Annotated in this window: 107 protein-coding genes, 2 tRNA genes, 2 pseudogenes and 1 riboswitch (2 of these 112 only partly in view); of the genes and pseudogenes, 76 read left to right on the top strand and 35 right to left on the bottom strand. The window is 60.7% G+C overall.

Annotation, left to right across the window (positions count from 1 at the left end; all coding sequences use genetic code 11):
* Positions 1-796 carry the 5' portion of a DNA polymerase III subunit delta' gene (gene holB / locus GPICK_RS10320; protein ID WP_039742887.1) on the bottom strand. It extends 176 nt beyond the left edge of the window, so 796 of the gene's 972 nt are visible here — the first part of the coding sequence; it begins with the start codon at positions 794-796; the stop codon falls past the left edge of the window.
* Between the two features lie 2 nt (positions 797-798).
* Complete coding sequence (gene tmk, locus GPICK_RS10315; protein WP_039742885.1) at positions 799-1,440, bottom strand: dTMP kinase; 642 nt, start codon at positions 1,438-1,440, stop codon at positions 799-801.
* Between the two features lie 134 nt (positions 1,441-1,574).
* Here tmk and rnc point away from each other — a divergent pair, with 134 nt between their 5' ends.
* The 20 genes from rnc (at position 1,575) to holA (ending at position 23,839) form a co-directional block, all read left to right on the top strand.
* Positions 1,575-2,324: a ribonuclease III gene (gene rnc, locus GPICK_RS10310; protein ID WP_039742882.1), complete on the top strand. Its 750-nt coding sequence runs from the start codon at positions 1,575-1,577 to the stop codon at positions 2,322-2,324.
* Positions 2,321-3,361 (top strand): elongator complex protein 3, encoded by a 1,041-nt coding sequence (locus GPICK_RS10305; RefSeq protein WP_039742881.1) that lies wholly within the window; start codon positions 2,321-2,323, stop codon positions 3,359-3,361. The genes rnc and GPICK_RS10305 overlap by 4 nt, the downstream gene beginning before the upstream one ends.
* A 33-nt stretch (positions 3,362-3,394) precedes the next feature.
* Positions 3,395-4,291 (top strand): GTPase Era, encoded by an 897-nt coding sequence (gene era / locus GPICK_RS10300; protein ID WP_039742879.1) that lies wholly within the window; start codon positions 3,395-3,397, stop codon positions 4,289-4,291.
* 52 nt (positions 4,292-4,343) lie between these two features.
* Positions 4,344-5,666 (top strand): ribosome biogenesis GTPase Der, encoded by a 1,323-nt coding sequence (gene der, locus GPICK_RS10295; protein WP_039742878.1) that lies wholly within the window; start codon positions 4,344-4,346, stop codon positions 5,664-5,666.
* 91 nt (positions 5,667-5,757) lie between these two features.
* A complete protein-coding gene (locus GPICK_RS10290) occupies positions 5,758-6,951 on the top strand; it encodes a DUF4388 domain-containing protein (RefSeq protein WP_039742876.1) in 1,194 nt (397 codons plus the stop codon).
* Positions 6,948-7,313: a response regulator gene (locus GPICK_RS10285; protein ID WP_039742873.1), complete on the top strand. Its 366-nt coding sequence runs from the start codon at positions 6,948-6,950 to the stop codon at positions 7,311-7,313. Before GPICK_RS10290 ends, GPICK_RS10285 begins: the two co-directional genes overlap by 4 nt.
* Positions 7,314-7,353: 40 nt before the next feature.
* Positions 7,354-9,429: a chemotaxis protein CheA gene (locus GPICK_RS10280; RefSeq protein WP_039742871.1), complete on the top strand. Its 2,076-nt coding sequence runs from the start codon at positions 7,354-7,356 to the stop codon at positions 9,427-9,429.
* Complete coding sequence (locus tag GPICK_RS10275) at positions 9,430-10,233, top strand: ExeA family protein (protein ID WP_039742869.1); 804 nt, start codon at positions 9,430-9,432, stop codon at positions 10,231-10,233.
* A 136-nt stretch (positions 10,234-10,369) separates the two neighbouring features.
* On the top strand, positions 10,370-11,107 hold the full coding sequence (locus GPICK_RS10270; RefSeq protein WP_330217044.1) for a chemotaxis protein CheW: 738 nt from the start codon (positions 10,370-10,372) through the stop codon (positions 11,105-11,107).
* A 22-nt stretch (positions 11,108-11,129) separates the two neighbouring features.
* Complete coding sequence (locus GPICK_RS10265) at positions 11,130-11,501, top strand: response regulator transcription factor (protein WP_039742867.1); 372 nt, start codon at positions 11,130-11,132, stop codon at positions 11,499-11,501.
* A 33-nt stretch (positions 11,502-11,534) separates the two neighbouring features.
* Positions 11,535-12,026 (top strand): chemotaxis protein CheW, encoded by a 492-nt coding sequence (locus GPICK_RS10260; RefSeq protein ID WP_039742865.1) that lies wholly within the window; start codon positions 11,535-11,537, stop codon positions 12,024-12,026.
* 170 nt (positions 12,027-12,196) lie between these two features.
* Positions 12,197-14,200 (top strand): HEAT repeat domain-containing protein, encoded by a 2,004-nt coding sequence (locus tag GPICK_RS10255; RefSeq protein WP_039742863.1) that lies wholly within the window; start codon positions 12,197-12,199, stop codon positions 14,198-14,200.
* A complete protein-coding gene (locus tag GPICK_RS10250) occupies positions 14,200-15,075 on the top strand; it encodes a CheR family methyltransferase (protein WP_039742861.1) in 876 nt (291 codons plus the stop codon). Before GPICK_RS10255 ends, GPICK_RS10250 begins: the two co-directional genes overlap by 1 nt.
* Positions 15,072-16,154, top strand: coding sequence for a protein-glutamate methylesterase/protein-glutamine glutaminase (locus GPICK_RS10245; protein ID WP_039742860.1), 1,083 nt, complete (start codon positions 15,072-15,074; stop codon positions 16,152-16,154). Before GPICK_RS10250 ends, GPICK_RS10245 begins: the two co-directional genes overlap by 4 nt.
* A gap of 63 nt (positions 16,155-16,217) precedes the next feature.
* Positions 16,218-17,042 (top strand): GAF domain-containing protein, encoded by an 825-nt coding sequence (locus GPICK_RS10240; protein ID WP_039742858.1) that lies wholly within the window; start codon positions 16,218-16,220, stop codon positions 17,040-17,042.
* A 21-nt stretch (positions 17,043-17,063) separates the two neighbouring features.
* Positions 17,064-17,441 (top strand): response regulator, encoded by a 378-nt coding sequence (locus GPICK_RS10235; protein ID WP_039742856.1) that lies wholly within the window; start codon positions 17,064-17,066, stop codon positions 17,439-17,441.
* Positions 17,442-17,528: 87 nt separating this feature from the next.
* A complete protein-coding gene (locus tag GPICK_RS10230; RefSeq protein ID WP_039742854.1) occupies positions 17,529-19,676 on the top strand; it encodes a cytochrome c3 family protein in 2,148 nt (715 codons plus the stop codon).
* A 141-nt stretch (positions 19,677-19,817) separates the two neighbouring features.
* Entirely contained in the window at positions 19,818-22,292 is a 2,475-nt protein-coding gene (gene leuS, locus GPICK_RS10225) for a leucine--tRNA ligase (RefSeq protein ID WP_039745645.1), read from the top strand.
* A 9-nt stretch (positions 22,293-22,301) separates the two neighbouring features.
* On the top strand, positions 22,302-22,817 hold the full coding sequence (gene lptE / locus GPICK_RS10220) for an LPS assembly lipoprotein LptE (protein ID WP_039742852.1): 516 nt from the start codon (positions 22,302-22,304) through the stop codon (positions 22,815-22,817).
* 17 nt (positions 22,818-22,834) lie between these two features.
* Positions 22,835-23,839, top strand: a complete 1,005-nt coding sequence (gene holA, locus GPICK_RS10215) for a DNA polymerase III subunit delta (protein ID WP_039742850.1) — start codon at positions 22,835-22,837, stop codon at positions 23,837-23,839.
* An 87-nt stretch (positions 23,840-23,926) separates the two neighbouring features.
* Here holA and rpsT read toward each other — a convergent pair whose 3' ends face one another.
* The 4 genes from rpsT to GPICK_RS10195 form a co-directional block, all read right to left on the bottom strand.
* A complete protein-coding gene (gene rpsT / locus GPICK_RS10210; RefSeq protein WP_039742848.1) occupies positions 23,927-24,190 on the bottom strand; it encodes a 30S ribosomal protein S20 in 264 nt (87 codons plus the stop codon).
* Between the two features lie 176 nt (positions 24,191-24,366).
* Positions 24,367-25,731: a cytochrome c gene (locus GPICK_RS10205; RefSeq protein ID WP_052263396.1), complete on the bottom strand. Its 1,365-nt coding sequence runs from the start codon at positions 25,729-25,731 to the stop codon at positions 24,367-24,369.
* 135 nt (positions 25,732-25,866) lie between these two features.
* Positions 25,867-26,190 (bottom strand): hypothetical protein, encoded by a 324-nt coding sequence (locus GPICK_RS10200; protein WP_039742846.1) that lies wholly within the window; start codon positions 26,188-26,190, stop codon positions 25,867-25,869.
* A 133-nt stretch (positions 26,191-26,323) separates the two neighbouring features.
* The gene (locus GPICK_RS10195) at positions 26,324-28,033 is read right to left on the bottom strand and encodes a DUF3373 domain-containing protein (protein WP_039742844.1); all 1,710 of its coding nucleotides are present in this window, start codon (positions 28,031-28,033) and stop codon (positions 26,324-26,326) included.
* 367 nt (positions 28,034-28,400) lie between these two features.
* On the opposite strand from GPICK_RS10195, the gene miaB reads away from it, so the two are divergent.
* From miaB to GPICK_RS10150, 9 genes and pseudogenes are all read left to right on the top strand, one after another.
* The gene (miaB, locus tag GPICK_RS10190; protein WP_039742843.1) at positions 28,401-29,726 is read left to right on the top strand and encodes a tRNA (N6-isopentenyl adenosine(37)-C2)-methylthiotransferase MiaB; all 1,326 of its coding nucleotides are present in this window, start codon (positions 28,401-28,403) and stop codon (positions 29,724-29,726) included.
* Complete coding sequence (locus tag GPICK_RS10185; protein ID WP_084201414.1) at positions 29,719-30,264, top strand: bifunctional nuclease family protein; 546 nt, start codon at positions 29,719-29,721, stop codon at positions 30,262-30,264. Before miaB ends, GPICK_RS10185 begins: the two co-directional genes overlap by 8 nt.
* A 100-nt stretch (positions 30,265-30,364) precedes the next feature.
* Entirely contained in the window at positions 30,365-31,429 is a 1,065-nt protein-coding gene (locus tag GPICK_RS10180; protein ID WP_039742838.1) for a M42 family metallopeptidase, read from the top strand.
* A gap of 161 nt (positions 31,430-31,590) precedes the next feature.
* Complete coding sequence (gene guaB / locus GPICK_RS10175; protein WP_039742835.1) at positions 31,591-33,066, top strand: IMP dehydrogenase; 1,476 nt, start codon at positions 31,591-31,593, stop codon at positions 33,064-33,066.
* Positions 33,063-34,625, top strand: coding sequence for a glutamine-hydrolyzing GMP synthase (gene guaA, locus GPICK_RS10170; RefSeq protein ID WP_039742832.1), 1,563 nt, complete (start codon positions 33,063-33,065; stop codon positions 34,623-34,625). Before guaB ends, guaA begins: the two co-directional genes overlap by 4 nt.
* A gap of 157 nt (positions 34,626-34,782) precedes the next feature.
* Positions 34,783-35,268, top strand: a complete 486-nt coding sequence (locus GPICK_RS10165) for a ferritin-like domain-containing protein (protein ID WP_039742830.1) — start codon at positions 34,783-34,785, stop codon at positions 35,266-35,268.
* Positions 35,269-35,378: 110 nt separating this feature from the next.
* Positions 35,379-36,035 (top strand): HAD-IA family hydrolase, encoded by a 657-nt coding sequence (locus tag GPICK_RS10160; RefSeq protein ID WP_039742827.1) that lies wholly within the window; start codon positions 35,379-35,381, stop codon positions 36,033-36,035.
* Positions 36,036-36,047: 12 nt separating this feature from the next.
* Positions 36,048-37,787: an aldehyde ferredoxin oxidoreductase family protein gene (locus GPICK_RS10155; RefSeq protein ID WP_039742824.1), complete on the top strand. Its 1,740-nt coding sequence runs from the start codon at positions 36,048-36,050 to the stop codon at positions 37,785-37,787.
* Between the two features lie 30 nt (positions 37,788-37,817).
* Positions 37,818-38,986: pseudogene (locus tag GPICK_RS10150) on the top strand (class II aldolase/adducin family protein).
* A 6-nt stretch (positions 38,987-38,992) separates the two neighbouring features.
* Here the strand turns inward: GPICK_RS10150 and GPICK_RS10145 are convergent.
* Positions 38,993-40,159, bottom strand: coding sequence for a PAS domain-containing sensor histidine kinase (locus GPICK_RS10145; RefSeq protein ID WP_039742820.1), 1,167 nt, complete (start codon positions 40,157-40,159; stop codon positions 38,993-38,995).
* 290 nt (positions 40,160-40,449) lie between these two features.
* Between GPICK_RS10145 and flgM the strand changes: the two genes are divergently transcribed.
* The 3 genes from flgM (at position 40,450) to GPICK_RS10130 (ending at position 42,243) form a co-directional block, all read left to right on the top strand.
* The gene (gene flgM / locus GPICK_RS10140; protein WP_039745640.1) at positions 40,450-40,743 is read left to right on the top strand and encodes a flagellar biosynthesis anti-sigma factor FlgM; all 294 of its coding nucleotides are present in this window, start codon (positions 40,450-40,452) and stop codon (positions 40,741-40,743) included.
* 87 nt (positions 40,744-40,830) lie between these two features.
* Positions 40,831-42,150, top strand: coding sequence for a tRNA nucleotidyltransferase/poly(A) polymerase family protein (locus GPICK_RS10135; protein ID WP_039742816.1), 1,320 nt, complete (start codon positions 40,831-40,833; stop codon positions 42,148-42,150).
* An 18-nt stretch (positions 42,151-42,168) separates the two neighbouring features.
* A tRNA-Gly gene (locus GPICK_RS10130) sits at positions 42,169-42,243 on the top strand.
* Between the two features lie 83 nt (positions 42,244-42,326).
* Here the strand turns inward: GPICK_RS10130 and GPICK_RS10125 are convergent.
* Positions 42,327-43,571 (bottom strand): tyrosine-type recombinase/integrase, encoded by a 1,245-nt coding sequence (locus tag GPICK_RS10125; RefSeq protein ID WP_052263395.1) that lies wholly within the window; start codon positions 43,569-43,571, stop codon positions 42,327-42,329.
* A gap of 66 nt (positions 43,572-43,637) precedes the next feature.
* Positions 43,638-43,919, bottom strand: a complete 282-nt coding sequence (locus tag GPICK_RS10120) for a helix-turn-helix transcriptional regulator (protein WP_039742813.1) — start codon at positions 43,917-43,919, stop codon at positions 43,638-43,640.
* 1,362 nt (positions 43,920-45,281) lie between these two features.
* Between GPICK_RS10120 and GPICK_RS10115 the strand changes: the two genes are divergently transcribed.
* Complete coding sequence (locus GPICK_RS10115; RefSeq protein WP_039742810.1) at positions 45,282-46,376, top strand: integrase domain-containing protein; 1,095 nt, start codon at positions 45,282-45,284, stop codon at positions 46,374-46,376.
* Positions 46,377-46,597: 221 nt separating this feature from the next.
* On the opposite strand, the gene GPICK_RS10110 is transcribed toward GPICK_RS10115, so the two are convergent.
* Complete coding sequence (locus GPICK_RS10110) at positions 46,598-46,954, bottom strand: helix-turn-helix domain-containing protein (RefSeq protein WP_039742808.1); 357 nt, start codon at positions 46,952-46,954, stop codon at positions 46,598-46,600.
* 172 nt (positions 46,955-47,126) lie between these two features.
* On the opposite strand from GPICK_RS10110, the gene GPICK_RS10105 reads away from it, so the two are divergent.
* Both GPICK_RS10105 and GPICK_RS10095 read left to right on the top strand, forming a co-directional pair.
* On the top strand, positions 47,127-47,459 hold the full coding sequence (locus GPICK_RS10105) for a hypothetical protein (RefSeq protein WP_039742806.1): 333 nt from the start codon (positions 47,127-47,129) through the stop codon (positions 47,457-47,459).
* Positions 47,460-47,820: 361 nt separating this feature from the next.
* Positions 47,821-48,938 (top strand): IS3 family transposase gene (locus GPICK_RS10095; RefSeq protein ID WP_407920188.1). Its coding sequence is split into 2 segments (ribosomal slippage): positions 47,821-48,076 and positions 48,076-48,938, totalling 1,119 coding nucleotides; the frame shifts between segments, so codons are not numbered across the junction.
* A gap of 25 nt (positions 48,939-48,963) precedes the next feature.
* Here GPICK_RS10095 and lpdA read toward each other — a convergent pair.
* Positions 48,964-50,322, bottom strand: a complete 1,359-nt coding sequence (gene lpdA, locus GPICK_RS10090) for a dihydrolipoyl dehydrogenase (RefSeq protein WP_039742804.1) — start codon at positions 50,320-50,322, stop codon at positions 48,964-48,966.
* Between the two features lie 16 nt (positions 50,323-50,338).
* The gene (locus GPICK_RS10085; protein ID WP_236685534.1) at positions 50,339-50,782 is read right to left on the bottom strand and encodes a MarR family winged helix-turn-helix transcriptional regulator; all 444 of its coding nucleotides are present in this window, start codon (positions 50,780-50,782) and stop codon (positions 50,339-50,341) included.
* A gap of 371 nt (positions 50,783-51,153) precedes the next feature.
* On the opposite strand from GPICK_RS10085, the gene GPICK_RS10080 reads away from it, so the two are divergent.
* The 5 genes from GPICK_RS10080 to arsS all read left to right on the top strand — a co-directional run bounded on the left by GPICK_RS10080 (position 51,154) and on the right by arsS (position 55,870).
* On the top strand, positions 51,154-51,741 hold the full coding sequence (locus GPICK_RS10080) for a TetR/AcrR family transcriptional regulator (protein WP_039742802.1): 588 nt from the start codon (positions 51,154-51,156) through the stop codon (positions 51,739-51,741).
* 36 nt (positions 51,742-51,777) lie between these two features.
* Positions 51,778-52,308 (top strand): carboxymuconolactone decarboxylase family protein, encoded by a 531-nt coding sequence (locus GPICK_RS10075; protein WP_039742800.1) that lies wholly within the window; start codon positions 51,778-51,780, stop codon positions 52,306-52,308.
* Positions 52,309-52,449: 141 nt separating this feature from the next.
* A complete protein-coding gene (locus tag GPICK_RS10070; protein ID WP_039742797.1) occupies positions 52,450-53,976 on the top strand; it encodes a mercuric reductase in 1,527 nt (508 codons plus the stop codon).
* 146 nt (positions 53,977-54,122) lie between these two features.
* The gene (locus GPICK_RS10065) at positions 54,123-54,803 is read left to right on the top strand and encodes a TVP38/TMEM64 family protein (RefSeq protein ID WP_039742794.1); all 681 of its coding nucleotides are present in this window, start codon (positions 54,123-54,125) and stop codon (positions 54,801-54,803) included.
* 107 nt (positions 54,804-54,910) lie between these two features.
* The gene (arsS, locus tag GPICK_RS10060) at positions 54,911-55,870 is read left to right on the top strand and encodes an arsenosugar biosynthesis radical SAM (seleno)protein ArsS (RefSeq protein ID WP_039745633.1); all 960 of its coding nucleotides are present in this window, start codon (positions 54,911-54,913) and stop codon (positions 55,868-55,870) included.
* Positions 55,871-56,039: 169 nt separating this feature from the next.
* Here arsS and GPICK_RS10055 read toward each other — a convergent pair whose 3' ends face one another.
* From GPICK_RS10055 to GPICK_RS10040, 4 genes are all read right to left on the bottom strand, one after another.
* A complete protein-coding gene (locus tag GPICK_RS10055) occupies positions 56,040-57,284 on the bottom strand; it encodes a sigma-54-dependent transcriptional regulator (RefSeq protein WP_052263394.1) in 1,245 nt (414 codons plus the stop codon).
* A 112-nt stretch (positions 57,285-57,396) separates the two neighbouring features.
* Complete coding sequence (locus GPICK_RS17830; RefSeq protein WP_039742793.1) at positions 57,397-58,110, bottom strand: hypothetical protein; 714 nt, start codon at positions 58,108-58,110, stop codon at positions 57,397-57,399.
* 347 nt (positions 58,111-58,457) lie between these two features.
* The gene (locus GPICK_RS10045; RefSeq protein ID WP_039742790.1) at positions 58,458-58,676 is read right to left on the bottom strand and encodes a hypothetical protein; all 219 of its coding nucleotides are present in this window, start codon (positions 58,674-58,676) and stop codon (positions 58,458-58,460) included.
* 54 nt (positions 58,677-58,730) lie between these two features.
* Complete coding sequence (locus GPICK_RS10040) at positions 58,731-60,293, bottom strand: acetyl-CoA hydrolase/transferase C-terminal domain-containing protein (RefSeq protein WP_039742788.1); 1,563 nt, start codon at positions 60,291-60,293, stop codon at positions 58,731-58,733.
* A 249-nt stretch (positions 60,294-60,542) separates the two neighbouring features.
* Here GPICK_RS10040 and GPICK_RS10035 point away from each other — a divergent pair, with 249 nt between their 5' ends.
* Positions 60,543-61,154, top strand: a complete 612-nt coding sequence (locus GPICK_RS10035; protein ID WP_039742786.1) for a TetR/AcrR family transcriptional regulator — start codon at positions 60,543-60,545, stop codon at positions 61,152-61,154.
* 97 nt (positions 61,155-61,251) lie between these two features.
* On the top strand, positions 61,252-63,261 hold the full coding sequence (locus tag GPICK_RS10030; protein ID WP_039742783.1) for a transglycosylase domain-containing protein: 2,010 nt from the start codon (positions 61,252-61,254) through the stop codon (positions 63,259-63,261).
* 97 nt (positions 63,262-63,358) lie between these two features.
* On the opposite strand, the gene GPICK_RS10025 is transcribed toward GPICK_RS10030, so the two are convergent.
* Positions 63,359-64,636, bottom strand: coding sequence for an MFS transporter (locus GPICK_RS10025; protein ID WP_236685533.1), 1,278 nt, complete (start codon positions 64,634-64,636; stop codon positions 63,359-63,361).
* A gap of 88 nt (positions 64,637-64,724) precedes the next feature.
* On the opposite strand from GPICK_RS10025, the gene GPICK_RS10020 reads away from it, so the two are divergent.
* Positions 64,725-65,609 carry a LysR family transcriptional regulator gene (locus GPICK_RS10020; RefSeq protein ID WP_039742781.1) on the top strand — a complete coding sequence of 295 codons (885 nt, stop codon included), beginning with the start codon at positions 64,725-64,727 and terminating at the stop codon, positions 65,607-65,609.
* A gap of 5 nt (positions 65,610-65,614) precedes the next feature.
* On the opposite strand, the gene GPICK_RS10015 is transcribed toward GPICK_RS10020, so the two are convergent.
* Positions 65,615-66,448 (bottom strand): response regulator, encoded by an 834-nt coding sequence (locus GPICK_RS10015; protein ID WP_039742779.1) that lies wholly within the window; start codon positions 66,446-66,448, stop codon positions 65,615-65,617.
* Between the two features lie 293 nt (positions 66,449-66,741).
* Positions 66,742-67,962, bottom strand: coding sequence for an ammonium transporter (locus tag GPICK_RS10010; protein ID WP_039742777.1), 1,221 nt, complete (start codon positions 67,960-67,962; stop codon positions 66,742-66,744).
* Positions 67,963-68,233: 271 nt separating this feature from the next.
* Here GPICK_RS10010 and GPICK_RS10005 point away from each other — a divergent pair, with 271 nt between their 5' ends.
* From GPICK_RS10005 to GPICK_RS09960, 10 genes and pseudogenes are all read left to right on the top strand, one after another.
* Positions 68,234-69,391, top strand: coding sequence for an acetoin utilization protein AcuC (locus GPICK_RS10005; protein ID WP_039742773.1), 1,158 nt, complete (start codon positions 68,234-68,236; stop codon positions 69,389-69,391).
* The gene (locus GPICK_RS10000) at positions 69,372-70,205 is read left to right on the top strand and encodes a hypothetical protein (RefSeq protein WP_039742771.1); all 834 of its coding nucleotides are present in this window, start codon (positions 69,372-69,374) and stop codon (positions 70,203-70,205) included. The genes GPICK_RS10005 and GPICK_RS10000 overlap by 20 nt, the downstream gene beginning before the upstream one ends.
* A gap of 12 nt (positions 70,206-70,217) precedes the next feature.
* Positions 70,218-71,171 (top strand): tetratricopeptide repeat protein, encoded by a 954-nt coding sequence (locus tag GPICK_RS09995; protein ID WP_039742769.1) that lies wholly within the window; start codon positions 70,218-70,220, stop codon positions 71,169-71,171.
* A gap of 112 nt (positions 71,172-71,283) precedes the next feature.
* Positions 71,284-71,742, top strand: coding sequence for a hypothetical protein (locus tag GPICK_RS09990; protein WP_236685532.1), 459 nt, complete (start codon positions 71,284-71,286; stop codon positions 71,740-71,742).
* Between the two features lie 88 nt (positions 71,743-71,830).
* Positions 71,831-72,691, top strand: a pseudogene (locus GPICK_RS09985) (ABC transporter ATP-binding protein).
* Positions 72,692-72,723: 32 nt separating this feature from the next.
* Positions 72,724-73,728: a DmsE family decaheme c-type cytochrome gene (locus GPICK_RS09980; RefSeq protein ID WP_039742766.1), complete on the top strand. Its 1,005-nt coding sequence runs from the start codon at positions 72,724-72,726 to the stop codon at positions 73,726-73,728.
* 83 nt (positions 73,729-73,811) lie between these two features.
* Positions 73,812-75,794: a hypothetical protein gene (locus GPICK_RS09975; protein WP_236685530.1), complete on the top strand. Its 1,983-nt coding sequence runs from the start codon at positions 73,812-73,814 to the stop codon at positions 75,792-75,794.
* Positions 75,795-75,805: 11 nt separating this feature from the next.
* Positions 75,806-76,768: an ABC transporter substrate-binding protein gene (locus GPICK_RS09970; protein ID WP_039742761.1), complete on the top strand. Its 963-nt coding sequence runs from the start codon at positions 75,806-75,808 to the stop codon at positions 76,766-76,768.
* A 56-nt stretch (positions 76,769-76,824) separates the two neighbouring features.
* The gene (locus GPICK_RS09965; protein ID WP_039745622.1) at positions 76,825-77,217 is read left to right on the top strand and encodes a response regulator transcription factor; all 393 of its coding nucleotides are present in this window, start codon (positions 76,825-76,827) and stop codon (positions 77,215-77,217) included.
* A 16-nt stretch (positions 77,218-77,233) separates the two neighbouring features.
* Entirely contained in the window at positions 77,234-77,626 is a 393-nt protein-coding gene (locus GPICK_RS09960; protein ID WP_039742758.1) for a hypothetical protein, read from the top strand.
* Between the two features lie 24 nt (positions 77,627-77,650).
* On the opposite strand, the gene GPICK_RS09955 is transcribed toward GPICK_RS09960, so the two are convergent.
* Positions 77,651-78,133: a metallophosphoesterase family protein gene (locus GPICK_RS09955; RefSeq protein ID WP_039745621.1), complete on the bottom strand. Its 483-nt coding sequence runs from the start codon at positions 78,131-78,133 to the stop codon at positions 77,651-77,653.
* 110 nt (positions 78,134-78,243) lie between these two features.
* On the opposite strand from GPICK_RS09955, the gene sppA reads away from it, so the two are divergent.
* Complete coding sequence (sppA, locus tag GPICK_RS09950; RefSeq protein WP_039742756.1) at positions 78,244-79,140, top strand: signal peptide peptidase SppA; 897 nt, start codon at positions 78,244-78,246, stop codon at positions 79,138-79,140.
* A 93-nt stretch (positions 79,141-79,233) separates the two neighbouring features.
* Here sppA and GPICK_RS09945 read toward each other — a convergent pair whose 3' ends face one another.
* The 11 genes from GPICK_RS09945 to GPICK_RS09895 form a co-directional block, all read right to left on the bottom strand.
* Positions 79,234-79,980, bottom strand: coding sequence for a GltB/FmdC/FwdC-like GXGXG domain-containing protein (locus tag GPICK_RS09945; RefSeq protein ID WP_039742754.1), 747 nt, complete (start codon positions 79,978-79,980; stop codon positions 79,234-79,236).
* A gap of 78 nt (positions 79,981-80,058) precedes the next feature.
* The gene (locus GPICK_RS09940; protein WP_039742751.1) at positions 80,059-81,180 is read right to left on the bottom strand and encodes a class II glutamine amidotransferase; all 1,122 of its coding nucleotides are present in this window, start codon (positions 81,178-81,180) and stop codon (positions 80,059-80,061) included.
* Between the two features lie 46 nt (positions 81,181-81,226).
* A complete protein-coding gene (locus tag GPICK_RS09935; RefSeq protein ID WP_039742749.1) occupies positions 81,227-82,537 on the bottom strand; it encodes an NAD(P)/FAD-dependent oxidoreductase in 1,311 nt (436 codons plus the stop codon).
* A complete protein-coding gene (locus tag GPICK_RS09930) occupies positions 82,534-82,983 on the bottom strand; it encodes a 4Fe-4S dicluster domain-containing protein (RefSeq protein WP_039742746.1) in 450 nt (149 codons plus the stop codon). Before GPICK_RS09930 ends, GPICK_RS09935 begins: the two co-directional genes overlap by 4 nt.
* Positions 82,984-82,987: 4 nt before the next feature.
* Positions 82,988-84,517: a glutamate synthase-related protein gene (locus GPICK_RS09925; RefSeq protein WP_039742743.1), complete on the bottom strand. Its 1,530-nt coding sequence runs from the start codon at positions 84,515-84,517 to the stop codon at positions 82,988-82,990.
* Between the two features lie 289 nt (positions 84,518-84,806).
* On the bottom strand, positions 84,807-85,799 hold the full coding sequence (locus GPICK_RS09920; protein ID WP_039742739.1) for a PilZ-like domain-containing protein: 993 nt from the start codon (positions 85,797-85,799) through the stop codon (positions 84,807-84,809).
* 5 nt (positions 85,800-85,804) lie between these two features.
* The gene (locus tag GPICK_RS09915; protein WP_039742736.1) at positions 85,805-85,999 is read right to left on the bottom strand and encodes a DUF1858 domain-containing protein; all 195 of its coding nucleotides are present in this window, start codon (positions 85,997-85,999) and stop codon (positions 85,805-85,807) included.
* 182 nt (positions 86,000-86,181) lie between these two features.
* Entirely contained in the window at positions 86,182-87,381 is a 1,200-nt protein-coding gene (locus GPICK_RS09910; RefSeq protein WP_039742734.1) for a pyridoxal phosphate-dependent aminotransferase, read from the bottom strand.
* Between the two features lie 41 nt (positions 87,382-87,422).
* Positions 87,423-87,917: a pantetheine-phosphate adenylyltransferase gene (coaD, locus tag GPICK_RS09905; RefSeq protein WP_039742731.1), complete on the bottom strand. Its 495-nt coding sequence runs from the start codon at positions 87,915-87,917 to the stop codon at positions 87,423-87,425.
* Positions 87,910-88,488 (bottom strand): 16S rRNA (guanine(966)-N(2))-methyltransferase RsmD, encoded by a 579-nt coding sequence (rsmD, locus tag GPICK_RS09900; protein WP_039742728.1) that lies wholly within the window; start codon positions 88,486-88,488, stop codon positions 87,910-87,912. Before rsmD ends, coaD begins: the two co-directional genes overlap by 8 nt.
* On the bottom strand, positions 88,479-89,570 hold the full coding sequence (locus GPICK_RS09895) for a class II fructose-bisphosphate aldolase (RefSeq protein WP_039742725.1): 1,092 nt from the start codon (positions 89,568-89,570) through the stop codon (positions 88,479-88,481). Before GPICK_RS09895 ends, rsmD begins: the two co-directional genes overlap by 10 nt.
* Positions 89,571-89,724: 154 nt before the next feature.
* Between GPICK_RS09895 and GPICK_RS09890 the strand changes: the two genes are divergently transcribed.
* Both GPICK_RS09890 and GPICK_RS09885 read left to right on the top strand, forming a co-directional pair.
* Positions 89,725-90,882: a deoxyguanosinetriphosphate triphosphohydrolase gene (locus GPICK_RS09890; RefSeq protein ID WP_039742722.1), complete on the top strand. Its 1,158-nt coding sequence runs from the start codon at positions 89,725-89,727 to the stop codon at positions 90,880-90,882.
* Positions 90,883-90,949: 67 nt separating this feature from the next.
* Positions 90,950-91,026: riboswitch (cyclic di-GMP riboswitch) on the top strand.
* A gap of 94 nt (positions 91,027-91,120) precedes the next feature.
* Positions 91,121-91,681 carry a hypothetical protein gene (locus GPICK_RS09885; RefSeq protein ID WP_039742719.1) on the top strand — a complete coding sequence of 187 codons (561 nt, stop codon included), beginning with the start codon at positions 91,121-91,123 and terminating at the stop codon, positions 91,679-91,681.
* A 127-nt stretch (positions 91,682-91,808) separates the two neighbouring features.
* Here the strand turns inward: GPICK_RS09885 and yhbY are convergent, their stop codons facing one another.
* The 3 genes from yhbY to GPICK_RS09870 form a co-directional block, all read right to left on the bottom strand.
* Complete coding sequence (yhbY, locus tag GPICK_RS09880; protein ID WP_039742716.1) at positions 91,809-92,105, bottom strand: ribosome assembly RNA-binding protein YhbY; 297 nt, start codon at positions 92,103-92,105, stop codon at positions 91,809-91,811.
* Positions 92,106-92,197: 92 nt separating this feature from the next.
* Complete coding sequence (locus tag GPICK_RS09875) at positions 92,198-92,464, bottom strand: Hpt domain-containing protein (RefSeq protein WP_236685529.1); 267 nt, start codon at positions 92,462-92,464, stop codon at positions 92,198-92,200.
* 68 nt (positions 92,465-92,532) lie between these two features.
* On the bottom strand, positions 92,533-93,810 hold the full coding sequence (locus GPICK_RS09870) for an ATP-binding protein (RefSeq protein WP_052263393.1): 1,278 nt from the start codon (positions 93,808-93,810) through the stop codon (positions 92,533-92,535).
* A gap of 323 nt (positions 93,811-94,133) precedes the next feature.
* On the opposite strand from GPICK_RS09870, the gene lepA reads away from it, so the two are divergent.
* The 20 genes from lepA to GPICK_RS09770 all read left to right on the top strand — a co-directional run bounded on the left by lepA (position 94,134) and on the right by GPICK_RS09770 (position 114,944).
* A complete protein-coding gene (gene lepA / locus GPICK_RS09865) occupies positions 94,134-95,936 on the top strand; it encodes a translation elongation factor 4 (RefSeq protein WP_039742710.1) in 1,803 nt (600 codons plus the stop codon).
* Between the two features lie 35 nt (positions 95,937-95,971).
* Positions 95,972-96,652 carry a signal peptidase I gene (gene lepB, locus GPICK_RS09860; RefSeq protein ID WP_039742708.1) on the top strand — a complete coding sequence of 227 codons (681 nt, stop codon included), beginning with the start codon at positions 95,972-95,974 and terminating at the stop codon, positions 96,650-96,652.
* 219 nt (positions 96,653-96,871) lie between these two features.
* On the top strand, positions 96,872-97,408 hold the full coding sequence (gene pyrR, locus GPICK_RS09855) for a bifunctional pyr operon transcriptional regulator/uracil phosphoribosyltransferase PyrR (protein ID WP_039742705.1): 537 nt from the start codon (positions 96,872-96,874) through the stop codon (positions 97,406-97,408).
* A gap of 30 nt (positions 97,409-97,438) precedes the next feature.
* On the top strand, positions 97,439-98,374 hold the full coding sequence (locus GPICK_RS09850; protein WP_039742703.1) for an aspartate carbamoyltransferase catalytic subunit: 936 nt from the start codon (positions 97,439-97,441) through the stop codon (positions 98,372-98,374).
* A 157-nt stretch (positions 98,375-98,531) separates the two neighbouring features.
* Entirely contained in the window at positions 98,532-99,809 is a 1,278-nt protein-coding gene (locus GPICK_RS09845) for a dihydroorotase (RefSeq protein WP_039742700.1), read from the top strand.
* A 148-nt stretch (positions 99,810-99,957) separates the two neighbouring features.
* The gene (gene carA, locus GPICK_RS09840) at positions 99,958-101,082 is read left to right on the top strand and encodes a glutamine-hydrolyzing carbamoyl-phosphate synthase small subunit (RefSeq protein ID WP_039742697.1); all 1,125 of its coding nucleotides are present in this window, start codon (positions 99,958-99,960) and stop codon (positions 101,080-101,082) included.
* Between the two features lie 51 nt (positions 101,083-101,133).
* On the top strand, positions 101,134-102,036 hold the full coding sequence (locus GPICK_RS09835) for a radical SAM protein (RefSeq protein ID WP_039742695.1): 903 nt from the start codon (positions 101,134-101,136) through the stop codon (positions 102,034-102,036).
* A gap of 35 nt (positions 102,037-102,071) precedes the next feature.
* The gene (gene carB / locus GPICK_RS09830) at positions 102,072-105,317 is read left to right on the top strand and encodes a carbamoyl-phosphate synthase large subunit (protein ID WP_039742693.1); all 3,246 of its coding nucleotides are present in this window, start codon (positions 102,072-102,074) and stop codon (positions 105,315-105,317) included.
* A 77-nt stretch (positions 105,318-105,394) separates the two neighbouring features.
* On the top strand, positions 105,395-105,874 hold the full coding sequence (gene greA / locus GPICK_RS09825) for a transcription elongation factor GreA (protein WP_039742691.1): 480 nt from the start codon (positions 105,395-105,397) through the stop codon (positions 105,872-105,874).
* A 38-nt stretch (positions 105,875-105,912) separates the two neighbouring features.
* Complete coding sequence (locus GPICK_RS09820; RefSeq protein ID WP_039742690.1) at positions 105,913-106,110, top strand: DUF1858 domain-containing protein; 198 nt, start codon at positions 105,913-105,915, stop codon at positions 106,108-106,110.
* A 64-nt stretch (positions 106,111-106,174) separates the two neighbouring features.
* Positions 106,175-108,481, top strand: coding sequence for an ATP-dependent DNA helicase RecG (gene recG / locus GPICK_RS09815; protein ID WP_039742688.1), 2,307 nt, complete (start codon positions 106,175-106,177; stop codon positions 108,479-108,481).
* Between the two features lie 37 nt (positions 108,482-108,518).
* Positions 108,519-108,833 carry a pyrimidine/purine nucleoside phosphorylase gene (ppnP, locus tag GPICK_RS09810; protein ID WP_039742687.1) on the top strand — a complete coding sequence of 105 codons (315 nt, stop codon included), beginning with the start codon at positions 108,519-108,521 and terminating at the stop codon, positions 108,831-108,833.
* 163 nt (positions 108,834-108,996) lie between these two features.
* A complete protein-coding gene (gene gluQRS / locus GPICK_RS09805) occupies positions 108,997-109,950 on the top strand; it encodes a tRNA glutamyl-Q(34) synthetase GluQRS (protein ID WP_052263392.1) in 954 nt (317 codons plus the stop codon).
* 221 nt (positions 109,951-110,171) lie between these two features.
* Complete coding sequence (locus GPICK_RS09800) at positions 110,172-111,002, top strand: transporter family protein (RefSeq protein ID WP_039742684.1); 831 nt, start codon at positions 110,172-110,174, stop codon at positions 111,000-111,002.
* A gap of 365 nt (positions 111,003-111,367) precedes the next feature.
* Positions 111,368-111,685 (top strand): nucleotide exchange factor GrpE, encoded by a 318-nt coding sequence (locus tag GPICK_RS09795; protein WP_039742682.1) that lies wholly within the window; start codon positions 111,368-111,370, stop codon positions 111,683-111,685.
* 275 nt (positions 111,686-111,960) lie between these two features.
* Entirely contained in the window at positions 111,961-112,380 is a 420-nt protein-coding gene (locus tag GPICK_RS09790) for a heavy-metal-associated domain-containing protein (protein ID WP_236685528.1), read from the top strand.
* A 27-nt stretch (positions 112,381-112,407) separates the two neighbouring features.
* Positions 112,408-112,881, top strand: coding sequence for a DUF2318 domain-containing protein (locus GPICK_RS09785; protein WP_039742679.1), 474 nt, complete (start codon positions 112,408-112,410; stop codon positions 112,879-112,881).
* 33 nt (positions 112,882-112,914) lie between these two features.
* A complete protein-coding gene (locus tag GPICK_RS09780; RefSeq protein ID WP_039742677.1) occupies positions 112,915-114,075 on the top strand; it encodes an ABC transporter permease in 1,161 nt (386 codons plus the stop codon).
* Between the two features lie 11 nt (positions 114,076-114,086).
* Positions 114,087-114,791, top strand: a complete 705-nt coding sequence (locus tag GPICK_RS09775) for an ABC transporter ATP-binding protein (RefSeq protein WP_039742675.1) — start codon at positions 114,087-114,089, stop codon at positions 114,789-114,791.
* Positions 114,792-114,869: 78 nt separating this feature from the next.
* Positions 114,870-114,944, top strand: a tRNA-Gly gene (locus GPICK_RS09770).
* A 7-nt stretch (positions 114,945-114,951) separates the two neighbouring features.
* On the opposite strand, the gene GPICK_RS09765 is transcribed toward GPICK_RS09770, so the two are convergent.
* On the bottom strand, positions 114,952-115,004 hold the end of the coding sequence (locus tag GPICK_RS09765) for a tyrosine-type recombinase/integrase (protein WP_052263391.1). It continues 1,261 nt past the right edge of the window; the window shows 53 of its 1,314 coding nt (coding positions 1,262-1,314); its start codon lies off the right edge, out of view; it ends in the stop codon at positions 114,952-114,954.

Here is a 115,004-nt window from a genome sequence, read left to right as displayed (position 1 = left end):
CCATTTCCGAGCCCCCTCCCTGGATGAGAAAGACGTCCCGCAGGAGCGAGGCAAGCTCGTCGAGTCGCTCCACCGCCGTCTCCCGGTCGGCGGAAAGCTCCTCCGCGGCGGCAAAGAGGGGGGCGATGTCGCCCAGGGAAAGGGCGCCGAGCCGGCTCAGCAGCTGGCCACGGCCGGCGGAGTCCCCTTCGTCCCCCACTTCCAGGGCCCGCGAGAGACTTCCGTTGGCGAGCGAGGCGGCCATGCGGGCGATGTCCGGAGCCGTTCCCCGGCGCAGGAGTTCCTCCTCGACGACCCGCTCGGGGAGCGGTCCGAACCGCAGGAGCTGGCAGCGGGAACGGACCGTCGGCAATATGCTCGCCATGCGGGAGGTGAGGAGAATCATCAGGGCATTGCCGGGAGGCTCTTCAAGGGTCTTGAGGAGCGCGTTGGCTGCGGCCGGATTGAGTCGGTCCGCCTCGTCGATGATGCACGCCTTCATGGGGGCCTCGACGGGGCGCAGCACGAGCTCCCGCTGGAGATCCCGAATCTGGTCGATCTTGATGAAGGCGCCGTCCGGCTCCACGACATGGAGGTCGGGGTGCTGGAGCGATGCCATCTTTCTGCAGGAGGGGCATTGGCCGCAGGCTTCGTCGCGGCCGCAGAAGGCGGCTTCGACGAGGGCGAGGGCCGTGGTCTTCTTGCCGCACCCCTCGATCCCCTCGAAGAGGTACGCGTGGGCCATTTTCCCGGTGCGCAGTGCGCGCCGCAGGACGTTGACCGGCGTATCCTGGCCAAGGATGCGGGAGAAGGACATCGTCATCTCCCCGCAAGGCGCCGGGCGAGCAGCTCCTGGATCGCGACGCCGGTCTCTTCGACTCCCCGGCTTCCGTCCACCACGGCAAACCGGTTCGGCTCGGCAGCGGCAAGGGCCAGGAAACCGTCACGGATCCGCTCGTGGAACAGGCGCGACTCCCGCTCGAACCGTTCCTCCCGTGCGGCGCTGGTGCTGTTGATCCGGGCCATGGCCCGCGAGAGCCCCGTTTCGACGGGACAGTCGAGAATCACGGTGAGATCGGGTTTGACGGCGCCGGCGGCCAGGGCGTTAAGGTGGCCGATCAGTCCCCGGTCCAGATCCCGCCCGTATCCCTGGTAGGCGAGGGTCGAATCGGTGAAACGGTCGCAGAGAACCACCTTCCCTGCGGCCAGGGCGGGCGAAATCACTTCGGATACGTGCTGGGCGCGGGCTGCGGCGTAGAGGAGGAGTTCGGCGAGGGGAACCATGGCGCTGTTGCGCGCGTCGAGCAGGATGGCCCTGATGTCGTCGGCGATGGGGCATCCCCCCGGTTCGCGCGTCACGACCACGTCGCGACCGGTGGACGAGAGCCAGTGGGCGGCACGCCGGATCTGGGTCGTCTTGCCGCATCCCTCGATCCCTTCGAATGTGATGAAAAACCCCATGTGTACGGCGCCGCCCTTTGGTTTCATAAAGGGTGAATTATAGGGGAGAGGGGGGGACAAATCAAGGCAAAAATCCCCGCTGGACGGCATATCTATTGATAAAGACGACGGATTCGGGTTATACTGCTCCATCTATGCGTGAACCTTCAGACCAGCCCCGCAATGGGGCAGCAGATGGCGATCCGGCGGGCCTTGAGCGGCGTATCGGTTACTCGTTCGCCAATCGCTCCCTTCTCGCTGAGGCGCTGACCCACCGTTCCTACGTGAACGAGGCGCGTGATCCCGCGGTGAAGGACAATGAGCGGCTTGAATTCTTCGGCGACGCCGTTCTCGGTTTTCTCGTCGGCCGGCTGCTGCTGGAGCGGTTTCCCGAAAGCCGGGAGGGGGAGCTCGCCCGGATGAAAGCCTCCCTGGTCGGCGAGGATACACTGGCGGGACTGGGGCGGGACCTTGGCATCGGGGCGTACCTCCGGCTCGGGAGAGGGGAGGAGCGCAGCGGCGGCCGGGAGCGCAAATCGCTCCTCGCCGACGCGTTCGAGGCACTGCTGGCCGCCGTCTACCTGGACGGTGGTCCGGAACCTGCCGGCCGCATCGTGGAGGAGGCTTTCGTGCCGCTTCTCCCCGGCGTGGCGGAAGGGACGTCGGGCCGCGACCACAAGACCGAGTTTCAGGAAGCGGTTCAGGCGCTCTGCGGCGCTCCCCCCGTCTACCGGCTTCTCTCCACGAGCGGTCCCCCCCACGACCAGCGCTTCACCGTGGCGGCCTTTGTCGAGGGGGAACAGGTGGGGGAGGGGTGCGGTCGAAACAAAAAAGAGGCCGAGCAGGCGGCTGCCCGCGAGGGGCTTGCCCGGCTTGCCGCCTCCGGCCGCGCCACGGTGCGATGAAGCCGCTCATCGTCCCCTTTTTCATCTCGCACCAGGGGTGTCCCCATCGCTGCGTCTTCTGCGATCAGCGGACGATCAGCGGACGGGGGGGGGAGTTCCCGGCGGACGAGGAGCTGCGCGCCGCCGTTGCCGCCGCTGCCGTTTCCCGCGGGGGACGTCCGGTGGAGGTTGCCTTTTACGGCGGAACGTTCACCAGTATCCCCCGCACCGAGCAGCAACGGCTGCTCGGCGTACTGCAGCCGCTTCTCGCCGCGCAAGTGATTGCCTCCGTCCGCATCTCCACGCGTCCCGATGCGGTCGACGGCGAGTCCGCCCGCTTTCTTCGCGACCACGGCGTGACGACCGTCGAGCTGGGGGTGCAGTCGATGGACGACCGTGTCCTGGCCGCTTCCGGCCGGGGGCACAACGCTGCCGATACGGAACGGGCGTTCTCGGTCCTGCGGGAAGAGGGGATTGCGGTCGGTGCCCAGTTGATGCCGGGTCTCCCCGGCGATACGGCGGAGAGCTCCCTTGCATCGCTGCGGCGGGTCCTCTCCCTGGGGCCGTCGTGTCTCCGCATCTACCCCACGGTGGTGGTGGAGGGGACCGAGCTCGCGGAACTCTGGCGCTGCGGCCGGTATACCCCTCTGGAGCGCGACGCGGCGGTTTCCCTCTGCGCCCGCATGCTCCGCCTTGCCACCGAGGCCGGCGTGCCGGTGATCCGGATCGGGCTCCAGCCGACGGAGGAACTGGAGGCGCCGGGGACGATCCTGGCCGGCCCCTGGCACTCCGCCTTCCGCCAGCTTGTGGAGGGGGAGCTCTGGTGCGAACTTCTCCTGCGCCTGACCGACGGCATCCCGCCGGGAAGCGGGGTGCGCCTGATCTGTGCCCCAACGCGGGTCTCCGACGTGGTCGGCCAGCGGCGGCGGAACCTGGAACGGCTTGCCACGGAGCGCGGCGTGAGGGTCGTCCGGGTCGATACTGTCCCGGCATTCCCGCCGTTTGATCTCGAAATCTCACATTCTGGCGGCACCGTCACCGGAAGCCTGTTTCCCTGATTCGCCCATCGCGTTTCACTCAAGGAGTTTCCATTGCCCGATACACCGTTTCGTTCCGGATTTGTCTCGATCATCGGCCGTCCCAACGTGGGGAAGTCGACTCTGCTGAACCGCATCCTTGGCGAAAAGATCGTCATCACCTCGGACAAGCCCCAGACCACCCGCAACCGAATCCAGGGAATCCATAACCCCGCCGGCGCCCAGATTGTCTTCATCGATACGCCGGGAATCCACCGGGCCACGTCGCGGCTCAACAAGTACATGGTGGAGGTTGCCCTCTCGTCCGTCAAGGAGGTCGATCTGGTCCTCTTCCTGGCCGAGGCCCAGCGGGATCCCGGGGAGCAGGAGCGGGAGATAATCGACGTGCTGGCGGAGGCGACGGTACCGGTCTGGCTGGTCCTCAACAAGATCGATCTGGCCCCCCAGGAGGACGTCCTCACAAGGATCGATGCCTACCGGAAGCTCTTCCCGTTTCGCGAGGTCGTTCCGGTTTCGGCCGAGACCGGCTTCGGGGTGGAGGGGCTCGTGGAACTGGTCAAGAACCAGCTTCCGGAGGGGCCGGTCTACTTCCCCGACGACATCCTAACCGACCTGCCGGAGCGCTTCATCGTCGCGGAGATCATCCGCGAGAAGGTCTTTCGCCTGACCCGGGACGAGATCCCCTATGCCACCGCCGTGGAGGTCGACAGCTTCAAGGAGCGCCCCGACGGCAGCCTCGTCTCCATTGCCGCCACCATCACGGTGGAGCGCGACTCCCAGAAGGGGATCGTCATCGGCAAAAAGGGGGCGATGCTCCGGCGGATCGGCACCGAGGCACGGCTCGAAATCGAGCGGTTCCTCGCCGCAAAGGTCTTTCTCGAGCTCTTTGTCCGGGTCAGGAAGGATTGGAGCGAAAACCCGTCGATGCTCAGGGATCTCGGCTACGAGTGAGGGTGAAACCAGTTACGGCCGCCGGGCCGTCATAACTTCAGGGAGAACATAAATGATACCGATAGTTGCCATCGTCGGCCGCCCCAACGTGGGGAAGTCGACCCTTTTCAACCGTCTCGTGGGACGCCGCAAGGCCATCGTCGACGACATGCCGGGCGTCACCCGGGACCGGAACTACGAAACCGTCACCCGCTACGAGGTGCCGTTCATCCTGATCGACACCGGCGGTTTCGAGCCGGCGAGCGAGGACCGGCTCCTGCAGCAGATGCGCGAGCAGTCCCAGCTCGCCATCGATGAGGCGGACGTGATCCTCTTTCTCATGGATGGCCGGGCCGGTCTCACCCCATCCGACGTCGAGGTGGTGGAGATGCTGCGCCGCGTGGACAAGCCGGTCTTCTTCGTGGTCAACAAGGTGGACGGCGAGAAGCTCGAGAACGAGGCGGCCGAGTTCTACACCCTCGGCGTGGAGAACATCCAGACCATCTCGGCCGAGCATAACCGCGGCGTCGGCGACCTGATGGACGAGGTGGTGGCGGCCCTGCCGCAGAAGAAGGGCGCCGCGGTGGCTGAGGATGTGACGAAGATCGCCGTGGTGGGGCGGCCGAACGTCGGCAAGTCTTCCCTGGTGAACCGACTCCTCGGCTTCGAGCGGGTGGTGGCGAACCCGACCCCCGGCACGACCCGTGATTCGGTCGATACGCTCTTCACCTGCAACAAGAAGCGCTATCTCCTGATCGACACCGCGGGAATCAGGCGCAAGGGGAAGACGACCCAGAAGCTCGAAAAATACAGCGTGGTCGATTCGCTGCGGAGCATCGAGCGGGCCGACGTGGTGCTGGTCGTCATCAACGCCGAGGAAGGGGTGACCGAGCAGGACGAGCGGATCGCCGGCTACGCCTACGAGGCGGGCCGGGCCTGCATCTTCGTGGTCAACAAGTGGGACACCCTGGCGAAAGACAACTCGACCCTCGGCAAATTCGTCGATCAGATCAGGACCGAGTTCAAGTATCTGCCGTTTGCGCCGATAGTATTCGTATCGGCCAAGACCGGACAGCGGATCAACAAGGTGATGGATGAGGTGGAGACGGTGATGGCCCAGTATTCGAAGCGGGTTTCCACCGCCGATCTCAACCGGGCCTTCTCGGATGCCGTGGAGAAGCACCACGCGCCGCTGTTCCAGGGGAGGCGGGTGAAGTTCTACTATGCAACCCAGGTGGGGACGAAGCCCCCTTCCTTCGTCATCTTCACCAATCGTCCCGAGGGGATTCATTTCTCCTATGAGCGCTATCTTATGAACAAGCTCCGGGAGGCGTTCGATTTTACCGGTTCCCCCCTTCGTCTGGTCTTCCGCGGCAGGGAGCGCAAGAGGTCGTAAAGGCCGTAAAACACTTTACTTGCAAGGGTTGATGATTTATGATGGGCGCCGTTTCATCCATTGATTTTCCGGAATCGGGCGACGGTATCGGATGAGTCTGATCGGCAACCTCGAAGATCTCGGACTGGGGGAAATCCTCCAGATCGTCAGCCTCTCGCGGAAATCGGGAATCCTGCGGCTCCGGAGCAGGGGGCGCGAAGGAATCCTCTTTTTTCGCCTGGGGCAGGTGATCCAGGCGACATCAAGCAGCCAGAGCGAGAGCATCGGCGAGGCCCTGGTCCGCCGGGGCGCCATTGAACCGGCAAAACTCCGCAGCGCCCTCGATCTTCAGGCGCGGGAGGGGCACCGGGAGCGGCTCGGGGCGATCCTCGTCCGGTATTTCGATGTTCCCCCCGCCGTCATCGAAGAGACGGTTCGGGAGCAGATCGAGGATGTGGTCTACGCTCTCTTCGGCTGGATCGAGGGGACCTTCGATTTCGAGCTGAAGGAAATGGGGGAGGCGATCGATGCCGCCCTGATGGATCCGATGCAGTTCATGCTCGAGCAGGGGCTGAGTCCCCAGTACCTGCTCACGGAGCGGGCCCGGCCCGCCGACGAGAAACGGGCGGTCCCGGGGGAAAAGGCCGATGCCGCCGATCGCCACGGCCGCAAGACGGAACGTCCCTTTGACTTCGCCGACGGACTGATTAATCTTGGCGATCTGCTTCGTCGGGAACTGGGGGACGTGCCGGCCTCTGCCGCCGGACGGCCCGAGCCGACCAGCGGTATGACCCTCCTGCACGGCATGTTGAGGGAGTTGAACGACCCTTCCCTCGGAGGAGGGATCACCCTCCTCGTGCTTCGCTATGCCGCCGAGTTTGTGAACCGGGCAGTGATATTCATGGTTATCGGGGACGAGCTGGTTGGCCTCGGCCAATTCGGGATCTCCGACCGTCACGGCTCCGCGGACGCCCGGATCAGGAATCTGCGGATTCCCCGAACCGAGGCCTCGCTGTTCAGCGGGGTCATGGAGGCGAAGCATCCAGCGGTCCTCAAGCCCGATCCGCTCGAATGGAACAGCTTCCTCTTCGGGCAACTCGACGACGGGATTCCCGAAGAGGTCTTCGTGGGACCCATCGTCAGCGAAGGGAAGGTCGTGGCCCTTTTGTACGGCGACAACCTCCCGGGCAAAAAGTCGATCGGCGGCACCGAATCGCTGGAGATATTCCTTTCCCAGGCAGGGGTCGCCATGGAGAAGGCGCTTCTGGAACGAAAACTGATGGAAAACAGCCGGGGGAGACCGTGAAGAAGATTCTCATCGCCGAAGATTCTGCCACCATGCGATCACTCCTGGTCGCCACGATCGAGTCCCTCGGCGGATACCAGGTCGTGGAGGCGGCCAGCGGTTTCGAGGCGTTGCGTCTCCTGCCGCGGGAGCCGGTGGATCTCATCATCACCGACATCAATATGCCCGACATCAACGGGCTGGAGCTGGTGAGCTTTGTCCGCACCAGCGATAACTACCGTCATATCCCGCTCTTCATCATATCCACCGAGGGGAGCGAGCGGGATCGGGAAAAGGGGCTTTCCCTCGGGGCGAACGAGTATCTCGTCAAGCCGTTCGATCCGGCCCGGCTGCAGGAGCTGATCGTGAAGTACACCGCCTGAGAAGGCCCGGGTTCCACCATTCCAGCGTGCAGAGTGTCCCATGACCAATTCACACGATGAGTCCGGCAGGGCCTTGGAAGACTTTCTGGCCGAAGCCGAAGAGATTGTCGAGAAGCTCAACACCGACCTGGTCACGTTGAGTGACTGCGCCGACAGCGGGGAGTGCGACCCCGACCTCCTCAACGCGATCTTCCGCGGATCCCACTCCCTCAAGGGGCTTGCCGGGATGTTCGGTTTCAGCGACATCCAGCTGATCGCCCACAATCTGGAAAACCTCCTCGATTCACTCCGCCTCGGCAAGGTGGCGCTCTCCCCCGAGGTGATGAACGTCCTGTTCGACTCCATGGAGCTTCTCGGCGCCGTGGTGCGGGGGCTGGGGGGCGGAGATGACCACTCGGCCGCCATCGCCGACGCCGTTGCCCGGCTCAACGCCTGTGCCTCGGCCGAGCCGATCGCCGGGGAGTCTCCCTTGCAGAAGCTCGGAATCCCCGAGCGCATCCTCAATTCCCTCACCGAGTACGAAGAGCACCGCCTTCTCGAGAACGTGAAGAAGGGGCGGACGATCTACTCCATCCACGCATCGTTCAGCCTCATGTCCTTCGACCAGGATCTGGGTGAGATCTCCGAGGCCCTCAAGGGGGCGGGCGAGGTGGTGAGCACCCTGCCGAGCGCCAGTGCCACTCCTGAGTCGATGATCGATTTCGAGATTCTCTACGGCACGGAACTGGACCGCGACGGCGTGGCGACCCTGGTGGATCGCGAGAATGTCGACATTGCCGCCTTCGGAGCGGCAGCTGCACCGGCGGCGCCCGCTCCCGCCACCGCCACCGCCACCACGGCGGTCTCCGCTCCGGCTCCGGCACCGACCGTGGCCCCGGCAGCGTCGGCCGTCGTCCCGGTGGCAGGGGGCGAGGAGATGACCGCCAAAAGCATGAGCCGGACGGTGCGGGTTGACATCGGCAAGCTCGACGAGTTGATGAATATCGTCGGCGAGCTGGTCCTCTCCCACTCGACCATCTCGGCGCTGGCGACGCGCATGCGTCTCGAGGGCTTTTCGTCCCTCGCCATCGAGCTCGGCAAGGCGGCCAAGGGGTTGGAGCGCAAACTGACCGAGCTTCAGAAGGGGGTCATGGAGATCAGGATGATCCCGGTGGGGCAACTTTTCGAGAAACTCGCCCGGATCGTCCGCAAGGTTTCCCGCGAGCAGGGGAAAAAGGTCGACCTCAGGATGTTCGGGGCCGATACGGAGCTCGACAAGCTGATCATCGAGGATATTTCCGACCCGATGGTCCACATCGTCCGCAACGCCATCGATCACGGGCTGGAGCCCCCCGAGGAGCGGGTCGCCGCCGGCAAGCCCGAGCGGGGCACCATCCGGCTCTCCTCGTACCAGAAGGGGAACCATGTCGTCATCGAGGTGGCCGAGGACGGCCGCGGCATCAATATCGAGAAGGTAAAGAAGAAGGCCCTGGAAAAGGGACTCATCAAGTCCCTCGAAGGGATTACCGACCGGGACGCCCTCGATTTCATCTTCCTTCCCGGCTTCTCCACCACCGACAAGGTGAGCGAACTCTCGGGGCGCGGCGTCGGCATGGACGTGGTGAAGAACAACATCGCCGCCGTATCGGGGATGGTCGATATCGACAGCGAGTTCGGCCGGGGAACGCGGGTCATCATCACCCTGCCGATCACCCTGGCGATCATCAAGGCGCTTCTCGTCACCACGGCGGGGCGCAGTTACGCCATCCCGATTACCTCGGTGCTGGAGACGATCCTCGCCTCCGAGGCGGATATCGACACCGTCGAGCGCAAGGAGGTCTATCAGCTCCGGCAGACGACCCTGCCGCTCGTGCGGCTGGAGCGGTTCTTCGGCGTCGCGCGTCAGACGCCTCCCTCCGGGGAATTTTACGTGGTCGTGGTGGGGGTGGCCGAAAAACGCCTCGGGATCATCGTTGACGACCTGACGGGACAGCAGGATATCGTCATCAAGTCCCTCGGCGACATGTTCAAGGGGTACCGGGGTATTTCGGGGGCCGCCGACCTTGGCGACCAGCGGACGATCCTCGTTCTCGACGTGGGGGGGATCATCGGCGAGGCATTCCGGAGCGGAGGGTAGATGTACCGGGAATTCTACGGACTCAAGGAAAAGCCGTTCTCCAAGACCCCCGATCCGCGCTATCTCTTCCTCTCCCGGGGACACCGGGAGGCGCTGGCCCGCCTGCAGTACGCGGTGGAGGAACGGGAGCTGGCGCTGCTCACCGGAGACATCGGCTGCGGCAAGACCACCATCTCCCGGGCGCTCATGGACGCCATGGGGGAGGAGTGCCGCTTCTGCTTCATCGTCAATCCGCGCCTGACCCCCCTGGAGTTCCTCCGTGCCGTTGCCCGGAGCATCGGCGTGGAGAGCCCGGCCGTCGCCAAGGACGAACTGCTGAAGCAGCTCGGTGAGGCGGTGCTCGTCCTGCGCGCCGAAGGACGCTGTCCGGTCATCGTGATCGACGAGGCGCAGCTCATCCCGGATCGGGAGCTCTTCGACGAAATTCGTCTCCTGACCAACTTCCAGCTGGACGATCAGAACCTGATGAGCGTTGTGCTGATGGGGCAGCCGGAGTTGCGGCAGATCCTCGCCGATCCGGTCCATGAGCCGCTTCGGCAGCGGATCGCCATGCATTATCACCTCCAGCCCCTGACGTTGGAGGAAACCCTTGAATACATCGATTTCCGGCTTGAAGTGGCGGGTGGGGTGCCGGGGCTCTTTTCGCCGGACGCGGTACGCCGGATCTATGACCTCTCCGGCGGGGTCCCGCGGAAGATCAATATCCTCGCCACCAATGCACTCCTGGTCGGCTTCGGGAGAGACGCCTCCTGGATCGACGCCTCGCTGGTGGAGGAGTTGCGTGAGGAGGCAAGCCTGTACTGACGGCAACGGGGCGGAGACGCCGCCGGTTTCCCGTTGGGCCGGCTCCCGTGTTGAATCCCTGCATCGCCTTCGGCGCTGCAGCATGGTATGATTGCAGAACGACTTCGTGTAATGGGTTTCGGGGCGTGTGATCATGATGGATATTGCAGAAATACGGAAAAAGGCCCAGCGGGAGCGGAGAGAGGGAAAGAGTGCGCCCGCTCCGGCCGCAGCGCCGTTCCCCCGTGAGGAGACGGCTCCGGTGGAGGAGCCGAGCGGGGGGGAGACACCGATCTACGACGATCTTTTCCCGGCGGCGGCGCCCGAGACGTTTCCTCTGGCCGTGCCGGCGCTTCCGCCGGCCATTCAGGACCCGCTGGCCATCATCCTTGAGGGGCGAAAGGCGGCCCTCGTGGAGGAGCTCCTTCCCGCCGGTGTCGCCGCCGAGACGACCCCAGCGATTGTGGGGTCGCGGGAAATCCTCTGTTTCCGGGTCGCGGACGAGATCTACGGCATCGACATCATGGATCTCAAGGAGATCATCAAGCCGCGCGAAACCACGGAAATTCCCCACGCCCCGCCATTCATCGCCGGAGTCCTTTCCCTGCGCGGAATCATCATCCCGGTCTTCGTGCTCCGGGAACGGCTCGGTCTCGGCGAGGCCGCCGTGCGGAACAAGGAGCGGATCATCGTGGTCAAGCGCGGCGATGGTCTCTGTGGTCTCCTCGTCGACGAAGTGACCCAGGTGGTGCGGATCGACGCCGATTCGGTCGAGCCCCCCCCGGCCGTCCTCGATGGCATCGATCGCGACTTCGTCGGCGGAATCGGACGCAACACGGGGGAAATCATCATCCTGCTCAATCTCGACAAGGTTCTGGACGCGGCCCTCTGCTGAGCAGAGGCGAAAGGCGGTGGTCATGAACAAGAAAAAGATTCTGATCGTCGAGGACGAGGAGAGCCTGCTCAAGCTTGAGAGCATTCTTCTCTCTTCCCGCGGCTATGACGTTACGGGGGTGCTGGACGGCATCGCCGCCCTCGAGCAGATCGACGTCGTCAAGCCCGATCTGGTAATCCTTGACATCATGCTCCCCGAGATGGACGGGTTCGAGGTCTGCCGGCGGATCAAGGCGAATCCCGCGACCAGCCATATCCCGGTCGTGATGCTGACGGCCAAGAAGAGCGGACAGGACCAGAAGAAGGGGCTCGACGCCGGGGCGGCCGCCTACGTGACCAAACCGTTCAAATCCGCCCGCATCATGGAGATAATACAGGGGCTCATCGCCGGCTGACACCCGCGACCGCCAGACGCTAAAGGGATGACGATGGAAAGTGAGATCCAGGAAATTCAGCTTGCCTGCTTCCGCATCGGCGACGCCTCCTTTGCCGCCGATATCATGCGGATCAAGGAGATCATCCGCCCCCAGAAAATGACGCGCCTTCCCAAGGCTCCCCCCTTCGTTGAGGGGGTCATCAATCTGCGCGGCAACGTGATCCCGGTAGTCGACCTGCGCAAACGATTCGATCTTCCCGAACGGACTGCGCTGGAAGAGTCGCGGCTGCTGGTGGTGGCCGTGGCGCGCCAGCTCGTCGGTCTGGTGGTGGACGACGTGACCGAGGTCGTCACGGTCCAGGTCCACGACATCAAACCGCCGCCCCAGGTGGTGGAGGGGATTGGTGCCGAGTATCTCATCGGGGTCTGCCTCGTGCGCGAGGCGCTGATCATGCTGCTCAATCTCGATCGAATCCTCAGCAGTCGTGAGACGTCGGCGCTCGCCGGGATTTCCCGGATGTCCGAGGTCGTCCCGGCCCCATAACGGGGCGGCGCTTGCCGGGAATCCGGACCTCAGCAGGCGTTGCGGGCCCATGATCTGGCCGCATTTCCTTCAGCATGACCGTTCTGAATCGCATCTCTCCTCCGACCGCTTCCGCGCCGGCACCGCCGCCATGCAGCACTCTCCACGCAGGCACGACAAGGAGTTTTCCATTGGACCAACTGGATAGCCTCAACGAACGCCTCCATGCACAGGACGAAGAGGAGCGCCGCCGGGCGGTACTCGCCCTTGCCTCCCGTCCCTTCGCCGAGGTGCGGCATCTGCTCTTCGACGCCATGGGAGACACCAGTTGGCGGGTGCGCAAGGAGGCGGTAAACGTCGTTCTCGATACCGAGCCGGATGGGGCGGCGGTGGAAGGGCTCGTCGGACTCCTCGCCTCGCCCGACAATGCCGGCCTCCGCAATTCGGCGGTGGAGGCGCTGGAGCGTCTCGGCAGTGCGGCGCTCCCCGCGCTCCTGCGTCATATCGACGTCGAGGACCGTGACGTGCGCAAATTCGTCATCGATATCCTCGGCAACATCGCTGACCGTTCGTGCATTACCGCCCTCGTCGGCGCGCTTCGGGACCAGGATGCAAACGTCTCCGCCGCCGCGGCGGAGAATCTGGGGAAGATCGGTGATCCGCGGGCCGTCCCGCACCTCGTGGACTCCCTGGTGGTGAACGACGTCTGGTTCCGGTATTCGGTCCTCGGCGCCCTTGCCCGGATCGGCGAGGCGATCCCCTTCGCGGTGCTCGCACCGCTTGCTTCGGACAGCCTGCTCAAGCGCCCTGTTTTCGAGTGTCTGGGTGCGGTGGGCGACGTGGATGCGGTTCCGCTGCTGGTGGAAGGGCTTGCGGACAAGGTGCGTGCTGCCCGGGAAGCGGCAGCGGTGGCCCTCGTTCGTCTGAGGGGGCGGCTTCCGGCCCCCGTCGCGATGACTGACGTTGACGGCCGTCTTGCCGCGCTCAGGGGGACCGCCTGCGTCGACGCGCTGCTGACATCACTGGATACCATCGACTACGGGGTGCGGGAGGCGCTGGTGAGGATTCTCGGCACCATTGGCGACGAGCGCGCCGCCACGGCACTGCTGCAGGGATGCCGGGACGAGCGGCTCCGGCGTCTCTGCCTCCAGGGGTTCCGGGTCATGGACGAGCGCGGCATGGCCGCCCTGATGGAGTTCTACCCATCCGCCGACGACGAGGAACGTGTCTACATCATCCAGGTATGGGGAGAGACCGGCTATGCCGGCTGCGCGTCTCATCTCGCCGAAGGGATGCGGAGCAGCCGGCCGATGCTCCGTCGCATTTCGGCCCTGGCTGCCGGCAAGATCGGCCTGGTCGCCCTTCTTGGAGAGGTGGCGGCGCTGCTCGACGATCACGATCCCGACGTGCGCGAAGGCGCCGTTTCCGCCCTTGCCCAACTCGCTGCCTCCGGAGGCGAGAGCGTGCGGGAAATTGCCCAATCCCTCGCCTCGTCAGAGGCGCCGGAGGCACGGCGTTCCGCGACGCGGCTCTATGCTGCCCTGATGGATGCCGAGCGTCTTGCGCTGCTCGTGAAGGACGAAGACTCCCTCGTGCGGCGCAGTGCGGTAAGTGCCCTGGCGGGGCTGCGCAATCCGGCCTCTCTGGGAAGTCTGGTGATGGCCCTTGTTGACGAGGACCCCGACGTGAGGATCGCCGCCGTTGCGGGGATCGGCGAACTGGGAGGGGATGAGGCGCCGGAGCCGCTCCTCCTTGCCCTGGGCGATGACGACCCCTGGGTGCAGTGCGCCGCCCTCAAGGGGCTTGGCAGATATGGCGGGGGCCGGGTCCTCGACGCCATCGAGAGGCTTCTACCCACTGCCGGCGGGGTGGTGCTCATCACCGCCCTGGAGACCCTTGCCGGCATGGAAGGGGAGCGGGCGTCGGTGCTCGTGAAGCGTTGTCTCGACAATCCCGATGAAGAAGTGGTCAAGTCTGCCATCGAGATCCTTTCCCGTGGTGATGCGGAATGGGTCGACGACTGCCGCGAACGGCTCCTGGCCCACCCCCACTGGGAAGTCCGGGCGGGTTTCGTGCGTGCGATGGTGCAGCTCCTCGGGGCACGGGCCTTGCCGCACCTTGAGCGGGCCCTTGAGTCCGAAACCGACGAACTGGTGCGCGGTCAGCTCCGCGACATGATCGGCAGGTTGGCCTGATGTTCGGTCTCGACGCTGAAATCACCATGACCGATGAGGAGTTTCGCCTCATCCGGGACCTTGTCTACAGCCACTGTGGTCTCTTTTTCGATACCGATGCCACCTATCTGCTGGAGAAGCGCCTCGCGAAGCGCCTGCAGTTCCATCAACTCGCCGGGTTCCGGGACTACTATCACTTTCTCAAGTACAACCGGAAGAAAGATCAGGAACTCGCCGACATCATGGATGTCCTCACGACCAACGAGACCTATTTTTTCCGGGAGTCGTTCCAGCTGAAGGCATTCACCGATGAGATCATTCCCGAGATCCGCGAGGCCAAGCTGAAGAGCGGCGACCGTTCGCTCAGGATATGGAGCGCGGGCTGTTCCAGCGGCGAAGAGCCGTACACCATCGCCATGCTGCTGCTGGAGATGGGGGGCTTTGCCGGCTGGAACGTGGAGATCGTCGGCACCGATATCAGCCAGCGGGTGATCCAGCAGGCGCGCAAGGGGCTCTACGGCAAGTCTTCGTTTCGCGTGACCGACGACACGTACATCCGACGCTATTTCACCGAACAGGACGGCATGCACCGGGTCAACGAGAAGGTCCGGGAGCTCGTCACCATCAGTCACCTGAATCTTCTGGACAGTAACCGGATCGCGCTGCTCGGCCGCATGGACGCGATCTTCTGCCGCAATGTCATCATCTATTTCGACCAGGCGGCCCGGCGCACGGTAATCGATTCGTTCCACCGGACCCTGCGCGACGGCGGATACCTGCTGCTCGGACACTCCGAGTCGCTCATGAACATCTCCACGGCCTTTACCCTGCGACATCTGAGGAGCGATATGGTTTACCAGAAGCCCCAGCCGGCGGGAGCGGGGGGGCGGCCATGAAGAAAATAAAAGTAGTGGTCATCGACGATTCAGCGTTCAACCGCCGGGCCATCACCAAGATGCTGGAGGATATGCCCGAGGTTGAAGTCGTCGGCTATGCGGCTGATGGCGAAGAGGGGATCCGGAAGGTCATTGACCTGAAGCCCGATCTGGTTACCCTCGATCTCGAAATGCCGAAGATGGACGGCTTTACGCTGCTTCGGATCATTATGGGATACAAGCCGACGCCGGTCATCGTCATCAGCGCCAACAGCGACGACGAAAAGGTCTTCAAGGCTCTCGAGTTCGGCGCGGTCGATTTTGTCGCAAAGCCAACCAGCACCATCTCCGAAGAGCTGCTGAAGATCAGCGAGGATCTCCAGCAGAAGGTCCGCAGCGCCCTGCACCTGAACATGGCCGGGATCATCAGGCGGGAGCGGCCGGCACTCCCCGAGCCGGCGCCGAAGCCGGTGAAGAAGGCTGCCGTTCCCCCCATTACCGTGGGCCGCGGGCGGATTGACGTAGTGGCCATCGGTGCCTCCACGGGGGGACCGCCGGCGCTGCAGTCGATCCTCACGTCGTTCCGGGAAGCTCCTCCCTTTGCCGTCGTCGTCTCCCAGCACATGCCGGCCGGCTTCACCCGGACCTTTGCCGATCGCCTCAACCGCCTGTCGGTTCTGGAGATCAAGGAGGCGGCGGACGGTGATCTGGTCCGCCCCGGCCGGGCACTCATCGCCCCGGGAGGGCGGAACCTCACCTTTGAGCGAAAGGGTGACAACGTTGTGGCACGGATCGTGAAGCCGGCTGAGAGTGACCGCTACATTCCTTCGGTGGACGCCATGCTCTGCTCCTGCGCGGTGGTGTTCGGCCCCCGCGCCCTCGGCGTCATTCTGACCGGGATGGGCAACGACGGGAGCAAGGGAGTGAGGGCGATCAAGGAAGCCGGCGGCATGGTGCTGGCCGAATCCGAAAAGAGTGCCGTGGTCTATGGCATGCCGAAAGAGGCGGCGGCCACCGGCATGGTGGACAAGGTGCTTCCGCTGGAACGGATGCTCGCCGAGATCAAGCTCCGGTGCGGGGCAGTGGTTGACGCCGGTTGACGGCTGCCCAGGCGCTCCGTTTCGATCGGCGCCCCCACCTGTCTGTTGTTGGGGAGACGAGATATGGCTATGGATGACGAAAAGGGGATGTACAGCCGGGCCGAAGAGTTTCTCCAGATGTTCAAGAAAGGGGCGGAGTTCTCCCAGGAGCTGATGAAGGAGAACGAGCGGCTTCGGTACCGGGTGTTCCAGCTTGAGGAGGAGGCGCGCGGCATCGGCGCGCCCGCCCCTGTTCTCGAGGAGAACCGCCTTCTTGCGGCCCGGATCGATGAGCTGGAGCGGGAGAAGGAGGAAATTCTCCAGCGGATCCGGCAGATCGAGGCCGAAAATAACGACTTTGCCACCCGCTACGTTGAGATCGAGGAGGAGAACAACAGCCTCGCCAATCTCTACATCGCCAGTTACCAGCTCCATTCGACCCTCGATTTCAGGGAAGTGCTGCAGATCGTCTCGGAGATCATCATCAACCTGATCGGCGCCGAGGAGTTTGCGGTGCTGCTCCTCGACGAGCGGACGTCGCTGTTGTCCGCGGTGGCTGCCGAGGGGATTGCCCTGGGAGAACTTCCCCCGATCCGGCCGGGCGAGGGGATGATCGGCTCCATCGCCCGCACCGGCGAGAATTACTTCGCCGCCGACCCGGCCAATTACCTGCGGGATCTGGAGCAGCCCATGGTCTGTATCCCCCTCAAGATCAAGGAACATGTGATCGGGGTGATCGTCATCTACCGGTTGTTCATTCAGAAAACCTCCTTTGCCCAGGTCGACTTCGAACTGTTCACGCTGCTCGCCGGTCATGCGGCCACGGCGATCTTCAGTTCCCGACTCTACAGCGATTCGGAGCGCAAGCTCTCGACCATGCAGGGGTTCATCAATCTCCTCACCAGGTAGGGAGAACGGAGGTACGGGGCCATGCCCGACAAGAGAATCCTGATAGTCGACGATTCGCCGACCATGCGGCAGCTCATTGCGTTTGCGGTCAAGCGGCTCCCCGGTGTTGAGATCCTGGAGGCGAGCGACGGGGTGGATGCGCTGAAGAAGCTTGCCGGCGAGCGTTTCGACCTGATTTTTACCGACATCAACATGCCGGTCATGGACGGCCTGAAGCTGGTGAGCCTCGTGCGAAGCGATCCCGCCATGAAGGCAACCCCCATCGCCATCATCAGCACCGAGGGGGCCGCCGAAGACCGGGAGCGGGCTCTCGCCCTCGGCGCCAACGATTACATCACCAAGCCGATCCAGGCCGCCCGTGTCCTCACGGTGGCAAGAGAATTGCTTGGCATCTCCTGATGTCCTGAAACCCTGCGGTATACCGCCATTCGGCGGAATCGGGCCGGTTTGCGGGACGATTTTGCCGCCGTTCCGAGGAGAAGATTCGTGAAACGCCTGTTCGTCCCCTCCCTCCTGCTTCTGTTCCTCCCCGTGCTGTTATTTGCCAATGACTACAAAGTCGTGACCTTCTCCACCTCCAATGCCGGCAGGGTGGAGTTCAGCCATCCGGTACATCTGAAGGCGGTGGGAAGCAACTGCACCCTTTGCCACAACGCGGTCTTTGCCATCGGAGCGAAGAAGGCGGCGCCGGTCACCATGGCCGAGATGGAGAAGGGGAAATCGTGCGGTACCTGCCATAACGGCAAGCGTGCCTTTGCGCTGTCCGCCTGCATCCGCTGCCATCTGACGAAGGAGGTGGCGATGGAGATCCCCGACTTCGGCACCCTCACCTTCAGCCATAAGTTCCACCTCGGGCTCGGCTCCTTTGGCTGCGGCGACTGCCACAACGCAATTTTCAAGGCGTCGATGGACAATCCCCATGTCAGCATGGCCGAGATGGAGCGGGGGAAGTCGTGCGGCGTCTGCCATGACGGCAGCACCGCCTTCACCGTAAAGCAAAACTGCACCCGCTGCCACACGGTGCGGAACATAACCTTTGCCGCCGATGCCCTGTTCAGCCATGCCAACCACCTGGGGCTCGGGGCGTTCGGCTGCCGCGACTGCCACAGCAGGTTCTTCGTCGCCGGCCCCAACGGCAAGCGGTACACCATGGCCGAGATGGAGCAGGGGAAGTCGTGTGGTGGTTGTCACAATGGGAATACCGCCTTTTCGGTCAAGGGGGAGTGCGGGACCTGCCACAGCAACGTCAAGGATGTCAGTTTCGAGAAGGGGGGCAACGCGTTTTTCAGCCATAAGGTCCACACGAAGATTCTCGACTGCGGCAGCTGTCACAGCGGCATTTTCATCGGCGGTGTGAACAGCAGGCGCTACACCATGGCCGAGATGGAGAAGGGGGAGTCGTGCGGCGTCTGTCACGAGGACAAGACCGTCTTCGGGGTCCGGGGCAACTGCGACAAGTGCCATGTGAAGACGACGGATATCCCCTTCAACACCGGCGTGGCCGGAACCGTGACCTTCAGCCATTCCCTTCACCGGGGGATGTATGGCTGCAGCGATTGCCACAACAGCATCTTCGTCGCGGGGAAGGCTGCCAAGCGGTACACCATGGCCGAGATGGGGAAGGGACAGTCGTGCGGTGCCTGTCACGACGGCAAGACCGCCTTTTCGGCCACGGCCGCCGATGCCTGCGCCAAGTGCCATCCGTTGCGCGACGTGACGCTGGCCCTGGATGCCCGGTTCCCGCATGTGAAGCATCTGGGGGGATACAGCTGCGGCGATTGCCATAATGCCCTTTTCAAGGCAGGACCCGGCAACCGGCGCTGGACGATGCCCCAGATGGAGGCCGGGAACTCCTGCGGCGCCTGCCACGACGGCAAGAGCGCCTTCGACGTGAAGGGTGACTGCGGCACGTGCCACAAGACCGCGCCCGATGTGACGTTCTCCTCCCGACAGGCCGGAGCGACCCGTTTCAGCCATGAGTATCACCTGGGGCTCGGCGCCTACAAATGCGGCGACTGTCATAACGCCATCTTCACCACGGGGGTGGCGCGCAAAAGCCATGTTATGGCCGACATGGAGAAAGGGAGCTCCTGCGGCGCCTGTCACGACGGCAAGACCGCCTTTACCGTGAAGGAGAACTGCACTAAGTGCCATCCCGTGAAGGAGATCACCTTTGCGGCGTCGGGGGCCCGCTTCAGCCATGCCTTCCATGTGAACGCCTTCCGCTGCAGTGATTGCCATGACGCGCTCTATACACCGGGAGCGGGGAACCGCCGTGTCTCCATGCCCGAGATGGGGAAGGGACAGTCGTGCGGTGCCTGTCACGACGGCAAGACCGCCTTCGCCGTGACGGGGAGCTGCGAGAAGTGTCATCCGGTCACCAAGGCGATCAAGTTCGAGCTTCCCGCCGGTACGGCGAGCGTGGTGTTCAGCCACAAGACCCATATCGGCCGGGGCCTTGGGTGCCTGGACTGTCATGGCAAGATGGTGACGGCCGGCGTCGGCCGCAAGCCGCACACCATGAAGGAGATGGAGAAGGGGCAGTCGTGCGGTGCCTGTCATGGCTTCAGCATGGCGTTCAGCGTCAGCGACCCGATCAACTGCGAGAAGTGTCACAAAGAGGAACATTACTAGTCTGCTAAAAGCCCGCACGGCGCGCCTTTAGCACCCGGCGGACAGGATGCCGGCCATGGCGAACATGTTTGCATGGCCGGTTTTTTTGTGCTAAAAACTGAACTTCTTATCAAGTCTGAGAACGTGGTGCGGAGGTTTATCGTGGAAGAAAAGTACATCCCCAGGAACGTGGAGGGGAAGTGGCAGAACGTCTGGGAAGCGGGGAAGACCTACAAAGTCGGTGAGGACCCGGCAAAGCCGAAGTATTACCTGCTTGAAATGTTCCCCTATCCCTCGGGCCGCATCCACATGGGGCATGTCCGCAATTATTCCATCGGCGATGTGGTCGCCCGATACAAGAGGATGCGCGGTTTCAACGTCCTCCACCCCATGGGGTGGGATGCCTTCGGCATGCCGGCCGAAAACGCCGCGATCAAGAACAAGAGCCATCCCGCCAAGTGGACCTACGAAAATATCGCGTACATGCGGAGCCAGCTCAAGAAGATGGGGTTCTCCTACGACTGGGACCGCGAGTTGGCCACCTGCGACCTCGACTACTACCAGTGGGAACAGAAGATGTTTCTCGAGATGTACGAAAAGGGGCTGGTTTACAAAAAGAGCTCCTTCGTGAACTGGTGCCCCGCCTGCGAGACGGTGCTCGCCAACGAGCAGGTTGAAGACGGCGCTTGCTGGCGCTGCGACAGCGAAGTGGTCCAGAAGGAGCTGGAGCAGTGGTTCTTCCGTATCACCCAGTATGCCGAAGAGTTGCTGGAGCAGACCCACCACCTCCCCGGCTGGCCCGAGCGGGTACTGGTCATGCAGCGGAACTGGATCGGCAAGAGCATTGGCTGCGAGATCGATTTTCCCGTGGAAGGGACCCTGGCGAAGGTGAGGGTCTTCACCACCCGTCAGGATACCCTGTACGGTGCCACCTTCATGTCGCTGGCCCCCGAACATCCGATGGCGCTGCAGCTGACCACGCCCGACCGCCGCGCCGAGGTGGAAGCCTTCATCGAGAAGGTGAAGAAGACCGACAAGGTCAAGCGGACCGCCGAGGACTTCGAGAAGGAGGGAGTCTTCACCGGCAGCTACTGCATCAACCCCGTCACCAACCGCAGGATGCCGGTCTATCTGGCGAATTTCGTCCTGCTCGACTACGGGACCGGTGCGGTCATGGCGGTGCCGACCCACGACCAGCGCGACTTCGAATTTGCCCGCAAGTACGATCTGCCGCTCCAGGTGGTGATCGTGCCTGAAGGGGAGACCCTCGACCCCGCCGCCATGACGGCCGCCTACACCGAAGCCGGCACCATGGCCAATTCCGGCCCCTTTGGCGGGCTCCGCAGCGACGAAGCCAAGGAGCGGATCGCCGACTATCTCCAGAAAGAGGGGATTGGCACCAAGACGGTGAACTACCGCCTCCGTGACTGGGGAATCTCCCGCCAGCGCTACTGGGGGAACCCCATTCCGGTCATCAACTGCGATATCTGCGGCGTGGTGCCGGTACCGGAGAAGGATCTGCCGGTGGTCCTGCCGATGGATGCCGAATTCACCGGCGAGGGGGGAAATCCCCTGGCAAAGGTACCCTCCTTCGTCAACGTCTCATGCCCCCAGTGCGGAGCGGAGGCACGGCGCGAGACCGACACCATGGACACCTTCGTCCAGTCGTCGTGGTATTTTCTCCGCTACTGCTGCCCCGATTTCGCCGCCGGTCCGCTTGACAAGGCCCGGGCCGAGTACTGGATGCCGGTGGACCAGTACATTGGCGGCATCGAGCACGCGGTGCTCCACCTCCTCTACGCGCGCTTCTTTACCAAGGCCCTGCGGGATCTGGGCTATGTGGACGTCGACGAGCCGTTCAAGAACCTCCTCACCCAGGGGATGGTGATCAAGGACGGCGCCAAGATGAGCAAATCGAAGGGGAATGTCGTCGACCCCGATGCCCTCATCAACCGCTACGGTGCCGATACGGCCCGGCTCTTCTCCCTCTTCGCCGCGCCGCCGGAAAAGGACCTCGACTGGAGCGATCAGGGGGTCGAAGGGAGCTATCGCTTCCTCTCCCGCGTCTGGCGTCTGGTCTTCGAGACGCTTCCTTTCATTGGCACCGCCGGCCCTGTCGATCCGGCAGCGGTAACCGAGGCAGGGAAGGTGCTGCGCCGGACGGTTCACAAGACCATCCGCAAGGTGACCGACGACGTGGACGAGCGGTTCCATTTCAACACCGCCATCGCCGCCGTCATGGAACTCGTGAACGCCATCTACTCCTTCGAGCCGAAGAATGCGCCGGGAAATGCCGCCGTTCTGAAGGAGGCGGTGGAGAGCGTCGTCCTCATGCTTTCCCCCTTTGTCCCCCATGTGACTGAGGAGCTCTGGGAGGCCCTGGGGCACCGGGGCGGAGTCGAGTCGGCCGGCTGGCCCACCTGGGAGGAGGCGGCCTGTGTGGATGAGGAGCTGCTGGTCGTCGTCCAGGTGAACGGCAAGCTGCGGGGCAAGGTGACCGTTCCGGCCGGCGCCGCGGAGGATGAGGTGAAGGCCGCGGCCTTCTCCGACGAGAAGGTGAAGCCCTGGCTCGACGGGAAGCAGGTCCGGAAGGCGATCTACGTCCCGGGCAAACTCCTCAATATCGTGGTAGGGTAGGGGGTCGGCGTGCTAAGAGTGCGGGGAGTGCGCTCGTGGCTGCTGATGGCCCTCGCCGCGGTGGTCGTCTCCGGCTGCGGATACCACGTTGCGAGGATGGACCGCGAGTTGGCCGGCAGGACGGTTGAGATTGCCATCTTTGCCAACAAGAGCTTCCGCCCCAACATCGAGGCGGGGGTTGCCGATCTCCTGGTGGATGAATTCGTCAGGCGCGAGGGGAAGTCCGTGGTCGAATCGGGAGGGGACGCGGTCATCACCGGTACGATTCTCTCCTACGGGACAGCGGCGATTTCCTACACGGCCGCCGATACGGTGAAGGAGTACCGCGCCACCATCGCGACGGAAGTCGTCGTCAAGAAGAGAGAAACCGGCCAGATCCTCTGGAAGGGAGCCCTTTCGGCAACCCAGGACTTTCCCGCCAATGACGACCTCGTGTTGCAGCAAAACAGTGAGGATACCGCCATCCGGGAGATCTGCCGCAAGCTTGCCCGTGATGTGTACATGCACTTTGTCCAGGATTTCTGAGTGGTGTCTGGAACCCCATGAAAGTAGACGAATTCGATAAGGCTGCGGCACGGGGGGAGATAGCCCCCCTTTATTATTTTTACGGTGATGAACCCTATCTCCTCGAACGGGCCGTAAAACGCCTGCAGGCGCTGGTGGTTGCGCCGGATTTCCGGGATTTCAATCTCGACATTTTCTACGGCAATGAGTGCAAGGGAGAGGAAATTGCCGCAGCGGCCCAGACCCTTCCGATGTTCGCCGAGCGCCGCCTGGTGCTCGTCAAACGGGCCGGCGAGCTCTCCGCCGCCGCCCTGGAGATCCTCACCCCCTGCGTCGCCGATCCATCGCCCGGCACCTGTCTCGTCTTTGCCGGGGAGAAAATCGACCAGCGGAAAAAGTTCTTCCAGGAGATGAAGAAGCGGGGAGAGCTTGTCGAATGCAAGCGTCCCTACGAGAACCAGCTCGGCAACTTCATCCGGGAAGAGGCGCGCGCCCTCGGGAAGCGCATCGAAGCGGCAGCCGCCGAAATGCTCGTCTACCTGGCGGGGAACAATCTGAGTGAGCTTGCCGCGCAGATCGAGAAGGTCGTCACGTTCGTCGGAACCCGCGATGCGGTGACGGTGGGCGATGTTCGCGAGGTGGTCTCCGACACCAAGGTGGAGAGCGTTTTCGACCTGGCCAATGCCCTTGGCGAGCGCGATCTGGCCAAGTCACTCCGCAGTCTTTCAACGATCCTGCGCGACGGGGAGGCGCCGCTCATGCTCCTGGCGATGATCGCCCGCCATTTCCGCCAACTCTGGCGTGTCCGGGAGCTCGCGGTGCGAAGGATGCCGCCGCCGGATATCGCCAAGGCGACCGGCATCAATCCCTATTTTCTCAAGGGGGTGATGGAGCAGGCGCGCAATTTCACCGTAGCGGAGCTGGCGGCGGTCTTCGAGGCGCTCTACGCTTCCGATGTGGCACTGAAGGGGGGAGGACGGAAGCCGACCCTGACGATGGAGCGGCTCGTGATGGAGATCTGCGGGGTGCGCGTCAGGCTCTGATTGTCAGCGGTGCCGCGTACGAGTGAATGGAAATAAAAAAAGGGATACCGGCGCGGTATCCCTTTTGATTTCTCTGTCGGGTTTCCGTTAGCCGAGGGTGTTGACGAGCTTGGCCAGCCGGGAAACGTTGCGCGATGCATTGGAGCTGTGGATGATCCCCTTGGAGGCCGCCTTGTCGATGACCGGGATGGCTGCCTGGAGAGCTTCCTTGGCGAGGGTGGCGTCTTTCGCCTCGACCGCCTCGCGAACACGCTTTATGAAAGTCCGCAGGGTAGAGCGGATGTGCTTGTTCTTCAGACACTTCTTCTTGTTTTGCTTGATTCTCTTCAGGGCCGACTTGTGATGAGCCAAACTGCACCTCCGTTGCGTATGTGACTATGATGATTGAAGTGATTATCGAAAGGTAAATAAATATCACCGGGGTGCTGGGCTGTCAATAAAAAAATGCCTGCGGAAAGCGGTGGCATGGCACAAAAAGAGGGGGTGGTTTCCCACCCCCCATCACAGGAAGGAGGTTACTGCGGGTGTTACCACTCTTCTTTCTGTTTTTCGGCCAATTTCTCGAAATAGATCGCCGGGCTCGTCAGCTTCCGGATCTCTTTGTCGGAATATCCCAGTTCCTTGAAGTTGAGGGCGCCGTTGGGGGCATGGCAGTTGTTGCAGCTCAGGGCCCTGGACTTCGTCACGAGGTGGTTGCTGCCGAAATAGATGGTCTGCCAGCCAGGCACCGGCTCATAGTTTTTGATTCCCTGGATCTTCGCGGCTGAGGCTACGCCGGCGAGGGTGTCACCGGTTGCCATCGGCGGGGCGAAATCCATGGCCATGAGCTGGCCGGTCTTCTTGTTGAAGTATGCTTTTCCCTGGAAGATCTTGAAGGGGTAGATCTTGCTGCTCTTGTCCTTCCTGCTCCCCTTGGGACCGATGAATTCAGGCCGGTTGGCAACGGTCTTGTTGTACCAGGTATAGACAGGGACGGTCTCGTTGGCCTCTTTCCGGAGGGTGGTCGGTTCGTAGTAGCCGCTGGGGAGTTTCTCCCACGTGGTGAAATCCTTGGCGAACGCCCCACCGGTCCGGGTCACGTGGCAGGTCTGGCAGGCAATGCGGGCCGTGTGCCGGTTGTATGCCTGGTCCTTGTGCGGTTTTTCGGTATGACAGTCGGTGCAGGCGAGCCGGGCTCCATCGTGGGCCCAGTTGTTCGGGTCAAAGCCGGTCGGAATCCGATGGTTCTTCGTCTTGTGGCAGTCGACGCAGACCATCCCCTTGGCGGCGTGGACGTCGGTCTCAGGAGTAAAGGCGAATCCGCGCTTGACGAGAACCCCTCCGCCGGCCGCCTCGTGGCAGGTCATGCAGTTCTTGGCGTTCGGCTTGGCAATGGCAAGGGCAGCCTTGAGGCTGCGATCCTGGCCGAGCACCACATTCCCTTTGGAATCCCTGAACGGCTTCCGCTGGCTGAAGTCATACTCGCGGGAATGGCAGACGAGACAGTCGACCGCTGCTTCGGCTTCCGGTCCCGTGCTCCCCACGTCCGAGAGGTGGTTGCCCGGGTGGCAGGTGTTGCAGCCCGAAAATTTTGCCGATTTGGCGTCGGCCGTTTTGGGAATCTCCTTGAGGTTGTTGACGATGTCGTTGCCGTTGCACATGGTGTAAATACGGTTTTTCATCCCGTATTCCTGCTTCGGATCGATGTTTTCCACGTTCGTGACCTTCGATGCGTGCTTCCAGTGGACCGTTCCCAGGAATTCCTTTGCCTTCCCGGGGTGGCAAGTCTCACAGCTCTCCGGTCCCTTGTAACCGTTCTTTTCCAGATATTCCTTCCCCGGATGTTCCGCAGCGTGGGTCGTGACCGTGGCGAGCAGCAGTGTCATCGCGGCAAGAGAGAAGTTCGTTTTCATGGCTACCTCGTACTGTGCGAAGAAGTAATAATGCTTAAAGTTGATAATTCATATAACCATATTAATGGTGCAAGAAAATTGCAGCCACCGGTTCGGGGGCTGCACGCAGTGCATCGGAAATCCGGCAGCGAACCCTCAGCAGCCGGCGGTTTTCCGGAAGAGCTTGCTGTGATTCTTTCCCCCGTCGGTTTCATACTTGCAGCGGATCTCGTCACCTTCCACGATCCGGTGATCCTTGAACTTGTCGAGGGTCAGATCGTCGGTGACGGTAATGGCGACGCTCTTGCCGGACTTGTTGTCCTTCAGGGTGACGGTGGCCGTCTTGCCGCCGGCGGCAAGGTCGATCTTCTGGATGACGCCGACCATCTTCACTTCTTCCGCGCTGGCCACACCGGAGAACGAAACGATGCCAAGGGTGAGTAGCGCTGCGACCATGATGAGTGATACTGCCTTTTTCATTGTTCTGCTCCTTTTGTCTGACCGGTTAACAGATTGACCGGCGTGTGGTAATGACGGGGGGCGAAGAGCCCCCCGAAAAGAGGTATGACCCTGGTACACTCATGCTCCGATTGGTGTCGGAAGCACTGAGCTGTTAGAAATGCACCTCGAATGTTGCATAGATGTCCTGAGCGTATTTTACCGGGGTCAGCAGAAGCATGTCAGACTGCTTGATGTCGGCAATCTTGACCGGTGCGCCGACCCAGTTGTTGCTGCCGGTGTACTCGAAGTCGTAGTACTGGTACCCGAGACGGAAGAAGACCTTGCTCAGGTATGAGGAGATCGGCTTCAGGTTAAGCTCCTGGATCAGGTAGCCTTCATAGACGTTGCCGCGGGTTCCCAGCTTGGAGGTCCACATGTCGTCGGCCGCGGGGGTGAAGGTGATCCAGTTCTTCGAGCCGTGGTTGTACTCGAAGCCGAGCTTGGTGCCGGACGGGGTGTAGTCGTAACGGGCTCCGACATAGGCGGCCCAGCCGGTCTTGTCGCTTGGCGCTTCAGGCTGGAAGAAACCGCCGGTCAGGAGCCCCTGGAAGCCGGCGTTGGCGGAAACGTTGTTGTTGGGGTGAGTGATGCTCGCGCCGAAGTCGCCGAAGAAGTTCAGGTTGCCCGGGCCAACGTTCTTCAGGGTGCTCATGGCACCGGCTCCGTACCAGTCGATGTCGCCGAGGTTGACGGAGGGGGCGGTGTTCCCGAATGCGGTGTTTTTCATGACCGGGAAGTCGAAGATGTTGAAGCCCCGGTTCCATTGCAGCCAGACGCGCAGCGGATCGGTGTCGACCGGGATGATGGCGACGCCGAGCATGTCGGTGTCCCTGAGGCTATTGGTGGCGGCGAGGGAGTTGCCGACGAAGCCGTTCTCATACCCGCGACCGTAGCAGACCTTGGCGTAGGCACCGGGAAGCGCCTCGATGTCCGGGGCCCAGCCGAGGGTCATCCCGTCGAAGGCGTAGTCCACCAGCAGCGCCGGGGTGCCGCCGTTGCCGGGACGCTCGTTGTTGAGGCGAAGGTTGGTCGGCGCTCCGCCCGTGGACGGCCGGCGGCCGACCGACAACCAGATCGGCTGATCGGCGATGTTGGACCAGGTGGCATAGGCGCGGTCCACATCGAGATAGCTGGAAGAGGGAACATGGCCGAGGGTGCCGTCAAAGACGCCAACCCGGTCGGCAAAGAACGGCGTGCTTCCGCCGTTGGTCACGGCCGCGTCATCCTGGGAGCCGAACGTTTTGTACATGAGGAGCCGGACGTTGACCGTCACGTCCTTGGTCGCCTTGGCATGGACGTCGAGGCCGAAGCGGTTGGTGTAGAGGGTGTCGTTCTTCGGCTTGTAGTCGGGGACCGGTACGGCGAAGTTCTGTAATCCCCCCAACATTGCCTGGTTATTCTGCAGGAACTGCTGCGCCGCCCCATACGTGGTAGCCTGCTTCATGCTGTTGGAAAAAGCCATGAGGCCACTGAGTGCTTGCCCATTGGCAACTGTAGGATTAGCGAAAAAACTGGCCTGCAACTGGTTGGCTGCTTTTTGGAACGTGCTGTTCACATCGGTGTAGCCCTTGGTTGCCCCCCGCAGCGAATCGACCCGGAACCGGTAATCGCCGCCAATGGTCAGCCATTTTCCGAGGGACTTCCCTTCGACTTTTTCTATCTTGTGGTCCGTGTCCTTCATCTGCTGCTTCAGGCTCTCCAGTTCCTTCTCCATGGAATCGACCTTCTTCTGCAGGTCCGGGTCGGCCGCCAAGACTGCCAGCGGCTGGGAGAGCCCCAGGAGTACCGCTGTGGCAAGGATGTTGCGGGTCGTGCGTTTCATGTGTTCTCCTTTCCGTGCTGAATGTGTGCCGTGGGTATGCCCGTCGGTGGAGGAAAATGGCGGACATTTTCCTCGATGATCGCCACCTGCTCGATCAGTTGCCCTTTCTCCCACGAGTGGTTCCCACTCTAAAATTCAAACATATGCATACATAAAGCAATGACTATGCCTGCTTTTAAATATATTCAAATTGAGTAATATCTATATGTTGTCTGTTGAGTATATGAATGTATGTGACGTTTTTTGACGATTGTTACGGTTATTTGACAGGGGGCGGGTTTCCGGCTGGCGTACGCGCAAATGTCGGTTGACGCCGTGCGCGCGAATTTCGTACTATCGAGCGGATTAACAATGAGGAATGTGAAACGTGACAAACGAGAAACTGCTCTACATCGAAACCTTTGGCTGCCAGATGAACGTGAGTGATTCCGAGAAGATCGCGTCGCTTCTGAAGGGACTTGGCTATAGCTCAACCGACGATTCGTCCCGGGCGGATCTGATTATACTTAATACCTGCAGCGTCCGTGCAAAGGCGGAGGAGAAGGTCTACGGCCATCTCGGGAGCTTCAAGGGGCTGAAGCGCGAAAGGAAAGGGCTGCTGCTCGGCGTCGGCGGCTGTGTCGCCCAGCAGGAAGGGGAGCGGCTTCTGAAGAAGGTGCCGTGGCTCGACCTCGTCTTTGGCACCCACAATCTGCACCTTCTCCCTGAAATGGTGCAGGCTGCCGAACGGGGGGAACGGCGTGCCGAGGTCCAGTTCATCGACAGCGATACCCGCCTCGACCTCTTTCCCGCGGGGGAGACCGAGGGCGGCGTCACCCGCTTTGTGACCGTCATGCAGGGGTGCGACAACTTCTGCTCCTACTGCATCGTCCCGTACGTCCGCGGCCGTGAAATCAGCCGCCGCTCCGCCGATATCCTGGCGGAGATCCGGGGCGCCGTAGCCGCCGGGGTGAAAGAGGTGACGCTCCTCGGCCAGAATGTCAACTCCTACGGGATCAAGACGGAGGGGGAGATCTCCTTTGCGGAACTGCTGCGGCAGGTTGCTGCCATCGACGGGCTGGAGCGGATTCGTTTCACCACGTCCCACCCGAAGGATATCTCTCCGGAGCTCATCGCCTGTTTCGCCGAGTTGCCGAAGCTGTGCGGCTACATTCACCTGCCGGCCCAGGCGGGGAGCGATGCGGTTCTGTCGCGCATGAACCGGGGGTACACCCGGCAGCAGTATCTCGGGATGGTCGCCGACCTGAAGGGGGCCCGCCCGGACATCCAGATCACGGGAGATATCATCGTCGGTTTTCCCGGCGAGACGGACGAGGATTTCGAGCAGACGCTCTCCCTGGTGGAGGAGGTGGACTATGCCGATCTCTTCACCTTTATCTATTCGGTGCGCCCGGGAACGAAGGCGGCTGAACTTCCCGGCGCCGTCTCCCGGAAAGAGAAGCAGCAGCGTTTCGACCGGTTGCAGGAGATGCTGCGGATCATGACGCGGCGCCGCAACGAGAGTTTCGTCGGCACGCGGCAGAAGGTGCTCGTGGAAGGGGTGAGCAAGCGGGGAGACCAGCTCTTCGGCCGCACCGACGGCAACCGGGTCGTGAATTTCTCCGCCGATCCGTCACTCGTGGGGAAAATCGCCGAGGTGGCGATCACCTTCGGCTACCAGAATTCGCTCCTGGGGGAACTGTTCCATGACTGACACCGCCGGAGCAACGGAAACCGTCGACGATCGTCCCTCCTACCGACGGATGTCCATATACGGCTTCGCCCTTGATTCCATCGCCCACATGCCGGTCGTCATCCTCAAGGATGCCGAGGAGGCGAACACTCTTCCGCTCTGGCTCAGCAGTACCGATGCCCTCTCCATGGTGGCCGAGCTGGTCAGAAACGACGCGTCGGCCAAGAGTGACCGGAAAGACCTCCTGGCGGCGCTGCTCGCTCATCTCGGGACCGAGGTGGCCGAGATCGCCATCGACGACATGAAGGAGGGGCTCGTCACGGCTTCGGTCAGCCTGGAACTGAACGGAGAAATGGTGAAGCTCGGCGTCCGCACCTCCGAGGCCCTCGTCCTCGCGCTCAAGCATTCCCTTCCGGTCATGGTCGCCAGTCGCCTTCTCGAAGACTCACCCCTTGCCTCCGGCGATTCGGGGGAGCGATTCACGAAGCTTGACGAGCGCCGCTTCGTCGATTTCCTGGAAAACCTGGATCCTGCCGATCTCGGCAAATACCCCATGTGAGGATCGGCCCGCCGGCACCGGGGGGGGGGGAGCTTCCCCCTGGCGGTGCCCGCTCCGCGTTCGTCGTCCCGCATCTATCACCCGTCGTCATGGAGGTTTCATGCGTTCCGAATCCCTTGATTTTCTGAAACGTCTCGTCGAGGCTCCCAGCCCATCGGGGTACGAGCAGCCAGCCCAGCGGGTCTTCCGCGAATACATCTCGCCCTATGCCGAGGTGACGACCGATGTGATGGGGAACGTCATCGGCCGGATTCCGGGGGGCGGGGAGGGCCTTCCGCGGGTGATGCTCGTGGGGCATTCGGACGAGGTCGGTTTCCAGGTGAAGTACATCGACGACAACGGCTTCATCTACTTTGCCGCCATCGGTGGCGTCGACGCCCACCTTACGCCCGGCAAGCGGGTCCGTATCCATACGGCCACGGGAGAGGTCGCCGGGGTCATCGGCAAGAAACCGATCCATCTCATGGAGGAGGATGACCGGAAGAAGGTCGTCCGTCTCGATGCTCAGTACATCGACATCGGTGCCGGCGGCAAGGACGAGGTGCTGGCGCTCGTCCGCGTCGGCGACGCCGTGACGTTTGTCGACGGCATGGAATCCCTCCTCGGTGACCGAGTCGCATCGCGGGCCTTCGATGACAAGGCGGGAAGTTTCGTGGTGGCCGAGGTGCTCCGGACGGTGGCCGAGTCGGGCGCGCTCCTCCCGGTCGATCTCTACGGCGTTTCGTCGGTGCAGGAGGAGATCGGACTGCGGGGGGGAACCACCAGTGCCTACCGCGTCAATCCCGACATCGGCATCTGCGTGGAGGTAGACTTCGCCACCGACCAGCCCGATGTGGAGAAGAAGCATAACGGCGAGGTGAAACTGGGGCGGGGGCCGGTCCTTCCCCGGGGCGCCAATATCAACCATCCCCTGTTCGACCTTCTTTCCGGTACTGCCGGACGCGAAGGGATTCCGGTGCAGTATACCGGCATCCCCCGCGCCTCGGGCACCGACGCCAACGTGATGCAGATCTCCCGCGGTGGCGTTGCCACTGCCCTGGTCAAGATCCCGCTTCGTTACATGCATACCCCGGTGGAACTCCTTTCCCTCTCCGATCTCGAGAATGCCGTGCGGCTCATCGTTGCGGCCCTGCCGGGGATGACGGGAGACTTCATCCCCCGCTGATCCGGGAACCGTGACCGGCCACCGCTCTGACGGTGCCGGTCACGGGTTTTAGAGCCTGCTGCGAAGTAATGATCTTTAATTCCTTTTGGCTTGACTCTGCGCCACCCCTCCGTTAGTCTTTTCGGTTAATATTTAGATAGTAATTGACAAAGGAGTCCGCGATGCTAGATGAAACGATTCCGGAAGGCCTGACCTTCGACGATGTTCTCCTCGTTCCCGCCCATTCCCAGGTACTCCCGCGCGACGTAAACCTTTCCTCCCGCCTCACCAAGAACATTCCCCTCAACATTCCGCTTGTTTCGGCCGCCATGGATACGGTCACCGAGGCCCGCACCGCCATCTGCATGGCGCGCGAGGGGGGGCTTGGCATCATCCACAAGAATCTCACCATCGAGGAGCAGGCGATGGAGGTGGACAAGGTCAAGAAGAGCGAATCCGGCATGATCGTGGACCCGATCACCATGCGCCCTACCCAGAAAATCCATGAGGCCCTGGCCATCATGGAAAAATACCGGATCTCGGGCGTTCCCATAACCAATAGCAAGGGGAAACTGGTCGGCATTCTCACCAACCGGGACCTCCGTTTCGAAACCAATCTCGATCTGCCGATCTCGGCCCGCATGACCAAGGGGCGCCTCGTCACCGTACCGGTCGGCACCACCCTTGAAGAGGCGAAGGAACACCTGAAGAACACCCGGGTGGAGAAGCTCCTCGTGGTGGATGGGGAGAAGAACCTGAAAGGGCTCATCACCATCAAGGATATCGAGAAGGTCAGGAAGTATCCCCACGCCTGCAAGGACGCCCTCGGGCGTCTGCGGGTCGGCGCGGCGGTCGGTCCTTCGGGCGACATGGAGGCCCGGGTCGACGCCCTCCTCAGGGCGGGGGTCGACGTGATCGTGGTCGACACGGCCCACGGCCACTCCCAGGGGGTTCTCGACGCCATCCGGGCCGCCAAGGCGAACTTCCCCGGCATTGAGCTGATCGCCGGCAACATCGCCACCGCCGAGGCGGCAGAGGCCCTCATCAAGGCCGGCGTCGATGCCATCAAGGTCGGGATTGGCCCTGGCTCCATCTGCACCACCCGCGTCGTGGCCGGGGTCGGCGTTCCTCAGATCAGCGCCATCGCCCAGTGTGCTAAGGTCGCCCGCAAGTATGACATTCCCCTCATCGCCGACGGCGGGGTGAAGTATTCGGGCGACGTCACCAAGGCGGTTGCCGCCGGGGCCGACGTCATCATGATCGGCTCCCTCTTCGCCGGCACCGAGGAGTCGCCGGGCGACACCATCCTCTACCAGGGGCGGGCTTACAAGAGCTACCGCGGCATGGGCTCCATCGGCGCCATGAAGCAGGGGAGCAAGGACCGCTACTTCCAGAGCGACGTGGAGAGCGAGGTGAAGCTCGTTCCCGAGGGGATCGAGGGGATGGTGCCGCTGCGGGGCCCGCTGGGGGCCAACGTCCACCAGCTCATGGGCGGCCTGCGGGCCGGCATGGGGTACACCGGCAGCCACAGCATCAAGGAGCTTCAGGAGAAGGGGCGCTTCATCCGCATCACCGGTGCGGGGCTCAAGGAGTCCCACGTCCATGACGTCATGATTACCAAGGAGGCCCCGAACTACCGGGTCGAAAACGTTCGATGAGCATCGACATCCACAGCGAAAAGATCCTTATTCTCGACTTCGGTTCCCAGTACACCCAACTCATTGCCCGGCGGGTGCGCGAGGCCCATGTCTACTGCGAACTCCACCCCTTCGACATGGAGCTGGCGGCGATCCGCGCCTTCTCCCCCGCGGGGATCATCCTCTCCGGCGGTCCGAAGTCGGTCTACGAGGAGGGGGCGCCGGCCGTGGCCGAGGAGCTCTTCGAGCTGGGAGTGCCGGTGCTCGGGATCTGCTACGGCATGCAGCTCATGAGCCGCCATTTCGGCGGCGAGGTGGTGGCGGCCGGGAAGCGGGAGTTCGGCCATGCCGATCTCCTGACCTGCGGTACCCCCGGTTCGCTCTTCGACGGCTTCTTTGTCGAAGGGAAGAGCCCGGTCTGGATGAGCCACGGTGACCACGTCTCCCGGGTCCCCGACGGATTCGAGGTGGTGGCCGAGACCGCCAACGCCCCGGTCTGCGCCATCCAAGACGTCTCCCGCCGTCTCTATGGCGTGCAGTTCCATCCCGAGGTGAACCATACCCCCCGCGGCGAACTGCTGATCGACACCTTTGTCCGGAAGGTCTGCGGCTGCACCGGCAGATGGACCCCCGGCCAGATCATCGAAGACGCCGTGGCCCGGATCCGGAGCCAGGTGGGGAGCGACCGGGTGATCCTCGGCCTCTCGGGGGGGGTCGACTCGTCGGTGGCGGCGGCCCTCATCCACCGTGCCATTGGCGACCAGCTTACCTGCGTCTTCGTCGATAACGGTCTTCTCCGCCTCGGCGAGGGTGACCAGGTGATGGCGACTTTTGCCGAGAACCTGGGGGTAAAGGTGATCCGGGTGGATGCCGAGGAGCGGTTCCTTTCGGCCCTGGCCGGCGAGGCCGATCCGGAGAAGAAGCGCAAGATCATCGGGAACCTCTTCGTGGAGATCTTCGAGGAGGAGTCGACGAAGATCGAGGATGCGAGATGGCTTGCCCAGGGGACCATCTATCCCGACGTCATCGAGTCGGCCGGTGCCAAGACCGGCAAGGCCCACAACATCAAGAGCCACCACAATGTCGGCGGGCTCCCCGAATACATGAAGCTTCAGCTTCTGGAGCCCCTGCGGGAGCTCTTCAAGGACGAGGTGCGGGCCATCGGCGAGGAACTGGGGCTGCCGCACCAGATGGTCTGGCGCCACCCGTTCCCGGGGCCGGGGCTTGGCGTGCGGATCCTCGGCGCGGTGAAGAAGGAGTACGCCGACATCCTCCGCCGGGCCGATGCCATCTATATCGAGGAACTTTACGCCGCCGGGCATTATGACAAGATCAGCCAGGCCTTCGCGGTATTCCTCCCGGTGAAGAGCGTCGGCGTCATGGGGGACGGACGCACCTACGAGTACGTTGTGGCGCTGCGGGCGGTGGAGACCAAGGATTTCATGACCGCCGGGTGGTACCCGCTCCCCTACGATGACATGGCCCGGATCAGCAGCCGGATCATCAACGAGGTGAAGGGGGTCAACCGGGTGGTGTACGACATCAGTTCGAAGCCTCCCGCCACCATCGAGTGGGAATGAGGACGAGGGACAACGGTCCAGTACGAGGGGACGCCGGAGACGGCGTCCTTTTTTTGTCGCCGATGACGGCCTTCCGTGACGCCGGGCGCGCCAAGGAGGAGTATAATTACAGTAGATAGCGCCTCGTCGCGCGACTGAGAGGAAAGGGGGCAGTTTTATGAACGTCTTCGATTGTGCGCTCAAGATGGAAGAGGAAGCCAGGACTCATTACGAGAAGCTGGCGGAGGCGGCGCCGGTTCCCGAACTGAAGAACATTTTTTCCCTGCTGGCGTCGGCCGAAGCGGAGCACCACGATGCCCTGGAAAGGATGAAAGAGGAGAGCGATACTCCCGCTGCCGCATTCAGGGCCGTGGACGATGCGGCATGCGCTTTCCGGCCCCTCCTTGGCAAGCGTAACCTCATGGCCGAGTTGAAGGACGATCCCGACGGCTACCGTCACGTGGTGAAAGAGGAAGAGGAAAGTGTTCGCTTCTACGAAGAGCTGGCCGCCACGGCCGAAAACGATGCGACGAAAAAGCTCCTTCTCGCGCTGGCAGAAGAGGAAAGACGGCATCTGAGCATCGTGGAGAACATCTACTCCTTCGTCGAATCCCCCCAGACCTACCTGGCGTGGGGAGAATTCAGCAACCTGAAGGAGTACTGACCCACACGTGCCAGGAGGAGGGCCCGTCCCGCCGGACGGGCTTTTCTTATTGCGGCAGAGCCGGAAATGGCATTATAGTTGAGAGGTTGATCACTTGCCGGGAGTTGACCGTGCCCCATCGCACCGACCTTATCATCTTCGACCTCGACGGAACCCTGATCGATTCTCTTGCCGACCTGACCGACGCCACCAACCACATGCTGACCATCTTCAACCGGCCTGCGCTTGCCGAGCAGGAGGTCCGCCTCCTCGTGGGGCAGGGGGCGCGCCGCCTTGTGGAACGGGCGCTTCCCGGCGCCGGCGAAGCCGAGATCGAACGGGCGCTTCTCCTCTTCATCGACTACAATCACCGCAACATCGCCGTGCGGACCGTCCTCTATCCCGGGGTGCGGGAGACTCTCGATCTGCTCCGAGCCTGCGGCACGCGGATGGCGGTCGTTTCCAACAAGAACGTCGCCCTCTGTCGGGAGGTCCTCACCATCCTTGCGGTTGACGGCTACTTCGATGCGGTCCTGGGGGCCGATTCCCTGCCGCAGCGCAAGCCGTCGCCGGAACCGGTCCTGAAGCTTCTTGCCGATTTCGGCGTCGATGCCAACAGGGCTGCCATGGTGGGGGACAGCATCAACGATATTGCCGCAGGGAATGGTGCCGGGGTAACGACCGTCGGATGCACCTGGGGATACGGCGCTGCCGAGGAGCTTGCCGGCGCCGACTTCCGGATAACGAACTTTCCGGAGCTTCTGAATCTTCCGATGCTGGCAGGGTAAGAGGGTAAGTATATGTCTGGCTGGACGGGAATCATCCAATACGTTGATCTGGCGCGGCGGCGGAGCTGGCGGGAAAAGCTCCCCGCCGACCTGCTTCATGCCTATCTCGGGGGGAGGGGGCTCGGGGTGCGCCTCATGCGGGGGTGCCATCACCTCGATCCGCTGGCTCCCGAGATGCCCCTCATCTTCTCCGTCGGCCCCCTCTGCGGTACGCAGGCCCCCACGGCGGCACGCCTGACGGTCGTCTCGCGCTCGCCACTCACGGGGACCATCTACGACTGTTCCGCGGGGGGGCGCTTCGCCTGGCGCCTCAAGGCCGCGGGGCTCGATGCCCTGGTTGTCACCGGCCGCAGCGCGACCCCCGTTGCCATCGCCGTGACACCGGCTGGCGCCGAGATTCTCGATGTTCCGAACCTCTGGGGGAGGACTGTCCACGAAACCGTCGCCGCCCTGGCCGAGCGGGGGAGTGTGACGGCCATCGGGCCGGCCGGCGAGCATGGCGTCCTCTTCGCCAACATCATGATGGGGGAGGGGAACTCGGTGGGGCGGGGCGGCCTCGGGGCGGTCATGGGAGCCAAGGGGCTGAAGGGGGTGGTCGTCGATGGTGACGGAACCACTGGCATTGCTGACCGTCAGCGCTTCGACACGGCGCGGCAGGATGTGATGCGCCTGTTTCGGGCTTCCCCCGTCATATTCGGCGAGCTCGGGATTGCCGAGTACGGCACGCCGGCGCTGGTGGATCTCATGCGCCAGCGTCGGATGGCCCCAACCGAGAATTTTCGCGGCACCGTCTTCGAGGCGTCCGGCAACTACTCGGGACCAGCCATCCGGCGCGAGTACCAGGCGAGGAAGGACGGCTGCTACGGCTGTCCCATCCAGTGCAAGAAGAGCACCCCCCAGGGTGAGCACCTCCCCGAGTACGAGACCGTCTCCCATTTCGGCGCCCTGAACGGCATCGCGAGCCTTGCCGCCATCGTGAAGTCGAACACCCTCTGCAACGAGCTCGGCATCGATACCATTTCGGCCGCCGCCACCCTTTCCGCCTGGGGTGAGGCACGGGGGCGCTTCCCGGACGGGGACGAGGTGCAGCGGCTTCTTGCTGACATCGCCTTCCGCCGCGGCGACGGCGACCTTCTGGCGCTCGGCTCCCGCCGGGTGACAGAGGCCTTGGGACGTCCCGAGCTCTCCATGAGCGTCAAGGGGCTCGAGCTCCCCGCCTACGATCCCCGCGGCGCCTACGGCATGGCGCTCGCCTACTGCACGAGCAACCGGGGAGGGTGCCACCTGCGGGCCTATCCCGTTTCCCATGAAATCCTGCGCAAGCCGATCGCCACCGACCGCTTCTCCTTCTCGGGCAAGGCGCGGATCATTGCCATCGCCGAGGACACCAACGCCGCCATCGATTCGCTGGTGGCGTGCAAGTTCTCGTTCTTCGGTGCCACGTTGGAAGAGTATGCCGAACTCCTGGCAGCCACCACCGGCATCGATTATTCGCCCCAGTCGCTGAAGGAAATCGGCCGCCGCATCTATCTCACCGAGCGGTTCTACAACTGCGTCAACGGCTTCGACGCGAAGGACGACATCCTGCCGGAACGGTTTTTTGTCGAGGCCGGCTCCAGCGGCGAGGGGATCGAGATCCTCCCCGTCGATCGGCCGCGCTTCGCCGAAGAGCTCCAGAAGTACTACCGTATCCGGGGACTCACGCCGAACGGGATCTTTGCCGATCCGGATTTCCTCGCAAAACAGCCATGATATATGGTGAGGTAGTACTTAGGTAAGTATATGCATGATCATATTGTCCGTTTTATCGATAAGCTTGTCACCGACCGTTCGGCCCTGCCGGGGGAGATCGCCATTGCCGCCCAGGACGATGTCATCATCTCCGGCGGCACTCCCCGGCTGGCGCAACTCGCCGGCGACCTGCTCCGCCAGCTCACCTGTCTCGGCATGGTGGTGGCCCGTCCGTCACTCCCCTTTGCCGACTTCCTCGTGGCACGGGCGCCGGTGGGGGAGTGGTGCATCGTCCCCCGCGATACGGAGACCCGCACCTTTCTCCACGATATTCCGTTCGTGCGCCGGCAGGAGCTGGGAGACGACCCGGCAGCCGTCATTGCGAAGCTTCTCGGCAACCGGAAAGGGGTGGTCGTCGAGGGAATCGGGATCGTGGCGAGCGGCGCCCTCACTGTGGAGCAGGCCTACATCAATTACTCGTCGGTCTTCCACTCCACCTTTGTCAAATATCTTCAGGACCTGTTCCACCACGGGTTTGTCATCGCCGGCGAAGAAGAGGCATTCGCCGAATTCAGAAAGCATTGGCTCCACCCCCTGACTTCCGAGGGGCTCGCTTTCCGAAAGGGGCCGCTCTCCGGCCGCGGCGAGATACTGGCGGAAATCGCCGCCGTTGGCCGCTACACGGTGGAGCGGGGACTGGTGGACTCGTTTTTCGGCAACATTTCATACTGCTCCGGCGAGGAAATCTACATCTCCCAGACCGCCGCCAGCCTCGATGCCCTCGACGGCTGCATCGATCCGGTGCCGACGGACAACTCCTCCACCTTTGGCATCACCGCCTCCAGCGAACTGCTGGCGCATCGGCGCATCTACGAACTTTCGGGGGGGCGGCCATTCTCCACGGACATCCGAAGTTCGCCGTCATCATGAGCATGGAGTGCGAGGACCGGCACTGTCCGGTAACCGACTGCTGGAAAGATTGCGACAAGGTCCGGTTCCTTGGCGACACCCCGGTGGTGGCGGGCGAGATCGGCGCCGGCGGGCTGGCGAAGCGGGTACCCCCTGTCATTGCGGGGCCGCGCAGGGCGATCGTCTACGGCCATGGGGTGTTTACCGTGGGTGAGGATGATTTCGGCGAGGCGTTTCGGGCGATGGTAGCGGTGGAGAACTGGTGTCGCGGGGAGTACTTCAGGCGGCTCGATGCCGGCCGCGCGGGGTGAGGCTCGTCAGGCGAAGTGCTTCGGGGTCGAGATGAAGAAGGTGGTCCCGTCCGGCTCACGGCTTGTGAAGCCGACCGTTCCCTTCAGGTACCGCTCGCCGAACAGTTTCACGCTATAGGTGCCGATCCCCCGTCCCGTCCCCTCCTTGGTGCTGAAGGAGCGCTGGAAGACCTGCAGCTGCACTTCCGGCGACATGACTCCCGGGTTGTGAACGGTGAACGTAACCGTCTCGCCATGATCGGCCCCCGCCAGCGTCACGGTTTCTCCCCGCGCTGACGCTTCCAGGGCGTTTTTCACCAGGTTCCCCAGTATCCTCCGCAGGATCGCGGCGTCGCTCACCAGGAGACAGTCGGAGGTTGGGCCGATAATGAGCATGCGCCCGTCGGCAATGTCATGGTTCACGTAAAGCGCATGCACTTCCCGCAGCAACTCCGGCACATCCACCATGCCGGGATCGGGTTTGAACTCACCCCGCTCCGCCGCCAGCAGTTTCCGCTGATGATTGATCTCGTCGATCAGTCGGTTCGAGAGTTGAACCATCCACTCCTTGTACTGCAGTTCCTTGTCGCGCGGGAGCCCGTCGCTTTGGGCGAGCATCGAGGCGATGCCGTGAATCCCCCCGGCAGTATTGATTACATCGTGAAAGAAGACCCGTTCCAGAACGTTTCGGCGCTTCTGGTCGCTGATGTCGCGGATGATGCAGACCGTCAGGGGGAGGCCGTCGACCTGGGCCGGATTCGAGATCACCTCCAGATCAAGGGAGACCCTGCTTCCCTCTCGATTCAGGGTGATCCGGCATTCCTGGCAATTCTGCTCCCTCAGTTGCTGGCTCTCGAGAATCGAGATGAAGGCACCGCAGGCTTGGCAATTGGGGGAAGTTCCGCATCCGGCCGGACCTCTCGACGAAAAGATGCAGCCCAGAACCTCGCCGGGGCGCTTGCCGATGATCTTTTCGATATCCTCCAGGTCAAAGGCGCTGAGCAACCGGCTGTTGGCAGCCACTACCTGGCGTTCGTGGTTCAGGATAAGCACATAATCGGGCAGCGCTTCCAGGAGGGAACGGAGCGCCGCATCACGCAGCACCCGGCGCCGTGTCGAACGAACCTCTTCGCTCGACGCACGGGGGGTGGGAGCGAGGTAGGATGCAGAATGGAGGTTGTTAAAAGTTCCCATGGTGGTAATGTCTGTCCGGCTCGTGATGGTGTTAAGCTCATTTCACTCTAGCGGCAAACGTCAAGACAGTCAATCCCGATAATTTAACCAGTTAGCACACTGCTGACCGGCGAGGGGATGGGCACATCACTTGGGGAGAGCTGAATCGTGTCGGTAAATTGACCCGAAATGGGGGGTTTGAGTGAAATTTTTTTTGCCCCGTGTCATTTTTTTCTAAAGTTTTTTTCGAGTCGTGACGATATAGTGTATAAATAGAAAACAGCACGGAGGCCATGGAGGCTGTGAGCGCCATGAAAATCGACGATAAAACGTTAGCTTCAGTTGTCGGTCCCGGTAAGGGTGATGCGGCTGCGTCTTCTAAGAAGTTTGGAGTGGACGCCGGCGCCAAGGGAGACACCGTCGAACTCTCCCGCAATGTGGAACGGTTCGCCAAAGCCAATGAGGCCCTCCAGAAGCTTCCGGATATTCGCGTCGAACGAGTGGAGACGCTGAAGGCACAGATTGCTTCTGGTGAGTATCAGGTCAAGGCGAGTGATGTTGCTGAAAAGATGCTGATGACCATGAAAAAGGGAGTTGCGGTCTGACCCCCCATGAGACATGATTCAAGCGAAAGCCCGCCCTGTGCGGGCTTTTTTGTTGCCCGCCCCCGGGGATGGCGATAAGCTTGCTCCATGAAGCCCGATCTTGCGAAATTTCTCAGCGGACGTGGATTGCCCCTCGTCCGCGAGTTGGCGACTGCCCGCGGCGTGGATGCCTACGTGGTGGGAGGTTGCCTGCGTGACCTTTTCCTCGGCCGGGAAGGGCGCGATATCGACATCGCCCTGTCCGGCGGGTGGAGGGAAATACCCCGGGACTTTGCCGAGCGCACGCATGGAAGCTTCTTCTGGCTCGACGAGGAGCGGGGGCACGCCCGGGTCATCACCCGGAACCTGCCGGATGCCGCCACCTTCGACTTCGCACCGCTGCGAGGGACGGGAATCGTCGAAGACTTGACGCTACGGGACTTTACCATCAATTCCCTCGCTGTTTCCCTCGCCACAGAGATCGTGCTCCTTGATCCACTCGAGGGGGAAACCGACATCCATCGCCGGATTGTCAGGATGTGCGCCGACCGCGCCTTTGCCGACGATCCCCTGCGTCTCGTGCGGGCCTTTCGCTTCGCCGCCGTGCTCGGTTTTCCCATTGATGACGCGACGCGTGCCGCTATTCCCACCCATGCCGCGTATCTGAGCAATGTCTCGGGTGAGCGGATCAGGGATGAGCTGTTCCAGGCCCTGCAGCCTGACGGTGCCGGGCGGATGCTGCAGGAAATGGCGGTTGCCGGCGTTTTCGGTTCAATCGTTCCGTGGAAAGAGGGCCAGCCGACTCATGTGGTGCTACAGGAGGGGAGCGAGCGCATCACCCGCCTCGAAGTACTGAGCAGTTCCCTCGATGCGCTGCTCGGCGACCATGCGTGTACGGTGAGTGAGCGACTGTCAGGCGAGATCCAGCAGGGCATCACACGGCTTGCCCTCATGAAACTCGCCTCGTGGCTTTCCTGTCTCGGCATCGAGCCGGAGACGGCGAGCGGGCGGTTGAAACACGGCAAGGCTGCCCAGGCCCTGCTGAAGATATTCTGCCGACTTGACACAGCAGCATTTCGCGAGACGGAAGATGATCACTACCTCCGCAAGCGGTACCGTTTTTTCGACGAACGGGAGCCGGGTGGCCCCGAGTTGCCGCTGCTGGCCCTTGCGAATGGCCTCATCGCAGAGCGCCTCTGTAGGGAATTCGTCACTTACTGGATGGAATCATACATCCCCCGGGGAAAAGCTCTGCTCCTCAACGGCGATGAAATCATATCCCTCCTCCACATTCCACGCGGGAAGGCCGTGGGCGCAGCACTCGAAATGCTCCGCGAGAGTCAGACCATGGGACTTGTTTGCAACCGGGATGCCGCCGTCGCGTTTCTCAGGAAAAAACAGTTGACAACGGAAGAGCCCATGGGCTAAATAGTTCTTCTCAATTGAGCGGGAATAACTCAGTGGTAGAGTGTCAGCTTCCCAAGCTGAAGGTCGCGGGTTCGAATCCCGTTTCCCGCTCCAGCTAACTAAAAGGAATCCTTTGGGATTCCTTTTTTTCTTTCCCGGCTTTCGCAGGAACTTTCGCAGGTGGCCGGGGTTTTTCTCTAGCTGCCTCGTTTGAAGTCCCTGCCGAAGTAGGCGAGAATCTTCAGCCGGTCCTTTTCCAGCCCCTCAACATACCTGCCGTACACCTCGTAAATCATTTGTTTGCTCGCATGCCCCATGAGGTTCACCACCCGGTTCTGGTCAGTCCTGATGGCAAGAGCCCACGCCGCAAAGGTATGACGGGTCGTGTAGGGTTTTCGGTACTTGACTCCTGCCTTGGCTAGTGCCCTGGTCCAGACCCGGCGCTGGAATTTTTCGGCGGTGAAGGTCGCCCCGTTCTCCATCGTGAAGAGATATTCCCCCGTGGCAATTGTCGTCGCCTGTTCCAGAATTCCAGTGATGGCCCTGGTGAGGGGAATGCGCCGCTGTCGGTATTCGGTTTTCAGGGAATCCGACTCCTCGCCCCGGACGATGGATTGCTCCACGTACAGGAAACCGTCCCGGATGTGGGTCTTCTTGAGGGCGGCAAGCTCCGAGGCAATCATCCCGGTCAGAACCATCAGTTTTGCCACCGGCCGGTAGTACAGCTCCATCGCCTCGATGATGGCCCCCCACTCGTGGAAGCGGAAGACCTCGACCACCTTCTTCCTTTTCTTGGGGAGATGCTTTTTCAGCGACCGGCACGGGTCGGTCAGGGTCCACCGGTGCTCCTCGACGGCATCGTTCCAGATGGTCTTGAACACCTGCAGCACATTGACCACCCTTGCGCGGGAGAGCGGTTCCCCCACTTTCGGCCCTGCCCGGTGCTTCAGGGTGGCCAGAAACTTCTGCATCTCGATGCCCGTGATGTGGAAAAACGACTTCTGGCCGAAGTAGGGGAGGAGCCAGTAGTCGATGGCGCTGCGGTAATCCTCCCGTTTGGTGTGGGAGGGGAAATTGGGCCAGATGGTCCCGTACCACCTCGTCACATAGTCGCCAAAGGTAATACCCCGCGCGTCAGGAGCATATTCGCGATGCTCCAGCCGGGTATGGAAGGCCTTTTCCTCCTCGCTTGCCCCGGGAAAGAGCTTGGCGAATTCCAGGGTGCCAAGTTTTTTTTGTTCCAGGATCGCAGCAAGCAGCTTTTCGACTTTCGCTCGGTTGAGTGGAGTATCGTCCATCCCGGTAGACCGCTCTATCCGGATTCCGTGATAGAAAAAATCGAGATAGAGCTTCTTCGACCCGCCCTTGCGGGCGATGCGTCCTTCGTATTTCTTTGGATTGTCAAAAACTTCCCGGTTAAGCGCGGCATAGCTTCCTGCCATTGGTACAACTCCTTTCGAACCTCCTTCCCTTGTGGTATCCGTCCAGGAAGAAGTATAGCCCGATTATCAGAGGCTTTCCAGCAGATTGGGATCAATGGCGAGCCGGTTGCGCCCTCCCTTGCCGTTGCGCTTGCATTGAGGGCGCAACTCTTCGGCCTCGTCAACGGAAATGGCCAGCAGATGGGCAAGGAGATCATCATCCCACACAACGCGCACCACTCGGCCGATCCGGACCACGTGGCGGCCGACGACAAGCTTCCCGTCGGCAAGCCAGGAATAGGCCGTTGAACGGCTGATCCCCAGCTTTTCCGCAAAAGATTCGATAGTGAGAAGTGTCCGGGTACTCATCGGTCGGTCCTCATCGCGGGGAATACAGCTCCTACCGAGAAAATGACAAACCGGGCAGACAAAACCGCACGAAGTAGCGTAAACAGAGAGATTGACGGTGTTGGCCCGAAACGAAACGAGGTGACTGTCTTTAAGAAGTTGGAAGCGCTTGCCGTAGGTAGGGTGAAATTGAGGCGAAAAATATTTTGCATTTTTCACTCAAGTTTTCGTCCGTGGCGCCGATATGATAAATACTACTTGTCCATTCGTGGGCACTCCTCGGCCTTTCAGGCGGAGGACACACCGGTCCTGGTCACCGGTTTCTGGAACAATGGAACATTTGGCAGGTATCCAACCATCCATGGCTGCTTTTTCACTCCCTTGTTCCCGCTGGATGGTAGCTTGGTTGGATCTATCCTCGCCAGGTCTTGTCTTCGACGAACCTAGCGGGTCCACTCTCCCGTCACGCATACACGCCAATTTGTCGGTGTGTCCCTGTGCCGCAAACACTCACCCTACCGGTGTCCTCTCTCCATTTTTCTCTCCAATCATACTGAGAACAAGAGCCTGAATAAAAATGGATTAAGACCGCTACGGGGTAATGCATGCCCTTGGTCTGATCCGCGTGGGTCGATTCAGTTGGACTTGATGCCAAGTGGGTACGGAAGCGTGCCGTAGTCCCGAGCAGTAGTTCACTTGTCTTGCAAACCCCCTCACCAAAGCGGATTGTTGGCGCGATAGATTGCGTCAAGCTGGGAATCGGTTCCGGTTCCGCCCTTTCGGACTTCCTCCCACTCCACCTTCTACTTTAATCGACACTAACACCGTCAGCTTTGAGCGAGCCGGGACCCGGCGCTCTTTCACCGGAGCCGGCAAGGAACAGCGTTGGTGATTACATATAAGCCCTTGGCGCCAGCAACATGCCGATCGGAGGCGAAATTTCGGCATACCCGAAGCGCTGTTCCTGACTGCGAAGGGAAAGAGCGCCGGGGGCGAGGCGGCCACTGACGGGCTTTTACGAGCCGTTCACAAAGAGCCGCGATTGTCCGAAGCAATGATTTCCACCACCGGAATGATGAGCTCGGGAACTGCGCCCGGAGAATCCTCACTGTCCGCCTGTAACACGCGCGCCGTAGAAATACGGCCCCTATCCGACTTGGGTTAAAGGGGAGCGGCAATCACGGGGTCAAAAGACTCGACGCTTGAGAGGGCGTCTCACCGTGCCCGAGGTCTCACCGCTGGGTGAGTAACTAAGGGGTCCTGAAGGGGATTTTGCATACCACTCTACGATATCGAAAGAGGTGATGTGAGCCGAACGCCCATCTACATGGGCGCTGGGCCTGGGTCATCTGCCCTGATATCCCACGGAAAAGGAGGTGTAACATGGCGAAAGTAAAGGTAAGGATTCGCGGCAAGGATGGAAAGGTACACTCGGCACAGACTGTTGTGCCGCCTCCGAAACCAGGCGGGCCTTCAGGTAAGGTCTACAGGACACCACAGGCGGAGTTTCGCGCCGAGTATATGTCTAGTAGTAAACACACGATGGCCGAGGGAACGGCAAAAAAATTCCACGAAGCTCTGGATAGAGCTGGAGAATACATGCGCAAATACGAGGGGCTGAAGAGCTTTGCCGGCAATGGCATGAAGATGCCCCACGTCGACCGTTTCGTCGATTTTCTTCAGAACAGGTATGTATCTGAACACACTGGTCGGCCGCTCACGGACAAGTCCGTAAAAGATATACTGGGTCAATTCAGGAAGGTGTTAGTCGTGGTCGGCAAGGAGCACATGCTGCGGGACTACGCCTCCTATGGCCTCAGGGTCTCCCGCAAGGATCTCGAACGTCCTATTGCGTTCCCTGAGGACTGGAAAGTTGAACGGGCTGCTTTTCAGTCCCGCATGGAAGAGAAGGCTGAGTGGATCGGCGCCGCCGCCGAGTTGGGGTTGGCGTTTGGCCTGCGCGAGCAGGAGCGGATCAGATCGCAGGATGTCCTCACAAAAGTAGACGGCAAGTATTTTGCCACGCATAAGTGCGGCCCTCTGCAGCCAGTCACGGTCCGACAACTGACCGAACGCTACGGTCCCACCTTCCGCGACCGCCTTGAATTGGTACAGGACGGCAAGGAGTATCTTATCGTGCAGGGCGCTAAAGGGGGTCGCAATCGTGCTGCCGAAATCTTCAATGGTGCACGCAGGGCCGCTGTTGACCGAGTAAGGAATTATATCCTGGACCACAAGGCAGAGCACAAACAACACATGTCGATCATTCCCGACAGATACACATTAAAGGAAGGGCGTGATCGGTACGGCGATGCCCAACAGAAGTGCGGCGGGACGAAGGAAAATCTGCTCCATTCCCATGCCGACCGGCACTGGGACGCGCAACACCTGAAGGCTCAAGGCTGGAGCAACGAAGAAATAATTGAAGACAAAGGGCATTCCGACCCGCGAAAGATTGCTTATTACATTCCAAGATAATAATATTGGAAGGGAACTAACAGAACGAGATGTCTAGTGTTGGTAACAAAATGTGCATTTAACGGGTCATGCCGGGTATAGGCTGTCAATCGGCATTTTATGACACCAATTGATGTGAGTGGGACTGGAGCCTTACGGGCCCTGTTCGAAACTCACCGACGAAAAAAGGGGGGTGGGAATCTTTTGATTCCCACCCCCCTTTTTTGTGAAATCGGATCGTATTAACGTTTCCTCGCGGCCAGTTGAGCCAAGGCTATAACCAAACGCTTGTCTTCAGTACTTGAAATTTTGGTGAAAATTTCGAGTAGAGTCTTCTCATCGGAAGGGAGGGAAGCTGTACTAGCCCCCATAGCCTGTATGTCGGTTCTAAGAAAGAATGTAATCGGAACAGAAAGCGCGCGAGCAATTACCTGAATATTCTCAATATTTAACTTGTTCGTGCCATTTTCATAGCGTTGAATTTGCTGATACGAAACCTCAAGGATCTCTGCTAGCCGTTCCTGGCTAATTCCCAATTCCTTTCGGCGCCTCCTGATGGCTAGCCCTATTTCTTTGCTCGTTATTATGGCATTTTCCATCGCGAAACTATAACAAACAATATTTTACGGCTACCACCACTCAAAAAGAGCATTGTGTTTGCAAATGCACGTATAAAGTGTAAAATAAATAAGGTTATATGAATCCTTTCAGGAACAATCAGCCATTTTATGCATCTGATTGCTGTTAAGGCTGGGTAGGAGGAGGGATAGCGTGAGGAGAAGGTTGCTTAGTGCCCTGGTTACGATCTTGGTTGCGCAGGCCGCCATAGCTGCCGAGCCGGTGGGGCTTAATAAATTTTACGCGAAAATATCTGCTCCTTCCCTTGATTCCAGTACGAAACTGGATGTTGTCAAGGATCTGAAGCCGGCAGAACCAGCAGAGGGGCAGGACCAGAAGGCTGTTGCTGGAGATGAGGCAAAAACTGAGGAGGAACGGCCTATTGGTGTTGGTAGCATCGCTTCCGATGTCGGACATGCCGTCGCGGTATTCTTCAGTAGTGCTGTGAACGTGGCCAACGTACTGCGGAAGGTGTTTGGTCCATAATTACGCGCCGTTATTAATAAAGGAGGCTTTCAATGACTACTACGACTCAAAACTTGAATACCTGTAATGACGAGGTCCGGACCAATACTTCCGTTGCCCGTTGGACCCTTTCGGTTGCAGTTATCTCTCTTGTCGTATCGGGAGTCATTCCAATCCTTTTAAAGGTAAGCATTGCATCGTTTGCCATTTTTGCGATATGGCTCATTGGACGGTGTGCTCACAACATCAGGTACTGGCATACGAGGCCTCAACCGATTACTAAAGTTTCCGCTGAATGGCCTCACCCTTGACCTTCCCCCCAGAAACTGAACCATTGCAAGCTTAGTGATTTCGGTCTAGAACCTTCCGAAGGAGACTAGACATGAAAGCAAAGCGATTCACTGAAGAACAGATCATTGGCATCCTGAAGCAGGCAGAAGCTGGCATGAAGGTCGTAGACCTCTGCCGAATGCACGGCGTCAGCGATGCCACCTTCTACACTTGGCGCAAGAAGTATGGCGGGATGGATGTCTCCGACGCCAAACGCCTTAAACAGCTTGAAGACGAGAATCGCAAGCTCAAGCAGATGCTTGCCGAGGCCCTGCTTGACAACAAGATTCTCAAAGACGTCGTCTCAAAAAAGTGGTAGCACCCGCTGCACGACGGCACGTTGTGGAGTACCTGCGGCAATCCTACTCCATCAGCGAGCGGCGGGCCTGTAAGCTGTCGTGCCTTGACCGGAGCAGTTTTCGGTACCAGCCGAAACCGGACAAGAATACTGAACTGCGTATAAGACTGCGAGAACTGGCAGAGCAGCGGCGAAAATTCGGTTCTCCGCGATTGCATGTCCTGCTTCAACGAGAAGGACACCAGGTGAATCACAAGCGGATAGAACGGCTCTATCGTGAAGAAGGGCTGTCGCTACGTGGCAAGAAGCGGAAGAAACGCCTCAGCCATCTTCGAGTTGTGCTGGATTGGCCGCAGCAGGCAAACGAGCACTGGTCAATGGACTTTGTCTCCGACAGTCTGTGGAACGGCAGGCGGTTCCGTGTGCTGACCATCGTAGACGACCTGACCAAGGAATGCCCGGCACTGGAGGTGGATCACTCTCTGCCGGGGTTGCGGGTCACACGTGTTCTGGACCGACTAGCTTCGACCCGTGGCCTGCCCAAGGTCATCACCGTGGATAACGGTCCGGAATTCATAAGCAGGGCAATGGATGCCTGGGCTTACGAGAAAAAAGTAAGGTTGCGCTTCATTCAGCCGGGGAAACCGGTACAGAACGCTTATATTGAAAGCTTCAACGGCAAACTGCGCGAGGAATGCCTCAACGAGAACGTATTCATTGACTTGTACGACGCGAGAAAAAAGATCGAAGCATGGCGCAAGGACTACAACACATTCCGGCCGCACAGTTCGCTGAACAATTTGACGCCGGAAGAATTTGCCAACTCTTTACCCCAACAAGGCCAAATCACTAACTTCCAAATGGCTGAATGATGGGGGGAAGGTCATGTCCGCTGTTTTAGTTTAAATGACGCACTGCCAATGCGATATTTTTCGAATGTGTCGGATGGACATGTACCGCCTTGCCAATCTGTCCCACGGTCAGGCGGTTTTCCACGGCCAATGCCAATTCGTGAATCATCTCTGTTGCCGCTTCTCCGATAATGACCGCTCCGACTACGATGTTCGAATCTTCCTCGACAAACAGCTTGACGAATGCGGGGTCGACCTTGTCGACCACTGATCGGCCATTCGGCACCTGGGGCATCGTGAATGCCTTGATTCCGGCGTTTGTTTCGTTGACTCCCACCGCTGCTACCTCCGGAGAGCAGAAAGCGACTCGCGGAACAGTGGATTCCTCTAACGGGAGGCTATTCGACAATTGCATGTTATGAGCGAGCACTGTGGCTTCCTTTTCTGCCGCATGGGCCAGCATCAAGCCACCCGTAGAGTCTCCCACTGCGTAGATATGGGGGACGTTTGTCTGTGTGAATGCGTTTACGCTGATAGCACCCCGTACCGTCCTTACACCAATTGCTTCCAGATTCAGGCCACCAATATTCGGCTTGCGGCCGATGGCGACCAGTACCTTGTCAACCGTTACGGTTTCCCTGCTGTTGCCGTATTTCACGGTGACCTTGCCGTTTTCGGTCGATAACTGCTCGATCGCGGTTCCGGTCTTTACTCTGATCCCCTGTGCTTCAAAGGACTCCTGAAGCTTTTGACCGGCCTCTCTGTCCTCCCGCGGCAGTAGGGACTCCTGGGCTTCAACGAGAACAACCTCGCTGCCGAACGTATGGTACAGGGTGGCAAACTCGCAGCCCAATGCACCTCCGCCTACAATCAACAGCTTTTCAGGAAGCACCTTGTTTTTCAACATCTGGTCACTCGACAGGATGTACTCCCCATCGAAAGGCGCAAACGGGAGTTCAACCGGTTGTGAGCCGGTGGCGACGACGATTTGCTCGCCAGCTATCAGTTCGGTGCCGCCGTCTGCTTTGGTGATGAGTATTTCATGGGGCGACTGAAATGACCCTTGGCCGCGGAATACGGAAATTTCAGCTCCGTCAATCATCCCCTGAATACCTGCACGGAGTTTGTCGAGATCTTCATCGGTCACCGCACAAACCCGGTTTAAATCAATCGGAGGGACCGAGAAGTTCAGGCCGTATTTTGCCCCCTCCTTGGCGTAGCGGTAGGCCGTGGCAGCCTTCAGCAGAGACTTGGTGGGCATGCAACCTCGATTCAGGCAGGTCCCCCCCAGGCTTTCCTGTTCATCCTGAATCAGCGCTACCGTTTTTCCCTGTTGTTTCATCAAAAATGACGTATTTATCCCGCCTGGGCCGCCGCCTATAACGACAATGTCATAGCATTTCATTCCTCTTCTCCTCTGTTTATTTGTTGTGCTCCGGATTCTTCAAAGCATCTATTGCCCTGTCAATGAGCCGGTGAAGAATTTCCTGTTCTTCTGGTGACATTTCCAAAGTCATCTGGGCGATCACTTCATCCCGCTTTTCCTGCAGTGCGGTAACTGACGGCCGGGTTTCCTCAGTCAGGTAGATGCGGGATTGGCGTTTGTCCTGATCACATGCTGTTCGTGTGATGAGGCCGTCCCTTTCCATGCGCCGCAAGGTATTCGCCATAGTGGGTTGTTCCACCTGAACTTTTTCACAAAGCTCGGTTTGCGTCTGTCCTCCTTGCTCCCCCAGGCAGCAAAGTACGGGAAGTTGTCCCTGCGATACTCCGTACGGTTTCATTTTTTCATTTAATTCGACGATAAGCAGCCTGGCCAGATAATGCAGCTTGTAACACAGATCTTTATCCACTTTGGTTTCCATGGTTCCTCCAAAAAAGATAGCGAGCTATGTAAAAATACATAGCTCGCTATGCAATGTCAATCCAAATATCTTGGATACGGCTTCCTCGAACGTAGCTCCGAGACTCGTGCTCGTGCCGCGGCTGGTGAAAGAGTCGTATTGTCGTCGGTGAAGCCGATTCCAGGGTCTCCAATCGGCCTTTTCTGGGGTGTATACCGCGCATTCCATTTAGCTCCCTCTCATTTCGGGTCTTGTTGAGGCTCTAAGTCCTCGACCGGAGGCGGCACACCGCAACGGTAGTCGAAATGTCAGTCGACCGGAATAGTCCTCCTTGACAATCAGGAAATAGATGGAAGAATAAAACGAACGGTCGGTTTTTTGAGGGTGCCATTATGAAAACCAAAGGTGAAATGACTCGAGCAAAAATTCTTGAGGCCGCGCGTGAACTCTTCAATGTCAAGGGATTCACCGCAACTTCCATTAATGATCTGGTTGCAGCCACGGGTATGCAGAAAGGAAGCATCTACTTTCATTTTCCAGGAAAGGAGGCAATTGCATGTGAAGTTTTGAAGGATGCGTCTGACCAGTTTATGGCGTTTCTCGGCAGAGCGCTTGGAGGTGATAATCCCGGTGCCAGTATAGATAATTTCTTCCGTTGCGCGCTGGATAAACATCTGGCTACGGGCTTTGTCGGAGGCTGCATCTTTGGCAATACAGCCCTTGAGATGGGGGACTCTGATCCGGAATTTGCCGGAATGATCGACCAGGTTTTTGATGAGTGGATCAGCAGGGTCGCGTCAGTAGTAACGGAAGCCCAGAAAAGAGGGCAGATCAGAACCGATATCAGGTACGACGCATTGGCAAAGCATATTATTGCCACCGTTGAAGGTGGAATCATGATGTCACGACTGAAAAAAGATGAACGTCCCATGCGGGAGTGTCTGGACGCGTTAAGGATCACTCTTGATCTGCAAGTGTAGGTTTTTTCATTCTAACCGGTAAAGGAGAACGGGAAGATGGCAAGGATAGCGTCTGTCGAAGCAGGTACCGTTGAGCCTGAAGTAATGGCAATTTTTGCGGAAGTAGAGGGGACCTTCGGTATGGTGCCGAATCTGTTCAAGACGTACGCCCATCATCTTCCTCTGCTCCGGGCCAACTGGAACAAAGTAAAGAGTGTCATGGCAGAGGGGAGCTTGAGTCAGAAAACCAAGCAGGCCATTGCCGTTCTCGTTTCCAGAGACAACAGCTGTGCGTACTGCGTGGCTGCTCACACTGGTGCCTTACGGTCTCTGGGAGTTTCCGCAAACGAGATCAGGACCATTGAGGATGATCTTGACAAGGCCGACTTCAGCGAAAAGGAGAAAGCTCTTATCGCCTTTGCCCGCAAAGCGAATTTCTCGCCACTCAGGGTATCGGACGAGGAATTCGCAACTCTGCGCCGGACGGGAGCCACGGATGCGGAGATCATTGAGGCCCTTGGCGTCATGGAGCTTTTCACGGCCTTTAACAAATTTCTCGATTCGCTGCAGGTGGAGATCGATTTTTAGGGGATTTGATCGACGACGCGACAAGAAAAGGTCGCCTTCTGGGTGAATGCGTACAACATCGGTGCTATTAATCGACTTGATTGCCCGGATTCCAATTGGAATGCAACGACCTGAAAAGTGCGCATTGAGGAGGTGGCGGCCATGTCGATAATTCCTGATGTGCTTCCGCACGACGTCTACAACACTACACTGGTCGCCAATGTTCACCCGCCGGACTGGGTCAACCCCGAGCCAATCGGTCGCTACAACCTGGTGGTTATCGGCGCCGGCACGGCCGGGCTGGTCACTGCCGCGGGTGCCGCCGGGTTGGGGGCGAAGGTGGCCCTCATCGAGCGTCACCTTATGGGTGGAGACTGTCTGAACGTGGGGTGCGTTCCCTCAAAGGGGGTGATCCGTGCCTCACGGGCGATTTTCGATGCCCGGGCCGGAGGTGCGTTCGGTGTGCGACATACTGACGGGATCAGCATTGATTTCGGAGCCGTCATGGAGCGGATGCGTCGTCTGCGTGCCGAGATCAGCTCCCACGACTCGGCCCGCCGTTTCCGGGACGAGTTGGGGGTGGATGTCTTCATCGGTGAGGGGCACTTTTCCGGTCCCGATTGTGTCGAAGTGGAAGGAAAGAAGCTCTGTTTCAAACGGGCGGCCGTATGTACCGGGGCGCGGGCCAGCGTCCCTCCCATTCCGGGGATTGCCGAGGTCGGGTATCTCACCAACGAGACGATATTTTCCCTGACCGAACTGCCGCCACGTCTTGCCGTCATTGGCGGGGGGCCCATCGGCTGTGAACTTGCCCAGGCCTTTGCCCGATTCGGAAGCAAGGTTACCGTCATCGAATACGTAGCGCAGCTCCTCTCGCGGGAAGATGCCGACGCCGCCGAAACCGTCCGGCAAGCCATGGTCAGGGACGGGGTTGAACTCTGCCTGCAGGCCAGGATTCTCCAGGTGAGTCGCAAAGGGAACGACAAGGTTATTCAGGTGGAGCAGGATGGACGCACCTTGGAACTGAGCGTCGATGAAATACTGGTCGGCATCGGTCGGGCACCGAACGTTGAGGGACTCAACCTGGAAGCGGCGGGGATTGTTTATGATCCAAAACAGGGGGTCAGGGTAAACGAGCTGCTCAGGACCACGAATCCGCGCGTTTACGCTGCCGGTGACATCTGCTTCCCGTACAAGTTCACCCACACGGCCGATGCCCTGGCCCGCATGCTGATTGCCAATGCCCTGTTCATGGGGCGGCAGAAGACATCAGCCCTGACTATCCCCTGGTGTACCTACACCGATCCGGAGATCGCCCATGTGGGGATGTACGAAAAGGACGCACAGGAGAAGGGGATCGAGGTGGTGACGCTGACCGTTCCGCTCGCCGACATCGATCGGGCGGTGCTCGACGGCGAAGCGGAGGGATTCACCCGCGTTCATCTGCGCAAGGGGACGGACAAGATCCTCGGCGCCACCATTGTCGCCCGCCACGCGGGAGAGATGATCAACGAGTTTTCGCTGGCCATCACCAACGGTCTGGGGATTTCGGCCATCGGCAGAACCATCCATCCCTATCCGACCCAGGCAGAGGTCATCAAGCGGTTGGCGGATGCCTATAATCGGACGCGGTTGACGCCGCTTGTGAAGAGGGTGCTGGGTAGCTGGCTGCGGTGGCAGCGAAAATAGCGCCATCACAGGAGCATCAATATGGACTTCTTGACTGAATCCACCATCACCTGCCCGAAATGCGGGCCGATACTGGCGATCTTTGCAGGGATGACAGTCATCGCGCTGCTCCGGAAGTTGAGCCATAATGCGAAAGGAAAAGGGCCGTGAACACGAAAAAGATGCTAATAACCCTTGCCGGCATTATGGGCATTGGCCTGTTTTTCTGGTTCGACCTGCAGCGTTTTCTGACCCTTGAGGCGCTCAAGGCAAACCGGCAGGCGCTCATGGACTACTACGCCGCCCATCGGGTCGCCACCGTGGCCGGGTTCATGGCGGTTTACATCGTCCAGACCACTCTGTCGCTTCCCGGCGCAGCGGTCCTGTCGCTGGCGTCAGGCGCCATCTTCGGTTCCATCATGGGCACCGTCTATGCGAACATCGCCGCTACCCTCGGTGCCACCCTTGCCTTTCTGGTCGCCCGGTATCTGCTGCGCGATGCCGTGCTGAACAAATTCGGCGGCAAACTGGAAGGGATCAACAAGGAACTGGAAAACCGCGGTTTCAACTATCTGCTGTTTCTGCGGCTGGTGCCCGTATTTCCGTTTTTCCTGATAAATCTGGCGGCAGGACTGACCCGGTTGCCGTTGCGGACGTTTTTCTTCGGAACGATGGTCGGGATCATCCCCGGTGGGTTCGTCTACGTGAACGCGGGAGCCAGTCTGGCGACCATCGAATCGCTGTCAGGCATCGCTTCGCCGCGTGTGGTCGGGTCGTTCGCTCTGTTGGGGCTGTTTGCCTTGATCCCGGCACTGTACAGCAAATTCAAGGACAGGACGCGGGGATAATTGATAAAAGCGATACCCAACCAGCAAGCTTTGGAGGCTGTCTGTCAAGGAGAAACGGATCTTCCGGACCTTCTGGCGAGACAACATTACTAATGGTAGAGGTGAGAATGATCCCTGCATTTCAGGACCGGCTGCAATCGGTCAATTCCGAATTTGAAAACTTTGAGAGCCTGCAGACCTTACAGGTTAACCTGGGCACCATCTGCAACCTGCACTGCACGCACTGTCACGTCGATGCGTCTTCCCGAGGCAAGGAGATCATGGGAAAAGAGGTCATGTCGCAGATCGTCGAATATCTCTCCCGGCATCCTCAGCTCATTCTGGATATTACGGGCGGATGCCCGGAAATGAATCCGCATTTTCGTTTCCTGATCGAACAGACTGCCGGGTTAGCCAGTCGCCGCATGCTGCGCAGTAACCTGGTCATCATGGCTGAAAACGGGTGGCAATGGCTACCTGATTTCTGCCGTGAACAAGAGTTGGTCGTTGTCGGCTCGCTCCCCTGTTATCTGGAGGAGAACGTGGATCGTCAGCGCGGCAGTGGCGTGTATCACAAGAGCATTGAGGTACTGAAAAAACTGAAAGCGCTTGGTTATGGAACAGAACTGGAGTTGAACCTCGTGTATAACCCCGGCGGGAACTACATCCCCGGCCCACAGATGGAACTGGAAGAGGCCTACAAGGCTGAACTCAGAGCCCGGCACAGTATCATTTTCAATCACCTCTTCACCATCACCAACGCCCCGATAGGGAGGTTCAAAGAGCATCTTGAGGCCGATGGCTCATACACCGATTATCTGCGCAAACTCGCCAACCGTTTTAATCCCGATGCCGCCGGGAATATCATGTGCCGCACCCTGGTAAGCGTTGACTGGCGAGGAATAGTTTATAACTGCGACTTTAATCAGGCGCTCGGACTGCCAATAACAGCAGACGACGGTTCCGCGGTGACGCTTTCTGATCTTGATGGAGTTGTGATGAGCGGAAAGAAGATTCGTCTGTCCCAGCATTGCTACTGCTGCACCGCTGGTGAAGGGTCCAGCTGCACCGGGGCGCTCACACAATAGTTTTCGTTCAGGGAGGAGGCGATCTCCACATCCTCGAACGCCTCTTCTCCCCACGGGAACCAGTTTGCCGGGGTAGGCGTGCTGCAGGAGATAGGGACTCGTATACTCTGCCCAGCCGTCCGGGCAGGTGTGCGATTTTCCGGAGGGGGTTTTTCATATCCGGGGCTCCTTACTCTATGCCGAACTCCTTTAGCTTGCGGCGCAGGGTGAGGCGGTTGATCCCGAGAAGATCGGCGGTCTGTGTCTTGTTTCCCCCTGTCTGCCGGTAGATGAGGAGGATATGCTCCCGTTCCACCTCTGCCAAGGTCGTTACCTGCATGTCGCCAAGGGGCATTGCGGTCGGCCTGCTTCCGAGGGAGAGGTCCGCGGCGGTAATATCGCCACCCGGATGGAGGAGGACGGTCCGCTCCATGACGTTTCTCAACTCCCTTACGTTTCCGGGCCAGTGGTAGGAGAGGAGCTTCCGCCGCGCCCCATCGGTCAGGCGGCACGACTTACCGGGAGCGCGGGCCATGAACTCACGAAGGAACAGCTCAGCCAGCGGCGGTATGTCCTCTGGTCGTTCCCGCAACGGCGGGATGACGAGGGGGAAGACATTGAGGCGGTAGTAGAGGTCCTCACGAAACTGACCGACACCGATTCGGGCCGGAAGGTCACGGTTGGTAGCGGCGATGATCCGCACATCAACGGCAATTGCCCTGTTTCCCCCGACCCGCGTGATGGTGCGGTCCTCCAGCACCCGGAGGAGCCTCGTCTGGAGCCGCTCGTCCATTTCGGCGATTTCGTCGAGGAAAAGAGTTCCCCGGTGGGCCAGCTCGAATACCCCCTTCCTGGCGGCGCGGGCGTTGGTGAAGGCCCCTTTTTCGTGGCCGAAGAGCTCGCTTTCCAGGAGCGTTGCCGGGATGGCGGCGCAGTTCACCTTGACCAACGGCCCTTCGCAACGGCCGCTCCGGTAATGGATCGCCTCGGCCACCAACTCCTTGCCGACACCGCTTTCGCCGAGGATCAGAGCGGTTGTGGCGTCCGAGGCGGCCACCAGGTCGATCTCGCGCTTGAGCCTAGCAAGGGGGGGGGAGTTGCCGGTGATGCGGTCGAGGGAGCGGCGCAGGTGCTCCTTCTGCCCTTCACGGAAGGAAGCGACCTCCTGCCGCAGCTCCCGCGTCTCCAGGGTCCGGTTCACAACGAGGAGCAGCTCGTCCAGATCGAACGGCTTGTTGATGTAGTCCTGTGCCCCCAGCTTGAGCGCCCGGACCGCGGTCTGCACCTCGGGAAAGGCGGTGATCACGATGACCGGTGGCGCATCGGGGATACCCAGCTCGGCAAGGAGGTCGATCCCGGAGCCGTCCGGGAGGCGGAGATCGAGAAGCACCAGGTCGAAGGATGACCGCGACAGTTCCCGGCGCGCATCTGCCAAAGTCGCAGCCCCGACCGTTCCGTATAGTTCTTGCCGTGCAGTTTCCCCTGCTTGCCGCCGCTGGCGGTGTAGGGGGTGCCGTAGCCGTCGCTCTCCATGTCGCCGATGTAGCTCACCCCGGTCCGGCCCCCCGGTTGTGACAGTGGAGGCATTGATCGACCGGGATCCTGGTGGTGATCCGGTGGAAACGGGGACGTCCTTTTTCTCCCTTCGTGATAGCCTTGTCGTTTCCTTCATAAACACCGGCGTCTGAGTAGAGGACGTGGCAGGCCGCGCAGCCGGAGGCCCGGTAGTCGCCATCCTGCTGGGCACCGCCATTCCAGATGTGGCAGCGGAGGCACTGGTTGCGCAAGTAGTCGTCAGCCGGTGAATTATCCGGGCCTTCGGGCTTCTTCGGGTCATAGGAAGGGAGTCCTTTGAGGGCCTTTACTCCTTTCTTTGCGCCGGGATTTCCCACCGCTTGGTTGGCGTAGATTCCCTCGCGCCCCTGGGCTCCCCAGGCGTAGCGGGTGCCGCTGATCTTCCCTGCGCTCGTGGCGTGGAGGGACCTCATGGCGTTCTCCAGGTCTTTCGGATGGCAGGTGCCACAGGTCTTTGCCGCGACCCGCAGGTCGCCCGGGTTGGCGTACATGCCGGCGTGGGCTTGCTGCTTGTCGGCTGCGTCAGGGTTTCCCTTGTGGCAGCCGGTGCAGGAAAGCTTCCCCATCACCGGTCCGTCGGCGATCTTTTCGATCCCCTGGTGGCAGGTGAGGCACTTTTCCTGGGCGGCCCATCCGGGAACTGCGAGCGCTACCAGCGCTACCAGAATTAATACAAATCGGTTCATTTCAGTCCTCCAGTAGTTGAATACCTGGATTACTGCATTTAATTTGCCCGGATAAAATAGCCTTCAATATCAGATAGATAAATGTTTTCGGTATTGGTTGGTGGTGCAATAATAACCGCTGTCGCCGGTTCATAATTAAACAGCAAAGTCGGCGGTATCGTTTTTCTACCTGATTAGCGTCATTCTTTCGCTACAAAGAAATAACTGACGATTACAACCAGTCAGCTCCGGCTTTCGCAGGTACTTTCGCCGGCGGCCGGAGCTGACGTTTTTACACGACGGGGTATCAGGCCGATGAGGCCGGATACCTCGCTTTTGTTTCTACTGTTTTAGCTTTCCTTGGTGCGTCAGACGGCCGAATTGAACTCATCCATCTCGTGGGGGTCATAGGGGGCGTTGTTCGTTCCCCGCGGTGCTGACGCCTGATGCATCAGGTCATGCAGTGCGGCGATGGCCCGCGAGATGTGCGATGCCACCCGTATGTCGTGATTTTGGGCGTGGGCCTGCTCCATCGCCTGCAGTGCCGTGCTGATGAAATACCGGGGCAGCAGATCGGAATCACGCATCGTTATCTCCTTCGTTGTGATTGATGAAAGCAGTGTTCACGATGAATCCCGCCATCAGATATCCCAGCTGTCGATCTTCATGGTGCCGTTCTTGGCCAGGTTGACCTGCATCTTGAAGACCCGTTCGAGCATTTGCGGCTCATGGCCGGCTTTGCGGGCCAGGCACTCTTTCTTCGCCATGTCGAAATACTCCTGGAGCAGCGGTTTGTACTCCGGATGGGCGCACCGGTCGATAATGAGCTGGGCGCGGTTTTTCGGGTCGAGACCCCGCAGGTCGGCCAACCCCTGTTCCGTAACCAGCACGTCCAGGTCATGCTCGGTGTGGTCCACGTGCGGCACATGCGGAACGACACAGGTGATGCCGGTCGGATCGCTCTTGGTCGGCCGGGCCGACGGGGTGTGCATGATGGAGAGGTAGGCGTTGCGCAGGAAGTCGCCGGAGCCGCCGATGCCGTTGATCATCCTCGTCCCCCCCACCAGCGTTGAGTTGGCGTGGGCGTAGATGTCGAACTCGATGGGGGTGTTCATGGCGATGCACCCGAGGCGGCGGATCGGCTCCGGGTGGTTGGCGATGGAGAGGGGACGCATCAGGACTTTGTCGCTGTACTTCTCCCAGTCGCCGTAAAAGCGCTTGAACCCATCGACCGAGAAGGAGAGGGAGACCGTCGAGGCAAAATCGAGCTTCCCGGAATCGAAGAAGTCGAGCATGGTGTCCTGCAGCACCTCGGTCCAGACCTTGAGGCCCGAGAACGGTCCCTTGGCCAGGCCGCCGATGACCGCGTTGGCAATGGAGCCGACGCCGGACTGGAGCGGGAGGAGACTCTTCGGCAGTCGCCCCGCCTTCACCTCATGGGAGAAGAAGTCGATGATGTTGTTGGCGATCGCCTCGGAGGTGTCGTCCTGCTCGCTGAAGGAGCGGCCGTTGTCGGGGCGGTTCGACTCGATGATGGCGATGATTTTGTCCGTGTCGACCCGGACGTACGGGGAGCCGGCCCGGTCGTCAACCCGGCTGATGAGGTAGGGGAGGCGGTTGGGCGGGTTGATCGGCTCGATAATGTCGTGGAGCCCCTCGAAGCTTGGGATCGAGGTGTTGATCTCGATGATGATCCGGTCCGCAATCTGCACGATCTCCGGCACCGCGCCACAGGAGGCGGTCAGCACCAGCCCGCCGTTTTCGGTGATGGCGGAGCATTCGATGATGGCGATGTCGAGCTGCCCGCCGTTTTCCTTGGTGTAGAAGCCGTACCCCAGGTCCTGGGCGAACATGGAGAGGTGCTTGTCACCCATGCGGATCCGCCCTTCGTTGATGCCCGCCTGGATGTTCTTGCCGGTCTGGTAGGGCCAGCGGCGGTCGATCATGTCGAGGGAGGCCCAGCGGTCTTCGGTTTCGGCACCGACGGAGGCGCCGACGAAGAGATTGAACTTCAGCTTCCCCTGCAATCCGTTTTTTTCCACGTGATCGGCCAGGGCGATGGGGACCATTTTGGGGTAACCGGCGGGGGTGAATCCCGACCAGCCGACGTTCATGCCGTTTTTGAACAGCGGAATGACCTCGTCGACCGTTTTGATCCTCTCGCGGAGATTGGTTTTCCTGATTCTGGCGTGCAATTCCGACATCTGCCTGCATCCTCCTTCAGCGCTATAGTGGGTGCGTTTCGCACCGGGTGAGATCGGAGGCGTTTTGACCGCCCCGGGAATCACGCGATCGTGACAATGTGGTAAAAATCGAACGTTCGTTCGAATACATAATAACAGTACGATGTTTGATGTGCAACGGGATTGTCCGCCGCGTACCGAGAAAATTGGCTTTAGCGCGGAGTTTTTGCTACTCTCGGGGAGATAAATCGCGGGAAGGGCGAAAACAAGATGACCAAAACGGACTGCCGCAGCAAGTTGAGGGAGGTCGGTACCCGGCTGTTCGCCGAACGGGGGCTGCACGGTGTCAGCATCAGGGAGCTCTCTCAGGCTGCCGGGGTAAGCATTTCGATGATTTCCTATTATTTCGGCGGCAAGGAGGGGCTGTATGCCGCTGTTCTGCAGGAACAGTTCGCCTGTTTCGACCAGATCGACGAAATACGGCGGCTTGGGGCCGATCCGCTGGCCGTGATCGAGGCGTACATCCGGTGGACGATCCAGCGACACCGCAACAACCCCTATCTCCTGCGGTTCTATACCAGCGAGCTCACCAATCCCACCCCGTTCTTCCCGACCCACGTTTCCCCGGCCATCGGCAACGTTATCCGGATCCTCACGGAAGTCATCGAGGAAGGGGTGGCGCGGGAGCAGTTCCGGCGGGATATCCACGGCGTCAACGCAGCCCTGGCCCTTGCCGGGATGGTCAATTATTTCTTCCTCAGCACCATGGCAACCGAGGACCTCATCAGCCATTCCCCCGAGAAAGACGAAGAACTGGTCCAGCAGTACGTCGCGATTTTTGCCCGCGGCATCCTGACTGCGTTGCCGGAGCGGCGCCCGTAGCGAGGTGGGGCAGGTTTGACTTGCCGTCACGGTGCAGGTGTGACACACTTTTTCGGTGGACCGGATCCCATTCTCTCCGAAGGAGTTACCGCGTACCGTGCATTCTTTGCTCTCCGCCGTTGGCACCAGATCGATTCGTCTCGTCGTTGCCGGTTTTTTTCTTCTCCCGACCCTGCTCTCCGCAGCCTGGGGCCAGGAAAAATTCGCCACCTATCCCCTCCTGCCGTCCGGCTATTCATCCATCAGAGTATTCGACAACAAGGGGCGCTTTGCGGGCCGGATCCTTCCCGACAGGCGCTACTGGGTCTCCATCGACCGCATTCCGGCGTTTCTGCAGCAGGCGGTGGTGGCCGTAGAGGACTCCCGGTTCTACGAACATCGGGGCATCGACATCCAGGGGATCGCCCGGGCCCTGGTCAAGGATGTGGTCAAGGGGAGACTGGCCGAAGGGGGATCGACCATTACCCAGCAGCTGATCAAGAACCGCTATCTCTCCGGGGAAAAGTCCATCGAGCGAAAGCTCGAGGAAGGGCGGATGGCCCTGGAATTCGAAAAAAAATACACCAAGAAACAGATCCTTGAGATGTATTTCAACGAGATCTACTACGGCAACGGAGCGTGGGGGATTGCCCAGGCGGCCCGCCTCTATTTCGACAAGAACCCGGAGGAGCTGACCGACGCCGAGTGCGCCCTGCTGGCCGGGGTGCCGAAGAACCCGGGGCGCTACAACCCGCTGGGGAAATCATCCGACGTCAGCCGGCGGCGGGACGTGGTCCTCAAGCGGATGGCGGATCTCAAGGTGATCAGCGCGCGGCAGAAACAGAAGCTGCGCTCCCAGCGCGTTACCTTTACCCAGCCCACCCAGGCGCCGCAGTACCTGGCCCATGTCCGAAGCCGGCTGGTCGAGCGGTTCGGTCCGCAGATCATCGAGCAGGGGGGGCTGGACGTGACCGCCGCCATGGATCTGAACCTACAGCGGCAGGCGGAGAAGACGCTGCGGGAGGGGGTCAAGAAGGTTTCTCCCCAGCTGCAGGGGGCGCTGGTCTCCCTGGACCCCGCCACGGGTGATGTGCTGGCGGCGGTGGGGGGCGTCGACTCCGCTAAAAACGGCTATGACCGCGCGTTTCTGGCCCGGCGCCAGCCCGGCTCCGCCATCAAGCCGCTGATCTATGCCGCGGCGCTGGAAAAGGGATTTGTTGCCTCAAGTCTTTGGAATGACACCCCCGTGGCCTACTACAGCGGGAACAATCAGCTCTGGAGGCCGCAGAACTACGGGGGGGAGCAGTTCGGAGAGATCTCGCTGAGGCGGGCGCTGGCATACTCGAACAACGTCATTGCGGTCAAGCTGCTGGAGGCGATCGGCGTCCCGTACTTCGTGGATTTTGCGGCAAAGGTGGGACTTCCCCTGCGTCCGAACAATAATCTCTCCCTGGCCCTTGGCACGGATGAGGTCACCCTGAACGAGCTGGTGCAGGCCTATACCCCCCTGGCCACCGGTGGCCTCCGCTCCGAGGCGAGGATGATTGTCCGCATCTACGACCGCAACCGTCGGAGCTGGACGGAGAATCCCCCGGCAGTCACGCCGGTCCTTTCGCCGGCCGCCGCCTTTGTCACCACCCAGATGCTGAAGGACGTGATGGTGTACGGCACCGCCAAGTCCCTGAAGAGGTTCAGCCAGCAGCGGCCGTCCGCCGGCAAGACCGGCACCACCGATGACTACCGTGATGCCTGGTTCATCGGCTACACCCCCCAGGTGATAACCGGCATCTGGGTGGGGTACGACAAGCCCCGGCCGGGGGGGAGGGGCTTCACCGGCGGGGCGGTTGCCGCGCCGATCTGGGAACGGCTCATGCGCCCGGCCCTGGCGGGCAGGCCGGCGGTCGATTTCCCGAAACCGGATACGGTCGTCTCCGTCTCCATCGATCCCGCCACCGGCTACCTCGCCACGCCGGCCTGTCCGGAAAAACGCGATGAATTCTACGTCGCGGGAACCCAGCCGACCGAGTACTGCCCCCGCCATGGCGGAGAGCATCCCGTCACTCCGCCGCCTGTGCCGGCGGAGCCGGGCGGGGAGGGGCCGAAGGCCGGAGAAGCACCCGATCAATAGAGTGGAAAAGGAGATGTGGCATGAAGGTTCTGGTGGATTTGTGCGTCGTTCCGATTGGCGTCGGGGTCTCCCTCTCGCCGTACGTCCCCTGCCGCCGTCAGTTTGACGGCTGGGCGGGGATCTCTTCCAATTCTCCGAATTCCTCCGGGGCTGCGGCGGTGTCGCCGAAGAGGCGAACGAGCCGGACGGCAACCACGAGGGCACCCGCCACCAGGAAAACGATCATGCTCACCACTCCATCCCAGCCGAACGTCGTCCAGAAGATGCCGCCAAGGGTTCCTGATATGCTCGACCCGAGGTAGTAGGAAAACAGGTACAGGGAGGACGCCTGTGCCTTGGCGGTCTGTGCCCGGGTACCGACCCAGCTGGAGGCAATGGCGTGGGCGGCGAAAAAGCCGGCCGTAAACAGCGCCATGCCGCAGACGATGGCAGACACCTGGTGAGCCAGGGTGATCGCGGCTCCCCCCCCCATCACCGCCATGGCGGCAAGCAGAACATTTTCCCTGCCGAACCGGCGCGTTACCCTCCCGATGGATGCAGAACTCCACGAACCGATCAGATAGACGAGAAAGAGCGAACTGACCACCGTGTGACTGAAGTTGTAGGGTGCCCCCAGCAGGCGGAAGGTAATGTAGTTGTAGAGCGTGACAAAGCTGCCGGTGAGCAGAAAGGCAATGCCGTACAGGGAGAGCAGGCCGGGATCCCGCAGGTGCTTCAACAGCGAGGTAAGCAGATACGATGCCTGGAACGGCCGCCGCCGGAAGTTCGCCGACGGGGGGAGACTTCTGGCGAAGACGAGGCTCATCCCCAGGCAGATGACGCCGATCGTCCCGATCGCAACCCGCCAGGAGAAGAGATCGGTGATCGCGGCGGTGAAAATCCGTCCCGTCATGCCACCGACGGCGTTGCCCGCAATGTAGAGCCCCATGGCGGCGGCAAGGGAGGCGGCGTCCATCTCTTCGCTGAGGTACGCCATGGCCACGGCCGGCAATCCCGCGAGTACCCCCCCCTGAATGAGGCGCAGCGCCAGGAGCGCACCGAAGGTGTGGGAGAGGGGGGTGACGAGGGCGAGCAGGGACGTCACACAGAGCGACAGCACCATGACCGGCTTCCGCCCCCACGTCTCGGATACCGTTCCCGCCAGAAGCATGGTGGCCGCCAGTGCCGATGTCGCTACAGAGAGCGGCAGGCTGGCCAGCGCCGCGGGCACCCCGTATTCCGCGCAAAAGACCGGCAGCAGCGGCTGCACGTCGTAGAGCGTGATGAACGTGGCAAACCCCGCCACAAAAAACGCCAGGGTTATGGTGCGGAACTCCCGGCTCCCTTGCCGGACCCCCGTGGTGGCGGCGTTCATTTCTCGGGTCTCTGTCTTCATGAGAACAAAGATACCAGTGGATAAACCATAAATAAAATATATAATATTTATGTTTTGAATAAACATAACTTATTGGAAGGTTGAAGAGATGGATATTCGCCAGTTGCAGTTCTTCGTGGAGATCGTCAGGCTCGGCAGTTTCACCAGGGCCGCGGAGCGGTTGCATGTCGCCCAGCCGGCGGTCAGCATGGCGATGAAGAAGCTGGAGGAGGAGCTCGATCTCGTGCTCTTCAATCGCCAGGAGCGGAAGATCTCACTGACCGCGGAGGGCGAGATCTTCCTGCGGCATGCGGAGAAGATCCTGGATGAGGTGACGTCGACGGAGACGGAAATGGAGGAACTGCGGGGGCTTGCCAAGGGGGAAGTGCGGGTGGGGATCCCGCCGATGATGAGTGCCTATTTCTTCCCGCAGATTATCCGCGACTTCTCCACCCGCTATCCGAATCTGCACCTTGCCGTGTCGGGCGAAGGCGCCACGAAAATCCAGAAGATGATCCTCCGGGGGGAGTTGGACATGGGGGTCATCGCCGGCGTGAGCCTTCCCGAAACGCTGGAACTGAGGAGGTTGCTGCGGGAAGAGGTGATAGCCTGCGTCCCCCGAGACCATCCGCTGGCGGGGCGAACGAGCCTGACTCTGCGGGAGTTCGCCAGCCAGCAGCTGATCTTCTACAAGGAAGGGTACTCTCTGAGGGAACTCATTCTGGACGTCCTGAAGGAGGCCGGGTTCAGCCCGAATATCAGGTTCGAGACCAACCTCTACACCCTGGTCAAGTCGCTCGTCCGGAAAGAGATGGGGATTTCCGTCTTCTTGCGGATGGTGGTTACGGAAGACGACGATCTGGTGGCGATCTCCTTCGATCCGCCGCTCTACCTCGATCTTCTGATCGCCTGGAAAAAGCACGGGTATCTGTCCCGCGCCAACCGGGCGTTTGTCGACTTTCTGCTGGAGAAGAGCGCCCGCCAGGCGCCGTGACGGTGTTACCGGTATTTTCTGATCAGCTCGAACGCCCGCTTTACCCGGGTGACGATTCTGATGGGCTGCACCGGTTTGGCGATAAAATCGATGAATCCCGCATCGAGGGCGCGCTGTTCGTCCTCGCCGGTGGCCTTGGAGGTGAGGAGGATGAGCGGAATCTCGGCAGTGGCCGGGTTTGCCCGCATGGCGCGCAGGAGGCCGAAGCCGTCCATGCGGGGCATGACCGAGTCGCAGATCACGAGGTCGGGTTTCTCCGTAACCGCATTCTTGAGGCCTTCAACTCCGTCGTTGGCCACGAGGACGTCGTATCCTTCCTTCAGGAGGGCAACCTGGATGATGGTGGCGATCGGAGCCGAGTCCTCGACCACGAGCACCTTCAGCCGCTCCGTGTCCTTGATCTTGCCGTGAAGGTAATGCTTCTCGATGGCGACCATCAGCTCCTGGCGGGTGGCGAGCACCGGAATCACCTGGAGGCGGTTTTTTTTGGCGAGGAAATCGATGGTTTCCTGGTCGAAGGGGTCGTTGATGGCGAGTGCCAGCATGTTCTCCTTCAGCTTGAGGGGGAAGATGAGTCTCTGCACCGCCATGTCCTGAGGGACGAGCGCCAGCAGGTCGGCCGGGAAGGAGTACTCGGCGAATCCCTTGACCGTCCTGAAACTGAATTGTTTCGAGAGGGCGTCGATGAGCTCTTCGCCGGTGATGACCCCCATCTCTTCCAGAACCTGGCCGAGCCTCTTGCCGCTCCCCCGCTGCCGCTCCAGAGCGCGCTCAAGGGTCTTCGTCGTGATGATTCCCGCCTCGACGAGAAGGTCGCCCAGCTGTTTCTTTGCATCCATGAAAAAGGTACTCCCTCTTCCTAAGGGTGAAGTTTTAGCCATTTTTTACCACAGAGCCATCCCGTTTTCCACTGCGGAGTATGCGCGGAGGGTCGGGTTCGGAGCGCGCAGAGCGTACAGAGCCGGTGCGCCGGTCCTCGGCTGATGCCATTGACGTCAGTGGTGCTCTCATGAAATTTATCGGCCACACTCCGTAAAACTTTAGGGAAACCCGCCGAAATGCTTCAAAGATTTACCATACAATAAAAGAAGGCCCCGGAAGGGGCCTTCATGAAACAGCACGGGAGTTGCCTCTAGTGGATGTGATCTTCGGGGTAGGCTCCGATGTGGTGGATGGCCAGGTCGGCGCCGGCGAACTCATCTTCGTCCGAAAGCCTGATTCCCACGGTCTTGCTGAGAACGCCGTAGACCAGAAACCCGTTCACCAGGGCGAAGGCGATGGCTGCCACCGTGCCAAGGGTCTGGGAAAGGAGCGAGATGCCTCCCATGCCGCCGAACAGCGGCTGACCGAAGATACCGGCCGCGATGCCGCCCCAGGAACCGATGACCCCGTGCAGGGGCCAGACGCCGAGCACGTCGTCGATCTTCAGCCGCTCCTGCTCGAAGTGGAAGCCGTACACGAAGATCAGCGAGGCGACGATCCCGGTGGCGAAGGCGCCGAGGGGGTGCATCAGGTCGCTGCCGGCGCAGACGGCTATAAGGCCTGCCAGTGCGCCGTTGTGAACGAAGCCGGGGTCGTTCTTTCCTGCCACGAGGGCGGAGAGAACGCCACCAACCATGGCGAGAAGCGAGTTGACGGCCACCAGCCCCGAGATGCTCTGGAGATGGCCTGCGCTCATGACGTTGAAGCCGAACCACCCTACCGCTAGAATCCAGGAACCGAGGGCCAGGAACGGAATGTTGCTGATCGGCAGCGGATGGGATTTACCCCGGATGTACCTGCCGGCGCGGGGGCCGAGGAACAGAACCGCCGGAAGGGCGATCCAGCCGCCGATGGAGTGGACGACCACCGAACCGGCGTAGTCATGGAACTCGGCGCCACCGACGCGCTTGAAAAAGTCCTGGAGAAGAGCGGCGTTTTTCCCCCAGATCAGGGATTCGAAGACCGGATACGTGACGGCGGCAAAGATCGCGCCGGCGAAGACCTGGGGCCAGAACTTGGCCCGTTCGGCGATGCCGCCGGAGATGATGGCCGGGATGCAGGCGGCGAAGCAGAGCAGGAAGAAGTAGTGGACGAGATCGTATCCCTGGGTGGCTCCGAGGAGATCCTTGGCCGGAACGAGGAACGAGATTCCGTAAGCGAGGGGGAAGCCGACGACGAAGTAGGCCACGGTCGACACCGACCAGTCGGTCAGGATCTTCACGAAGGCGTTCACCTGATTCTTCTTGCGGACCGTCCCCACTTCAAGGAACGCAAAGCCAGCGTGCATGGCGAAGACCATGACCGCACCGAGCATGAGGAACAGGACGTCAGAGCTGTTCCGGAGTCCTGTCGCCATTGACAGATTGTCCATCGATATTACCTCCATTGGTAATCTGCTCTCTTTAACCCGCCGTTGGGAAGAGCTGTCCCGCGACGATAGCAACCTTCCTGCCAAGCAGCTAACCCGATGAAATTACGTGGCGCGCCGCCGCCAGTCATTATGTGGCTGCCTTTTTGTTGGGCATCCGTGCCTTAATAGTGGGCAGTTGGGGGGAAATTAGAGGTTGACGCTTCGGTGACTACATTGTAAATTCGCGTGGTTAAAAGAAAAAACGTCATTTCTGCCGCAGCCCGGGACCCACGTGCCTGACAAGACCGCCCTCATCTATTCCCATGACTTCGCTCGCTTCAGCTACGGCGACGATCATCCGTTCAAGATCCAGCGGTTTCTTCTCGCCTATGAGCTCATGCGCCAGTACGGACTCACCGCCCTCCCGGGTGCCGATCTGCTCGACTGCCCCCGGGCGACGGAAGATGACCTCCTCACCTTCCACGACCCCGACTACCTGGCGCGTCTCAGGGAGTTCAGTGCCGCGGACGAGCCCCGTGCCGACTTCCGTTATGGCCTCGGCGACCTGGACAATCCGGTTTTCCGGGGACTCTATGACTGGGCATGCCTCGGCGCCGGCGGAACCCTCGAAGCGGCCCGCCTCGTTACCGAGGAGGGGTACGATATCGCCTTCAACCTCGCTGGCGGCTGGCACCATGCCCACCGGGCCAAGGCATCGGGATTCTCATACCTGAACGACGCGGTGCTTGCCATCAACCGCCTCCTCGACAAGGGACTGCGGGTCGCCTACCTGGACATTGACGCCCACCACGGCGACGGCGTCCAGGAGGCGTTTTACGACAGCGACCGCGTGCTGACCGTCTCGATCCACGAGAGCGGCATCTATTTTTTCCCCGGAACCGGCTTTGAGAGCGAGGTCGGCTCGGGGAGGGGGCGGGGGTACTCGGTGAACGTCCCCCTGGTGGCCCATGCCGACGATGCCCTGTTCATGAAGGCCTTTGACGAGGTTGCTTATCCGCTTATCGCCGCCTTCAACCCCGATGTCCTCGTCACCCAGCTCGGAGCCGACACGTTCCGGACCGATCCCCTCACGCGGCTTGAGATTACCACCCACAGCTACACCTATGTCCTGCGCAAGCTGAAAGCTCTGAAGATCCCGTGGGTGGCGGTGGGGGGCGGGGGGTACAACCTGGTGAACGTGGCACGGGCCTGGACCATCGCCTGGGGGGTGATGAACGGTGTCGAGCTTCCGCCGCGGCTCCCCCATCCGTTCGTGGAGATCATTGCCCGGATGGGGCATCAGAACCGGATGCTCCTCGACGCCATGCACTGGGCCGAGGAGGACGACCGGCACCGGGCCCTCGACGCGGTGGAGCAGAGTATCGCTGCCATCCGGGAGACGATTTTCCCCATCATCATCGGACGGTACGATGCGGCTAGCGGGGAATGAGCAGCTCGTGGCGAGGGGAGGGAGGGTGCTCCACTCCCTTCGGGAGATCAATTCTCTCCCTGCGACGGAAAAGGAGCGGATCTACGCCGCCCTGCTCCCCCCCCGGCTTCTGGCATATCTCGATATTGCCGCTGATTCCCTCTGCGGCCGGGATGGCCTGAAGCGGGTGACGGTGATCGCTCCCGAGGGGATCGGTCTCGTCAGGCTGGAAGTGAAGGCCCATCCCGCCGATCGGGATACGGCATTTTTTCTCGAACTGGCCGATACCCAGTTCCGGCAGATGGAGCTCGCGTTCTGCATCATTGCCGACCCCCGATCTCCGCGCTTCGATGTCGACCGGGACAGCGAGGGGCGTGACAACCTTTTCGCAACCCTGGGGAGAAACCACTGCGAAGAGGAGCGAGCCATGGCGGCGGGGCTTTTCCCCAATCAGACCCGCCGGGGGCTGCAGTTGTTCGGCGAGTTTTTCCCCCTTTTCGAGCGCTTCGTCGATTCGCTGGGGATGGAGATGGTGGTGGCCGAGCCGCTGACCTACGGCAACGCCATCCGTTACGAGAAGTATGGCTTCGACTACCTCACCGGCAAGCGGCTGATGCTCGAAATCGATCGGGAGTTCCAGTTCGGTGGTGTCCTTTTTCGACGGCTCGACGGTTCCTCCCCCTTTCGGATGCCGGGGATGGACCGAACGGTGCGCGGGCGGAGCTGGGCGATTCACGACGGGATCATGGACGAACCGTGGGACGACGTGAAAATTTACAAGATGATAGGCGTGCATGCCGGGATCGATACGTTCCCCGGCAGGGAGCCGGAATAAGGGAGGTGTGGAATGGTGGCGCAACGGGCAGACCTTACTCCGTTCAGGGGGATGAAGTACTACTATCCGCCGGACGGTGCCGAGCTTGTCTATAAGGACGGGCATGCCCGTCTTCCCTATGGCGGCATTCCGATGCCGCTTCTCGACGAAGACTACGAGGCGCTGGAGGGAGAGCCCTCCTATGATGCCATCGGTCGCGGGATCTACCAGGCGTTGCGCGCCAATCCCGACTGCTCCTTCTGCGAGTGCTACGCCACGATGCTGAGGGATGCCTATCCCCACTACCTGGCGGAGTTGGCCAGCAACGCCATCATGCTGGACGGCAAGGAGGTGGAGGTTCCGTACCTCGATCGGAAGATCGCGTGCCTCAAGATCCTCGCCCTGTTGGAACCGGAAAACGCCGGCCTCCCCCTGGAGATCGGGAAGATCTTTCTCGACCGGGGACTCCGGCTTTCCGCGCTTCACCTCTCGACGGTGAGCCTTTACCGGGCCGAGCATTTCCTGCGCCGCGCCGTCTCCCTCGCCCCGACGGAGTCGAACGCCCGCCAGTTGCTGGGCGAAGTCTGCTATCTGCTGGGGAAATACGACGATGCGGCGAATCTGTGGCGTGATATAGTTGCAGAATCCGATGCGCCGCAGGGCGGACCCCTCGGTGAACGGCTGGCCCGGATCGAAGGAGGGCGGCTGCCGGTCATTCCCACCGTCGACTACCTGGAGGCGGTCGGCGTGGCCTTTTCCCATTTCCAGGCCGGTGATTTCGAGGAATCTGCCGCCATCCTTCAGGATGTCATGCAGGATGCGGTCTTTTGTGAAGAATTCCCGGTTGCCGAAATCCACAGCGTCATGGGGAAATGTTTCGCCGAACTCGGCATGCCGAAGTATGCCGAAGAGGAGTTCCGTGAGGCATTGAAGATCGATCCGGGTCATGAGGAATCCCGCACCCGGCTCGCACATCTGACAGAATAGGAGAGAGGGGAAACGTGTTCGGCTTCAGTATTGCAGACTGGATTTTCATTGCATTGGTCATGGTGACGATATTCGTTTGCGTCGCCGTCAGCGACATGAGGAAAAGCAAAAAATGAGCGACGAAGAGCGTGATTTGACGGACGATGACGAAGAGCGCCGCCCCCTCGGCCTGGTCCTCCTGACGGCACTCTACCTGTTTTTCTTTCTGGTCACCGCCTCGACCTACGGCCATCCGTTTCCGTTCATGGGGAAGATTTACGTCGGGACGCCGGCCAAGGTGCTGGTCTTTGCCGACAGCCTCGTCTGCCTCTACCTGTTCCTGGGCCTGGCGAAGCGACAGCTGATGACCTGGTACCTTCTGATCTGCTACAACCTCTTCGAGATCGTGAACACGATCGTCAACCTGAATGTCATCTCCACGGCGGAGCTGGAGCGGGTCATCGGCGAGCGCATCGACCACGATGCCCTGCTGATCAACAATATCGCCAGCGCACTGGCGATATTGCTGCTGACGCAGTACATATACCGCCATCGCAATTTTTTCACCAACCGGAAGGTCTATCTTTTCTGAGGGGGCGGAGGTTGCGCCCGCCGGCTCCCTCTGCTATCATGGCCGGCCATTGCACAAAGGAGATTGAGCGGTGTTTCTGAAGTCCCTGATGGAGTCAAAGAACGAGGGTGGAGGTCTGTTCAACAAGCTGATGCATGGCCTGTCCGGTTCCATCTTTCCCGACAGCGGCGCCGGCTGACGGGTTGACCTGAGCGACACCCGGGGGGTGTCAATACGGATCCAGCGTCTCAACAAGCACTTCGGGGAGAAGCACGTCCTGCGGGACGTGAACCTGGAGATCCACGCCGGCGAAACCTTCTGCATCATCGGTCCGTCGGGAACCGGCAAGAGCGTCCTGCTCAAGCATATCGTCAAGCTGGAGACTCCTGAAAGCGGCGAAATTTATATCGATGAGCAGCCGCTTTTTTCGCAAAACGGCCAGAGTGCCCTGACCGATTACCGCTACAGCATGGTCTTCCAGTCGTCCGCTCTGTTCAACTCCCTCACGGTGGGTGAGAACGTGGGGCTCTGGCTTCGGGAGAAACGGATCTGCAAGGAGCAGCGGATCAGGGAGATTATCCGCGAAAAACTTGCACAGGTCGGGCTCGAAGGGACTGAGGACCTCAAGACGTCGGAGCTGTCGGGGGGGATGAAGAAGCGGGTCGCCATTGCGCGCTCCCTGGCGATGAACCCCGATCTGATCCTGTACGACGAGCCGACGGCCGAGCTCGATCCGGTCACCACCGACGAACTTGCCAATACCATCCTGAGCCTCAAGGAGACGACGAAAAATACGACCGTCATTGTCACCCACGACCTGAACTTCGCCCTCTACGTCTCCGACCGGATCGCCATGATGCACGCCGGGACAATCGTCGGGGTCGGTACCCCTGCCGAGATCAAGGCAAGCAGCGACCCGATTATCAGGGGGTTCATCTACACCACAACCAAGGGGATCAAGGGGGAGTAGATTCCCGCCACCCGTAACCCAAGGGCTGCTCCATGAACGAGAAAACGAAGATCAGAGCCGTTCTGCTCACCGTTGTCGCCGGTGTTTTCCCTTTTCTGGCCGCCTGTGCCGCACTTAAGCAAGACCGTCCCCTCCTTCCGGTTCAGGAATACGAACGGATGATCGTCGGTCGACTCGATGCCGAGTACGTGGGGACCGACAACTGCGTTTCCAAGTGTCATCGGCACGAAAAGATCGCCGATGATTTCAAGCACAGCGTCCACGGGGAACAGATCAAGCCGGAGACGGGGCTGCCGCTGGTGAACTGCGAGTCGTGCCATGGCCCGGGAAGTCTCGGCATCGAGCAGATTTCCGATGATGTTGCGGATAACGACGCGAAAAAGATCAAATGCGACACGAGCACGTTCCTCGATATCAAGAATCTCCCCACCCCCGCCCAGTCCCTGATCTGCCTGAAATGTCACTCTGCCGCCTCGACGCCGAGCCTCGCGCTCTGGAATGCGAGTGCCCACGCCTTGAACGATGTGGGATGTTTTGATTGCCACAAACTCCACAAGGGTCCTCAGCAGAAGGTGAGCCGCGAGGAGATGGCGGAGATGTGCTATGGTTGCCATCCCGAGGTCAGGGCCCAGAATAATCTCTTTTCCCATCATCCGCTCCGGGAGAAGAAGATGGCCTGCACCGATTGCCACGACCCCCACGGCTCCGTGCAGCCGAACCTGCTCAAGGGGAATACGGTCAAAGAGGTATGCACCCGCTGCCACATGGACAAGCAGGGGCCTTTCGCCTTCGAGCATGCCGACGTCACTGAAAACTGCGCCAATTGCCATACTCCTCACGGTTCGATCAACAACAATCTCCTGAATGCGGCGATGCCGTTCCTTTGCCTTCAGTGCCATGCGGGACATTCGATCGGCGCGAATCCGTCCGACGCCACCAGAACGCTCTTTAATAACCGTTGCACCGATTGCCACTCGCAGATCCACGGCAGCGATGTCCCGACCAGCACACAGAAAAAGGGAGACTTCCTCAAGTGACGGTGCGGCTTCCCGGCGGAAGGAGTGCGGTGATGAGGCTGAGATCATGTCGAAAGGCATTTCTGCCCGCTTTTCTCCTCTGTATGCTCGCCATCGCTCCGGCGTACGGCGAGGGGACCGCTGTCCCGGTCGCCGATGACGAAGCGGGAACGGTGGAGGGGGGAGGAGACACAGAAGTCACGGTTCCGGTGGAACTCCCCTCGTATGAGCCGGAGGTGGAGGTCCATCGTTTGCTGGAGGTGGGGGCGGGGTACCGCTTCGTCACCACCGATGGCTCCGGAGGGCGAGCCGCCGAGTACGAGTATCTTCGCCCGAGCGTCACCGGCAGTGCCCACTTCGCCCGTCTTGGGAAAGACCTCAAGCTTGACGTCGATGGCACCTACCTGAACAGCAAAGATTACCACGCAAACCTCGATTTCGACTATGCCGGGTACTACCGCCTCGATTTCCGGACCGAATCGCTCTTCCACAACCTTGACCATGAGACCTACGCGCTTTCTCCGGCACTCTTCACCGATTCGGCTCCGGCTGAGCGCTACGGCATCACCACCCGGCAGGATGCCTTTCACTTCCGGTACAAGCTTCGCGATTATCCGATCCATCTCAATCTGAGCCACTGGCTCATTGACCGGGAAGGCTCCTCTCAACAGCGGTTTTCCGATTATACCTTTGACGCCATACTCCAGGCCAATAACAAGCTCTTTTCCCAGACGAGAAGGATCGACCGGACCACCCAGGAGGGAACCATTGGTCTCGATGCCCATCTGGGTCCGGTCAATCTCGTCTATCAGTTCCAGTTCAGACAGAGCGACGAGAGAGGGGGGACCCCTTCCGATCTCTTCAGCGCCCAGCAGGGACCTTCCGAGCATAACGAAGCCCCGGAGAGCCGCTTTTATTCCCATTCGGTCAAACTCTATTCATCTCTTGCCGGCGGGGCGACCGGGGCAGCCTCCTACGCGTACTCGCGGAGCGAGAACCGTTCGTCCCTTTCCTCCGTGGTGGGAGCCGACCAGGCCCGGGATACGCTTCAGAACGTGGCGGGGGATTTCAGCTATGCACCCTGCGCCTGGTTTTCCACCGCGGTCAGATACCGGCATCAGGAGGTCGATCGTGAACGGCCCGCATCTCTTCTCGTTTCTTCCCTGTCGGGAGGAACTGTCGATGTCAGGCCGCTCTTCGACACCGTGCGGGATATCGTTTCAGCCAATGCCACGATCCGGCCGAGCACCATTCTCTCGGTGAACGGGGAGTATCGCGGCAGTTTCCTTCGCCGCGACGGGGTAACCGATGGCGCGTGGAACCTCCCCGAGGAATCCACGACCCACAGCGGTACCATGACCCTGCTGCTGCGTCCCTTCAAGGGGTTGAGGTTACGGGGGCTCTACGGTTATTCCACCACGGACAACCCCTCCTACGGGATTACGCCCGAACAGCAGCATGAGGGGCAGCTTCTTGCCTCTTACAGCCGGGACGGGCGCTGGGGAGTCACCGCCAACTACCAGATCACGCGGGCGTGGAACGACAGCATCGCGCGCACGACACACCCCTTCAACGGGAGCCCTTCAATTACCTATGTTCTTCCCTCGGATCGGCACACGGTCCATTCCGCGGCCGGCGTCTGGGTCAGTCCGCTGGAGCGTCTGACCCTGAGCGGCCACGTGGGGTTTCTCCGCAATCGTTCCGATCAGGCGGTTCTCTTCGCATCAGTCTTCAACGGAAACCAGGCAGCGTCTGATTACATCTCACAGGGTGAGCTCTATTCCCTGAACGCCACCTACCGGGCAGCCGATACCCTCGATCTCTCCCTTGCCCTGCAGGAGCTCCATTCCCGTGCCGAGTTCAAACCTGCCGCGTTGACCGACGGAGGCGTTTCAACGGCGGGGATTACGGAGCTGAGCCGCGTCAGGACCATCGAACGCTCTCTCTCCGCCCGGGCGAACTACTGGTGGACGAAGCACTTTTCGTGTGTCCTCGACTATTCCTACCGCGATTACGACAACAGAACCGGCACTTCGAACGAGGGGACCGTTCATGTCGTTTCGGCTTCTCTGAAGACCAAATGGTAGCCAGGGTACCCATGACCGTGACTCGTTACCTAGCCATCCTGATTCTGGGTATCGCAACGCTCTGCAGCGGGAGTGCGGCCGGCGCGGGGAAGGTGGTGGCGACGGTGCTGACCAGCGATATGCCGCGCTACCGGGAAGCCCACCGCTCCTTCGTGAAGGCCCTTTCCGCCCGCGGATACGACCAGGGAAGCGTGGAGATCCTTACCCAGACCCCCAACCCCGACCCGATCTCGTGGGCGAATACGCTCAGGAAATTCAACGCCGTCAAACCCGACGTAATCGTGACTTTCGGCGCTTCCGCGACCCTGGCGGCGCTCCAGGAGACCGACAACGCCATTCCGGTGGTCTTTGCCGATGTCTACGGCCCCGTCGAAACCGGCATGACGCGAAGCATGTCGAAATCGGGGACCAATCTCTGCGGAGCCAGCTCCAAGGTCCCCGTGGCAACGCTGGTGAAGACCATGGCGGATATCCGTCCGGTGCGAACACTTGGCATTCTGTACAATAATCGGGAGGCGGGAGCCATCGTGCAGCTCAAGGAGTTGAAACGCCTTGCGGCACAGCACGGTTTCACGGTGGTTGAGGCCAATGTTCCGACTGCCGCCGGCCTTGACGCGGCGCTCGGCCATCTCGTTTCGCGGTCTGACTGCCTCTTCGTCACGGAGAGTTCGGTGGTTGGAAAGCAGTTCGACCGGATTATGCGCAAGGCGAATGAGGCGCGATTGCCGGTCATTTCCACGGTCCCCGAGGCAGCGGAGAAGGGGGCCCTCGTAACCCTCGAGATAAGTCCAGCGGAGCAGGGACAGCTCGCGGCGGAGTACGCTGCCAAGATCCTCGCGGGGAAGAAGCCCGGTGAGCTGCCAATTGCCACAGCGCACAAGGTGGAGCTGGTGGTCAACCTCCATACGGCGAAGGGCCTCGGGCTACAGATCCCGTTCCGTACCCTGAATGCCGCGACCAAGGTTCTCAAGTAGGCGAAGAGGCTCCGATTTTTTTGCAGAGGTGCGGGCTGGTGCCGCACGAGGTGATAATGGGCAAGATTCTGATCGTTGATGACGACAAGGCCTTTTCGCGGTTGCTGAAGAGCTATATCAAGCAGTACTATCCCATTTTGAGAGTTCAGGTGTGCAGCGACCCCGTGCGCGCCCTGTCATTCATCAGAAAGGGGAACCTTGACCTGTTGCTTGTGGATTATGAAATGCCGGTGCTTGACGGGGAAAAGGTGGCAAACTACGCCCGCGAGGTCGGCGTCGACAAGAGCAGGATCATCATTCTGTCGAGTCGGGAGGCTGATTTTCTTCACGAGCAGTTTCCCCTGGGGACGTGTCTGGCCGTAATGAACAAGTATGAAACGGCGCAGAAGGCGGTGCTCGACATGATCTTCAGTTCTTTGCAGCGTAAAGCGGCGGCGAACGCCGGCTGACCAGGAGAGGGTACCTATGGCGTCGAAGGAGATGACGGTCGTATTCTATCGGCAGAATCACACGCGGGACAACTGGCGCGTCGACATCGAGGGGGAAGTGGCGGGCCGCTTCTTTGCCGAATTCTCGGAAGATCTGGCACGGTTCGGGATCGTGCTGAAGCGCGCGACCAATGACGCTTACGCGATTGATGTCAACAGTTACGCCGATCTCCTCAACGCGGTGAGGATCTCGTCACCTGCTGACGGTTTTCACGCCATCTGCGTGGGGCATGTCATCGGCAAGAGCGAGCATCTCGATCTGTTTGAAGATATCAGGCGGGCGGTGACGCGCATTGCCTTTGCGCCTGAAACGGTGCCGCCGGAGGATCACAACCGGAAGGTATGCCATAACTGCGGCTGCGGGTGCTGAGGATTTATGGACGTGTGGTCCCTGCTAGGAGAGGGGAATCGATGCGGGGATGATCTTGGCTGATACGGATCCGTTTTCGAGGGTGAGCACGGCGTAGCTCAACTGCTCGCACCCCTTCTTGAGGCAGCCGGGGTTGACGTAGAGGATGCCGTCGAGTTCGTCAATGGCGGCGAGGTGGGTGTGACCGTAGAGAACGATGTCGGCCTTTTCGGCCCGTGCCCGTTTTTTCAGCCGCTCCATCCCCGTTTTTACATTGTAAAGGTCACCATGGGTAATGAGGACGGTGTGCCCTTCAAGATCAAGCAGCGTCTCACGGGGGGAATCGAAGGAGCAATCACAATTCCCGCTCACCTTCACGATGTCCCTGCCGGTCGCGTCTTCCAGGAAACAGGCATCGTCGATTTCGTCACCCAGGTGGACGATATGATCAGCATCGCCATGGGCGTCGATAATGGCGAGAGCCAGGGGCTGGTTGCCGTGAGTATCGGAAAGAATTACCAGTTTCATGCAAATATTGTGGGGCATCAAGTGGGCTCAGTCAACAGGTTTATCGAGAAAAATTCCTCATGTAAACTCTATATAAATTCAATGCCGACGGGCATTCGAAGGGGCTGTCGATGAACAGAAAATACGTCGCTGCGGGTATCGTCATCGTTGTGGCGGTCACGATTCTCTTTGCTTTCTCGGTGCAGGTGGTGCGGCTGTTTCTGGGGGATTCTCCGGTTGTTCTCACCAGCGAAGAGGGGGTGGGGTACCTGGAAGTCAAGGGCCCCATCATCGACTGCGAAGAGACGATCAAGCAGATTCACGAGCTGAAAAAACGGTCGAATGTCAAAGCGGTGGTCTTCAGGATCGATTCTCCCGGCGGTGTCGTCGGGCCGTCCCAGGAGATTTACGAAGAGATGAAAAAGCTCGCCGCCGCGAAGAAGGTGGTGGTCTCCATGGGCAGCATCGCCGCCTCGGGAGGCTATTACATTGCGGTACCCGCCTCGGTGATCTACGCCAATTCGGGATCCATAACCGGCAGCATCGGTGTCCTCATGAAAATGTCGAACATCGAGGGGCTCCTCGGCAAGGTGGGGCTGAAGGCGTTCACCATCAAGAGCGGCCGGTTCAAGGACGTCGGTTCGCCGTTACGGGAGATGACCCCGCAGGATCGAGCGATTTTGCAGGGGGTTATCGACAATCTGCACGGGCAGTTCGTGAAGGCGGTGGCCGACGGGCGCAAACTGCCGGTCGAAAAGGTGAGGGCGTTGGCCGACGGACGCGTCTATACCGGAGAGCAGGCCCTGTCGCTTCATCTTGTTGACCGGCTCGGTACGCTCCAGGATGCCGTCATGGAGGCGGGGCGACTCGCCGGAATAAAAGGGGAGCCGAAGCTGATCATGCCGCCGAAGAAGCGTAAGCTGCTCCGCGATATGCTCGTGGAAGGGGTCAGCGGCATCATTGGTGAAGCGGGCCAGCGAGAGAACTCGTTCAGCGTGAATTACCAACTGGAAGGTGCCCCCCGCTGAGATAACCCCTGCGGTAAATATGTCAGAACAGAAAAAGGGAAGGCAGCGATGCCTTCCCTTTCTATTTCCTCGTATGCGTACCGTGAAGCCGGTTCAGCGCGGCATCGGACAGTACATGTTGCCGTAGGGGCGCTTGCTCTTCGGAAGAATCTTCACAAACTCTCCGCTCATCACCTCGGCGAAGTCGATGCCAAAATCAGCACAGTACTCCATCAGGTATTCTTCCAGCACCTGGCGATCCTCCGCGGTCAGCTCGAAGACGCCGACTTCCTGAGAAAGCTTCTTCTCGTCGACCATCCCCCGGACGTAGATCGTTCCGCCATGCATGCCGGTCCCAAAACGGAAGCCGTGCATCGGCTTGTCCGCGTCATCGCTGAACATTCCGAGCAGGATCAGGACCCCGCCGGCCATGTACTCGCCGAAAAAGTCGCCGGCCTTGCCCCCCGCGATGAGGACCGGCTTGTTCTCGTCGTAGGACTTCATATGGATGCCGACCCGGTAGCCGACATCCTTGCGGATGTGAACCCGGCCGCCGCGCATCCCGTAGCCGAGGACGTCGCCGGCGTGGCCGTGGACGATCACCTTGCCGGCGTTCATCGTGTTGCCGATGTTGTCCTGTCCGTTCTCGTTCACAACGATCGTGGCGCCGTTCATGAACGCGGCAAGATCGTTCCCCGGCACGCCGTGGATGGTTATGGTAACGGGTTTGTTGATCCCGTCGCCGATAAAGTACTGGCCATTCACATTGACCAGGTCGATCTCCGTGGCGCCCGCAGCCACCGCCTCGCGGATTTTCTGGTTGAGGTCCCGGTAGTAGAGACCCTGTGCATCGATTTTCATAACTGACACCTCAAAATCTGTGGAAAGCGAAGAGGAGGGAAATCGATCACTGTCGGCTTCCCATGCATCGCTGGTTGATTAGATTACGCCAGGATCCAGTTTCGCGATGACCGGTTCGCCGCCGCGCGGAGCCCAGACCTTGTCGGGCTTCGGACAGATTTCGCGGATTGCCGCTTCCTCGGACGCCATGTAGACGAAGTCGTCCTTCGTGGCGCAGACCAGGGGACGGAGCTTGACGCGGTCGTTGAGGCCGATGAGCCCCTCGTTGCTGGCGAAGAGGATGGCGAAGGGGCCGTTGAGAAGCGCGCTTCCGTAAACCTGGCGGATGGCGGTCAGCAGCTGGCGCTCGTCCTCGGGAAGGGCGTCAATGATATCCCAGAAGGGGGAGGCCAGGGCCAGGCTCGCCAGCTCTGGCGTGAGCCCGTGCTTGCGGATGAGCAGGTCGAGGGTATAAGCGACGACCTCGGTGTCGGTCAGCATGGTGCAGAGGTAGCCGTACATCTCAAGGTAGCGCTTGTTGATGCCGTAGGACGAGATCTCGCCGTTATGGACGATGGACCAGTCGAGGAGGGTGAACGGGTGGGCTCCACCCCACCACCCCGGCGTGTTGGTGGGGAAGCGGTTGTGGGCGGTCCAGATGTACCCCTGGTACTCCTCGAGTCGGAAGAAATCGGCGATCTCCTCGGGGTAACCGACCCCCTTGAACGCCCCCATGTTCTTGCCGGAAGAGACGACGAACGCCCCTTCGATCTCGTTGTTGATGGACATGACGTGCCGGACGACAACGTCTTCGTCGGTCATCCCCTGGAATTCGATCGCTTCCTGGTAGTCCGGCGTTTCGAGCGGCTTTACGAAGTAGCGCTTGAAGACCGGCGGATTGACGATGGCCGGCGTGCGGCGCGTCGGGATCTCCTCGTGCTGCTCGATGAAGAAGTGGCGCTCCAGGTACTCTTCGGTCAACTGGAGGGCCATGCCGCTCTCGTACATCAGATGGAAGGCGAAGAATTCCTTGTAATCGGGATAGATCCCGTAGGCGCCGAACCCGCCGCCGAGGCCGTTACCCCGGTCGTGCATGAGGGCGATCGATTTGATGATGACCTCTCCCCCGACGAGCTTCCCCGACTTGGAGATAAAGCCGGTGAGACCGCAGTTGGAGATATCTTTCTGGAAGTTGTGGGTCGGTTTGCGTGTAACGTTCATTGTTCGAACCTCTGTCTGGTCGTGGCGAATCGCTGGGGCGAACGGGTCAGTGGCCGACGGCCCGGGCCGGCTTCCCGGTCTCCGTTATCTTGCCGGCAGGAGCGAACAGGGTGTTCCGCAACTCCTTCGGCAGATGGGCGAAACCGAAATCAGGGGCCAGGAGCTGTTCCTTGAACGGCGTGACATCCATCTTGTCGCGGATGAGGCCGGCGAAAATCCCGGCGCGGTCCACGGCGCCCACGAGCACGGCCCCGGCGAGAAGACCATCCTTGATGACGATCTTGCGGTAGAGATAGCTTTCTTGGTCCATATACGTCAGGATCTCGAACTCCTTCGGTTCCGGCGGGTTGGTGATCCCCATGGAGATGGTGGGCACCTTGAAGAGCTCGATGGAGTTCATGGCGATGCCGCCCGCATATTCCTTGGTCCCGCCGGCCATACTGACGCCGGCGATGTCCCCCTGGATGTAGGCATCGGGCCAGATCGGCATCGGGTTCTTGACCCCGGTGAAGAAGTCCTTGGCCTCGGCCACATCGCCGGCGGCAAAGATCCCCTCGACACTGGCCTCCATCCGGTCGTCGACAACGATGCCGCGGTTGACCTCGACCCCGCTTTCCTTCAGGAAGGTGCAGGCCGGACGAACGCCAATGGCGACGATGACCGTGTCGCAGGGGATGAAGTCGCCGGAACGGAGTGTCACCCCCGTGATATCCGACCCTTCTCCCTCGATCCGGACCACCGTCTCTTCGGTAAGGACGTCGATGCCGTTGGCCTTCATCTTCTTGGAAACGATCCGCCCTGCGGGACGATCGAAGGCCATGGAGAGAATCCGGTCGGCCAGTTCTACGATGGTGATCTGCTTGCCGAGGAGGTGCAGGCCTTCGGCCGCCTTGAGCCCGATGAGACCGCCGCCGATGACGACGACCCTTTCGATGTCGTTGGCAATCCCCTTGAGCTTCGCCGCGTCATCCCAGGTGGTGAAGGTGAAGATCCGCTCCTTGTCGGCCATCCCCTCGATGGGGGGGACGAAGGGGTCGCCGCCGGTGGCGACGAGGAGCTTGTCGTACGCGATGGTGTCGCCCGCGGCAAGTCTGACGCTCCGGCCTGTGGGGTCGACGCCGATCACCTCGGAGTCGAGGAGGAGGTTGACTCGGTTCTTCTCGTAGAAGTCTTCGGGAAGGTAGGCCATCCGCTTCTCGGTGACGAGGCCGCCAAGGAGGTAGGAGATGAGGGGACGGCCGTAGGCGACGTGGCGCTCACGGGAGATGACCGTGATGTTGCCGCTCTGGTCAACGCTTCTGATGCCTCGGACGGCGCCGACGGCGGCCACGGAGTTTCCGATGATCACGTAATTCATTTCTGGCTCCCCTCCTTGTAGACAAGCGCGCGGTTGGGGCAGGCGTCGACGCAGGCCGGGCTCTTGCGATCAGGGCAGAGGTCGCACTTGTTTGCCTTCTTTTTGGTGAGATTGCGCTGGATGGCACCGTAGGGGCATGCCATGACGCAAGACCAGCAACCGACGCACTGCTCGGTATCGACCCGGACGACGCCGTTGTCGAATTTCTGGATGGCGCCCGAGATGCATGCCCGCATGCAGTCGGGCTCGTCGCAGTGACGACAGGTGGTGGAGAAGGAGACGATGCCGCCGTCCCACTCTTCGACCGTACAGCGCGAGATGGGGCGGACCGGTTCGTGGAGGAATGCCTTGACCGGATCCTTCGACGGGGAGTGTTCGGTGATGCAGGCGACCTCGCAGAGGTGACAGCCGATGCAGGCGTCTTCGAGAGTGTAGATTCGCTTCATGGTTCTATTCTCCAGCGGGCATCACGCCCAGAAGATTCATGTCTTTTTCCGAGAGCCCCACCGCGCGAAGCTTGTAGCGGTTGCCGCGCAGCGATTCGAGGGCGTTGAGCCCCATGCCGCCGAGGATCTCCTTCATCTCGTGACCCCAGGCGTGGACGAGGTTCACCAGCCGCTCGGCACCGAGTTCCGGATTGAGTCTCTTGGCGAGGTACGGGTTATTGGTGGTGATTCCCCAGGGGCACTTGCCGGTGTAGCAACGCTGGCAGAGGGTGCAGCCCAGGGCGAGGAGGGTCGAGGTGCCGAGGTTGATGGCATCGGCGCCGAGGGCGATAGCCTTGATGGCGTCTCCCGAGGAGCGGACGCCGCCGCCGACCACGATCGAAACCTGGTTCCTGATCCCCTCGTCCCGCAGCCGCGAATCCACGGCGGCGAGGGCGAGTTCCATCGGAATCCCGACGTTGTCGCGGATGACTTGGGGTGCTGCACCGGTCCCCCCGCGGAAGCCGTCGATGGTGATGATGTCGGCACCGGCCCGGGCCACGCCGGAAGCAATGGCCGCCACATGGTGGACCGCCGCGATCTTGACCGATACCGGCTTTTCGTAGTTGGTCGCCTCTTTCAGCGCAAAGATCAGCTGACGCAGGTCTTCGATGGAGTAGATGTCGTGGTGGGGAGCCGGCGAAATGGCGTCGGAGCCCATGGGAATCATCCGGGTCTCGGAAATCTCGCTGTTGACCTTTTCGCCGGGGAGGTGCCCGCCGATTCCCGGCTTGGCTCCCTGGCCCACCTTGATCTCGATCCCGACGCCGGCGTTCAGGTACTGCTCACTGACGCCGAACCGTCCCGACGCCACCTGAACGATGACGTTCTTGCCGTACTGGTAGAGGTCCTTGTGGAGACCACCCTCGCCGGTGTTGTAAAGGGTGCCGAGTTCCTGGGCGGCAGCTGCCATCGCCTTGTGAGCGTTGAGGTTCAGGGCGCCGTAACTCATGGCGGAGAAGATGAAGGGGTATTCCAGCTTCAGTTGCGGCGTGAGTTTGGTGGCGAGTTTTGGCTTGCCCGTCTGCTCGTCCCGCACGACTTCGATAGCGTGGGGCTTCTTGCCCAGGTAGGTCCGCAGTTCCATCGGCTCGCGGAGCGGGTCGATGGACGGGTTGGTGACCTGGGAAGCGTCGAGGAGCATGTGGTCCCAGTAGATCGGGTATTTTGCCGGGTTCCCCATGGCAGCAAGCAGGATGCCGCCGGTATCGGCCTGGGCATAGAGGTTGCGGATGTGGGCGCCGGACCACGACTCGTTCCGCTTGAAGGCCTCCTCGTTGGCGCGGATGGTGATGGCGCCGGTGGGACAGAGGGCCGAACAGCGGCGGCAGCCGATGCAGAGGGTGTTGTCCTCCGTCAGGACATCTGCCTCCTCCTGGTACGAGTGGACCTCGTAGGCGCACTGGCGGATGCAGACCTTGCAGCGGATGCACTTGGCGTCACTGCGGTCGATGATGAATTCGTTGAACGACTCTGTTACGGTTTTGTACAGCACCTTGGGACCTCCTGGATGCGGGGAGTGTGATCTGGTTACACTCGTGCCTCGTGGACAAGCTTATATGCGATACCCGTGCCATTTGGTCGCGCATGGAAGTGGCTCTGTGTGGTGGTTGGGTAATGTGGCGAAATTATGGGCCAACTGCATTGCGAACGGCCATTGATTGGCTCGTATACGGACGCTGGTCGGCAACTGGCGATTGAGGATGTGGTGTCGCAGGGTGGATTAGGTGTGTAGATGGTGTATAAATTTTACTCTGGGAGGGCAGCACCGGGAGAGGAGAACATCAGCGCCAGGGAAAGGTCGAGCGGTACTTTTGGATTTCCCGCTCGTAATTCTGCTCGATCTCTCCCTTGGGTCCGGTGAGCCGCGAGATTGCGAGAAGTGTCAGGGCGATAAGGATGAGAGAGATCAGGATGGTGGCAAAAATGATCCTTCGCCGCCGCATCCGGCGGGAGTAGGTCGTGTACTCCAGATCGGTGATGCTGATGGCGTCGCCGCGAACGGAGCGGAGGTGTTCCAGCTGAACCATCGAAATAAATCTGATGATGGCGTCCTGGTCCCGTTCATCGATACAGTAAAAGTGAAGGGCGGTGCTGAAGAGGGGGGAATCACCCTCCCGGGTCCGAACCTGGCCGACGTGAACGACCTGGCCGACGATCGAAATGGTTCGCGGCGGCTCCAGGGGGAGGAACAGCTCCACGGGGAGCAGGTCGCCGATGGAAAACTGCTCGCGGGTCCTGATCCGAATCCCCGAGCCGCTGATGTTTGCCGCCACCGGCGTCGGGTGGTCCGCCCGCGCTCCGAAGGATTCGCCGGCATCAACGGCCGGGGGCGGAAAACTATCACTGGCGGTGGGGGTTCCGTAGCGGCTGGATTCCCAGTGAGCCTTGATTTCGCTGGCCGACTCTCCCGTGGGGATGCGATAGCGCAGCGGGATATAGGCGTCAATCCGGTAGAACTCCCTCAACTCGTCCGGAACGACCCCACCGATGAGCCGGACCGTTATGCTCGCCCCTGTTCGCTCGCCGACGATGATCGAGCGACAACAGTAAGCGCTCCCCCCTTTGCCCAGGCGCAGGTCGAGAATCGTGCCGATATCGGTTTTGACGAGCTCGGGGAGGACATCGCGGGAGAGTTGGAACGCCACGAGGTCTTCATCGAAGAGGGTGACGACCGCCCAATCGCGGAAGGCGAGATCCTCGGTGCGGGGAAAACGAACCTCGACCCGGAGTCCGACATCGAAATAGCTGCTGTAGTTGGGCGGCTGTTCCTTCATGGAGGTCAGGATGAGATTGCCTCGTTCAGTTCTTTGAGCAGAAGAGCGACGTCGGTCTTGTGGACGCCGGCGCCGTGCTCCAGTTGTTCGTAGTCGGCGACCTGGCACTCGTAGCAGTCCAGGCCATGCTTCTCGAAAACCTTGAGCGTTACGGGGTACATGCGGATGATATCGCCGATGGTCATGTCTTTGGTGATCATCGCATCCTCCTGGCTGGCCGGCCCGCGAAGCGGGTCAAAGTCGAGCCTGTTAGTACGTCTATCGGCCAAAATAAGAGTTTCTTTAGGGGGTGGATATGAAAAAGGCGAGGTTTACCTCGGTAGACCCCGCCTTTTCCTGTCACGGTAACAAAAGCGTCACCCCTTTGCAATGCGTCCCGTCGTTATTTCAGGTTCCGAATGGCCTCTTCGATCCGATCGAGACCTTTCTTGATGGTTTCGAGGCTCGTGGCGTAGGAGAGGCGGGCATAGCGATCGTCGCCGAAGGCAACGCCCGGCACCAGGGCGACTTTGGCATCTTCCAGGAGATACGCCGCGAAGTCGGAGGAGTTTTCGATCTTCTTCCCTGCCGGCGTGGTCTTGCCGTAGACGCCGGAGAAGTTGGGGAAGGCGTAGAAGGCGCCGGTGGATTTGAAGCAGGTCACGCCGGAGATGGCGTTGAGGCGATCGACGATATAGGTGCGCCGCTTCTCGAACTCTTTCACCATGGCTGCCACGGCGTCCTGCGGGCCGTTGAGCGCTTCGACGGATGCCTTCTGGGCGATGGAGGTGGCATTGGAGGTGGACTGGGACTGCATCTTCGTCATGGCGCCCATCAGTTCCTTCGGACCGCAGGCGTAGCCGATGCGCCAGCCGGTCATGGAGTAGGCCTTGGAAACGCCGTTGACGATGATGGTGCGCTCCTTCAGCTCCGGGCAGGCCATGGGGATGTTGCAGAACTCGAGTCCGTCGTACAGGAGCTTCTCATAAATGTCGTCGGAGACGACCAGCACGTGCGGGTGCTTGATAAGGACAGCGGCAAGGGCCTTAAGCTCATCCTTGGTGTAGGTGGTGCCGGTCGGGTTGCAGGGGGAGTTGAGGATCACGTATCTGGTCCGCGGGGTGATCGCCTTCTCCATTTGCTCCGGGGTGATCTTGAAGGCGGTGGCTTCGTCGGTCATGATGAAGACCGGCGTGCCTCCGGCAAGCACGATCTGGTCAGGGTAGGAAACCCAGTAGGGACCGGGGATGATCACTTCGTCCCCTTCCTGGATCAGGGCCTGGGAGATGTTGTAGAGCGTATGCTTGGCGCCGCAGGCAACCGAAATCTCGTCGCGGGTGTAGTCGAGACCGTGATCCCGCTTCATCTTGGCGATGATGGCGTCCTTGAGGTCGTCGGCGCCCCCCACCGGCATGTATTTGGTGAAACCTGCGTCGATGGCTTTCTTTCCAGCTTCCTTGATGTTGGCGGGGGTGTCGAAGTCGGGCTCGCCGGCGCCGAAGCCGACGACATCGATCCCTTGGGCTTTCAGGGCCTTGGCCTTGGCGTCGATGGACAGGGTAGGGGAAGGCTGGATCTTGTTGACGCGATCTGCAAGTTTCATTGTTCCCTCCTTTGGGTTGTGGAATGACCGGAGTCGTTCCGTTATCGAGCGATAGTGGAGAACTTTTCCTTGAGCGCCTCCCGCACCAGCGGGGGGACGAGACTGTCGATGGGACCGTTGAGAGAGCTCACTTCCTTGACTATGGAAGACGAAAGGTAACCGTATGGAACGGACGTCATCATGAAGAGGGTCTCCACTTCCTGGGAGATGCTCCGGTTCATCTGGGCGATCTGGAATTCGTATTCGAAGTCTGAGATGGCGCGCAGTCCGCGGATGATGACCGTTGCCTGCTGGGAAAGGACGTAATCTACCAGAAGGCCGTCAAAGGTGTCAACCCTCGCCCGGGCGTTGTCGGCAAGAACACGCTGGATCATGTCGACCCGCTCCTCGGTGGTGAAGAGGGCGTTCTTCGCCGAGTTGCGAGCCACGGCGACAATGATCTGATCAAAGATTCTAAGCCCGCGGTCGATGATGTCGAGATGCCCGTACGTGATCGGATCGAAGGAGCCGGGATAGACGGCGATTTTCCTAGGCATGGTCGGTGGAAGTCCCTTTCCTGAAGAATGAGAGGGCGGTGTCGCCGTAAACCCGCCGGTCGAACATCCGCAGGGGACCGAACGCGGCGACGATCTCTTCGTCATCGGCGGTCTCGGCCATAATGATCGTTTCGTCGGCCACGAGGGGCGAACCGGCAAGCCGCTCGAGCACCTGCCCGGCCATGCCGAGGCGGTAGGGGGGGTCGAGAAGGATGAGTTGGAATGGCCGTCCTGCGCCTTCCAGGGCGGCGATGGCGGCCACCGCATCCTTGATGACGACCGTGCCCTGCCCGGCAAATCCGAGGGTGTCGAGGTTCTTCTTCACGGTTGCTGCCGATTCCCGGTGGTTATCGATAAAGATCGTCTCAGCGCCGCCGCGGCTCAGGGCCTCGATTCCGAGGTTTCCCGTCCCGGCGAAGATGTCGAGGGTCCGAATTCCCTCGAAATTTCCCAGAAGTGACGTGAGGATGCTGAAGAGGGCTTCCTTCACCCGGTCGGCAGTGGGCCTCACCCGTTCTCCCGGCGGGGCGGCAAGCCGGCGCCCCCGAGCGGTGCCGCTGATCACGCGCATGGCGACTCTTTCATGTGCTGGGCAAGGCGCGACGCGCTTCCCCGGGCATGAAACGCGAGGAGGAATTCCTTTGCCTCGCGGTACGCCATGTCGACGATTTGCCGGGCATTTTCCTCGGGGATCGCGTCAATGTCGGCCTTGAACGGTCTGGTGGCGAACTTGATGTCCCTGCCGTTTTCCTTTGCCCAGCGGCGCATGGCATCCATGAGGTCGAGGGGGAGCCCCGCGTGGGCCACGTTCTGCCAGAGGGTGCCGATGTTCCCTTTGCGGATGCCGTACTCCGCAAGCTTCCCGACGATCCGCAGCGGAGTGCCGGTGATCCCGTGCTGCACAAGTCCCGAAAGGCCATGGCGCGCCGTGGTTTCATGGATCTGTCGGGTACGTTCGAGGTCGATCCTGACCATTTCTCCGTCGAGGTAATTCCCGCGCTTCGAGCCGTTGTCGATGGCGAGCAGGTGGGGACGTATGCCCCGGGCGGCGAGGCCCGTCAGGAATTCCTCGGTCTCTGCCACGGTGGTCAGGTTCGAGGTGACGCCCACCGGTTTCACCTCGCCCAGTTCGACTTCGAGGCCGTACCCTTCGGCAACTACCGTCCGGGCAAGGTCAGCCGTGATCTCGATGTTGTCCGTCAGGGGGGTGAACGAGGCGTCGATGGCGAAAGAGGTGTATCCCGCGGCAATCTGCCCGGCAATGAGGGTCCGTGCCCCCTCGATCTCCGCCGCATCAACGGCGGTGACGGTGGTGTGGTCTCCGTGGAGGATGAACGGTTTCGAGAACCCGCACCGATGGGCGTACTCAACCACGGTATCGAAGAAGACCTCCGGGGTTTGTCCCGTATAACCGCCGTCGAGTCCTCCCTCGGTCCGGGTCAGCTCGAACGCGATGACCGCGTCGAGTTCCTCGGCCGCTTTCATGATGCCGGGAATCACGTGTCTGATGCGGGGATTGCAGGCCATGAGAATCATGTTCTCGTGCCTGAGGGCGGAGAAGACATCCGCGCCGTTCAGCAGGCAAACGGCCGGCCGGGAGCCGAGTTTCTCCTTGATCTTTGCGGGAACGCGGCTGATAAGGGTCTGTGGCATAACGGTGGTTCGCAGTCGTGTATACGAAAATTGGATAATCTTAAAAAAGGCTTAAAAAACTAACATGATACGCCGGTTCCCGTCAAGGACTACTTTTGTTGTTGACTCCCCGGGGATGCGGAATTAGATTTGCCTCACCCCGCAGGAGGAACTCATGACGACAGGTATCGATGAACAAGGCATGGAGCGTCCCGATCTGGCGACGTACGCTGCCCGGAGCGCGTTTTCCCGGGGGCGGAAGCACCGGGAGGACTTTCGCGACAACCGCCCCGCCTTCGAGCGCGACCGGGACCGGATCATCCATTGTGCCGCATTTCGCCGTCTTGAATATAAGACCCAGGTATTCGTCAACCACGAAGGGGACTACTATCGCACCCGGCTTACCCATTCGCTCGAAGTCGCCCAGATCGGCAAGGCGATCGCCCGGCGGCTGAAGCTGAACGAGGAGCTGACCGAGGCCCTCGCCCTCGCGCACGACCTTGGGCATACGCCGTTCGGTCATACCGGCGAGGAGGTGCTGAACCGGCTCATGGATGCCGCCGGCGGGTTTGAGCATAATCTGCAGTCGTTTCGCGTGGTGGACGAGCTGGAAGAGCGCTATCCCGGCTTCAACGGGCTGAACCTCTCGTGGGAGGTGCGGGAGGGAATCGTGAAGCATTCCTCTCCGTATGACCGTCCCTCCGGCGTCATCGACGAGTTCCTGCCGGGCATCGTCCCGACCATGGAGGCACAGATCATCAACTATGCCGATGAGATCGCCTACAACAACCACGATATAGACGACGGGCTCAAATCGGGCTACATCACCATCGAACAGCTCCGTGGGGTAGCGCTCTGGAGGGAGGTTTGGGAGAGGATCGAAGCCGCCTGCCCGGAACTCGACCCTGAGCGGAAAAAGTTCCAGACGATCAGCGCACTGATCGGCGTCTTCATCAAGGATCTCACCGCAACGTCGCTGGCGAACATCCGCACCTTCGGCGTCGAGACCCTCGACGACCTCAGGCGGGTGAACCGGCCGGTGGTTGCCCTCAGCCCCGACCTGGCCGAGAAAAACCGCGCCCTCAAACGGTTCCTGTTCGAGAATCTCTACCGTCACTACAAGGTGGAGCGGATGCGGGTGAAGGCGGAACGCTATCTTACCCAACTTTTTGAGAGTTACGTGAAGCACCCGACCCTCCTGCCTCGCAAGTATCAGCAGAAGATGGAGCTCCTCGGACGCGAGCGGGTGGTGTGCGACTACATCGCCGGCATGACGGACCGGTTTGCCCTCGACGAGTTCAAGCGGCTGTTCGAGCCGTATGAGCGGGTGTGAACCATTCGTTGACCCCTTGACTCTTGCGTGGCGAATGGGGTATTAAGGAGAAAAAGCTGGTTCCGATAGACGATAATACTCAACCATCCGCGAGGGTGGGGCGGAAAGCCTACAGGGTCTCACGCAGACAGCCGGGTTGCCGAAGTATCGACGAGATATGACGGCCCCGGCTTTTTTGCATTCCGGCCACGAGCAAGTAGAATATCAGAACCAGTTTCCCGCGAAAGGAGCAGAAAACATGAAAAGAGCCCTCATGCTCGCAGCGCTGCTGACGGCGTCGGCAGTCCCGGCATTTGCCGGATCGGACGTCGGGTTTGACCTGAACATCAATGTCGGAAACAGGCCCCAGGTGGTCGTCCCGGCACCGCCGGTCGCCGTCGTCTCTCCACGGGTCGTATTCGACCAGCCGCCGGTATTCATCGCCCCCCCCAGTCTCGGTTTTTATGTCGGGGTCGATATTCCGTACGACATCTTTTACATCTCGGGCCGCTATTATCTCTATCAGGGCAATTCCTGGTATGTTGCCCCTGACTACAACGGTCCTTGGGGCGCGACCAGGTACCGGAGCCTTCCGCCGGGGCTGCGCAAGCACAAGCTGGAACGGATCCGCTACTACCGCGACGACGAGTACCGGGTTTACCGGGGTGACCATGATCACTACCGCGGCCGATATTTCCGTCCCGACAAGGAGTGGAAGGAACGGCGCAAGGAAGAGCGTGAGCAGTGGAAGGAAGAGCGCAAATGGGAGAAGGAGGAGCGTAAGCACCGCGGAAAGGAACGGGGACACGACGACGATTGAAAGCTCACGTTCCCTGCAAGACAGACTGAAGACGAAGAAAAGGGGCAGCTCCGTGCGGCCCCTTTTCTTGTTGCTGAAGCAGGAGGTGCTCTCCCGCGATCTGATCCCCCCGGCAGCGAACGTGCCGCTACTTCGCGCGGGGGAGGGCGATCTTCGGCTCCTTTGCCGGGCGGTAGAGCAGAAAGGTCCGGCCAAGCACCTGCGCCACGTCGGCACCGCAGGCGGCGGCAAGCTCCTCGGCCACATCGTGGCGGTCCAGAAGGCAGCTTTCGAGAATCTTTACCTTGATGAGTTCGTGGTGCGCGAGGGCTTCGTCGGTCTCCCGCGAGAGAGACTCCGAAATATCGCCTTTCCCGACGGTTATCACGGGATTGAGAGCGTGCCCCAGACCACGGAGGAAGCGTTTTTGTTTTCCTGTCAGCATGTACCGGTTCCCTTCAGTGAATTTCGTTGATGCATGTGGTGCTATAGCACGAAATGACAGGGAAGGAAAGGCAATCTCCTTGCCGGAGGGGGTCATCTGCCGCTCACCGGCTGCACCCGTTCGAGGTACTCGATCAGAAGGTCGATGAACTTTGATATTCTGCTCCAGTTTCCGGTGAGGGCCGCCCGTTCCAGGCGCATCCCGATGCCGGTCACTGCGCCGAATCCGAAGGATTTGCCGGCCCCCCTGAGGTTGTGGGCGATTTTTCGTATCAGGCACGGGTCCTCATGGGCGAGGGCATCCTGGAGCGAGGCAACGTCCTGCCAGCGATACTCGAGGAATGTCGGCACGATGTCCATAAGCTCGGGATCTATGGAAACGGTATGTCTCTTTTGTTTTGTCTGATCCATAGGTGACTCGCAGTGGTTCATGCGCCGATATGGGCGGCGACGGTGCGCAGGAGGACCTCTTTTCTGATCGGTTTGGCAAGGTGAGCCGTACAACCGGCTTCGCGGCTCCGGTTGAGGTCGCTCCGCTCCGCATGGGCAGTCAGTGCCAGGATAGGTACCGGCCCGGTGCCGTGCATGCGCTCCCATTCCCTGATGAGTTTCGTGGCCGCGCACCCATCAAGTACGGGCATCTGCATGTCCATCAGGACGACGTCAAAGTTGCCGGTGGTGAATTTATCCACGGCTTCTTCACCGTTGGCAACCGCTTCGACCCGGTGCCCTGATGAGGTGAGAAAGACCGTGACGAGCTGCCGGATATCGGCCGAGTCCTCTGCAAGGAGGATATGGAGTCCCCATATATCGGGTTTGCGGGGTGAGAGGGCCGGTGCCTGCTGCTGTTCCACGGCACCTGCAGGGAGCTCGAACGGTACGATGAACGTGAAGCGACTCCCTTTACCTTCCTCGCTTTCGACCTGAACCGTCCCGCTCATGAGGTCGATCAGTTTTTGCGCAATGGCCAGTCCGAGTCCCGTACCGTTAGGCTGGGTCGAGGCAGAGCCGTGGAGCTGGGCGAACGGTTCGAAAATTTGATTGATCTGTGCCCCAGGAATCCCGATGCCGGTGTCCTCGACCGTGAAGCGCAGAGCACATGGCGCGGACGGAGCGGCCTCCCGGGCGGCGGAGATCGTTATCGAGCCTTCACGGGTGAACTTGATGGCATTGCCGACGAGATTGATCATCACTTGCTGAAGCCGGCGTGCATCTCCCCTGACGACTTCCGGGATATCGGAGGTGGCCTGCCATTGCAGCTTCAGTCCCTTGCTCCGGGCCAGGGCGCCGAGCATATCGGTGGTTACCCTGAGGAGTTCGATCGGCGAGAATTCGGCGAGGTCAAGGGAGAGTTGCCCGGCGTCCATACGGCTGAATTCGAGAATGTCATTGACGAATGCGAGAAGAAGCGCGTTCGCCTGCCGGCACTGATTCACGTAATCGTGCTGGGGGGATGAAAGGGGGGTCTCTCCGAGAAGCTCCAGTGCTCCGCTCATGACTTGAAGCTGGGTCCTCATCTCATGGCTGGCATGAGCAAGGAGCTCACCACCCCCCTTGGCCGCAGCCGAAGCTTCCGCAAACGATCGCCTCAGATCCTCCTCGACGTGGGTTCGTCTTGCCACCTCGTCCCTCAACTCGTCCACCAGCCGCCGCAGTTCAGCGGTGTTTGCGGAAAGCAGCGGCGATTGGGAGGAGGAAATGGTCATGATGGGCGCTCTTCGCTGGTCGCGTTGTTTGTTCGCTGCTACCTAATTGAATGGATTGGGAGCTGATGCGTCGTGAGTCTGCTTGAAAGGTGTTACCGGACTGAAACGATCTGCCTATTTATATATCACAGGAGAGACGGGTCGGCAATGTAAAATGTGAAAATATTAATTGATAATTGTTTGCCTTGTCGGTCGGGAGAAATCCCTTTACAACGCCGCGGAATATCAGATATGCTTCGACGGTTAAACCAAGACGAAAACGGCGTCCAGCCTGCTGTTGCCGGAGGGCGCGACAGGAAGCGATTGCCGCTCTATAGGTGTCTATGAAGATTGAGAATATCCGCAATTTTTCCATCATTGCCCACATCGACCATGGCAAGTCGACGCTTGCCGACCGTCTTCTGGAGTATACCGGTGCGCTCTCCAAGCGGGAGATGCAGGACCAGTTCCTCGACAAGATGGACCTGGAGCGTGAACGGGGGATCACTATCAAGGCCCAGACCGTCCGCCTCAGCTACCGCGCCGACGATGGGAAAGATTATATTCTGAATCTCATCGATACTCCCGGCCACGTGGACTTCACCTACGAGGTGTCGCGTTCGCTGGCGGCCTGCGAGGGGGGACTCCTGGTGGTCGATGCCTCCCAGGGGGTCGAGGCCCAGACGCTGGCCAACGTGTATCTCGCCATCGACAACAATCTGGAAGTATTCCCCGTATTGAACAAAATCGATCTGCCTGCCGCCGAGCCCGACCGGGTCAAGCACGAGATCGAGGAGATCATCGGGCTCGATGCCCACGATGCGGTGCTGGCCAGCGCCAAGGAGGGGATCGGCACCCGGGAGATCCTCGAAGAAATCGTCAAGAAGATTCCGCCCCCCGAGGGCGATCCGGCAAAACCGCTGAAGGCGCTCCTCTTCGACTCGTGGTACGACCAGTACCAGGGGGTCATCATCCTCGTCCGGGTTATGGACGGCACCCTCAAGAAGGGGGATAAGATCCTGCTGATGTCGACCGGCCGCAGTTACGAAGCGCTCAAGGTCGGTGTCTTCGCTCCCGTCATGCGGGAGGTCCCCTCGCTCTCGGTGGGGGAGGTCGGCTTCATCATCGCCGGCATCAAGGAGGTGCAGGACGCCAAGGTCGGCGATACCGTCACCCTCTTCCACAACCAGTGCGGGGCGCCTCTTTCCGGTTTCAAGGAAGTGAAGCCGATGGTCTTCTCGGGGCTCTATCCCATCGATACGGCCCAGTACGAGCAGTTGCGCGACGCCCTGGCGAAGCTGAAGCTCAACGACTCCTCCTTCTCCTATGAGCCCGAAACGTCCCTCGCCCTTGGCTTCGGCTTTCGGTGCGGCTTTCTGGGGCTGCTTCACATGGAGATCATCCAGGAGCGGCTGGAGCGGGAATTCAACCTCGACCTCATCACCACCGCCCCGACGGTTGTCTACAAGGTCCACCGGCTCAAAGGCGACGTGATCACCATCGAGAGTGCCAATCAGCTCCCTCCTACCCAGGAGATCGACTACGTCGAAGAGCCGTTTATCCTCGCCTCAATCCATACCCCCAACGAGTTCGTCGGCGGCATCCTGGCGCTGTGCGAAGAGAAGCGGGGGGTGCAGCGGGAAATCAAGTATCTCACCCCCACGCGGGTCATGATCATCTACGAGCTTCCCCTCAACGAGGTGGTTCTCGACTTTTACGACCGGCTCAAATCCATCACCAAGGGGTACGCATCGCTGGACTATGAGCATCTGGATTACCGCCGGAGCGAACTGGTCCGGATGAACATCCTCATCAACGGCGAGACCGTCGACGCCCTGTCGCTCATCATCCACCGGGACAAGGCCTATTATCGGGGACGCGATCTCGTCTCCAAGATGAAAGAGTTGATCCCCCGTCAGATGTTCGAGGTGGCGATCCAGGCCGCCATCGGCACCAAGATCATTGCCCGCGAAACCGTCAAGGCGCTTCGCAAGGACGTCCTCGCCAAGTGTTACGGCGGCGACATAACCCGTAAGCGCAAGCTTCTCGAAAAGCAGAAGGAAGGGAAGAAGCGGATGAAGAACGTGGGGAACGTCGAGCTGCCGCAGGAGGCGTTTCTCGCCATCCTCAAGGTGGAAGACAAGTAGCAATTACCTCTATCCTCTGCGCAAAGGAACAGTCAATGGATTACAAGAATACCCAGTACGGATCGGACGGCACCATGGGCAAGGATGCTTCGCCGGCGGAGCAGCCGGTGAAGAGAAAGCATATCGTTCGGGAGTACGCCGAATCGATCATCATCGCCATCATCCTCGCCCTTGTCATCAGGACCTTTATCGTTCAGGCGTTCAAGATTCCCTCTGGCTCCATGGAGGATACCCTTGCCATCGGCGACCACATTCTCGTCAACAAGTTCATGTACGGCACCAAGATCCCTTTCGTGGACGGGCGGTACTTCAAGATCCGCGATCCGAAGCGCGGTGACGTGATCGTGTTCGAATATCCCGAGGACCCGAGCAAGGATTTCATCAAGCGGGTGATCGGACTCCCCGGCGACAAGATCCAGGTGGTCAACAAGCGGGTGTATGTCAACGACAAGCTGTACGCGATCCCCCAGGAGGTGCACAAGGAGAGCGACACGGTCCCGGCGGCCCAGAACCCCCGGGACAACTTCGGGCCGGTCATGGTCCCCCCCAACTCCTACTTCATGATGGGGGACAACCGCGACCGTTCCTATGACAGTCGCTTCTGGGGAGTGGTGAAAAACGAACAGATCAAGGGGCTGGCCTTCATCAAGTACTGGTCGTGGGACCGGGAGAAGTTCCGCGTGCGGTGGGGAAGCATCGGCACGCTGATCCACTGAATACGTTCTTGACACCGTCCCTGCCGCGGTGGTAGGGTACGAAAAATTTATCCCGGCCTTTTAAATTAACCCCGTGAGGTTAGAAAAGGTGTTTGTGACAGACTCGAACGTACGACAGTCTTATCCGAGCCTTTTCGCCAATTGTGCGGAAGGGCTCTTTTTGTGCCGGCAGCCGGAACGGTAAACGACCCGGAGAGGGTGACGGGAAAGGAGGGAGTTGTGGCGGAAGAGAAGACGACCATTCTTGACGGTGCGGGCGTCAAACGGGCGCTGACCAGGATCGCCCACGAGATTCTCGAACGGAACAAGGGGGTTGACGACCTGGTACTTGTAGGGATCAGGACGGGGGGCGTGCATCTGGCCCGGGAGCTTTCGGCCCGGCTCGAGGAGATCGAAGGGGCGAAGGTTCCGGTCGGCGAGGTGGACATAACCCTCTACCGTGATGACTTCAAGGGGCAGGCACCCCACCTGCCGGTGGGCAAGACCGACATTCCCTTTGTCATCGAGAAGATGAAAGTGGTTCTTGTGGACGATGTGCTCTTCACCGGCCGGACGATTCGTGCCGCCATGGATGCCATCATGGATCACGGTCGCCCCGACTGCATCCAGCTGGCGGTCCTCATCGACCGCGGGCACCGCGAGCTCCCGATCCGTGCCGACTTTGTCGGCCGCAACGTTCCGACGAGCATGCGGGAGAAGATCGTGGTCCTGTTCGACGCCGACTCCCGGCCGACCGAAGTCGTGCTCGAAAAATAGCCGCGCTACTGATTTCAAAGGGGGGGAACGATGGGGTTCAATCATAAGGATATCATCGGACTGCAGGGGCTGACCCGGGAGGAGATCCAGCTCCTCCTCGATACGGCCGATAACATGAAGGAAATCTCGGGCCGGGACATCAAGAAGGTGCCGACCCTGCGCGGCAAGACGGTGGTGAACCTCTTTTTCGAGGCATCCACCCGGACCCGGACCTCATTCGAGATTGCAGCCAAGCGACTTTCTGCCGATACGATCAATATCTCGGCTTCGACGAGTTCCGTCACCAAAGGGGAGACCCTTTCCGATACGGCGCGGAACATCCAGGCCATGAAACCTGACATCATCGTCATGCGCCACGCCGCCTCGGGGGCCCATCACTACCTCGCCCAGCGGGTCTCCTGCTCTGTCATCAATGCCGGTGACGGCGCCCATGAGCACCCCTCCCAGGGGCTCCTCGACATGCTGACCATGCGCCAGAAATTCGGGGCCCTCGACGGGCTCACCGTGGCCATCGTCGGCGACATCACCCACAGCCGCGTCGCCCGCTCCGACATCTTCGGCCTCACGACCATGGGGGCCAGCGTCCGCCTCGCCGGTCCGCCGACCATGATGCCTCCCGGCATCGAGCGGCTGGGCAACGTCACCGTCTGCACCGACATGCGGGAGGCGATTGCGGGGGCCGATGTGGTGATGATGCTCCGGATTCAACTGGAGCGCCAGGGGAAGACCCTGTTGCCGACGCTGCGCGAGTATGCCCGCTACTACGGCCTCAATCCGCAGAACCTGAAGCTGGCCAAGCCCAACGCCATGGTCATGCACCCAGGCCCTATCAACCGCGGGGTGGAGCTCTCCTCCTACGTGGCCGACGGGGACCAGTCCGCCATTCTGACCCAGGTGGAGAACGGTGTGGCGGTGCGGATGTCGATGTTGTATCACGTGAGCGGCGGCGAGCTGCCGACGGAGTGAAACGGTCACTTTTCCGCAATATCTGCGTAAGTCTTCGTGATCGCTTGTGCGGCGTAGCGCTGCTACGCCTCCGCGCAATCCCTCGACAGCCTTGATCTTGCGAAAAATTGACCGTTTCAGGGTGAAGAAATCAAGAATGATTCCGAGAGGTGATTCTATGAATCTGCTGATAAAGGGTGGGCGGGTGATTGACCCGTCCCAGGGGATTGACGAGGTTCTGGACATCGTGGTGGAGAATGGTGCGGTCAAGGAGCTCGGCGCGGGGCTGAAGGCTCCGGCCGGGGCCGAGACCATCGACGCCGCCGGGATGATCGTTACGCCGGGTCTCATCGACATGCATGTGCACCTGCGGGACCCGGGGCTCGAGTACAAGGAAGACATCATTACCGGCACGAAGGCGGCGGCGGCCGGCGGGTTCACCTCGGTGGCCTGCATGCCCAACACCAAGCCGGTGAACGACAACAAGGCGGTGACCAGCTACATCGTCGCCAAGGCGAAGGCCGAGGGCCTCGTGAACGTCTTCCCCGTGGGCGCCATCACCCAGGGGAGCAAGGGTGAGGCTCTGGCCGAGATGGGCGATCTCAAGGAAGCCGGCTGTGTGGCGGTCTCCGACGACGGCCGGCCGGTGACCAGTTCCGAACTCATGCGCCGGGCCCTGGAATACGCCAAGGGGATGGGGATCATGGTCATTTCCCACGCCGAGGACCTCTCCCTGGTGGGGGAGGGGGTCATGAACGAAGGGTTCGTCTCCACCGAACTGGGACTCAAGGGGATTCCCTGGGCCGCCGAGGATGCCGCCACCGCCCGCGAGGTCTACCTGGCGGAGTTCACGGATTCTCCGCTCCACATTGCCCACGTCTCCACTAAAGGGTCGCTCCGGATCATCCGCAACGCCAAGACCCGCGGCGTGAAGGTCACCTGCGAGACCGCGCCCCACTACTTCACCCTCACCGACGATGCGGTGCGGGGGTACAACACCAACGCCAAGATGAACCCGCCGCTACGCACGGCCGATGACATGGCGGCGATCAAGGCGGCCCTTGCCGACGGCACCATCGACGCCATCGCCACCGACCACGCGCCGCACCATCTGGACGAGAAGGATGTGGAATTCAACGTGGCACTGAACGGCATCATCGGCCTGGAAACCTCACTGCCGCTCTCGCTGAAGCTGGTGGAAGAGGGGGTGCTGACCCTTCCTGCTCTGGTCGAGAAAATGGCGTGCAACCCGGCAAAAATCCTCGGGATTGACCGTGGAACCCTCAAGGCGGGGGCGGTTGCCGATATCACCGTCATCGATCCGAAGGCGACGTGGACGGTGGAGGCCGACAGGCTCGCCAGCAAGTCGAAAAACTCCCCCTTCCTCGGGTGGGAGATGAAAGGCGCCGCGGCGTACACCATTGTTTCCGGTAAGGTTGTATATTCAAGATCTTGAAAAGCTATGACCACAGAGGACGCGGAGGTCACAAAGAGAGGCCTGAAGAAGTATGAGCAATCATGCAGGATTTGATGCGGATTTTTTTCTCTGCGCCCTCTGTGGTTGACGCTTTATGTAGTTTGAATCTATCCAGGAGTAACAACGCATGAAAGCAATCCTAGCGCTCGCCGACGGGCGCATCTTCGAAGGAAAATCGTTCGGGGCCAGTGGCGAGACCACCGGTGAGGTGGTCTTCAACACCGCCATGACCGGCTACCAGGAGGTCCTGACCGATCCCTCCTACCGTGGCCAGATGGTCACCATGACCTACACCCAGATGGGGAACACCGGCATCAACCCGGAGGATATCGAGAGCAAGCAGCTCTATCTTTCGGGCTTCATCGTCAAGGAGTACCACGACTGCTACTCCAACTGGCGGGCCACCATGAGCCTCGACGCCTACCTCAAGGAGAACGGTGTGGTGGGCATCCAGGGGCTCGATACCCGCGCGCTCACCCGGCATCTGCGGGACAAGGGGGCCCAGAACGGGATTATCTCAACCGTGGACTTCGACCACGAGAGCCTCGTGAAAAAGGCTCGTGCCGTGCCGAGCATGGCCGGCCTCGACCTCGCCTCCGGCGTCACCTGCGACAAGCCCTACCATTGGACCGAGAAGCTCTGGGACCTGGAGGCGGGGTACACCGCCGTGGCACCCGCGGAGTTGAAGTACAAGGTGGTGGCCTATGACTTCGGCATCAAGTACAACATCCTTCGCTGCCTCGTCTCGGCCGGCTGCGACGTAACCGTGGTTCCCGCCACCTTCCCGGCGGAAGAGGCCCTAGCCATGAATCCCGACGGCATCTTCCTCAGTAACGGCCCCGGAGACCCGGAGCCGATGACCACCGTCATCGGGAACATCAAAAAGTTTGTGGGCAAGAAGCCGATCTTCGGCATCTGTCTCGGGCACCAGCTCCTGGGCCTGGCGTTGGGGGGCAAGACCATGAAGCTCAAGTTCGGCAACCACGGCTCCAACCTGCCGGTCATGGACCTGGACACCCGCAAGGTGGAGATCACCGCCCAGAACCACGGCTTCTCGGTGGACATCGTGTCGCTCGGCCACGCCTGCGAACTGGCCCACGAGAATTTGAACGACCAGACCGTGGAGGGGATGAAGCACACGGAACTTCCCATCTTCTCGGTGCAGCATCACCCGGAGGCGTCGCCGGGCCCCCACGATTCCCACTACCTGTTCGGTCGGTTCGTGGAGTTGATGGCGCAGCATAAATCGTAGGGGCGCAATTCATTGCGCCCAGGGCGTGATTAATCACGCACCTACAGGGCCATGCGGTACATCGATCTTTACCAATCAGGCGAATTATTGCAGCGGGTCAAGGCGGCCTACGCACGGCTCCGCTCCTGTGATCTCTGTCCCCACGACTGCCGGGTGAACCGGCTGACCGGCGAGACCGGCCTCTGTCGGGCGGGGTGGCGGCCGCGAATCGCCTCGGCCAACGCCCACCACGGAGAAGAGCCCCCTATTTCCGGAACGAAGGGGTCGGGGACGATCTTTCTCTCCTGGTGCAGCCTCCTCTGCCGGTTCTGCCAGAATTTCCCCATCAGCCAGCAGGGGAACGGGACGGACCTGACGACACGGGAGTTGGCGGAGCGGATGCTCGGGCTGCAGAAGCGCGGGGTGCACAACATCAACTTCGTCACCCCGACCCACTTCCTGCCGCAGATCCTGGCGGCGCTCTGGTTGGCCATTCCCCGCGGATTCCGGCTCCCCCTCGTCTGGAACTCCAGCGGCTACGAGAAGGTGAACGCCCTCCGGCTTCTGGACGGCATCGTGGATATCTACCTGCCGGACATGAAATATGTGGCGGAAGAGCCGGCGCTCCGGTTTTCATCGGCCCCCGGCTACCGGGAGGTGAACCGGCAGGCGGTGACCGAGATGCTCCGCCAGGTGGGGCACTTGGAGTTGGACGATGAGGGGGTCGCGGTGCGCGGCCTCATCATCCGTCACCTGGTACTGCCGGAGGGGGGCGCCGGGAGCGGCGAGACCCTCCGCTGGATCGCCGCGAGCCTGGGCACCGAGACCCACATCGCCCTGATGAACCAGTTTTTCCCGGCCCACCGGGCTGCCGAGACGCCGGGGATCCACCGCAAGATCACGGACGAGGAGTACGACGAGGCGGTGGAAGCCCTGGAGGAAGCGGGCTTGGAAAACGGCTGGGTACAGGATTGAATTTCAGTTAACGTTACATAAAGCAAGGAGTGGCAATGCCCAAACGTACCGACATCAAAAAGATCCTTATCATCGGCGCCGGCCCCATCGTCATCGGCCAGGCGTGCGAGTTCGACTACTCTGGCACCCAGGCGTGCAAGGCGCTGAAGGAGGAAGGGTTCGAGGTGGTGCTTCTGAACAGCAACCCGGCCACCATCATGACCGACCCCGACTTCGCCGACCGGACCTACGTGGAGCCGGTAACCCCGGAGGTTCTGGCCAAGATCATCGAGAAGGAGCGCCCCGATGCGGTGCTCCCCACCCTGGGCGGCCAGACGGCCCTGAACACCGCCGTGGCGGTGGCAGAGAACGGCACCCTTGAGAAGTTCGGCGTGGAGCTCATCGGCGCCAAGCTCCCGGCCATCAAGAAGGCCGAGGACCGGACCCTCTTCAAGGAGGCCATGGAAAAGATCGGCCTCTCGGTCCCCCGCTCGGGCCTGGCCCACAACTACACCGAGGCGATGGAGGTGATCAAGACGGTGGGCTTTCCAGCCATCATCCGCCCCTCCTTCACCCTGGGCGGCACCGGCGGCGGCATCGCCTACAACATGGAAGAGTACGAGAAGATGGCCGTGGGGGGGATCGACGCCTCCCCAACCGACGAGATCCTGGTGGAGGAGTCGGTCATCGGCTGGAAGGAGTACGAGCTGGAGGTGATGCGCGATACCGCCGACAATGTCGTCATCATCTGTTCCATCGAGAATTTTGACCCCATGGGGGTCCACACCGGCGACTCCATCACCGTGGCCCCGGCCCAGACCCTGACCGACAAGGAGTATCAGATCCTCCGGGACGCGGCCCTCAAGATCATCCGCGAGATCGGCGTGGACACCGGCGGTTCCAATATTCAGTTCGGGATCAACCCCCAGAACGGCCGCCTCGTGGTCATCGAGATGAACCCGCGGGTCTCCCGCTCCTCGGCCCTGGCCTCCAAGGCCACCGGTTTCCCCATCGCCAAGATCGCGGCGAAGCTTGCCGTGGGCTACACCCTGGACGAGATCCGCAACGACATCACCCGCGAGACCCCGGCCTGCTTCGAGCCGACCATCGACTACGTGGTGACCAAGATCCCGCGCTTCACCTTCGAGAAGTTCCCGGCTGCCGACGCGACGCTCACCACCCAGATGAAGTCGGTGGGGGAGGTCATGGCCATCGGCCGGACCTTCAAGGAGTCGTTCCAGAAGGCGCTCCGCTCCCTGGAGATCGGCTCGGCCGGGTTCGAGTCGAGGCTCTTTACCAACGGCGACACCCGCCGGGCCCTGACCGCCAAGGAACAGCAGCTTCTCCACGACAAGCTCCGGGTTCCCAACTGGGAGCGGCTCTGGTATCTGGGGGATGCCTTCCGCAGCGGCATGTCCATTGACGAGATTTTCCAGCTCACCGCCATCGATCCGTGGTTCCTCCACAATATCCGGCAGATAATCGAGAAGGAAGAAGTGCTGCGCAAGGTCGACCCTGCGGCCGAGGCGCGAGCGAGCCTCGCTGCCATCGTCCGCGAGGCCAAGCAATACGGCTTCTCCGACAAGATGCTCGGCCGATTCTGGGGGAAGGGGGACGAGGAGATCCGCCAGCTTCGCCTCTCGCTGGGCGTCAAGCCCGTGTTCAAGCGGGTCGACACCTGCGCCGCCGAGTTTGTCGCCTACACCCCGTACCTCTACTCCACCTATGAGGAAGAGTGCGAGGCCGAGGTGACCGACCGGAAGAAGATCATGATCCTCGGCGGCGGCCCCAACCGAATCGGCCAGGGGATCGAGTTCGACTACTGCTGCGTCCACGGGGTCTTCGCCCTGGCCGAGGACGGCTACGAGACCATCATGGTCAACTGCAACCCGGAGACGGTTTCCACCGACTATGACACCTCCGACCGTCTCTACTTCGAGCCCCTGACCTACGAGGACGTCCTTTCCATCGTCGACCTGGAGAAGCCGAAAGGGGTCATCGTCCAGTTCGGCGGCCAGACCCCCCTGAAGCTCGCCGTGGCCCTGGAGAAGGCTGGAGTCCCCATCATCGGCACCTCGCCGGACGCCATCGACCGGGCCGAGGACCGGGAGCGCTTCCAGGAGATGCTCCACAAGCTGAACCTCGTGCAGCCCGAGAACGGCACTGCCCGCTCCTTCGAGGAGGCGGAAGAGGTGGCCAACCGGATCGGTTATCCCGTGGTGGTTCGCCCTTCCTACGTCCTCGGCGGCCGGGCCATGGAGATCGTCTACGACGTGGAGAACCTCCGCCGCTACATGACCACCGCCGTCCAGGCGTCGCCGGAGCACCCGATCCTCATCGACAAGTTCCTGGACAAGGCAATCGAGATCGATGTGGATGCTCTCTGCGACGGGACCGAGGTGGTCATTGGCGGGATCATGGAGCACATCGAGGAGGCGGGGATCCACTCGGGCGACTCGGCCTGTTCGCTGCCGCCGTATTCCATCTCCCCGGAACTGATCAACGAAATCCGTCGCCAGACGGAGCTCATGGCCCTGGAGTTGAACGTCAAGGGACTCATGAACGTCCAGTACGCCATCAAGGACGGAACCATCTACATCCTGGAGGTGAACCCTCGCGCCTCCCGAACCGCCCCCTTCGTCTCCAAGGCCACGGGGCGCCCCTTGGCAAAGATCGCGGCCCGGGTCATGGCAGGTAAGAGCCTGAAAGAGCTTGGCGTCGCCGGCGACATCGTGCCGAAGCACATGTCGGTCAAGGAGGCGGTCTTCCCCTTCGTCAAGTTCCCCGGTGTCGATACCATCCTGGGGCCGGAGATGAAGTCCACCGGCGAGGTGATGGGGATCGGCCCCGACTTCGCCACCGCCTTCGCCAAGGCCCAGCTCGGCGCCAACGTGAAGCTCCCCCGGTCGGGGAAGGTCTTCATCAGCCTCCACGACGCCGACAAGAAACTTATTGTCGACTCGGCCAAAAAACTCTATAATGCCGGTTTTAAGCTCGTTGCCACCCGCGGTACCGCCACCTACCTGCAGGAGAAGGGGGTCACGGTGGAGGTGATCAACAAGGTTTTGGAGGGGCGCCCCCACGTGGTGGACGCCATCAAGAATGGCCAGATATGCATGGTGCTCAACACCACCCAGGGAGCCCAGGCCGTGGCCGATTCCTTCTCCATCCGGCGCGAGGCCCTCATGCACAACGTGGCGTACTTCACCACGGTCGCCGGGGCCAACGCGGTGGCGGACGGCATTGTCGCCATGCTCAATGGCGAGCTTGACGTGAAACCCCTTCAGGAGTACCTGGGGTAAGCCCCGGTTCGATATTCTGCACCAACGGGGCGGCCAAACGGCTGCCCCGAGATTTTCATAGAGGAGTAGTCAGCACGATGTCCCATTCAGTCCCGATGACCAAGGAAAGTTACGAGGCGCTCCAGGAGGAGCTCAAACGGCTGATCCGCGAGGAGCGGCCCCGGGTGATCCAGGATATCGCCGAGGCCCGCAGCCATGGCGACCTCTCCGAGAACGCAGAATACGATGCGGCAAAGAACCGGCAGGCGTTCATCGAGGGGCGCATCCAGGAGCTTCAGGGAAAGCTTGCCCGGGCCTATGTGGTGGACCTTACCGGGATGAAGCCCGACAAGGTGGTCTTCGGCGCCACCGTCACCCTCTACGACACCGCCTCCGAGGAGGAGGTCACCTACAAGATCGTCGGTGAGGAAGAGGCCGACATCAAGCTCGGGAAGATCTCCTGCACCTCACCGGTGGGGAAGGCCCTCATCGGCCACAAGCTCGACGACAGCGTCAAGATCAAGGTGCCGTCGGGGCTCACCAGGGAATACGAGATCATCGACATCAAGTACCTCTGATTGATAACCATAACCTCCGCTGAAAGAAAGGAATCAAGATGAGCCAGCAGTTCACCAAGGATATGACGTTCGCCCAAGCCCTTCAGGCCAATCCCGAAGTGGCCAAGGTACTTCGCAAGTACAATCTCGGCTGCATCGGCTGCATGGGGGCCCAGAACGAGACCCTCGAGCAGGGGTGCAGCGCCCACGGCCTCGATGTGAACGATATCCTGAGAGACCTGAACGCCATCGGGTAGTAAGCCGCTGTCAAGGGCGAAGGGGGAGACCTCTTCGCCCTTCGTCTATCCGCCGCGAGGAGCCATGCCGGTCGTCATCACCCTTGCCGAGAACGGTCAGATATCAATCCCCGACGATCTCTTGAAGGACCTGGGACTCAAACCGGGCGACCCGGTTTCCCTTGCCCCCGTGCCGGAGGGCATTCTCCTCACTCCACACCTTTCCTCCTCTCCCGTTGCGGCCAAGAGCCAGCTTCAGGATTCCATCCACCGTAAAAACCTCGAAACCCCTATCCACGTCATCAAGGGGGTGGGGCCGAAGCTGGCGGAGACCCTCGGCAGAAAGGGGATTGCCACGGTGGAGGATGCCCTCTACCTCCTCCCCAACCGCTACGAGGACCGCCGCCAGGTGGTACCCATTGCCAGGCTCCGCCCCGGGATGACGAGCGTCTTTGCCGGCGAGATCATCTCCGCCGACGTGGTGGCAACCAAGGGGGGACGCCGCTTCTTCGAGGCGGTGGTGCGGGACGCAAGCGGCACCGTCTCCTGCAAGTGGTTCAACTTTAATCCCGCCTTCCTGAAAAAGAGCTGGAAGCAGGGACGGCGAGGAATCTTCACCGGCCTCGTCTCCCAGTTCGGCCTCCAGCGCGAGGTCCATCACCCCGATGCGGAGTGGCTTGCGGAGGGAGAGACGGTGGAGGCGGTCATGGCCCGGGACCCGGTCAGCTTCGGGCGGGTGGTGCCGGTCTACCCCCTCACCGAGGGGCTGCACCAGAAGACGCTGCGGAAGGTGATGAAGGGGGTAGTGGACCAGTTCGCTTCCTGCGTGGAGAGCGTGCTGCCGCCGGAGGTGGCGCGTCGCCAGGGGCTCCTGCCGCTCTCCGAGGCGCTCCAGCGGGTCCACTTTCCCGGCGGCGACGCCGACTCTCAGCTGCTGGAAGAAGGGAAGGACCCTGCCAACCGCACCCTCGTTTTCGATGAATTCTTCTTTCTCGAACTGGGCCTTGCCCTGAAAAGACAGGGTATTGCCCTTGAAACGGGCATCGCCTTCAGCGTCAGTCACACCTACACGAAGCCGCTGCTGAAACTGCTTCCCTTCGCCATGACCGGTGCCCAGCGGCGGGTCCTGGCCGAGATCAAGGCGGACATGATGGCGCCGCACCCGATGCACCGTCTCGTCCAGGGGGACGTGGGGAGCGGCAAGACCCTGGTGGCGCTCATGGCGGCGCTGGTGGCGGTGGAGAACGGCTACCAGGTGGCGATCATGGCCCCTACCGAGATTCTGGCCGAGCAGCACTATCTGAACCTCCACCGCTGGTGCGACGAGCTGGGGATCTCGGTGACGCTCATCACCTCGTCGTTGAAGGGGAACGCGAAGAAGGACGTTTTGGCGCGGGTGGCGGAGGGGGCCGCGCAGATCGTCATCGGCACCCATGCGGTGATCCAGGAGAAGGTGGAGTTTCAACGGCTGGGGCTTGGCATCGTGGACGAACAGCACCGCTTCGGGGTGATCCAGCGGGGGCTCCTGCGGAAGAAGGGGGAGAACCCCGACATCCTCGTCATGACCGCAACCCCCATCCCCCGGACCCTGGCCATGACCGTCTTCGGTGACCTGTCGCTCTCGGTCATCGACGAGCTGCCGCCGGGGCGGACCCCCATCGAGACGCGGGTCTGTTACGAGAACCGGCGCCAGCAAGTCTACGGCATCATCCGGGAGGAGGTAGCCAAGGGACGCCAGGCCTACGTCATCTACCCCCTGGTGGAGGAGTCGGAGAAGTCGGACCTGAAGGCGGCCATCCAGATGGCCGAGCACCTGGCCAACGACATCTTTTCCGACCTGCGGCTCGGCATCCTCCACGGCCGGATGAAGCCCGAGGAGAAGGAAGGGGTGATGCGCTCCTTCAAGGCACGGGAGATTGACATCCTCGTGGCCACCACGGTCATCGAGGTGGGGATCGACGTCCCCAACGCCACGGTGATGGTCATCGAGCACGCCGAGCGGTTCGGCCTCTCCCAGTTGCACCAGTTGCGGGGCCGGGTAGGGCGGGGGAGCGAGAAATCCCGCTGCATCCTGATGACCCCCGGAAGGCTCACCGAGGATGGCGAGAAGCGGCTCCGGGTGATGGAGTCGACCACCGACGGTTTCCGGATCTCCGAGGCCGATCTCGAAATCCGCGGCCCCGGCGATTTCCTCGGTACCCGCCAGGCGGGAATTCCCGATTTCCGCGTCGCCAACATCCTGCGCGACGGCCGGATTCTGGAGGAGGCCCGGCAGGAGGCCTTTGCCGTGGCGGAACGGGACCCGGAGCTGAAGCTGGCCGAACACGCGAAACTCCGCGCCGAGCTGGCCCGCCGCTGGGGCGGACGGCTCGAACTGGCGGGGATCGCGTAACGATACTGCAGCACCCATTTCCAGAATGGAGGAATCAATGTCCGAATTCACCAACGTAACCGTAGTCCGCGAGGCGAACGTCTACTTCAATGGCGGCGTCACGAGCCGCACCGTCATCTTCCCTGACGGGACGAAGAAGACCCTCGGCATCATGCTGCCGGGCGAGTATACCTTCAACACCGGCGCGGCGGAGCTCATGGAGATCCTTTCCGGCGAGCTGGATCTGAAGCGTCCCGGCAGCGACCTGTGGGACCGCATCGGCGGCGGTGAGTCGTTCGACGTGCCGGCCAATTCGTCCTTCACCATGAAGGTCCTTGCCGTCACCGACTACTGCTGCTCGTTCCTCGCTTAAGCAGAAAGTTTGACCGCACGGCGTCCGGTTAGCCTGGGGGAGAACCCCCGGGCTTTTTTAGTGTGGGTCCCACCCGGTTTGACGAGGATGAAGATGCCGGCCGTTGACTTCCTCCGGTCGAGCGTGTAGGTTTCCTCCGATTGCGCCGGAGGTGACCCGAATCATGACCCCTGAACAGCATTCCCCCACAACCCTGGCCGTCGGCCGTTTCGCCCCGTCGCCCACCGGGCCGCTCCACATCGGCTCCCTGGTGGCTGCCGTGGGGAGTTACGCCATGGCGAGGCGTGCCGGCGGACTCTGGCTCCTCCGGATGGAAGACCTGGATTCCCCGCGGGTGGTGCCGGGAATGGCGGATGACATCCTCCGGACCCTTGAGGCGTTGGGATTTGCGTGGGATGGGGAGATCATCCGGCAGAGTGATCGGATCGAGGCCTACCAGTCTGCCCTGGAGCAACTGCTGGCCTCCGGCGATGTCTATCCCTGCGGCTGCTCCCGGGCCGAGATCGCCCGGGCTGCCACGGCTCCCCACGACGGCGATGGGGAGATGGCGTACCCCAACCTCTGTCGCGACGGCCTGCCGCCGGGGAAGGAGGCGCGGTCGTACCGCGTGAAGGTCCCAGCGGAACCGATCACGTTTCACGATCTTGTCTTGGGAGAGAAAAGGTACGATCTCGCCCGGGTGTGCGGCGACTTCGTCGTAAAGCGTGCCGACGGCCTCTTCGCCTACCAGTTGGCCGTGGTGGTGGACGATGCCGCCCAAGGGGTCAACCAGGTGGTGCGGGGGGCGGACCTCCTCTCCTCAACCCCACGGCAGATCCTCCTTCATCGGCTGCTCGGCCATGATGCTCCCGCCTATGCTCACCTCCCTCTCGTGACCGGCCCAGGGGGAGCGAAGCTCTCCAAGCGCGACCATGCCGTCTCGCTCTCCGCCGGTCGCGACCTGGCAGCCGACGGGGGAGCGATGCTGCTGGCGGTCCTCAGGTTTCTCGGCCAGCAGCCACCCCAAACGCTTGCAGGTGCGTCGGGGAGGGAAATTCTCGCCTGGGCCGCCGAGTGCTTCGATTCAGGGAGAGTCCCTTCCCGATCGGCTCCATTGCCGGAGTCGGCTCATGGATGAAACAGGTCTGGTTCACTCTGCCGGGTTGCCATGAACGTGAAATTGATGTATTGAAAGAACTGTTTTCCTCTACCGCATCGCCCCCGCAATCCCTTCAGTTGACCGTCTTTCGCTCGATCTCCCCGCCATAACGGGAAAAGGTGAATGGTTTCGGCTGTCTCGTGTTGTGTCGCGCGTCTTGCGGCAGTGGACTATCTAATTTCATTGGGAGGAGAAGATTCATGAAGAAGACGATTGTTGTGATGATTGGCTCGTTGTTGATGGCGGCTTCAGCCCATGCGGAGCACAAACTCCTGTTCACCGACGTTCTCGAGCAGAAGCAGGTTGAGGGGCAGGCCCGCTTCGAATATTCCCACGCCAGAGGCAACATCAGCAGCCCCATCGACGGTACGGGGACGTTGACGACCAACGCCGTCGAATCCGGCTACTCTCTCGGGGTCGGTCTCGGGCATGGCCTGGAACTGACTGCCTCGATTCCGTTTGTCTTTACCGAGCGCGCCAAGGCTGAATTGGCTGGAGTGCCCGAGTATGAAAAGCGTGACGGCTTCGGGGACTTTGCGCTGGAAGCCAAGTATCGCCTGCTCGGCGGTGAGGAGAAGCCGTTTACCGTGGTTACCGGTCTTGGCCTGAAATTCGATACGGCCCGCCGGAAGGATACCGGCACAGGAACGACGGACGTGAGCCCCTTTATTGCTGCAAGCGCCAACCTTGGGCACCACTATACCCCTTATGCCATCTACCGCGCGACGATCAGAAACCACGATGCTCAGGATACTCACACCCTCTCCCTCGGCCTTGAGAAGGAACTGAACCACACGGTAACGCTCGACGCCAAGGTCGACGCCAATTTCAACACCGCGACGCGCGCCACCACCGCTAACGAGGATTTCTCCTTCGAGGTGACAAGCTACATTCAGGTAGCCCACAACTTCTATCTGCTCCCCAGCGTGGCCTATACCGTGGCGACCAATGCCACCAGCAAGGTGAATGATCTTCGGGTGGGGCCTGTTGACGGGTTCCGCGGCGGGATTTCACTCTACTACCTGTACTGAGCGATTCCCGCAGGGGAAAAGCCTGAACGCGGGCACCACTGCCCACAAAGTCCTCGTCTAACGGCGAGGACTTTTTTTTATCTGTTCACCCGCCCGGGGGCGTGGGCTCTTCCGCCTGATAGGGCTGCCGCATCCCTGGGGTGCTGTGGAATAGTGTTGAGCCTGTTGGGGAATATTCTGGAGGGGACGGGGGGGGTGGATTGTGTTGATAGTTGAAAAGTTAGTGATATTGATACTTTACGCGGTGGTGGGGTCTGGCATGGCATATGTATATCGTCAGGATAAAATCAGGAGGTGTAATCACGAGCCGATGCAGCATAACTATGGTTCGCGTCCATGTTCCTCCGAAACGAAAGGAGAATGTCATGAACAGGAAATCGATTATTGCAGTTACGGCAGCTCTGGGGATCTTTGCCGGCGGGATGGCCTATGCAGGGGGCTGCGACATGTGCGGCAAGGAGGCGGGGTGCAATAACGACCAATCGGTGCAGCAGTACCAGCAGGCCACCGAGCAGCTGCGTGCGCGGACGAAGTCCCTCGATCTGGCCATCCGGACCGAGTATTCCTACAATCAGGTCAACATCCAGCGCATTGAAGCGCTGGAAAAACAGCTAAAGGAGGCCAAGGCCGAACTCAGGGCGCAGGCGGAAAAATACAATGTGCCGACCTGCTGCCTGATCTGAGCGGCTGACGCATAATGCCTGACGAGGGCATCAGCTTTTCCTCCGCGCGGCCAGCGTAGTTTTTCCGTCGATGCTGTGGAATAATCAACATCGCCAATGGATAGTATTCTGCAGACCTGTGCGTCAGTCAAATGTCGAAACCTGTATGGTGCCGTAATCAGGGCGTCGGTGCCGAATGCGACCGTTGGCACGAACCTTGTTAACGGTTTTGCAGGGAATCGATCGGACGGTATGGGTGCTTTGAACCGGAGAGCCCACTTCTGGGGAGGATGACGATGGTGAAAAGAAGATGGATAAATGGAGCTCTCGTTCTCGTCGCCTGCCTGGTGGTGAGTCTCTTCGCCTTTTCGGTCCGTATCGAGGCCTCACCGGATGCCGTCGCCGTGCTTAAGACCAGCGGGATGACCTGCGGGAGCTGTGCGGCCCGCATCGAAAAGGCTTTGAAGATGCAGGGGGGCGTCGCCTCGGTTCAGGTCGATGTGAATGCCGCTCGGGTCGTGATCGGCTACGACTCGAAGCGGGTCCGTCCCGAAACCATTGCCGAGCGGGTGACCGGCACCGGTTACGGGAGCAGCATCCTGCAGGTCCTGACACCGGAACAGTACAAGGCAATGACCGGCCAGAGCATCGTGGCATCCAAAGCGGGCAGCGGCTGTGGTGGCGGGTGCTGCGGCGCCAGGCAGCCGGCTCAATAAATTCTGTCGAGAGAAAGGAAGCAAAAGATGGACAGATCAGGAAAAGGTTTCGTGAAGATGTGGGTCCTGGCCCTCGTGGTTGTCCTCGCGGTGGCGGGGGTGGTGGGGGCCTTTTCGCTCCCCGGCCTGGGAAAGCATGAAAAGGTGAAAGCAGTGAATGGGACCGTTACGATACCGCTCGCGGCGGTTGCCGACGGGAAGGCCCATTTCTACAAGTATTCTCAAGGGGGGAAGGAGGTTGCCTTCTTCGTGGTCAAGTCTCCCGGCGGGGCCGTCAAGACCGCCTTTGATGCCTGCGACGTCTGCTTCCGTGAGAAGAAGGGCTACGAGCAGGGGGGCGGATTCATGGTCTGCAAGCAGTGCAACAAAAAGTTCGACATCAATCGGATCGGCGAGGGGGCCGGCGGTGGCTGCAACCCTTCATTCCTCCCGAGTCGTCAGGTTGGAAACGCCATCGTAATCGCGACCTCCGATCTGATGGCCGGATCCCGCTTCTTCTAACGCTGCATCAACCGGGCAGAATCGGGGTAGTCCATGAAGCTGCATGACATTTCCATCAACAACCTCCGCCGTCGCAAGGCGAAGATGGCTTTTCTCACCATCGGACTCATGGTCGGCATCGCCACTATCGTGACCCTGGTCACCCTCACCTCGTCCATGTCCCACGACATCGGCAAGAAGATGGACGAGTTCGGAGCGAACATCCTCATCATGCCCCAGAGCAATGATCTCTCCATGAGCTACGGGGGGATCAGCCTCGGGCGGGTCACCTTCGATCAGCGGGAGATCCGCGAGGAGGATCTGGCGAAGATCACCACCATCAAGAACAGTCGTAATATCCTTTCCGTCTCTCCCAAGGTGCTTGGGGGGATCAGGCTTGGTGCCCGGGAGGCCTTGCTGGTGGGGGTCGATTTCGAGAAAGAGCTGAAGATGAAGCAGTGGTGGAGCATTTTTGGCGGGGCGCCGGCGAAGGAGAGTGAAATTCTGCTCGGCAGCGCCGCAGCCGACTCGGCCCATCTGACGCCGGGCGATACGGTGGGCATTGGCGGGAAGAGCTTCACCGTCTCCGGTGTCCTGGCCCAGACAGGCTCTCAGGACGATTCCCTCGTCTTCATGCCGCTGCGCAGTGCCCAGAGGCTCCTCGGCAAGGAAGGGCGGATTACCCTGGTGGAGGTTGCCGCACTCTGCTCCGGTTGTCCCATCGGCGACATGGTGGTGCAGATCGGCGAAAAGCTCCCCGACGCCAAGGTTACAGCTATCCAGCAGGTGGTCGAAGGGCGGCTCAAGGCCCTCGATCATTTCAAGCGCTTTGCCTTTGCCGTGGCCGGCGTCGTCACCTTCATCGGCTCCCTCATCGTCTTCGTCACCATGATGGGGAGCGTCGCCGAACGGACCACCGAAATCGGCGTCTTTCGTGCCATCGGCTTCCGCAAGAGCCACATCATGCGGATTATTCTTCTGGAGGCGGCTCTCGTGAGCCTGCTGGCCGGCGTCCTCGGCTACGCCGCCGGTATGGGGGGGGCCAAGGTGGCCCTGCCGTTCATGGCCGAGGCCACGGATGCGGCGCTGGTCTGGGACCCGTCGGTCATGGCCGGTTCCATTGCGCTTTCACTCGTCGTCGGGATGCTGGCCAGCCTCTACCCGGCCCTCCATGCGAGCAGGCTCGACCCGACCGAAGCCCTGCGGGCCCTCTAAGGGGAATCTCCATGCCACTCATTGCGATACAGAATCTCACGAAGCATTACCAGAGCGGCGGTGAAACGGTGGAGGCCCTGCGCGGCGTCAACCTCTCCATCGACAGTGGCGAGTTCGTCACCATCATGGGGCAGTCCGGATCGGGCAAAAGCACGCTCCTGTCGGTCCTTGGTGGCATGAACCACCCGAGCGGAGGCACCGTGGAAATGGCCGGCGTCACGCTCTACGAACTCCCCGGCGAACAGCTTGCCGACTTCCGGGCAGAGAACCTGGGATTCGTCTTCCAGTCGTTCCACCTCATCCAGTACCTCACGGCCCTGGAGAACGTCATGCTTCCCCTGACCATTACGAAGATGAAGAAGACGGATAAGGTGCAGGCCGCCAGGGAGGCCCTCGAACGGGTAGGACTTGCCGGCAAGGCAGACCGCCTTCCCAACCAGCTCTCCGGCGGCGAGCAGGAGCGGGTGGCCATCGCCCGGGCCATCGTCAAGAAACCGCCCATCCTCCTTGCCGACGAGCCCACCGGCAATCTGGACTCCAGGACCAGCGAGGAAGTCATGGAGCTTTTCCGGCGCCTCAACGACGATGGGCAGACGATCATCATGGTGACCCACAACCCCGAGAACAGCGTTTACGCCGACCGGACCATCCATCTTCGCGACGGTTTCATAACCGATGAATCCAGCGCGGGTAATGGCGCGAGAACCGCTGCCTGAGCTACACTATTCTTTTTTTGTCGATAAAAAGATGTTGACTCCAAAAAGTTCATTTGCTATATAACGAGAACTTGTTGCGCGGGAATAACTCAGTGGTAGAGTGCAACCTTGCCAAGGTTGAAGTCGCGGGTTCGAATCCCGTTTCCCGCTCCAAAAAAAGCTAGTTGATTCCGATGGTTAACGGAATCAGTTCCCGACTGTCCCCGTAACTGT

This window comes from Geobacter pickeringii (genome assembly GCF_000817955.1).
Taxonomy (GTDB): Bacteria; Desulfobacterota; Desulfuromonadia; order Geobacterales; family Geobacteraceae; genus Geobacter; species Geobacter pickeringii.
This window is presented reverse-complemented; position numbering and strand designations above follow the sequence as displayed.

Bases quoted from the DNA above. Each gene is read 5' to 3' on its own strand.
- GPICK_RS09780 (WP_039742677.1), top strand. From the start codon at position 112,915: ATGAAGCTGCATGACATTTCCATCAACAACCTCCGCCGTCGCAAGGCG.
- GPICK_RS10265 (WP_039742867.1), top strand. From the start codon at position 11,130: ATGAACAAGAAAAAGATTCTGATCGTCGAGGACGAGGAGAGCCTGCTC.
- GPICK_RS09795 (WP_039742682.1), top strand. From the start codon at position 111,368: ATGAACAGGAAATCGATTATTGCAGTTACGGCAGCTCTGGGGATCTTT.
- GPICK_RS10025 (WP_236685533.1), bottom strand. From the start codon at position 64,636: ATGAAGACAGAGACCCGAGAAATGAACGCCGCCACCACGGGGGTCCGG.
- GPICK_RS10195 (WP_039742844.1), bottom strand. From the start codon at position 28,033: ATGAAACGCACGACCCGCAACATCCTTGCCACAGCGGTACTCCTGGGG.
- arsS (WP_039745633.1), top strand. From the start codon at position 54,911: ATGATCCCTGCATTTCAGGACCGGCTGCAATCGGTCAATTCCGAATTT.
- GPICK_RS09885 (WP_039742719.1), top strand. From the start codon at position 91,121: ATGAAAAGAGCCCTCATGCTCGCAGCGCTGCTGACGGCGTCGGCAGTC.
- GPICK_RS10250 (WP_039742861.1), top strand. From the start codon at position 14,200: ATGTTCGGTCTCGACGCTGAAATCACCATGACCGATGAGGAGTTTCGC.
- GPICK_RS09875 (WP_236685529.1), bottom strand. From the start codon at position 92,464: ATGGACATCGTGCCGACATTCCTCGAGTATCGCTGGCAGGACGTTGCC.
- GPICK_RS10110 (WP_039742808.1), bottom strand. From the start codon at position 46,954: ATGGAAAATGCCATAATAACGAGCAAAGAAATAGGGCTAGCCATCAGG.
- GPICK_RS09960 (WP_039742758.1), top strand. From the start codon at position 77,234: ATGGCGTCGAAGGAGATGACGGTCGTATTCTATCGGCAGAATCACACG.
- GPICK_RS09970 (WP_039742761.1), top strand. From the start codon at position 75,806: ATGACCGTGACTCGTTACCTAGCCATCCTGATTCTGGGTATCGCAACG.
- GPICK_RS10200 (WP_039742846.1), bottom strand. From the start codon at position 26,190: ATGAAAAAGGCAGTATCACTCATCATGGTCGCAGCGCTACTCACCCTT.
- GPICK_RS09845 (WP_039742700.1), top strand. From the start codon at position 98,532: ATGAATCTGCTGATAAAGGGTGGGCGGGTGATTGACCCGTCCCAGGGG.
- GPICK_RS10085 (WP_236685534.1), bottom strand. From the start codon at position 50,782: ATGGAAACCAAAGTGGATAAAGATCTGTGTTACAAGCTGCATTATCTG.
- yhbY (WP_039742716.1), bottom strand. From the start codon at position 92,105: ATGCTGACAGGAAAACAAAAACGCTTCCTCCGTGGTCTGGGGCACGCT.
- GPICK_RS09870 (WP_052263393.1), bottom strand. From the start codon at position 93,810: ATGACCATTTCCTCCTCCCAATCGCCGCTGCTTTCCGCAAACACCGCT.
- GPICK_RS09940 (WP_039742751.1), bottom strand. From the start codon at position 81,180: ATGAACGTTACACGCAAACCGACCCACAACTTCCAGAAAGATATCTCC.
- GPICK_RS10045 (WP_039742790.1), bottom strand. From the start codon at position 58,676: ATGCGTGATTCCGATCTGCTGCCCCGGTATTTCATCAGCACGGCACTG.
- rsmD (WP_039742728.1), bottom strand. From the start codon at position 88,488: ATGCGCGTGATCAGCGGCACCGCTCGGGGGCGCCGGCTTGCCGCCCCG.
- GPICK_RS09945 (WP_039742754.1), bottom strand. From the start codon at position 79,980: ATGAAAATCGATGCACAGGGTCTCTACTACCGGGACCTCAACCAGAAA.
- GPICK_RS10245 (WP_039742860.1), top strand. From the start codon at position 15,072: ATGAAGAAAATAAAAGTAGTGGTCATCGACGATTCAGCGTTCAACCGC.
- GPICK_RS09910 (WP_039742734.1), bottom strand. From the start codon at position 87,381: ATGAAACTTGCAGATCGCGTCAACAAGATCCAGCCTTCCCCTACCCTG.
- GPICK_RS09975 (WP_236685530.1), top strand. From the start codon at position 73,812: ATGCTCGCCATCGCTCCGGCGTACGGCGAGGGGACCGCTGTCCCGGTC.
- guaB (WP_039742835.1), top strand. From the start codon at position 31,591: ATGCTAGATGAAACGATTCCGGAAGGCCTGACCTTCGACGATGTTCTC.
- GPICK_RS10270 (WP_330217044.1), top strand. From the start codon at position 10,370: ATGGATATTGCAGAAATACGGAAAAAGGCCCAGCGGGAGCGGAGAGAG.
- GPICK_RS10015 (WP_039742779.1), bottom strand. From the start codon at position 66,448: ATGGATGCAAAGAAACAGCTGGGCGACCTTCTCGTCGAGGCGGGAATC.
- GPICK_RS10035 (WP_039742786.1), top strand. From the start codon at position 60,543: ATGACCAAAACGGACTGCCGCAGCAAGTTGAGGGAGGTCGGTACCCGG.
- GPICK_RS09955 (WP_039745621.1), bottom strand. From the start codon at position 78,133: ATGAAACTGGTAATTCTTTCCGATACTCACGGCAACCAGCCCCTGGCT.
- flgM (WP_039745640.1), top strand. From the start codon at position 40,450: ATGAAAATCGACGATAAAACGTTAGCTTCAGTTGTCGGTCCCGGTAAG.
- der (WP_039742878.1), top strand. From the start codon at position 4,344: ATGATACCGATAGTTGCCATCGTCGGCCGCCCCAACGTGGGGAAGTCG.
- gluQRS (WP_052263392.1), top strand. From the start codon at position 108,997: ATGACCCCTGAACAGCATTCCCCCACAACCCTGGCCGTCGGCCGTTTC.
- GPICK_RS10080 (WP_039742802.1), top strand. From the start codon at position 51,154: ATGAAAACCAAAGGTGAAATGACTCGAGCAAAAATTCTTGAGGCCGCG.
- guaA (WP_039742832.1), top strand. From the start codon at position 33,063: ATGAGCATCGACATCCACAGCGAAAAGATCCTTATTCTCGACTTCGGT.
- recG (WP_039742688.1), top strand. From the start codon at position 106,175: ATGCCGGTCGTCATCACCCTTGCCGAGAACGGTCAGATATCAATCCCC.
- GPICK_RS10070 (WP_039742797.1), top strand. From the start codon at position 52,450: ATGTCGATAATTCCTGATGTGCTTCCGCACGACGTCTACAACACTACA.
- sppA (WP_039742756.1), top strand. From the start codon at position 78,244: ATGAACAGAAAATACGTCGCTGCGGGTATCGTCATCGTTGTGGCGGTC.
- GPICK_RS09930 (WP_039742746.1), bottom strand. From the start codon at position 82,983: ATGAAGCGAATCTACACTCTCGAAGACGCCTGCATCGGCTGTCACCTC.
- tmk (WP_039742885.1), bottom strand. From the start codon at position 1,440: ATGGGGTTTTTCATCACATTCGAAGGGATCGAGGGATGCGGCAAGACG.
- GPICK_RS10275 (WP_039742869.1), top strand. From the start codon at position 9,430: ATGTACCGGGAATTCTACGGACTCAAGGAAAAGCCGTTCTCCAAGACC.
- GPICK_RS09850 (WP_039742703.1), top strand. From the start codon at position 97,439: ATGGGGTTCAATCATAAGGATATCATCGGACTGCAGGGGCTGACCCGG.
- GPICK_RS09790 (WP_236685528.1), top strand. From the start codon at position 111,961: ATGGTGAAAAGAAGATGGATAAATGGAGCTCTCGTTCTCGTCGCCTGC.
- GPICK_RS10040 (WP_039742788.1), bottom strand. From the start codon at position 60,293: ATGTCGGAATTGCACGCCAGAATCAGGAAAACCAATCTCCGCGAGAGG.
- GPICK_RS10120 (WP_039742813.1), bottom strand. From the start codon at position 43,919: ATGAGTACCCGGACACTTCTCACTATCGAATCTTTTGCGGAAAAGCTG.
- greA (WP_039742691.1), top strand. From the start codon at position 105,395: ATGTCCCATTCAGTCCCGATGACCAAGGAAAGTTACGAGGCGCTCCAG.
- GPICK_RS10125 (WP_052263395.1), bottom strand. From the start codon at position 43,571: ATGGCAGGAAGCTATGCCGCGCTTAACCGGGAAGTTTTTGACAATCCA.
- GPICK_RS09935 (WP_039742749.1), bottom strand. From the start codon at position 82,537: ATGAATTACGTGATCATCGGAAACTCCGTGGCCGCCGTCGGCGCCGTC.
- GPICK_RS10165 (WP_039742830.1), top strand. From the start codon at position 34,783: ATGAACGTCTTCGATTGTGCGCTCAAGATGGAAGAGGAAGCCAGGACT.
- GPICK_RS09800 (WP_039742684.1), top strand. From the start codon at position 110,172: ATGAAGAAGACGATTGTTGTGATGATTGGCTCGTTGTTGATGGCGGCT.
- GPICK_RS10115 (WP_039742810.1), top strand. From the start codon at position 45,282: ATGGCGAAAGTAAAGGTAAGGATTCGCGGCAAGGATGGAAAGGTACAC.
- GPICK_RS10000 (WP_039742771.1), top strand. From the start codon at position 69,372: ATGCGGCTAGCGGGGAATGAGCAGCTCGTGGCGAGGGGAGGGAGGGTG.
- GPICK_RS10145 (WP_039742820.1), bottom strand. From the start codon at position 40,159: ATGGGAACTTTTAACAACCTCCATTCTGCATCCTACCTCGCTCCCACC.
- GPICK_RS09895 (WP_039742725.1), bottom strand. From the start codon at position 89,570: ATGCCACAGACCCTTATCAGCCGCGTTCCCGCAAAGATCAAGGAGAAA.
- GPICK_RS09995 (WP_039742769.1), top strand. From the start codon at position 70,218: ATGGTGGCGCAACGGGCAGACCTTACTCCGTTCAGGGGGATGAAGTAC.
- GPICK_RS09890 (WP_039742722.1), top strand. From the start codon at position 89,725: ATGACGACAGGTATCGATGAACAAGGCATGGAGCGTCCCGATCTGGCG.
- GPICK_RS10260 (WP_039742865.1), top strand. From the start codon at position 11,535: ATGGAAAGTGAGATCCAGGAAATTCAGCTTGCCTGCTTCCGCATCGGC.
- GPICK_RS10305 (WP_039742881.1), top strand. From the start codon at position 2,321: ATGAAGCCGCTCATCGTCCCCTTTTTCATCTCGCACCAGGGGTGTCCC.
- GPICK_RS09820 (WP_039742690.1), top strand. From the start codon at position 105,913: ATGAGCCAGCAGTTCACCAAGGATATGACGTTCGCCCAAGCCCTTCAG.
- GPICK_RS09980 (WP_039742766.1), top strand. From the start codon at position 72,724: ATGAACGAGAAAACGAAGATCAGAGCCGTTCTGCTCACCGTTGTCGCC.
- GPICK_RS09835 (WP_039742695.1), top strand. From the start codon at position 101,134: ATGCGGTACATCGATCTTTACCAATCAGGCGAATTATTGCAGCGGGTC.
- GPICK_RS10075 (WP_039742800.1), top strand. From the start codon at position 51,778: ATGGCAAGGATAGCGTCTGTCGAAGCAGGTACCGTTGAGCCTGAAGTA.
- GPICK_RS09785 (WP_039742679.1), top strand. From the start codon at position 112,408: ATGGACAGATCAGGAAAAGGTTTCGTGAAGATGTGGGTCCTGGCCCTC.
- GPICK_RS09775 (WP_039742675.1), top strand. From the start codon at position 114,087: ATGCCACTCATTGCGATACAGAATCTCACGAAGCATTACCAGAGCGGC.
- GPICK_RS09965 (WP_039745622.1), top strand. From the start codon at position 76,825: ATGGGCAAGATTCTGATCGTTGATGACGACAAGGCCTTTTCGCGGTTG.
- ppnP (WP_039742687.1), top strand. From the start codon at position 108,519: ATGTCCGAATTCACCAACGTAACCGTAGTCCGCGAGGCGAACGTCTAC.
- holA (WP_039742850.1), top strand. From the start codon at position 22,835: ATGAAAGTAGACGAATTCGATAAGGCTGCGGCACGGGGGGAGATAGCC.
- GPICK_RS10020 (WP_039742781.1), top strand. From the start codon at position 64,725: ATGGATATTCGCCAGTTGCAGTTCTTCGTGGAGATCGTCAGGCTCGGC.
- GPICK_RS10135 (WP_039742816.1), top strand. From the start codon at position 40,831: ATGAAGCCCGATCTTGCGAAATTTCTCAGCGGACGTGGATTGCCCCTC.
- GPICK_RS10290 (WP_039742876.1), top strand. From the start codon at position 5,758: ATGAGTCTGATCGGCAACCTCGAAGATCTCGGACTGGGGGAAATCCTC.
- GPICK_RS10180 (WP_039742838.1), top strand. From the start codon at position 30,365: ATGCGTTCCGAATCCCTTGATTTTCTGAAACGTCTCGTCGAGGCTCCC.
- GPICK_RS09915 (WP_039742736.1), bottom strand. From the start codon at position 85,999: ATGATCACCAAAGACATGACCATCGGCGATATCATCCGCATGTACCCC.
- GPICK_RS10280 (WP_039742871.1), top strand. From the start codon at position 7,354: ATGACCAATTCACACGATGAGTCCGGCAGGGCCTTGGAAGACTTTCTG.
- lpdA (WP_039742804.1), bottom strand. From the start codon at position 50,322: ATGAAATGCTATGACATTGTCGTTATAGGCGGCGGCCCAGGCGGGATA.
- carB (WP_039742693.1), top strand. From the start codon at position 102,072: ATGCCCAAACGTACCGACATCAAAAAGATCCTTATCATCGGCGCCGGC.
- GPICK_RS17830 (WP_039742793.1), bottom strand. From the start codon at position 58,110: ATGAACCGATTTGTATTAATTCTGGTAGCGCTGGTAGCGCTCGCAGTT.
- GPICK_RS09990 (WP_236685532.1), top strand. From the start codon at position 71,284: ATGAGCGACGAAGAGCGTGATTTGACGGACGATGACGAAGAGCGCCGC.
- GPICK_RS10205 (WP_052263396.1), bottom strand. From the start codon at position 25,731: ATGAAAACGAACTTCTCTCTTGCCGCGATGACACTGCTGCTCGCCACG.
- GPICK_RS10235 (WP_039742856.1), top strand. From the start codon at position 17,064: ATGCCCGACAAGAGAATCCTGATAGTCGACGATTCGCCGACCATGCGG.
- lepA (WP_039742710.1), top strand. From the start codon at position 94,134: ATGAAGATTGAGAATATCCGCAATTTTTCCATCATTGCCCACATCGAC.
- GPICK_RS10155 (WP_039742824.1), top strand. From the start codon at position 36,048: ATGTCTGGCTGGACGGGAATCATCCAATACGTTGATCTGGCGCGGCGG.
- rnc (WP_039742882.1), top strand. From the start codon at position 1,575: ATGCGTGAACCTTCAGACCAGCCCCGCAATGGGGCAGCAGATGGCGAT.
- lepB (WP_039742708.1), top strand. From the start codon at position 95,972: ATGGATTACAAGAATACCCAGTACGGATCGGACGGCACCATGGGCAAG.
- GPICK_RS09920 (WP_039742739.1), bottom strand. From the start codon at position 85,799: ATGAAGGAACAGCCGCCCAACTACAGCAGCTATTTCGATGTCGGACTC.
- coaD (WP_039742731.1), bottom strand. From the start codon at position 87,917: ATGCCTAGGAAAATCGCCGTCTATCCCGGCTCCTTCGATCCGATCACG.
- GPICK_RS10240 (WP_039742858.1), top strand. From the start codon at position 16,218: ATGGCTATGGATGACGAAAAGGGGATGTACAGCCGGGCCGAAGAGTTT.
- GPICK_RS10185 (WP_084201414.1), top strand. From the start codon at position 29,719: ATGACTGACACCGCCGGAGCAACGGAAACCGTCGACGATCGTCCCTCC.
- carA (WP_039742697.1), top strand. From the start codon at position 99,958: ATGAAAGCAATCCTAGCGCTCGCCGACGGGCGCATCTTCGAAGGAAAA.
- GPICK_RS10010 (WP_039742777.1), bottom strand. From the start codon at position 67,962: ATGGACAATCTGTCAATGGCGACAGGACTCCGGAACAGCTCTGACGTC.